The organism is Streptomyces sp. EDA2-14, assembly GCF_054963755.1.
In genome coordinates this window covers 112,906-226,896 of record NZ_JBUEGE010000003.1, presented here as the reverse complement: position 1 = coordinate 226,896, position 113,991 = coordinate 112,906, and the positions used below count along the sequence as shown (strand labels likewise).

Annotated in this window: 101 protein-coding genes (2 of these 101 cut by a window edge); 74 read left to right on the top strand and 27 right to left on the bottom strand. The window is 71.3% G+C overall.

Annotated elements, in window-relative coordinates; translation table 11 throughout:
* Window positions 1–597: the 3' portion of an allantoicase gene (gene alc, locus ACY34M_RS10860; RefSeq protein WP_462719405.1), read on the top strand. 537 nt of this gene lie to the left of the window's left edge; the window shows 597 of its 1,134 coding nt (coding positions 538–1,134); its start codon lies beyond the left edge, outside the window; the stop codon is at window positions 595–597.
* Window positions 598–665: 68 nt separating this feature from the next.
* Here the strand turns inward: alc and ACY34M_RS10855 are convergent, their stop codons facing one another.
* On the bottom strand, window positions 666–1,397 hold the full coding sequence (locus ACY34M_RS10855; RefSeq protein WP_462719404.1) for an SDR family oxidoreductase: 732 nt from the start codon (window positions 1,395–1,397) through the stop codon (window positions 666–668).
* 141 nt (window positions 1,398–1,538) lie between these two features.
* On the opposite strand from ACY34M_RS10855, the gene ACY34M_RS10850 reads away from it, so the two are divergent.
* The 3 genes from ACY34M_RS10850 (at window position 1,539) to ACY34M_RS10840 (ending at window position 3,560) form a co-directional block, all read left to right on the top strand.
* The gene (locus ACY34M_RS10850; RefSeq protein WP_462719403.1) at window positions 1,539–2,357 is read left to right on the top strand and encodes an AIM24 family protein; all 819 of its coding nucleotides are present in this window, start codon (window positions 1,539–1,541) and stop codon (window positions 2,355–2,357) included.
* Window positions 2,358–2,438: 81 nt separating this feature from the next.
* On the top strand, window positions 2,439–3,047 hold the full coding sequence (locus tag ACY34M_RS10845; protein WP_462719402.1) for a dihydrofolate reductase family protein: 609 nt from the start codon (window positions 2,439–2,441) through the stop codon (window positions 3,045–3,047).
* Window positions 3,048–3,140: 93 nt separating this feature from the next.
* Complete coding sequence (locus ACY34M_RS10840) at window positions 3,141–3,560, top strand: guanyl-specific ribonuclease (protein WP_462719401.1); 420 nt, start codon at window positions 3,141–3,143, stop codon at window positions 3,558–3,560.
* Between the two features lie 22 nt (window positions 3,561–3,582).
* Here ACY34M_RS10840 and ACY34M_RS10835 read toward each other — a convergent pair whose 3' ends face one another.
* Window positions 3,583–3,801, bottom strand: a complete 219-nt coding sequence (locus tag ACY34M_RS10835; RefSeq protein WP_462719400.1) for a hypothetical protein — start codon at window positions 3,799–3,801, stop codon at window positions 3,583–3,585.
* A gap of 179 nt (window positions 3,802–3,980) precedes the next feature.
* On the opposite strand from ACY34M_RS10835, the gene ACY34M_RS10830 reads away from it, so the two are divergent.
* From ACY34M_RS10830 to ACY34M_RS10800, 7 genes are all read left to right on the top strand, one after another.
* Window positions 3,981–5,252, top strand: coding sequence for a sensor histidine kinase (locus tag ACY34M_RS10830; protein ID WP_462719399.1), 1,272 nt, complete (start codon window positions 3,981–3,983; stop codon window positions 5,250–5,252).
* Window positions 5,253–5,313: 61 nt separating this feature from the next.
* Complete coding sequence (locus ACY34M_RS10825) at window positions 5,314–5,997, top strand: response regulator transcription factor (RefSeq protein WP_462719398.1); 684 nt, start codon at window positions 5,314–5,316, stop codon at window positions 5,995–5,997.
* 181 nt (window positions 5,998–6,178) lie between these two features.
* Window positions 6,179–7,369 carry a cytochrome P450 family protein gene (locus ACY34M_RS10820; RefSeq protein WP_462719397.1) on the top strand — a complete coding sequence of 397 codons (1,191 nt, stop codon included), beginning with the start codon at window positions 6,179–6,181 and terminating at the stop codon, window positions 7,367–7,369.
* A 224-nt stretch (window positions 7,370–7,593) separates the two neighbouring features.
* A complete protein-coding gene (locus ACY34M_RS10815; protein ID WP_462719396.1) occupies window positions 7,594–8,382 on the top strand; it encodes an IclR family transcriptional regulator in 789 nt (262 codons plus the stop codon).
* A 139-nt stretch (window positions 8,383–8,521) separates the two neighbouring features.
* Window positions 8,522–10,204, top strand: a complete 1,683-nt coding sequence (locus ACY34M_RS10810) for an OPT/YSL family transporter (protein ID WP_462719395.1) — start codon at window positions 8,522–8,524, stop codon at window positions 10,202–10,204.
* Between the two features lie 69 nt (window positions 10,205–10,273).
* Complete coding sequence (locus tag ACY34M_RS10805) at window positions 10,274–11,341, top strand: M29 family metallopeptidase (protein WP_462719394.1); 1,068 nt, start codon at window positions 10,274–10,276, stop codon at window positions 11,339–11,341.
* Window positions 11,342–11,431: 90 nt separating this feature from the next.
* A complete protein-coding gene (locus ACY34M_RS10800) occupies window positions 11,432–12,697 on the top strand; it encodes an alpha/beta fold hydrolase (protein WP_462719393.1) in 1,266 nt (421 codons plus the stop codon).
* A 45-nt stretch (window positions 12,698–12,742) separates the two neighbouring features.
* On the opposite strand, the gene ACY34M_RS10795 is transcribed toward ACY34M_RS10800, so the two are convergent.
* On the bottom strand, window positions 12,743–13,747 hold the full coding sequence (locus ACY34M_RS10795; RefSeq protein WP_462719392.1) for a Gfo/Idh/MocA family protein: 1,005 nt from the start codon (window positions 13,745–13,747) through the stop codon (window positions 12,743–12,745).
* A gap of 199 nt (window positions 13,748–13,946) precedes the next feature.
* On the opposite strand from ACY34M_RS10795, the gene ACY34M_RS10790 reads away from it, so the two are divergent.
* From ACY34M_RS10790 to ACY34M_RS10750, 9 genes are all read left to right on the top strand, one after another.
* Window positions 13,947–14,711, top strand: a complete 765-nt coding sequence (locus tag ACY34M_RS10790; protein WP_462719391.1) for a GntR family transcriptional regulator — start codon at window positions 13,947–13,949, stop codon at window positions 14,709–14,711.
* Window positions 14,712–14,839: 128 nt separating this feature from the next.
* The gene (locus ACY34M_RS10785; protein ID WP_462719390.1) at window positions 14,840–15,841 is read left to right on the top strand and encodes a sugar ABC transporter substrate-binding protein; all 1,002 of its coding nucleotides are present in this window, start codon (window positions 14,840–14,842) and stop codon (window positions 15,839–15,841) included.
* 137 nt (window positions 15,842–15,978) lie between these two features.
* Window positions 15,979–16,983 (top strand): sugar ABC transporter substrate-binding protein, encoded by a 1,005-nt coding sequence (locus ACY34M_RS10780; RefSeq protein WP_462719389.1) that lies wholly within the window; start codon window positions 15,979–15,981, stop codon window positions 16,981–16,983.
* Window positions 16,980–18,026 carry an ABC transporter permease gene (locus ACY34M_RS10775; protein ID WP_462719388.1) on the top strand — a complete coding sequence of 349 codons (1,047 nt, stop codon included), beginning with the start codon at window positions 16,980–16,982 and terminating at the stop codon, window positions 18,024–18,026. The genes ACY34M_RS10780 and ACY34M_RS10775 overlap by 4 nt, the downstream gene beginning before the upstream one ends.
* The gene (locus tag ACY34M_RS10770) at window positions 18,023–18,874 is read left to right on the top strand and encodes an ATP-binding cassette domain-containing protein (RefSeq protein ID WP_462719387.1); all 852 of its coding nucleotides are present in this window, start codon (window positions 18,023–18,025) and stop codon (window positions 18,872–18,874) included. The genes ACY34M_RS10775 and ACY34M_RS10770 overlap by 4 nt, the downstream gene beginning before the upstream one ends.
* Window positions 18,875–19,026: 152 nt before the next feature.
* On the top strand, window positions 19,027–20,190 hold the full coding sequence (locus ACY34M_RS10765; protein WP_462719386.1) for an ROK family glucokinase: 1,164 nt from the start codon (window positions 19,027–19,029) through the stop codon (window positions 20,188–20,190).
* Window positions 20,191–20,241: 51 nt separating this feature from the next.
* Window positions 20,242–20,823 (top strand): sugar kinase, encoded by a 582-nt coding sequence (locus ACY34M_RS10760; protein WP_462719385.1) that lies wholly within the window; start codon window positions 20,242–20,244, stop codon window positions 20,821–20,823.
* A 147-nt stretch (window positions 20,824–20,970) separates the two neighbouring features.
* Entirely contained in the window at window positions 20,971–22,269 is a 1,299-nt protein-coding gene (gene pcaDC / locus ACY34M_RS10755) for a bifunctional 3-oxoadipate enol-lactonase/4-carboxymuconolactone decarboxylase PcaDC (protein ID WP_462719384.1), read from the top strand.
* 46 nt (window positions 22,270–22,315) lie between these two features.
* Entirely contained in the window at window positions 22,316–22,951 is a 636-nt protein-coding gene (locus tag ACY34M_RS10750; RefSeq protein WP_462719383.1) for an MBL fold metallo-hydrolase, read from the top strand.
* Between the two features lie 3 nt (window positions 22,952–22,954).
* Here ACY34M_RS10750 and ACY34M_RS10745 read toward each other — a convergent pair whose 3' ends face one another.
* A complete protein-coding gene (locus ACY34M_RS10745; protein WP_462719382.1) occupies window positions 22,955–23,530 on the bottom strand; it encodes an isochorismatase family protein in 576 nt (191 codons plus the stop codon).
* Window positions 23,531–23,627: 97 nt separating this feature from the next.
* On the opposite strand from ACY34M_RS10745, the gene ACY34M_RS10740 reads away from it, so the two are divergent.
* Window positions 23,628–24,407 (top strand): exodeoxyribonuclease III, encoded by a 780-nt coding sequence (locus ACY34M_RS10740; RefSeq protein WP_462719381.1) that lies wholly within the window; start codon window positions 23,628–23,630, stop codon window positions 24,405–24,407.
* A gap of 27 nt (window positions 24,408–24,434) precedes the next feature.
* On the opposite strand, the gene ACY34M_RS10735 is transcribed toward ACY34M_RS10740, so the two are convergent.
* On the bottom strand, window positions 24,435–25,085 hold the full coding sequence (locus tag ACY34M_RS10735) for a TetR/AcrR family transcriptional regulator (protein WP_462719380.1): 651 nt from the start codon (window positions 25,083–25,085) through the stop codon (window positions 24,435–24,437).
* Window positions 25,086–25,268: 183 nt separating this feature from the next.
* Between ACY34M_RS10735 and ACY34M_RS10730 the strand changes: the two genes are divergently transcribed.
* The 7 genes from ACY34M_RS10730 (at window position 25,269) to ACY34M_RS10700 (ending at window position 33,723) form a co-directional block, all read left to right on the top strand.
* Window positions 25,269–26,108: an SDR family oxidoreductase gene (locus tag ACY34M_RS10730; protein ID WP_462719379.1), complete on the top strand. Its 840-nt coding sequence runs from the start codon at window positions 25,269–25,271 to the stop codon at window positions 26,106–26,108.
* Between the two features lie 292 nt (window positions 26,109–26,400).
* Complete coding sequence (locus ACY34M_RS10725; RefSeq protein WP_462719378.1) at window positions 26,401–28,500, top strand: acetate--CoA ligase family protein; 2,100 nt, start codon at window positions 26,401–26,403, stop codon at window positions 28,498–28,500.
* 51 nt (window positions 28,501–28,551) lie between these two features.
* The gene (locus ACY34M_RS10720; protein ID WP_462719377.1) at window positions 28,552–29,736 is read left to right on the top strand and encodes an acyl-CoA dehydrogenase family protein; all 1,185 of its coding nucleotides are present in this window, start codon (window positions 28,552–28,554) and stop codon (window positions 29,734–29,736) included.
* A 74-nt stretch (window positions 29,737–29,810) separates the two neighbouring features.
* Window positions 29,811–30,572, top strand: coding sequence for an enoyl-CoA hydratase/isomerase family protein (locus ACY34M_RS10715; protein ID WP_462719376.1), 762 nt, complete (start codon window positions 29,811–29,813; stop codon window positions 30,570–30,572).
* Window positions 30,573–30,645: 73 nt separating this feature from the next.
* Window positions 30,646–32,133 (top strand): purine-cytosine permease family protein, encoded by a 1,488-nt coding sequence (locus ACY34M_RS10710; RefSeq protein WP_462719375.1) that lies wholly within the window; start codon window positions 30,646–30,648, stop codon window positions 32,131–32,133.
* Window positions 32,130–32,999 carry a 3-hydroxybutyryl-CoA dehydrogenase gene (locus ACY34M_RS10705; RefSeq protein ID WP_462719374.1) on the top strand — a complete coding sequence of 290 codons (870 nt, stop codon included), beginning with the start codon at window positions 32,130–32,132 and terminating at the stop codon, window positions 32,997–32,999. Before ACY34M_RS10710 ends, ACY34M_RS10705 begins: the two co-directional genes overlap by 4 nt.
* Before the next feature lie 52 nt (window positions 33,000–33,051).
* A complete protein-coding gene (locus ACY34M_RS10700; protein WP_462719373.1) occupies window positions 33,052–33,723 on the top strand; it encodes a class I SAM-dependent methyltransferase in 672 nt (223 codons plus the stop codon).
* On the opposite strand, the gene ACY34M_RS10695 is transcribed toward ACY34M_RS10700, so the two are convergent.
* The gene (locus ACY34M_RS10695) at window positions 33,713–35,530 is read right to left on the bottom strand and encodes an SGNH/GDSL hydrolase family protein (RefSeq protein ID WP_462719372.1); all 1,818 of its coding nucleotides are present in this window, start codon (window positions 35,528–35,530) and stop codon (window positions 33,713–33,715) included. The genes ACY34M_RS10700 and ACY34M_RS10695 overlap by 11 nt on opposite strands.
* A 144-nt stretch (window positions 35,531–35,674) precedes the next feature.
* Between ACY34M_RS10695 and ACY34M_RS10690 the strand changes: the two genes are divergently transcribed.
* From ACY34M_RS10690 to ACY34M_RS10670, 5 genes are all read left to right on the top strand, one after another.
* Window positions 35,675–36,118, top strand: coding sequence for a DUF6278 family protein (locus tag ACY34M_RS10690; RefSeq protein WP_462719371.1), 444 nt, complete (start codon window positions 35,675–35,677; stop codon window positions 36,116–36,118).
* A 136-nt stretch (window positions 36,119–36,254) separates the two neighbouring features.
* Entirely contained in the window at window positions 36,255–36,998 is a 744-nt protein-coding gene (locus tag ACY34M_RS10685) for an amino acid ABC transporter ATP-binding protein (protein WP_462719370.1), read from the top strand.
* 20 nt (window positions 36,999–37,018) lie between these two features.
* Window positions 37,019–37,930: a glutamate ABC transporter substrate-binding protein gene (locus ACY34M_RS10680; protein ID WP_462719369.1), complete on the top strand. Its 912-nt coding sequence runs from the start codon at window positions 37,019–37,021 to the stop codon at window positions 37,928–37,930.
* Between the two features lie 11 nt (window positions 37,931–37,941).
* The gene (locus ACY34M_RS10675) at window positions 37,942–38,586 is read left to right on the top strand and encodes an amino acid ABC transporter permease (RefSeq protein ID WP_385766595.1); all 645 of its coding nucleotides are present in this window, start codon (window positions 37,942–37,944) and stop codon (window positions 38,584–38,586) included.
* Window positions 38,583–39,449 carry an amino acid ABC transporter permease gene (locus tag ACY34M_RS10670; protein ID WP_462719368.1) on the top strand — a complete coding sequence of 289 codons (867 nt, stop codon included), beginning with the start codon at window positions 38,583–38,585 and terminating at the stop codon, window positions 39,447–39,449. Before ACY34M_RS10675 ends, ACY34M_RS10670 begins: the two co-directional genes overlap by 4 nt.
* 206 nt (window positions 39,450–39,655) lie before the next feature.
* Here ACY34M_RS10670 and ACY34M_RS10665 read toward each other — a convergent pair whose 3' ends face one another.
* Window positions 39,656–40,423, bottom strand: a complete 768-nt coding sequence (locus ACY34M_RS10665) for a hypothetical protein (protein WP_462719367.1) — start codon at window positions 40,421–40,423, stop codon at window positions 39,656–39,658.
* A 103-nt stretch (window positions 40,424–40,526) separates the two neighbouring features.
* On the opposite strand from ACY34M_RS10665, the gene ggt reads away from it, so the two are divergent.
* Window positions 40,527–42,329 carry a gamma-glutamyltransferase gene (ggt, locus tag ACY34M_RS10660; protein WP_462719366.1) on the top strand — a complete coding sequence of 601 codons (1,803 nt, stop codon included), beginning with the start codon at window positions 40,527–40,529 and terminating at the stop codon, window positions 42,327–42,329.
* 223 nt (window positions 42,330–42,552) lie between these two features.
* On the opposite strand, the gene map is transcribed toward ggt, so the two are convergent.
* A complete protein-coding gene (gene map / locus ACY34M_RS10655; protein ID WP_462719365.1) occupies window positions 42,553–43,320 on the bottom strand; it encodes a type I methionyl aminopeptidase in 768 nt (255 codons plus the stop codon).
* A gap of 63 nt (window positions 43,321–43,383) precedes the next feature.
* On the opposite strand from map, the gene ACY34M_RS10650 reads away from it, so the two are divergent.
* From ACY34M_RS10650 to ACY34M_RS10620, 7 genes are all read left to right on the top strand, one after another.
* On the top strand, window positions 43,384–43,635 hold the full coding sequence (locus ACY34M_RS10650; protein ID WP_462719364.1) for a helix-turn-helix domain-containing protein: 252 nt from the start codon (window positions 43,384–43,386) through the stop codon (window positions 43,633–43,635).
* 152 nt (window positions 43,636–43,787) lie between these two features.
* The gene (locus tag ACY34M_RS10645) at window positions 43,788–45,044 is read left to right on the top strand and encodes a hypothetical protein (protein ID WP_462719470.1); all 1,257 of its coding nucleotides are present in this window, start codon (window positions 43,788–43,790) and stop codon (window positions 45,042–45,044) included.
* A 193-nt stretch (window positions 45,045–45,237) separates the two neighbouring features.
* The gene (locus ACY34M_RS10640; protein WP_462719363.1) at window positions 45,238–46,530 is read left to right on the top strand and encodes an aspartate aminotransferase family protein; all 1,293 of its coding nucleotides are present in this window, start codon (window positions 45,238–45,240) and stop codon (window positions 46,528–46,530) included.
* A gap of 73 nt (window positions 46,531–46,603) precedes the next feature.
* Window positions 46,604–48,145: a PucR family transcriptional regulator gene (locus ACY34M_RS10635; protein WP_462719362.1), complete on the top strand. Its 1,542-nt coding sequence runs from the start codon at window positions 46,604–46,606 to the stop codon at window positions 48,143–48,145.
* Window positions 48,146–48,262: 117 nt separating this feature from the next.
* A complete protein-coding gene (locus ACY34M_RS10630; protein WP_462719361.1) occupies window positions 48,263–49,105 on the top strand; it encodes a nitrilase-related carbon-nitrogen hydrolase in 843 nt (280 codons plus the stop codon).
* A 28-nt stretch (window positions 49,106–49,133) separates the two neighbouring features.
* Window positions 49,134–50,570 (top strand): dihydropyrimidinase, encoded by a 1,437-nt coding sequence (gene hydA, locus ACY34M_RS10625; RefSeq protein ID WP_462719360.1) that lies wholly within the window; start codon window positions 49,134–49,136, stop codon window positions 50,568–50,570.
* Between the two features lie 33 nt (window positions 50,571–50,603).
* Window positions 50,604–51,668: an LLM class flavin-dependent oxidoreductase gene (locus ACY34M_RS10620; RefSeq protein ID WP_462719359.1), complete on the top strand. Its 1,065-nt coding sequence runs from the start codon at window positions 50,604–50,606 to the stop codon at window positions 51,666–51,668.
* Here the strand turns inward: ACY34M_RS10620 and ACY34M_RS10615 are convergent, their stop codons facing one another.
* A complete protein-coding gene (locus ACY34M_RS10615; RefSeq protein ID WP_462719358.1) occupies window positions 51,669–52,889 on the bottom strand; it encodes an MFS transporter in 1,221 nt (406 codons plus the stop codon).
* Window positions 52,890–53,150: 261 nt separating this feature from the next.
* Here ACY34M_RS10615 and ACY34M_RS10610 point away from each other — a divergent pair, with 261 nt between their 5' ends.
* The 3 genes from ACY34M_RS10610 to ACY34M_RS10600 all read left to right on the top strand — a co-directional run bounded on the left by ACY34M_RS10610 (window position 53,151) and on the right by ACY34M_RS10600 (window position 56,832).
* A complete protein-coding gene (locus ACY34M_RS10610; protein WP_462719357.1) occupies window positions 53,151–54,023 on the top strand; it encodes an oxygenase MpaB family protein in 873 nt (290 codons plus the stop codon).
* A 147-nt stretch (window positions 54,024–54,170) separates the two neighbouring features.
* Window positions 54,171–55,193, top strand: a complete 1,023-nt coding sequence (locus ACY34M_RS10605; RefSeq protein WP_462719356.1) for a TIGR03842 family LLM class F420-dependent oxidoreductase — start codon at window positions 54,171–54,173, stop codon at window positions 55,191–55,193.
* Window positions 55,194–55,305: 112 nt separating this feature from the next.
* Entirely contained in the window at window positions 55,306–56,832 is a 1,527-nt protein-coding gene (locus ACY34M_RS10600; RefSeq protein ID WP_462719355.1) for an NCS1 family nucleobase:cation symporter-1, read from the top strand.
* A 29-nt stretch (window positions 56,833–56,861) separates the two neighbouring features.
* Here ACY34M_RS10600 and ACY34M_RS10595 read toward each other — a convergent pair whose 3' ends face one another.
* Entirely contained in the window at window positions 56,862–57,830 is a 969-nt protein-coding gene (locus ACY34M_RS10595) for an arabinan endo-1,5-alpha-L-arabinosidase (RefSeq protein WP_462719354.1), read from the bottom strand.
* Between the two features lie 382 nt (window positions 57,831–58,212).
* Here ACY34M_RS10595 and ACY34M_RS10590 point away from each other — a divergent pair, with 382 nt between their 5' ends.
* Together ACY34M_RS10590 and ACY34M_RS10585 are read left to right on the top strand one after the other, a co-directional pair.
* Complete coding sequence (locus ACY34M_RS10590) at window positions 58,213–59,703, top strand: NCS1 family nucleobase:cation symporter-1 (protein WP_462719353.1); 1,491 nt, start codon at window positions 58,213–58,215, stop codon at window positions 59,701–59,703.
* Window positions 59,704–59,751: 48 nt separating this feature from the next.
* Window positions 59,752–60,474, top strand: coding sequence for an aspartate/glutamate racemase family protein (locus ACY34M_RS10585; RefSeq protein WP_462719352.1), 723 nt, complete (start codon window positions 59,752–59,754; stop codon window positions 60,472–60,474).
* Window positions 60,475–60,503: 29 nt separating this feature from the next.
* Here ACY34M_RS10585 and ACY34M_RS10580 read toward each other — a convergent pair whose 3' ends face one another.
* The gene (locus ACY34M_RS10580; protein WP_462719351.1) at window positions 60,504–61,172 is read right to left on the bottom strand and encodes a hypothetical protein; all 669 of its coding nucleotides are present in this window, start codon (window positions 61,170–61,172) and stop codon (window positions 60,504–60,506) included.
* A 206-nt stretch (window positions 61,173–61,378) separates the two neighbouring features.
* Between ACY34M_RS10580 and ACY34M_RS10575 the strand changes: the two genes are divergently transcribed.
* The 12 genes from ACY34M_RS10575 to ACY34M_RS10520 all read left to right on the top strand — a co-directional run bounded on the left by ACY34M_RS10575 (window position 61,379) and on the right by ACY34M_RS10520 (window position 74,546).
* Window positions 61,379–61,780: a cold-shock protein gene (locus ACY34M_RS10575; RefSeq protein ID WP_462719350.1), complete on the top strand. Its 402-nt coding sequence runs from the start codon at window positions 61,379–61,381 to the stop codon at window positions 61,778–61,780.
* A gap of 274 nt (window positions 61,781–62,054) precedes the next feature.
* Window positions 62,055–63,644 carry an ABC transporter substrate-binding protein gene (locus ACY34M_RS10570; RefSeq protein WP_462719349.1) on the top strand — a complete coding sequence of 530 codons (1,590 nt, stop codon included), beginning with the start codon at window positions 62,055–62,057 and terminating at the stop codon, window positions 63,642–63,644.
* A gap of 83 nt (window positions 63,645–63,727) precedes the next feature.
* Window positions 63,728–64,681 carry an ABC transporter permease gene (locus ACY34M_RS10565; RefSeq protein WP_462719469.1) on the top strand — a complete coding sequence of 318 codons (954 nt, stop codon included), beginning with the start codon at window positions 63,728–63,730 and terminating at the stop codon, window positions 64,679–64,681.
* Window positions 64,682–64,686: 5 nt separating this feature from the next.
* Window positions 64,687–65,553: an ABC transporter permease gene (locus ACY34M_RS10560; protein WP_462719468.1), complete on the top strand. Its 867-nt coding sequence runs from the start codon at window positions 64,687–64,689 to the stop codon at window positions 65,551–65,553.
* The gene (locus ACY34M_RS10555) at window positions 65,550–66,566 is read left to right on the top strand and encodes an ABC transporter ATP-binding protein (RefSeq protein ID WP_462719348.1); all 1,017 of its coding nucleotides are present in this window, start codon (window positions 65,550–65,552) and stop codon (window positions 66,564–66,566) included. The genes ACY34M_RS10560 and ACY34M_RS10555 overlap by 4 nt, the downstream gene beginning before the upstream one ends.
* Window positions 66,563–67,609: an ABC transporter ATP-binding protein gene (locus ACY34M_RS10550; protein ID WP_462719347.1), complete on the top strand. Its 1,047-nt coding sequence runs from the start codon at window positions 66,563–66,565 to the stop codon at window positions 67,607–67,609. Before ACY34M_RS10555 ends, ACY34M_RS10550 begins: the two co-directional genes overlap by 4 nt.
* 8 nt (window positions 67,610–67,617) lie before the next feature.
* Entirely contained in the window at window positions 67,618–69,459 is a 1,842-nt protein-coding gene (locus ACY34M_RS10545) for a gamma-glutamyltransferase family protein (protein ID WP_462719346.1), read from the top strand.
* A gap of 98 nt (window positions 69,460–69,557) precedes the next feature.
* Entirely contained in the window at window positions 69,558–70,415 is an 858-nt protein-coding gene (locus ACY34M_RS10540) for an inositol monophosphatase family protein (RefSeq protein ID WP_462719345.1), read from the top strand.
* Between the two features lie 76 nt (window positions 70,416–70,491).
* Window positions 70,492–71,910 (top strand): phytoene desaturase family protein, encoded by a 1,419-nt coding sequence (locus ACY34M_RS10535; RefSeq protein ID WP_462719344.1) that lies wholly within the window; start codon window positions 70,492–70,494, stop codon window positions 71,908–71,910.
* Window positions 71,907–72,425, top strand: coding sequence for an O-acetyl-ADP-ribose deacetylase (locus ACY34M_RS10530; protein ID WP_462719343.1), 519 nt, complete (start codon window positions 71,907–71,909; stop codon window positions 72,423–72,425). Before ACY34M_RS10535 ends, ACY34M_RS10530 begins: the two co-directional genes overlap by 4 nt.
* Window positions 72,426–72,551: 126 nt before the next feature.
* Window positions 72,552–74,033 carry an AlkA N-terminal domain-containing protein gene (locus tag ACY34M_RS10525; protein ID WP_462719342.1) on the top strand — a complete coding sequence of 494 codons (1,482 nt, stop codon included), beginning with the start codon at window positions 72,552–72,554 and terminating at the stop codon, window positions 74,031–74,033.
* Window positions 74,034–74,045: 12 nt separating this feature from the next.
* On the top strand, window positions 74,046–74,546 hold the full coding sequence (locus ACY34M_RS10520; protein ID WP_462719341.1) for a methylated-DNA--[protein]-cysteine S-methyltransferase: 501 nt from the start codon (window positions 74,046–74,048) through the stop codon (window positions 74,544–74,546).
* On the opposite strand, the gene ACY34M_RS10515 is transcribed toward ACY34M_RS10520, so the two are convergent.
* The 5 genes from ACY34M_RS10515 to ACY34M_RS10495 form a co-directional block, all read right to left on the bottom strand.
* A complete protein-coding gene (locus ACY34M_RS10515; RefSeq protein ID WP_462719340.1) occupies window positions 74,543–75,148 on the bottom strand; it encodes a dihydrofolate reductase family protein in 606 nt (201 codons plus the stop codon). The two genes, ACY34M_RS10520 and ACY34M_RS10515, sit on opposite strands and share 4 nt — an antisense overlap.
* Window positions 75,145–75,876, bottom strand: coding sequence for an SIR2 family NAD-dependent protein deacylase (locus tag ACY34M_RS10510; protein ID WP_462719339.1), 732 nt, complete (start codon window positions 75,874–75,876; stop codon window positions 75,145–75,147). The genes ACY34M_RS10515 and ACY34M_RS10510 overlap by 4 nt, the downstream gene beginning before the upstream one ends.
* Before the next feature lie 15 nt (window positions 75,877–75,891).
* The gene (uriT, locus tag ACY34M_RS10505; RefSeq protein WP_462719338.1) at window positions 75,892–77,334 is read right to left on the bottom strand and encodes a uridine transporter UriT; all 1,443 of its coding nucleotides are present in this window, start codon (window positions 77,332–77,334) and stop codon (window positions 75,892–75,894) included.
* Window positions 77,331–78,296, bottom strand: a complete 966-nt coding sequence (gene uriH, locus ACY34M_RS10500) for a uridine-preferring nucleoside hydrolase UriH (protein WP_462719337.1) — start codon at window positions 78,294–78,296, stop codon at window positions 77,331–77,333. Before uriH ends, uriT begins: the two co-directional genes overlap by 4 nt.
* Before the next feature lie 137 nt (window positions 78,297–78,433).
* Entirely contained in the window at window positions 78,434–79,519 is a 1,086-nt protein-coding gene (locus ACY34M_RS10495) for an ADP-ribosylglycohydrolase family protein (protein WP_462719336.1), read from the bottom strand.
* Window positions 79,520–79,756: 237 nt separating this feature from the next.
* On the opposite strand from ACY34M_RS10495, the gene ACY34M_RS10490 reads away from it, so the two are divergent.
* Window positions 79,757–80,908 (top strand): glycerate kinase, encoded by a 1,152-nt coding sequence (locus ACY34M_RS10490; RefSeq protein ID WP_462719335.1) that lies wholly within the window; start codon window positions 79,757–79,759, stop codon window positions 80,906–80,908.
* 83 nt (window positions 80,909–80,991) lie between these two features.
* On the opposite strand, the gene ACY34M_RS10485 is transcribed toward ACY34M_RS10490, so the two are convergent.
* On the bottom strand, window positions 80,992–82,191 hold the full coding sequence (locus ACY34M_RS10485) for a PucR family transcriptional regulator (RefSeq protein ID WP_462719334.1): 1,200 nt from the start codon (window positions 82,189–82,191) through the stop codon (window positions 80,992–80,994).
* Window positions 82,192–82,454: 263 nt separating this feature from the next.
* On the opposite strand from ACY34M_RS10485, the gene ACY34M_RS10480 reads away from it, so the two are divergent.
* The 6 genes from ACY34M_RS10480 (at window position 82,455) to ACY34M_RS10455 (ending at window position 89,402) form a co-directional block, all read left to right on the top strand.
* Window positions 82,455–83,336 carry an ABC transporter ATP-binding protein gene (locus ACY34M_RS10480; RefSeq protein WP_462719333.1) on the top strand — a complete coding sequence of 294 codons (882 nt, stop codon included), beginning with the start codon at window positions 82,455–82,457 and terminating at the stop codon, window positions 83,334–83,336.
* The gene (locus ACY34M_RS10475; protein ID WP_462719332.1) at window positions 83,333–84,139 is read left to right on the top strand and encodes an ABC transporter ATP-binding protein; all 807 of its coding nucleotides are present in this window, start codon (window positions 83,333–83,335) and stop codon (window positions 84,137–84,139) included. The genes ACY34M_RS10480 and ACY34M_RS10475 overlap by 4 nt, the downstream gene beginning before the upstream one ends.
* Complete coding sequence (locus ACY34M_RS10470) at window positions 84,136–85,035, top strand: branched-chain amino acid ABC transporter permease (RefSeq protein ID WP_462719331.1); 900 nt, start codon at window positions 84,136–84,138, stop codon at window positions 85,033–85,035. Before ACY34M_RS10475 ends, ACY34M_RS10470 begins: the two co-directional genes overlap by 4 nt.
* 70 nt (window positions 85,036–85,105) lie before the next feature.
* Window positions 85,106–86,161 (top strand): branched-chain amino acid ABC transporter permease, encoded by a 1,056-nt coding sequence (locus ACY34M_RS10465; RefSeq protein ID WP_462719467.1) that lies wholly within the window; start codon window positions 85,106–85,108, stop codon window positions 86,159–86,161.
* The gene (locus ACY34M_RS10460; protein ID WP_462719330.1) at window positions 86,158–87,435 is read left to right on the top strand and encodes an ABC transporter substrate-binding protein; all 1,278 of its coding nucleotides are present in this window, start codon (window positions 86,158–86,160) and stop codon (window positions 87,433–87,435) included. Before ACY34M_RS10465 ends, ACY34M_RS10460 begins: the two co-directional genes overlap by 4 nt.
* A 212-nt stretch (window positions 87,436–87,647) precedes the next feature.
* Complete coding sequence (locus ACY34M_RS10455) at window positions 87,648–89,402, top strand: ABC transporter ATP-binding protein (protein WP_462719466.1); 1,755 nt, start codon at window positions 87,648–87,650, stop codon at window positions 89,400–89,402.
* Between the two features lie 169 nt (window positions 89,403–89,571).
* On the opposite strand, the gene pssA is transcribed toward ACY34M_RS10455, so the two are convergent.
* The 9 genes from pssA to ACY34M_RS10410 all read right to left on the bottom strand — a co-directional run bounded on the left by pssA (window position 89,572) and on the right by ACY34M_RS10410 (window position 100,560).
* Entirely contained in the window at window positions 89,572–90,375 is an 804-nt protein-coding gene (pssA, locus tag ACY34M_RS10450) for a CDP-diacylglycerol--serine O-phosphatidyltransferase (protein WP_462719465.1), read from the bottom strand.
* A gap of 34 nt (window positions 90,376–90,409) precedes the next feature.
* A complete protein-coding gene (locus tag ACY34M_RS10445; protein ID WP_462719329.1) occupies window positions 90,410–91,066 on the bottom strand; it encodes a phosphatidylserine decarboxylase in 657 nt (218 codons plus the stop codon).
* A gap of 194 nt (window positions 91,067–91,260) precedes the next feature.
* The gene (locus ACY34M_RS10440) at window positions 91,261–92,466 is read right to left on the bottom strand and encodes an acyl-CoA dehydrogenase family protein (protein WP_462719328.1); all 1,206 of its coding nucleotides are present in this window, start codon (window positions 92,464–92,466) and stop codon (window positions 91,261–91,263) included.
* Between the two features lie 2 nt (window positions 92,467–92,468).
* Window positions 92,469–92,978, bottom strand: a complete 510-nt coding sequence (locus ACY34M_RS10435) for a MaoC family dehydratase (protein WP_462719327.1) — start codon at window positions 92,976–92,978, stop codon at window positions 92,469–92,471.
* A 7-nt stretch (window positions 92,979–92,985) separates the two neighbouring features.
* Window positions 92,986–93,948, bottom strand: coding sequence for an HpcH/HpaI aldolase/citrate lyase family protein (locus ACY34M_RS10430; RefSeq protein WP_462719326.1), 963 nt, complete (start codon window positions 93,946–93,948; stop codon window positions 92,986–92,988).
* Window positions 93,945–95,993 carry a protein meaA gene (locus ACY34M_RS10425; protein WP_462719325.1) on the bottom strand — a complete coding sequence of 683 codons (2,049 nt, stop codon included), beginning with the start codon at window positions 95,991–95,993 and terminating at the stop codon, window positions 93,945–93,947. The genes ACY34M_RS10430 and ACY34M_RS10425 overlap by 4 nt, the downstream gene beginning before the upstream one ends.
* A 22-nt stretch (window positions 95,994–96,015) precedes the next feature.
* Window positions 96,016–97,353 carry a crotonyl-CoA carboxylase/reductase gene (gene ccrA / locus ACY34M_RS10420; RefSeq protein ID WP_462719324.1) on the bottom strand — a complete coding sequence of 446 codons (1,338 nt, stop codon included), beginning with the start codon at window positions 97,351–97,353 and terminating at the stop codon, window positions 96,016–96,018.
* A 506-nt stretch (window positions 97,354–97,859) separates the two neighbouring features.
* Window positions 97,860–98,684, bottom strand: coding sequence for a TetR family transcriptional regulator (locus tag ACY34M_RS10415; RefSeq protein WP_462719323.1), 825 nt, complete (start codon window positions 98,682–98,684; stop codon window positions 97,860–97,862).
* An 85-nt stretch (window positions 98,685–98,769) separates the two neighbouring features.
* Window positions 98,770–100,560, bottom strand: a complete 1,791-nt coding sequence (locus ACY34M_RS10410; protein WP_462719322.1) for a 3-hydroxyacyl-CoA dehydrogenase family protein — start codon at window positions 100,558–100,560, stop codon at window positions 98,770–98,772.
* A 348-nt stretch (window positions 100,561–100,908) separates the two neighbouring features.
* Between ACY34M_RS10410 and ACY34M_RS10405 the strand changes: the two genes are divergently transcribed.
* Window positions 100,909–101,481, top strand: coding sequence for an adenylosuccinate lyase (locus tag ACY34M_RS10405; protein ID WP_462719321.1), 573 nt, complete (start codon window positions 100,909–100,911; stop codon window positions 101,479–101,481).
* A gap of 46 nt (window positions 101,482–101,527) precedes the next feature.
* Here the strand turns inward: ACY34M_RS10405 and ACY34M_RS10400 are convergent, their stop codons facing one another.
* Window positions 101,528–102,568, bottom strand: a complete 1,041-nt coding sequence (locus tag ACY34M_RS10400; RefSeq protein WP_462719320.1) for an Rv2578c family radical SAM protein — start codon at window positions 102,566–102,568, stop codon at window positions 101,528–101,530.
* A gap of 194 nt (window positions 102,569–102,762) precedes the next feature.
* Between ACY34M_RS10400 and ACY34M_RS10395 the strand changes: the two genes are divergently transcribed.
* From ACY34M_RS10395 to ACY34M_RS10360, 8 genes are all read left to right on the top strand, one after another.
* Window positions 102,763–103,206 (top strand): SRPBCC family protein, encoded by a 444-nt coding sequence (locus ACY34M_RS10395; protein ID WP_462719319.1) that lies wholly within the window; start codon window positions 102,763–102,765, stop codon window positions 103,204–103,206.
* A 209-nt stretch (window positions 103,207–103,415) separates the two neighbouring features.
* Window positions 103,416–105,821 carry an MFS transporter gene (locus tag ACY34M_RS10390; protein WP_462719318.1) on the top strand — a complete coding sequence of 802 codons (2,406 nt, stop codon included), beginning with the start codon at window positions 103,416–103,418 and terminating at the stop codon, window positions 105,819–105,821.
* Between the two features lie 206 nt (window positions 105,822–106,027).
* Entirely contained in the window at window positions 106,028–108,409 is a 2,382-nt protein-coding gene (locus ACY34M_RS10385) for an ATP-binding SpoIIE family protein phosphatase (protein ID WP_462719317.1), read from the top strand.
* 86 nt (window positions 108,410–108,495) lie between these two features.
* On the top strand, window positions 108,496–109,221 hold the full coding sequence (locus tag ACY34M_RS10380) for a class I SAM-dependent methyltransferase (protein WP_462719316.1): 726 nt from the start codon (window positions 108,496–108,498) through the stop codon (window positions 109,219–109,221).
* Window positions 109,222–109,348: 127 nt separating this feature from the next.
* Window positions 109,349–110,182: a M55 family metallopeptidase gene (locus ACY34M_RS10375; RefSeq protein ID WP_462719315.1), complete on the top strand. Its 834-nt coding sequence runs from the start codon at window positions 109,349–109,351 to the stop codon at window positions 110,180–110,182.
* On the top strand, window positions 110,175–111,512 hold the full coding sequence (locus tag ACY34M_RS10370) for a M20/M25/M40 family metallo-hydrolase (RefSeq protein WP_462719314.1): 1,338 nt from the start codon (window positions 110,175–110,177) through the stop codon (window positions 111,510–111,512). The genes ACY34M_RS10375 and ACY34M_RS10370 overlap by 8 nt, the downstream gene beginning before the upstream one ends.
* A 143-nt stretch (window positions 111,513–111,655) precedes the next feature.
* Window positions 111,656–113,755 (top strand): prolyl oligopeptidase family serine peptidase, encoded by a 2,100-nt coding sequence (locus ACY34M_RS10365; RefSeq protein ID WP_462719464.1) that lies wholly within the window; start codon window positions 111,656–111,658, stop codon window positions 113,753–113,755.
* Window positions 113,752–113,991, top strand: partial view of a S66 peptidase family protein gene (locus ACY34M_RS10360; protein ID WP_462719313.1) — the 5' end (the start) only. The gene runs 684 nt beyond the window's last position; the window shows 240 of its 924 coding nt (coding positions 1–240); the start codon lies at window positions 113,752–113,754; its stop codon lies off the right edge, out of view. The genes ACY34M_RS10365 and ACY34M_RS10360 overlap by 4 nt, the downstream gene beginning before the upstream one ends.

Sequence of the window (113,991 nt, the reverse complement as noted above, 5' to 3'; positions counted from 1 at the left end):
GCCGTCGACTCCCCGCAGCGCTTCACGCACCTGCGCGTCAACCAGCACCCCGACGGCGGCATCGCCCGCCTCCGTGTGTACGGCGAGGTCCTCCCGGACCCGAAGTGGCTCGCCACGCTCGGCACCTTCGACGTCGTCGCCCTGGAGAACGGCGGCCGCGCCGAGGACGCCTCGAACCTCTTCTACTCGCCGGCCTCCAACACCATCCAGCCGGGCCGCTCCCGCAAGATGGACGACGGCTGGGAGACCCGGCGCCGCCGCGACACCGGCAACGACTGGATCAGCTACCGGCTCGTCGCCCAGTCGCAGATCCGCGCCATCGAGATCGACACGGCGTACCTGAAGGGCAACAGCGCCGGCTGGGCGTCCGTGTCCGTGCGGGACGGCGCGGACGGCGCGTGGACGGAAATCCTGCCGCGCACCCGTCTCCAGCCCGACACGAACCACCGCTTCGTGCTCGACACCCCGGCGGTCGGTACGCACGCGCGCATCGACATCTACCCGGACGGCGGCATCTCGCGACTGCGCCTGTTCGGTTCGCCGACGGACCAGGGTGAGGCCCAACTGGTGGCCCGCCATGCGGAGTTGGACGCCTAGGGCGTACTCTGCTCGACTTGCGGGGCACACCGGCCTGACAGCACCGGTGTGCCCCGCATTTCTCTGTCTCAGGCCGCGTGCCCGCCGTCCACCGCGAACTCGGCGCCCGTCACGTACGAGGCGCCCTCACCTGCCAGGTAGGCAACCGTCGACGCCACCTCGTCCGCCGTGCCGTAGCGGCCGAGCGCCGTGTCGGCGGCCTGGCCCGACGCGTACGGGCCGTCGGCCGGGTTCATGTCGGTGTCCGTCGGGCCGGGGTGCACGATGTTCGCCGTGATGCCGCGCGGGCCGAGCTCGCGGGCGAGCGCCTTCGTCAGGCCGATCAGGGCCGACTTGGTCGTCGCGTACAGCGTCCCGCCGGGCCCCGGTACGTGCTGGGCCATGCAGGAGCCGACGGTGACGATCCGGCCGCCCTCGGGCAGTCTCGCCGCCGCGGCCTGCGTGGTGAGGAAGACGCCGCGCACGTTCACGTCGAGCGCCCGGTCGACGTCCGCGGGGGAGAAGCCGTCCAGCGGGCCGAGCGCGCCCACCCCCACGTTGTTGACCAGCACGTCGATCCGGCCGAGCCCCGCGACCGTCCGCCCGACCGCCTCCGCCGCCTCGACCGCGTCCGCCGAGTCCGCCCGCACCGCGAGCCCGCGCCGCCCAAGACCCTCGATCCGCCGCACCACCTCCTCCGCGGCCTCCTTGCCCTGTACGTAGGTGAGTGCCACGTCGAAGCCGTCGCGGGCGAGCCGCAGCGCCGTCGCCGCGCCGATGCCGCGGGAGCCGCCGGTCACCAGGGCCACCTTGCCGTTCATGTCGCCTCCTATAGGGAGCGGATGCTGTGGCCTCAAGTACAGCGATCCGCGCAGGCGGGGGCTGGCGGCAAATGGACGTGGACTTCGGGACATGTCGGCAAGGGCGGAACCTTTCCCTCCACCTGTTGCGTTGAACGGGACGTGACACTTCAGCAAGAGATCGTCGGCAATGCCATGCAGATGGCCGTGGTGAACCTCCAGCCCGGCCAGACCGTCTACTGCGAGGCGGGAAAGTTCCTGTTCAAGACGGCGAACGTGACGATGGAGACCCGGCTGTCGGGCCCCTCCCAGCAGCAGGACCAGGGCGGCGCGGGCGGCCAGGCCGGCGGCATGGGCGGCATGCTGCGCCAGGCCATGGGCACCGCCATGCAGGTCGGCCAGCGCGCCCTCGCGGGCGAGTCGCTCGCCTTCCAGTACTTCACGTCGCAGGGCGGCGAGGGCACGGTGGGCTTCGCCGGAGTGCTGCCCGGCGAGATGCGCGCGCTCGAACTCGACGGCACGCGCGCGTGGTTCGCCGAGAAGGACGCCTTCGTGGCGGCCGAGTCCAGCGTCGACTTCGGCATCGCCTGGCAGGGCGGCAGGACCGGGCGCAGCGGCGGCGAGGGCTTCGTCCTGGAGAAGTTCACCGGTCGCGGCACGGTGATCATCGCCGGTTCCGGCAACTTCATCGACCTGAACCCGGCGGACTTCGGCGGCCGCATCGAGGTCGACACGGGCTGCATCGTCGCCTTCGAGGAGGGCATCCAGTACGGCGTCCAGCGCATCGGCGGCCTCAACCGCCAGGGGATGATGAACGCGGTGTTCGGCGGTGAGGGCCTGAGCCTCGCGACCCTGGAGGGCAACGGCCGGGTGATCCTCCAGTCCATGACCATCGAGGGCCTGGCCAACGCGCTGAAGAAGGCGCAGGGCGGCGACAAGGAGGGCATGACGGGCGGCCTGTTCTCGACGCGCCAGGGGTAGCCCCTGCCGTGCGGCGATGAGTTCCCCGCCCGGGCGGGGTCGTCATGGGTGAAGCATCCGCATCCATCGACGGAGCCCGCCATGAAACTCACCCTCACCGAACAGATCACCCTCGACGGCGTCGTCCAGGCGCCGGGCGGCCCGCAGGAGGACACCTCCGGCGGCTTCCCGCACGGCGGCTGGTCGTTCCCGTTCTTCGACGAGGAGATCGGCGCGTACAACGCCGAACTCCTCGGCCGCGCCGACGCGTATCTGCTCGGCCGCCGCACCTACGACATCTGGGCCGCCTACTGGCCGCTCAGGACCGACCCGGACGACCCGATCGCCGGGCCCCTGAACGCCCGCCCCAAGTACGTCGCCAGCCGGACCCTCAAGAGCGCCGAATGGTCCGGCACGCAGATCGTCGGCGCCTCGGACCTCGTCAAGGACATCACCGCGCTCAAGGAGCGGCCCGGCGGCGAATTGCAGCTGCACGGCAGCGGGGCGCTCGCCGCGTTCCTGCTCGGGCACGACCTGATCGACACCGTCCGCCTGCTCGTCTGCCCCGTCGTGCTCGGCACCGGCAAGCGCCTCTTCGCGGACGGCGTGCCGCCGACCGCCTTCCGCCATGTCGAATCCCGCACCTTCGCCAAGGGCGTGCTCGTTTCCACGTACGACCTGGTGGGACGCCCCGACTACGGCACCTTCTGAAACACGGGGCGCTCGCGACGGGAGTGAACTGACGGAAAACAGGGAGGAGTTGGTGTTGACAGCGACACCTCTACGCGCGTCACACTGGGGGGTATGAAGATTCCCCCACGCTTCATCAGTGCCGTAGCCGTCGCAGCCGCCCTCTTCGTGGGCGGCGTGGGCGGTTCCACCGCGATCGCCGCGCCGGCCGCCCCGGCCGCCGCCTCCCAGTCCGTCTCGGCCGCCGACGTCGGCGACATCTGCTCCTCCGCGCTGCCCGCCGAGGCGCACGACACCCTGGACCTCATCGAGCAGGGCGGACCGTACCCGTACGAGCAGGACGGGACGGTCTTCTCGAACCGGGAGGGCATCCTGCCCGACCAGTCGTCCGGCTACTACCACGAGTACACGGTGATCACGCCGGGCTCGGACGACCGCGGTGCCCGCCGCATCGTCACCGGTGAGTCGGACAAGGAGGACTACTACACGGCCGACCACTACGCGTCGTTCGACCTGGTCGACTACGGCTGCTGAGCCCTCCCCGGCTCGGTAGGAGTCAGCTCTTCCGCTGGGCCTCGACGGCCGCGAACACGGCGATCGCGAGCACGATCAGCGCGATGCTGCCGTACACCTCGTGGCCGTCGAGGAACCCGAGGTGCCCGATCAGGCCCCAGCCGGGCAGGCCGGTGAACGCGTTCAGGATGCCGATCGCACCCTGGAGCAGTGCGATGCCGCCGACGACCTCGATGATCCGCAACCACTGATTCTTGTTCATGCCCTGGACTCTCGCCCCGCCGACCCCCCACCCACATCGGCCGCGGGGCGAGCCCGGTCCGACTCCGGTAGCGGAGCGCGGGCGCCGGCCGCGACCAAAGTCGACGGGGGTGCGACTTTGGTCGCGGAAGCGGCGCTCGGCGCGGTGTCCGCCGCCCGGGGTGCGTAGATTTGTCGACCATGGAAGCAGTGCGGCAGTCCGGGATCCCGCAGTCGGCACAGACGCCCGCCGAGCGGTGGCGCCGCCGACTGCTGCCCTCGGCCGTCGCCGAGGAGCTCGACCTGGACCCCGAGGGGCAGCCGGGCCGCAGACGGCGCACCGCCCGTGACTGGATCGTCGACTTCAGCTGCTTCGGCATCGCGGTCTTCCTCGGCCTGATCTTCGCCGAGCAGGTCTGGGACGACCCGAACACACCGCCCGCCCTCGCCGTGCTCGACCAGGTGCTCGGCGCCGCCGCCTGCGCCGGGGTCTGGCTGCGCAGACGCTGGCCGCTCGGCTTCGCCATCGCCATGCTCCCGGTCGGCTTCCTCTCCAACACCGCGGGCGGCGCGTCCATGATCGCGGTGTTCACGCTCGCCGTGCACCGCCCGTTCCGCTACATCGGCTGGGTGGCGGGCGTCTCCATCGCGCTGATCCCGCTGTTCTTCTGGCTGCGGCCCGACCCCGAGTCCTCGTACCTGCTGTCGGTCTCGTTCACCGTCATCATCACGATCACGGTCGTCGGCTGGGGCATGTTCGTCCGCTCCCGGCGCCAGCTCCTGATGTCGCTGCGGGACCGGGCGCGGCGCGCCGAGACCGAGGCCGTCCTCCGCGCCGAGCAGGCGCAGCGGCTCGCCCGCGAGGACATCGCGCGCGAGATGCACGACGTGCTCGCCCACCGGCTGACGCTGCTGAGCGTGCACGCGGGCGCCCTTGAGTTCCGCCCCGACGCCCCGCAGGGCGAGATCGCCCGCGCCGCCGGAGTGATCCGGGAGAGCGCGCACGAGGCGTTGCAGGATCTGCGCGAGATCATCGGCGTGCTGCGCGCGGGGGACCACGGCGAGGAGTCGGGGCGGCCCCAGCCCACCCTCGCCGCGCTCGGCACCCTGGTCGCCGAGTCCCGCGAGGCCGGCATGAAGGTCGACCTCGACGACCGGGTCCCCGACCCGCGGTCCGTGCCCGCCGCGACCGGACGCACCGCCTACCGCATCGCCCAGGAAGGGCTCACCAACGCCCGCAAGCACGCCCCCGGCGCCGAGGTCGCGGTCACCGTCGAGGGCGGCGCGGGGGACGGTCTCACGATCACCGTGCGCAATCCGAAGCCGCCCGGCGAGGTGCCGCACGTCCCCGGCTCCGGCCAGGGCCTGATCGGCCTCACCGAACGCGCCACGCTGGCGGGCGGCCGGCTCGCCCACGGCGCGGAACCCGACGGCGGTTTCACGGTCAGCGCCTGGCTCCCGTGGCCCCGGTGAGGGCCACCGCACACGGGCCGTTGCGGCCACAGCGGTGATCACAGCTCGCTACGGTGGCCCCATGACCGCGATCCGCCTGCTCATCGTCGACGACGACCCCCTCGTGCGCGCCGGGCTCACCTTCATGTTCGGCGCCGCCGAGGACATCGAGATCGTCGGCGAGGCCACCGACGGCAGCGAGGTGGCCGACCGGGTGGCCCGGCTGCACCCGGACGTCGTGCTCATGGACCTGCGCATGCCGACCCTCGACGGACTGTCCGCCACCGAGGCGCTGCGGTCCCGCCGGGGCGCGCCCGAGGTGATCGTCCTGACCACGTTCCACGCGGACGAGCAGGTGCTGCGGGCGCTGCGCGCGGGAGCCGCCGGATTCGTCCTCAAGGACACCGCGCCCGGCGAGATCGTCGAATCGGTACGCCGGGTCGCGGCCGGTACCCCGGTCCTCTCGCCGACCGTGACCCGCCAGCTCATCACCAAGGTCACCGACCACGACCCCGCCCTGGACCGGCGGGCCCGCGCACGCACGCGCATGGCCGAACTGGCCGAGCGCGAACGGGAGGTGGCCGTCGAGGTGGGCCGCGGCAGCTCGAACGCCGAGATCGCCGCGGCGCTCTACATGAGCGTCCCCACGGTCAAGGCCCACGTCTCACGCATCATGTCCCGCCTCGACCTCAACAACCGCGTCCAAATCGCCCTGCTGGCCCACGATGCGGGTCTACTGGATCCCCCGGAGAACTCGCGGGCATGAGCGATTGGTTGCCCCAATCAAGCCCCGCCGGCGATTGAGGCGCGGGGTCCGGGGCAGCGCCCCGAGACGTAGGCACGGACGACCGAACGCCCCCGGGCACCGGGAACGCACGACGACCCCCACGAGTTGAACACGCTGGAAGCGAGGGCATCCGATGCCCCCGGGACGGGAGGGCCACCCCATGACCGGCACAGACGAGATCGTCGACCTCGCGGAACTCGCGGGCGGCGCACACCACTTCCACGCGGACCCTTATCCGGTCTACGAGCTTCTGCGCACCCGGGGCCCCGTGCACCACGTCCGAACGCCGGGCCCCGGCCCGTCCGAGGACGTGTGGCTCATCGTCGGACACGAGGCGGCCCGCGCCGCGTTCACCGACCCGCGCCTGGTCAAGAGCCCACCGTGGGGCCTGGAGGACGACCTGATCGGCCGGCATCTCCTGTTCGCCGACCCTCCGGAGCACGGCCGCCTGCGCTCCCTGGTCACAAGAGAGTTCACCCCGCGCCGGGTCGCGGCGCTCGCCCCGCGCATCCAGAAGCTCACGGACGAGCTGCTCGACGACATGGTGCCCCGCGGCGGCGCCGACCTGATCGGCTCCCTCGCCTTCCCGCTCCCCTTCGCGGTGATCTGCGAACTGCTCGGCGTGCCCGACATCGACCGCGAGCGGTTCCGCCGCATGTCGACGCAGGTCGTGGCGCCGACGAGCGAGGAGGAGGCGTACGCGGCCCACACCGAACTGGCAGGATTCCTGGACGAGTTGATCTCGGACAAGAGCCGTACGGCTCCCGCGGACGACCTGCTGAGCGCGCTGATCCGGACCACGGCGGAGGACGGCGACCGCCTCTCGCCCAGCGAACTGCGCGGCATGGCCTTCCTCTTGTTGATCGCCGGCCACGAGACGACCGTGAATCTGATCGGCAACGGCGTCCGCGCCCTCCTCCAGCACCCGGACCAACTCGAAGCACTGCGGGCCGACATGACGCTCCTGGACGGCGCCGTGGAGGAGATGCTGCGCTACGACGGCCCGGTCGAGACCGCCACGCACCGCTTCGCGGCGGAACCGGTGGAGATCGACGGCACGGTGATCCCGGCGGGTGACCCGGTCCTCATCGGCATCGCCACGGCGAGCCGCGACCCGCACCGTTTCCAGGAGCCCGACCGCTTCGACATCCGCCGTGACGCGCGCGGGCATGTCGCGTTCGGCCACGGCATCCACTTCTGCCTGGGCGCTCCGCTTGCCCGGCTGGAGGGGCGGATCGCCGTTCGGTCCCTGTTGGAGCGCTGTCCGGGGCTGGCGCTTGCCGAGGAGCCGGATGCCTGGATGCCGGGCATGCTCATCCGCGGGACGCGGGGGCTGCCGGTGCGTTGGTGATTGCGCGGCGTCGGTGTTGCGGCCTCGGGGCTCTGCCCCGGACCCCGCTGCTCAAGCGCCGCAGGGGCTTGAGTGGCCCGCTCTTCGAGCGTCGGAGGGGCTTGAGTGGGCGCGCCGAAGAAAACCCTTGACACCCTCGCCTCTCCGATCCCATAGTTCTCGCCGCTGAGCGCAACGGCGTTGCGCTCAGCGCACCGAGCAGGGGTACGGAGAGGAGCGAGGCGATGGACCGGCCCGACGATGCGGACGCCCCCGTCCCAGCCGCGCCCGGCGTCCTCCAGGGCGCCGACCGGGCCCTGCTGGCCCTGCTCTCCTTCACGGAGCGGCGCCCGGAGTGGGGCGTGAGCGAGATGGCGCGCCGGCACGGCTGGGACAAGGCCGTCGCCCAGCGCATCCTCACCACGCTCGCCTCCCGCTCCTTCCTCACCTGCGACACCACCACCCGCCGCTACCGGCTCGGCCCGGCCGTCTCCCGGCTCGCACGGGCCGGCGAGCACAGCGGGGTGCTGCCCTCGCTGGTCCGCCCGATCCTCGCCGAGCTGCTGCGCGAGACCGGCGAGAGCGTCGTCCTGAACGTGCCGCAGGGCGCCGGCTACCGCTGCGCCGCGGCCGTCGACGGCACGGGACCCGTCCGCTACACCGCGATCATCGGCGCCGTCATGCCCGGTCACGCGGGCGCCTCGGGCCACGCGATCTTCGCCCACTACCCCGAGGCGGAGCTGCGCCGACTGTTCGGAGCCACCCCGCTCCAGCGCTTCAACGACCACACCGTCACCGATCTCGACACGCTGCTCGGCCTGTACGCGGACGTCCGCGCCCAGGGCCACAGCGTCAGCCACGGCGAGTACGACGAGGCCGTCGCCGCCGTGGCCGCCCCGGTGTTCCAGGCCGGCACCGTCGCCGCCTCGCTCACCGTGATCGGCCCCGCGCACCGCATCACGCGTGCCGCCGACCGCATCACCGAACTCGTCAGGTCCGGAGCCGAGGAGGCCACGGCCGCCTTCGGCTCCTGACCCCACCGGCGGCCCGCCCGCCGGACCACGACAGCTCGTACGACGTGCCCGCACCCGCCGTACGCGGCTCGCCGCTGCCTGCCCACAACCGTCCTGCCGCCCCTTCCAGGGACGGGCCCACCCGCCAAGAGGTGACCCCGTGTCGCACCACAGCTCGCCCTCCTCCACCGCCCCGCCACCAGCCGGCGGGCCGGGACCGGGCACACCGCCGTCCGGCGCAGGCCACCCGCGCGTCCGCGAACCCGTCGTGTTCGTCGTCCTCGCCGTGCTCTCCGTCGTCGGCGCCGTCATCGGCGCGGACCTCGTGGCCAAGCTGGGCATCTCCGCGAACACCTCGGTCGTCGGCGCCCTGATCGCCATGCTGATCGGCCGCATCCCCCTCGCTGGACTGCGCTCGATGCGCTCCGTGCACCGGCAGAACCTGGCCCAGAGCGCGATCTCCGCCGCCACCTTCGCCTCCGCCAACGCCCTGCTCACCTCGATCGCCATCCCGTACGTCTTCGGGCGCAAGGACCTGGTCTGGCCGATGCTCGCCGGTTCCTTCGTGGGGCTGCTCATCGACACCTGGGTCCTGTACCGGTCCTTCGGCTCGCGGCTGCTGCCCGCCGACGGCGCCTGGCCGCCCGGCACCGCCGCCGCGGAGACCATCAAGGCCGGTGACAAGGGCGGCAAGCGCGCCCTCGTGCTCGGCGCGGGCACCGTCGTCGGCGTCGTCGGCACCCTGTTCAGCCTTCCGCTGTCCGCTGCGGGCGTCGCCTTCCTCGGCAACGTATGGGCCCTGGGGATGTTCGGAGTCGGCCTCGGCCTGCGGGAGTTCAGCCCCGACCTGTTCCACACCGACCTCGGCGTGGGCTATGTGCCGCACGGCGTGATGGTCGGCGCGGGCGTCGTCGCGCTCGGTCAGGCGGTGTTCATGCTGATGCGCCGCCGCTCGGCCACCAAGGCCGAGGCCGCGGCCACGGCCGCCGCCACCGAAGCGCCCGCCGACCCCACCACCGCGTACACCGTCGACGAGACGCAGCTGCGCCGCTCCCTGATCCGTGGCTACGCCCTCTTCGTGGCGGGCGCCGTGCTCCTCGCCGTCCTCGGCGGACTGATCGGCGACATGAGTCCGCTCGGCCTGGTCGGCTGGGTCCTCTTCGCCGCGTTCGCCGCCCTCGTGCACGAGCTGATCGTCGGTCTCGCCGCCATGCAGTCCGGCTGGTTCCCGTCCTTCGCCGTCACCCTGATCTTCCTGGTCTTCGGGCTGCTCATCGGCATCCCGTCCGTCCCGCTCGCCCTCCTCGTCGGCTACGTCTCCGCCACCGGACCCGCCTTCGCCGACATGGGCTACGACCTCAAGGCGGGCTGGCTGCTGCGCCGCGACCACCAGCCGTGGGACCCGTTCGAGCGCGAGGGCCGCCGCGAGCAGTTCCGCGCCGCGCTCATCGGCTTCGCCGCCGCCCTCGTCGTCGTGGCCGTGCTCTGGCAGTCGTACTTCAAGCAGGGACTGATCCCGCCCGTCGCCAAGGTCTACGCCGACACCGTCAAGAACGGCCTGGGCGAGCCCGGTGTGCTGCGCACGCTGCTGATCTGGGCGGTCCCCGGCGCCCTCATCCAGCTGATCGGCGGCACCAAGCGGCAGATGGGCGTGATGCTCGCGACCGGTCTGCTGATCCTCACCCCGCACGCCTGCTGGATGGTCCTCGCCGCCCTCGCGGTCCGCGTCGGCTACCGCAAGTGGCGCGGCCCGCGCGCCGACGAGGAGCTGAACCTGGTCGGCGCCGGACTCATCGCGGGCAGCTCCCTGGGCGACTCCGCCCAGATCGTCAAGGCGGGCTGACCACCCGTACCGACCGCCCCCTCAAGCCACCTCTCGTACAAGCACCACCCGCAAGGAGAAGGATTCACCATGGAGATGTTCAGCCGCCTCGAACCCCGGTCCGAGTACCTGAGCTACGAACTCGCCCTCGCCGCCCGCAAGCTGGTCGAGCAGGTCATGCTCGTCAAGCCCGGCGAGCACGTCGTGCTCACCGGCGACACCAGCAGCGACCGGCGCGTCGTCGACGCCACCGCGCAGGCCGTCGCCGCCGCGGGCGCGCACCCCGTCGTCGTCTGGTCCGAGACCATGCCCAGCTCGTCCATGGAGCCGCCGCGCCCCGTCGCGGGCGCCATCGCGGACGCCGACGTATGGATCGAGTTCGCCGTCTCCTACGTCATGCACTCCGACGCCTTCCGCCGCGCCATGGCCAACGGCTGCCGGTACACCAACCTGACCGCCATGGACGTGCACATGCTCGTCGCGACGGTCGGCCGCCCCGACTTCGAGGGCGTCATCAAGCTCGGCAAGGCGCTGGTCCGCCTCCTGGAGCAGGCCGACGAGGTGCGCATCACCTCCGCCAACGGCACCGACATCACGGGCCGCAACGGCGACCGCCCGATCAACCTGCGCGGCAAGCCCGCCGAGAAGCCCGGCGAGACCGTCATGCTCTCCGGCCAGATCTCCTGGAACCCCCTCGAAGAGACCCAGGACGGCGTCCTCGTCTTCGACGGCGCCCTGTGGCCGCCGGACCAGCTGGGCCTGCTCCGCAACCCGGTGCGCTGCACCGTCGAGAAGGGGGCCGTCACGAAGATCGACGGCGAGGGCCAGGACGCCGAGATCTTCCGCCGCTGGATGGAGTCCTGGGACGACCCGAACATGTTCCGTGTCGCCCACTGGTCGCTCGGCTTCAACCCGGGCGTGCCCGCGCCGACCGGCCGCATCGTCGAGGACGAGCGGGTCTTCGGCTGCGTGGAGCTCGGCATCGGCACGAAGGGGGCGTGGATCGGGGGAGAGCCGTGGGTCTCCGCCGCCCACACCGACGGCTCGATCCTCGGCCCGTCGATCTACCTCGACGGCGAGTGCGTCGAGAAGGACGGGGTGTACGTACATCCTGAACTGGTCGAGATCTGCCGTGAGTTGGGTGTGGCCGGGTACTGATCGACTCCGCGGGGCGGTCGGCGGGTCCCACTCGCCGGCCGCCCCGCGGACCCGCCGCCACCCGCACCGGAGCCCCAGGAGCCGACCAGCATGACCACCTACCGCCACAGCGGACTCGTCCTCACGGACCACACCCTCGACGTTCCCCTGGACCACGCCCGCCCGGACGGCGCCCGGATCTCCCTGTTCGCCCGCGAAGTCGTCGCCGAGGGCATGGAGAAGCGTGAACTGCCCCGGCTGCTCTGGCTCCAGGGCGGACCCGGCGGCCGCGCCGAGCGGCCCAACGCGTCCGGCGCCTGGCTGCGGCGCGCCCTGAAGGAGTACCGCGTCGTCCTCCTCGACCAGCGCGGCACCGGCCGCTCCACCCCCGCCGACCGCACCACGCTCGCCGGACACCCGGACCCGGCCGCGTACCTCACCCACTTCCGCGCCGACTCCATCGTGCGCGACGCCGAGTCGCTGCGCCGCCACCTCCAGGGCGACCGCCCCTGGACGGTGCTCGGCCAGAGTTTCGGCGGCTTCAGCACGCTGACGTATCTGAGCCTCGCCCCCGAAGGCCTCGACCGGGCCCTGATCACCGGCGGCCTCCCCACGCTCACCGGCCACGCGGACGACGTCTACCGGGCCGCCTACCGCCGCACGCTCGACGCCAACTCCCGCTACTTCGCGCGCTATCCGCAGGACCAGGCGCTCGCCGAGCGGGTGGCGGACCACCTGACGAAGCACGACGTACGCATGCCGTCGGGGGAGCGTCTTTCGGTGCGGCGCTTCCAGACCCTGGGCATCACCTTCGGCACGTCCTCCGCCTTCGACTCGCTGCACTACCTCCTGGAATGCGCGTTCGTGGCCGGTGCGAACGGCCCCGCCCTGTCGGACCCGTTCCTGCGCGGGGTCGACGCCGTCGTCTCGCTCGCCCCGCGGCCGCTCTACGCGGTCCTGCACGAACCGATCTACGCCCAGGGCGGCCGCGCCACCGACTGGTCGGCCCACCGGATCCGGGAGGAGTTCCCGGAGTTCGACGCGGAGGGCCGGGGCCCGCTGCGCCTCACCGGCGAGATGATGTACCCGTGGCTGTTCGACGAGGACCCGGCGCTTGTCCCGCTCAAGGCCACGGCCGAGGCGCTCGCCCGCCGCACGGACTGGCCCGCGCTGTACGACCTCGACCGGCTCGCGGCCAACGAGGTCCCGGTGGCCGCGGCCGTCTACCACGACGACATGTTCGTCGACCGTGAGCAGTCGCTGGAGACGGCGTCGCTCGTGCGCGGCCTGCGCCCCTGGGTCTCCGACCAGCACCTGCACGACGGCGTCAAGGCGGACCCCGCGGTCCTGGACCGACTCCTCACGTCGTCGTCGTAGCGGCCCGCCGGTTCCGCCCCGGCCGGCTCCGGCGGCTCAGCCCCCTCAGCCCCCGTCGATCTCGGCCAGGCGCACCATCCGCCGCTCCGCCCGCGACAGTTCGCACGCCTCCGCGATGCGCAGGGCCCGCAGAGCCTCCCAGCCGTCGCACGGGTTGGGGCGTTCGCCCCGCACCACGTCCACGAAGGCCTTCAGTTCGGCCTCGTACGCGGGGGCGAAGCGTTCGAGGAACCCGGGCCAGGGCTTGGTGGCGGCGGGCGGGCCCTCGGGTTCCGTGGAGGTGACCGGGGTGCGGTCGTCCAGGCCCACGACGACGGTGTCCCGCTCGCCGGACAGCTCCATGCGCACGTCGTAGCCCGCGCCGTTGCACCGCGTGGAGGTGGCGGTGGCCAGCGTGCCGTCGTCCAGGGTGAGGAGCGCCGCCGCGGTGTCCACGTCGCCCGCCTCCCGGAACATGGCGGGCCCGGCGTCGGACCCGGCCGCGTACACCTCGACGACCTCGCGCCCGGTCACCCAGCGCAGCATGTCGAAGTCGTGGATGAGGCAGTCCCGGTAGAGGCCGCCGGAGAGCGGAAGGTACGCGGCCGGTGGCGGCGCCGGGTCGGAGGTCGTCGCCCGCACCGTGTGCAGCCGGCCGAGCGCCCCTTCCCGTACGGCGGTCCGCGCGGCCGTGTACCCGGTGTCGAAGCGGCGCTGGAAGCCGAGCTGCAGCACCGTGCCCGCCGCGTCGACCTCCGCGAGCGCGGCCAGCGTGCCCGGCAGGTCGAGCGCGATCGGCTTCTCGCAGAACACCGGGAGCCCGGCCCGCGCCGCCCGCCCGATCAGCTCGGCGTGCGCCGCGGTCGCCGCCGTGATGACGAGCGCGTCCACGCCCCACGTGAAGATCTCGTCGACGCTGGGCGCCGCCGTCGCCCCGATCCGGTCCGCGAGCGCGGCCGCCCGCGCGGGGTCGGCGTCGGTGACGACCAGCGAGCCGACCTCCCGGTACCGCTCCAGTACGCCCGCGTGAAAGGTGCCGATGCGGCCCGTTCCGATGAGTCCGATGCGCATGGTGCCCCACGGTGCCGGGCCACGGGGTGGGTGTCAATCATTTGTCCTGACAAAGCCCGTGGGTGTCACGTTGTGGGGCTCTGCCCCGGACAGGGGCTTCAATCTGGCTTCAATGTGGCTGCGGTGTGGCTGCGGTCCATGTCCGGACAACCGGACCTCCGGACTTCCCGTCAACATCTCACCCCGATACCCTCGCCCCGTGGCCAAACCCCCAGCTGACCCCACCGTCGACCTCGGCCTCAGCGTCGACCGCAGCAGCCCGGTCCCGCTCTACTTCCAGCTGTCCCAGCAGCTGGAGGCGGCGATCGAGCGCGGCGCCCTGACCCCCGGCAGCCTGCTCGGCAACGAGATCGAGCTGGCGGGCCGCCTCGGCCTGTCCCGGCCCACCGTCCGCCAGGCGATCCAGTCCCTCGTCGACAAGGGGCTGCTCGTGCGCCGCCGCGGCGTCGGCACCCAGGTCGTGCACAGTCAGGTCAAGCGCCCCCTCGAACTGTCCAGCCTGTACGACGACCTGGAGGCGGCGGGCCAGCGCCCCGAGACCCGCGTCCTCGCCAACACGCTCGTGCCGGCCTCCGCCGAGGTGGCCGCCGCGCTCGGCGTCGCGGAGGGCGAGGAGGTGCACCGCGTCGAGCGGCTGCGGCTCGCGCACGGCGAACCCGTCGCACACCTCTGCAACCACCTGCCCACCGGGCTGCTCGCCCTGGCGGACGAGCGACTCGCCGCGACCGGCCTCTACCGGCTGATGCGGGCCGCGGGCATCACGCTGCACAGCGCCCGCCAGTCCGTCGGCGCCCGCGCCGCCACTGCCGTCGAGGCCGAGCGGCTCGGCGAGCGGGAGGGTGCGCCGCTGCTCACGATGGCGCGAACGACGTACGACGACACGGGCCGCCCGGTCGAGTTCGGCTCGCACACCTACCGGGCCTCGCGCTACTCCTTCGAGTTCCAACTCCTCGTACGTTCCTGAGAGTCGCGTGTCCCAAAGGGCATGGTGCGCGGTCCGAATGTTCTGACATTCTCATTGACGCTGCGACGGGGACCCCGCTACAAACACCTCCAGCCGCACCGGGCGGCCCGAGGAGAGGTGGCTCCACCATGCTCACGACGCGCACAGCCCGCACGGCCGCGGCACTGGTCGCAGTGATCGCGCTCGCCGCCGGATGCAGCGACTCGGGCGGCAAGGAGTCCGAGGAGACGTCCGACGGCGGGCGAGGCGGCGGCAAGGCCGTCAACACGCCCCGCATGAAGATCGCGCTGATCTCGCACTCCGGCGAGGGAGACACCTTCTGGGACATCGTCCGCAAGGGTGCCCAGCAGGCCGCCGACAAGGACAACGTGCAGTTCCTCTACTCCAACGACAAGGAGGCCAAGGGGCAGGCCGAGCTGGTGCAGGCCGCGATCGACAAGAAGGTCGACGGGATCGTCGTCACGCTCGCGAAACCGCAGGCCATGCAGCCCGTGCTCGCGAAGGCGAAGGCCGCGGGCATCCCGTTCGTCTCGATCAACTCGGGCTCGGAGTTCTCGCGGAAGTTCGGTGCGCTCAGTCACATCGGCCAGGAGGAGGCCGTGGCGGGCGAGGCCGTCGGCACCGAGCTCACCGAGGAGAGCCGCAAGGACGTCCTGTGCGTCATCCACGAGCAGGGCAACGTCTCCCTGGAGGAGCGCTGCGACGGCGTCCGCGAGACCTTCAAGGGCAAGGTCGAGAACCTGAACGTGGAGGGCACGAACGCCCCCTCCGCCCAGTCCTCCATCGAGGCGAAGCTCCAGGCGGACAAGAAGATCGACGCGGTCGTCGCGCTCGGCGCCCCCATCGCGGCGCTCGTCGTGAAGGCCAAGGACGACGCGGGCAGCAAGGCGGCGATCGCCACGTTCGACCTGAACGCCGAGGTCGTACGCAGGCTGAAGGCGAAGGAGGTCACGTTCGCCGTCGATCAGCAGCCCTACCTCCAGGGCTATCTGGCGGTGGACGAACTGTGGCTCCACCAGACGAACGCGAACGTGCTCGGCGGCGGAAGGCCGGTCTTCACGGGCCCGGCGATCGTCACCGAGAAGGACGTGCCGCGGCTGGAGAAGTACACCGCGCGCGGTACCCGGTGAATGGATGCATGATCCCCGTGACCCATACTTGTGCGTTTGGGACCGGAATGGGGTCCTCTAGGACCGGTGTACGGTCCACCGTGATCGGTCCGCCGATCCCGGTCGATGACGCAGCAGACCAAGAAGGGCACGGCCTCGTGGCACGGTTTCGGACCTGGGTGAGCATCGCGATCGCGGGAGCCCTGGGCCTCTCGCTCGCCGGATGCAGCAGCACCGGCGGCAAGCGGGCGGAGGACGCCAGGAAGTCGCAGGCCGCACAGGGCAGGGCGGCGGTGGACACACCTCGCTGGACCTTCGCGATGATCACCCATTCGGGCGATGGCGACACCTTCTGGGACATCGTGCAGAACGGTGCCAAGCAGGCGGCCACCAAGGACAACATCAACTTCCTCTACTCGCACAACGAGGAGGCGAACCAGCAGGCGCAGCTCGTCGACGCCGCGATCGACAAGAAGGTCGACGGGATCGTCGTCACGCTCGCCAAGCCGGACGCGATGAAGTCCGCCCTGGCACGCGCCGAGAAGGCCGGCATCCCGGTCATCACGGTGAACTCGGGCTCCGAGATCTACAAGAAGTACGGCGCGATCAGCCACATCGGCCAGGACGAGACCATCGCCGGCGAGGCCGTCGGCAGGGAACTCAACAAGCGCGGCAAGAAGAAGGCCCTGTGCATCCTGCACGAGCAGGGCAATGTCGGCCACGAGCAGCGCTGCGCGGGCGCCAAGAAGACCTTCGACGGCAAGATGACGAACCTGTACGTGGAGGGCACCAACATGCCCGACGTGCAGTCCTCCGTGGAGGCCAAGCTGCAGTCCGACAAGTCCATCGACTCGGTCGTCACGCTGGGCGCGCCGTTCGCCGCCACCGCCGTGAAGGCCAAGGAGGACGCGGGCAGCAAGGCGGAGATCGACACCTTCGACCTCAACGACAAGGTCGCCCAGGGGCTCAAGGACGGCGACCTCGGCTTCGCCGTCGACCAGCAGCCGTACCTCCAGGGCTACGAGGCCGTGGACCTGCTCTGGCTCTACCGGTACAACGCCAACGTGCTCGGCGGTGGACAGCCCGTCCTGACCGGCCCCGAGATCGTCACCAAGGACCAGGCCGCCAAGCTCCAGGAGTACGCGAAGCGGGGGACCCGATGAGCAGCGCGACGACCACCCCGGAAAAGGTCGACGAACGGCTCGTCAGGACCTCGCCCTGGAAGAAGCTGCTCGGCCGCCCCGAGCTGGGCTCGGTCATCGGCGCCGTCGCCGTCTTCGTCTTCTTCGTGATCTTCGCGGACAGCTTCCTGCGGGCGACCAGCCTCGCGACCGTCCTGTACGCGTCCTCGACCCTCGGCATCATGGCCGTGCCGGTGGCGCTGCTGATGATCGGCGGCGAGTTCGACCTGTCGGCGGGTGTCCTGGTCACGTCCTCGGCGCTGATCTCGTCGATGTTCAGCTACCAGATGACGGCGAACGCCTGGGTGGGCGTCGGGGTCTCGCTCCTCGTCACCCTCGCCATCGGCGTCTTCAACGGCGTCATGCTGACCCGCACCAGACTCCCCAGCTTCATCATCACGCTCGGCACGTTCCTGATGCTGACGGGCATGAACCTGGGCTTCACGAAGCTGATCAGCGGCACCGTCTCCACGAAGTCGATCGCCGACATGGAGGGCTTCGACTCGGCCAAGTCGGTCTTCGCCTCGACGTTCAGCATCGGCGGCGTCGACTTCAAGATCACGATCGTCTGGTGGCTCGCCCTCGTCCTGGTGGCGACCTGGATCCTGCTCCGTACCCGCGTCGGCAACTGGATCTTCGCGGTCGGCGGCGACCTGGGCGCGGCCCGCGCGGTCGGCGTCCCGGTCAACAAGACGAAGATCGGCCTCTACATGGGCGTCGCCTTCGGCGGCTGGATCTCCGGCCAGCACCTCCTCTTCAGCTACGACGTCGTGCAGTCCGGCGAGGGTGTCGGCAACGAGCTGATCTACATCGTCGCGGCCGTCATCGGCGGCTGCCTGATCACCGGCGGCTACGGTTCGGCGGTCGGTGCGGCCATCGGCGCGCTGATCTTCGGCATGACCAGCAAGGGCATCGTGTTCGCCGAGTGGAACTCGGACTGGTTCAAGTTCTTCCTGGGGGCGATGCTGCTCCTCGCGGTCCTGCTCAACGAATGGGTCCGCAAGCGCGCGGAGGCGAGCAAATGACGACGACGGACACGACGACGGCCGCGCGGACGCCGCTGGTGGAGCTGGACGGCGTCAGCAAGTACTACGGCAACATCCGCGCCCTCGACGACGTCTCGCTCGTCGTGAACGCGGGGGAGATCTCCTGCGTCCTCGGCGACAACGGCGCGGGCAAGTCGACCCTCATCAAGATCATCGCGGGTCTGCACCAGCACGACGGCGGCCGGTTCGCGATCGAGGGCGAGGAGGCGCGCCTGGCCAACCCGCGCGACGCCCTGAACCGGGGCATCGCCACGGTCTACCAGGACCTCGCCGTGGTCCCGCTGATGCCGGTGTGGCGCAACTTCTTCCTCGGCTCCGAGCCCACGAAGGGCGCGGGTCCTTTCAAGCGCCTGGACGTCGAGTTCATGCGGCGCACGACGCACGAGGAACTGGCCCGCATGGGCATCGACCTGCGCGACGTCGACCAGCCGATCGGCACGCTGTCCGGCGGTGAGCGCCAGTGCGTCGCCATCGCCCGCGCCGTCTACTTCGGCGCGAAGGTCCTCGTCCTCGACGAGCCGACGGCCGCGCTCGGCGTCAAGCAGTCCGGCGTCGTCCTCAAGTACGTCGCGGCGGCTCGTGACGCGGGTCTCAGCGTGGTCCTGATCACCCACAACCCGCACCACGCGTACCTTGTGGGCGACCGGTTCGTGCTGCTCAAGCGCGGTGCGATGTTCGGCAGCCACGCGCGGGACGAGATCACGCTCGACGAGCTGACCCGGCAGATGGCGGGCGGCACGGAACTGGACGACCTCCGCCACGAACTGGAGCGCGCGCCGGTCCCCACACATCTGGGCGGCCATACGCCCGACGGCGCTGAGAAGTAGCGGCCTGCGTTACGTTCCCCGCGCCCCCAAAGGGGCGCGGGGAACTGCGCACGCTCACCACGGGCGGCCGGAACAGGGGCTCTCCGCCCGCCCCGGCGCGGCGTAAAAACCCGGTATGCGGCGGAGCCGTCTCGTGAGGCAGAATCGCCGCAATGAGCACCTACCGCGACCTCGCCCACCGTGGCAGCGCACGGGCCACCGTCCTGAGGACGGTCGGCACCCGCGAGCGCCGCTCGCACACGACGGCCCCGCGTGTCCCCACCGTCGGCATCGACATCGGCGGCACGAAGGTGATGGCCGGCGTGGTCGACGCGGACGGCACGATCCTGGAGACGCTCCGCACGGAGACCCCGGACAAGTCCAAGAGCCCCAAGGTGGTCGAGGACACGATCACGGAGCTGGTGCTCGACCTCTCCGACCGGCACGACGTGCACGCGGTGGGCATCGGCGCGGCCGGCTGGGTGGACGCGGACCGCAACCGCGTCCTGTTCGCGCCCCACCTGTCCTGGCGCAACGAACCCCTCAGAGACCGCCTCGCGGGCCGCCTCGCGGTCCCCGTGCTCGTCGACAACGACGCCAACACCGCCGCCTGGGCGGAGTGGCGCTTCGGTGCAGGGCGCGGCGAGGACCACCTGGTGATGATCACGCTCGGCACCGGGATCGGCGGCGCGATCCTGGAGGACGGCCAGGTCAAGCGCGGCAAGTTCGGCGTGGCCGGCGAGTTCGGCCACATGCAGGTCGTCCCCGGAGGGCACCGCTGCCCGTGCGGCAACCGCGGCTGCTGGGAGCAGTACAGCTCCGGCAACGCCCTGGTGCGCGAGGCCCGCGAGCTGGCGGCGGCCGACTCCCCGGTCGCGTACAACATCATCGAGCGGGTCCAGGGGAGCATCCCCGACATCACCGGACCGCTCATCACCGAGCTGGCCCGCGAGGGCGACGCCATGTGCGTCGAACTGCTGCAGGACATCGGCCAGTGGCTGGGTGTCGGCATAGCGAACCTCGCGGCCGCCCTCGACCCGTCGTGCTTCGTCATCGGCGGGGGAGTGAGCGCCGCCGACGACCTGCTGATCGCCCCCGCACGGGACGCGTTCAAGCGGCAGCTCACCGGCCGCGGCTACCGCCCCGAGGCCCGTATCGCCCGCGCCCAGCTCGGCCCCGAGGCCGGCATGGTCGGCGCCGCGGACCTGGCCCGCCTCGTCGCCCGCCGCTTCCGCCGCGCCAAGCGCCGCCGCGTGGAGCGCCACGAGCGGTACGAGCGCTACGCCCGCACGCGCGGTACGACAGGCTCGTCCCTGGACGGCGCGGACCAGGCGTAGCCGGTGCCAGCGCCCCAGCCGACGCCCGAGACAGTGACAGGAAAGCCAGCCATGACCGTGCCCCGACAGCCCCCGCCCGCGGAGGAAGAGCCGCGAACGGCGGAGGACCGCGGCCATGTGATCCGCCGCCGCACCCTCACGCTCCTGATCATCGTGCTGCTCATCGGCATCCCCGCGGGCTACCTGGTGATCTCCGCGAACCAGAGCCGGGACAGCGGCAAGGACAAGGAGGCGAAGTACTCGGCGACCGGCCTCACCGTCGGCTGGCCGTCCAAGGTGCAGCGCCGCCTCTACCAGATCCCGATCCCGCCGCACTCGCGCAACGTCGCGTACTACGAGACGAACAACTACAAGGTGAGCCGCCTGTACGCGCAGTTCCTCACCAGCAACAGCGGGCTCGACCAGTTCCTGGAGGACGTCGACGCCGGCTACTCGGTCGGCGATCTGGCGACGGACGACTTCGCGATCAGCGCCCGCGACCGGAAGATCGCGGGCTGGGACTTCACGGGCCCCGGCCCCTGGTACGGCCTCACCCACACCCAGGACGACCCGTCGCCGACCCAGACCGTGGTGGTGAACCGCTCCAACCCCGACCACCCCATGGTCTACGTGGTGTCGGCGACGCACCCCTGACCGGCGCCCCTGCACCCGGCACCCGTAAGGTCCGCCCTTCACGCCGCCGCCACGCCCGGCCCACACGGAGAACCCGGAGTGAACACGTGACGTCCACTTCGGGGACCCGCCACCACATCGCTCAGGCGGACTGGCTAGCGTGGCGGTGTGAGTGACACGAAGACCCCGCGCCTGCAGTACCGATTCGACGGCCGTGACGACGACTCCGCTCCGGTGCTCATCCTCGGCCCTTCGCTCGGCACGACGTGGCACATGTGGGACCGGCAGGTGCCCGAGCTGGCCAAGCACTGGCGGGTGTTCCGCTTCGACCTGCCCGGCCACGGCGGTTCCCCCGCCCACCCGGCGGGTTCCGCCGAGGAGCTCGCGGACCGGCTGCTCGCCACGCTCGACGAGCTGGGCATCCAGCGCTTCGGCTACGCGGGCTGCTCGCTGGGCGGCGCGGTCGGCATGGAGCTGGCGCTGCGGCACCCGGAGCGCGTCGCGTCGCTCGCGCTGATCGCCGCCTCGCCGCGGTTCGGCACGGCCGACGAGTTCCGCCAGCGCGGCGTCATCGTGCGCAGCAACGGCCTGGACCCCATCGCCCGTACGTCCCCCGAGCGCTGGTTCACGCCGGGCTTCGCGTCCGCGCAGCCCGCGATCACGGACTGGGCCGTGCAGATGGTCCGCACGACGGACCCCGGCTGCTACATCGCCTCGTGCGAGGCGCTCGCCGCCTTCGACGTGCGCGAGGAGCTCGGCGACATCGGTGTGCCGACGCTCGTCCTCGTCGGCTCGGAGGACCAGGTCACGGGCCCCGCCGAGGCCCGCACCCTGGTCGCCGGCATACCGGACGCCCGGCTCGCGGTGGTGCCGGGCGCCTCCCACCTGGCCCCGGTCGAACAGCCGGCCGCCGTCACCGACCTGCTCGTACGGCACTTCACCTCGGCCTGGCCCGCCGCTCACGAGAAGACCGGGCAGACCGCCATCCAGGCCGCGCCGGTCAAGCCGGTCATCGCGCCTCCGCCCCCGTCGGCCCCGCCGCGCGCGGAGATAGCGGCCGCGCAGCAGCCGGAGGCGGCGACCCGGCCCGACCCGCACGACACGGGCCTCAAGACGCGCCGCGAGGTCCTCGGCGACGCCCACGTGGACCGGGCCCTGGCCACGGCCGACGACTTCTCAGGCGACTTCCAGGAGTTCCTCACCCGCTACGCGTGGGGCGAGGTGTGGTCCCGCCCGGGGCTCGACCGCCGTACGCGCTCCTCGGTGACGCTCGCGACCCTGATCGCGGGCGGCCACCTCGAAGAGCTGGCGTTCCACACCCGCGCGGCGCTGCGCAACGGCCTCACGGCCGCCGAGATCAAGGAGATCCTGCTGCAGACCGCCGTCTACTGCGGCGTGCCGGCCGCGAACTCGGCGTTCAAGGTGGCCCAGCAGGTGATCCGCGAGGAGACCACACCCCAGGAGTGAGGCGCGGGGCGTGAAAGCGAGCGGGAGCGGGAGCAGGATGGGACGTATGAAGCTGACGAAGAAGACCCACGCCTGCGTCCGGCTGCAGAAGGACGGGCAGACGCTCGTCATCGACCCGGGCGGCTTCTCCGAGGAGGACGCGGCCGTCGGCGCCGACGCGATCCTCGTGACGCACGAGCACCCCGACCACTTCAACGAGGAACGACTGCGCGCCGGGCTGGAGGCCAATCCCGGCGCACAGATCTGGACGTTGAAGTCGGTCGCGGAGCGGCTCTCCGCGGCGTTCCCCGGCCGCGTCCACACGGTGGGCCACGGCGACACGTTCACGGCCGCCGGGTTCGACGTCCAGGTCCACGGCGAGCTGCACGCCGTGATCCACCCGGACATCCCGCGCATCACGAACGTCGGCTATCTCGTCGACGGCGGCACGGTCTTCCACCCCGGCGACGCCCTCACCGTCCCCGACCGCCCGGTCGAGACGCTGATGCTCCCCGTCATGGCGCCCTGGAACAAGATCGCCGAAGTGATCGACTACGTACGCGAGGTCAAGCCGCGCCGCGCCTACGACATCCACGACGCGCTGCTCACGGACCTCGCCCGGCCGATCTACGACAACCAGATCGGCTCGCTCGGCGGCACGGAGCACCTGCGCCTCACCCCCGGGGACTCGGCGCAGGTCTGACGGCTACTTCGTGAGGAGTCCGACGACCTCGTCGGTGGAGCCGATCTCCGCGATGCGCGGGAAGATCTTGCCGAAGCTGTGCTCGTGGGACGCGGCGTCCGTGTCGGTCGTCGCGTCGTCGACGAGCACCAGGTTGTAGCTCAGCTCCCACGCGGAGCGGGCGGACGACTCGACGCCGATGGACGTCGAGATGCCGCACAGCACGATCTGCGTGACGCCGCGGCGGCGCAGCTGGAGGTCCAGCTCGGTGCCGGTGAAGGCGCCCCAGTGCCGCTTGGTGATCACGATGTCGTCGCCGAGCGGGCCCAGCTCGTCGGGGAACTCGGAGAACGCGGGCGGCGGCGCCTGCGTCATGGCGCCCGCTTCGGCGCGGCCCGTCGGGAGGTCGCCGCCGTCCTGCGACCAGGCGACCTTCACGCGCACGACCGGCAGGCCCTTGGCGCGGAACGCCTCGGCGAGCTTGACGCCGTTCTTGAGGACGTCGGCGGAGGGGTGCACGGTCGGCAGGCCGAGGATGCCGTTCTGGAGGTCGATGAGGACGAGGGCGGGGCGCTCGTCGAGGGGGGAGTTGATGGTCATGTTCGGCAGGCTAACTTTCTGACAGAAAAACTTGCAAGTTTGCCTGTCGATCGTGGGTGCGGCGCCGCTGTCGGTGCCGCCCGGTAGGTTGTGGGACATGCGCATTGCTACCTGGAACGTGAACTCGATCACCGCGCGGCTGCCGCGCCTCCTTGCCTGGCTGGAGAGCAGCGGCACGGACGTGCTGTGCATCCAGGAGACCAAGTGCTCGGCGGAGCAGTTCCCCGCGGACGAGCTGCGGGAGCTGGGCTACGAGTCGGCGGTGAACGCGAACGGCAGGTGGAACGGGGTGGCGCTGCTCTCCCGTGTGGGCCTGGAGGACGTGGTCAAGGGTCTGCCCGGCGACCCCGGCTACGACGGCGCGGAGGAGCCCCGCGCGGTCTCCGCCACCTGCGGCCCGGTCCGCGTCTGGTCCGTGTACGTGCCGAACGGCCGGGAGGTCGACCACGCGCACTACGCGTACAAGCTCCAGTGGTTCGAGGCCCTGAAGGCGGCGGTCGCGGGTGACGCGGCGGGCTCGCGCCCCTTCGCGGTGATGGGCGACTACAACGTGGCGCCGACCGACGACGACGTCTGGGACATCTCCCTCTTCGAGGGTGCGACGCATGTGACCCCGGCCGAGCGTGCGGCGCTCACGGCACTGCGCGAGACGGGCCTGTCGGACGTCGTGCCGCGCCCCCTCAAGTACGACCACCCCTTCACGTACTGGGACTACCGCGCGCTCGGCTTCCCGAAGAACAAGGGCATGCGCATCGACCTCGTCTACGGCAACGAGCCGTTCGCGAAGTCCGTCTCCGACGCGTACGTGGACCGCGAGGAGCGCAAGGGCAAGGGCGCCTCGGACCACGCGCCGGTCGTGGTGGACCTCGACGTCTGAGTCTCCGGGCGCGGGACCCCGTAGCCCCTAGGGCAGCAGGTCCCGCGCCACCGCGTCCACCAGAAGGTCGCGCATCGTGCTCACGGTCATCCCCGGCACCCCCGTGAGCACCTGGATCGCCGCGCCGTCCGTCAGCGCGGTCAGTCGCAGCGCCACCAGGTCCGCCTCCGCGTCCGCGCGGAAGACGCCCTGGCGCTGCCCGCGCCGCACGGTCCGGCGGACCGTCTCCTGCCAGCGGGCGTAGTACTCGTTGTGCGCCGGGCGCAGCTGCGGGCGGATCGCCGCCTCGGCCCAGTACTGCAGCCAGATCGCCCACTCGTCCCGGATCCGGCCCACGCGCGGCAGCTGCATGTCGATCAGCTTCAGCAGCCGCTCGTGCGCGTCGTCGATGGCGCGCAGCTCGACGCTCTGCCGCTCGAACGCCCGGGTCACGCAGTACTTCAGCGCCTCCGCGAGGACGTCGTCCTTGCCCGGGAAGTGGTAGTGCACGGTGCCCGTGCTCGTGCCGCAGGCCCGCGCGATGTCGGCGATCCGCACCGCGTGGAAGCCGCGCTCCGCCATGAGCTGCCACGTCGCCTCGAGGATCAGCCGCGGCCGGTCGTCCTCGGGATCCTTCCTCGCTCTCGCGTCGTCCGTCGGTCGGTCGCTGCTCCGCATCGTCGTGGGCCGCGTCGTCATGGGCTGCTCCATCCACCTCCGTCTGACTGACGAGTCAAGTCTAGGGCCGCATGATGGCCCACCTCCAACTCCTTATGCAACAAGGAAAATTAATCCTTTCGAGCCCTTGACGGTGAGCCGTTGAGCTGGCTGACTGACGCATCAGTTAGAAGCTCAACGCAGCCCGCAGATCGAGGAGGCTCTGTGCGCAGCCATTCCCCCCTGCCCTTGTCCGGAGTGCTCAGGCCGGACGTCCACGCAGGCCGGACCGCCCTGGTGACCGGAGGCGGCACCGGCATCGGCCGGGCGACCGCGCTGGCCCTGGCGGCGGCCGGAGCCAGGGTCCTCGTCTGCGGACGGCGGCCCGAACCGCTGGCGGACGTCGTCCGGGAGATCGAGGGGTTCGGCGGGAGCGCCCTCGCGGTGACCGCCGACATCAGGGAGCCGGACCAGGTCACCGCCGTGGTCGACCGGGCCCTGGACGCCTTCGGGCGGATCGACATCCTGGTCAACAACGCGGGCGGCCAGTTCTCCGCCCCCGCCGAGGACATCACCCCGAACGGCTGGCGGGCCGTGCACCGCCTCGCCGTCGACGCGACCTGGTCGGTGACCCGCGAGGTGGCGCGGCGGGCGATGATCCCGCAGGGCGGCGGCGCGGTGTTCTTCATCGCCTTCTCGCCGCGCCGCGGCATCCCCGGCTTCGCGCACGCCAGCGCCGCGCGGGCCGCCGTGGAGAACCTCGCCGCGGGGCTGAGCCTGGAGTGGAGCCGGCACGGGATCCGGTCGGTGTGCGTGGCGCCCGGCACGATCACCACGTCGGGGCTCGACGAGAACTACACGGATGCGGATCGCGAACTGTGGGCGTCATCCGTGCCGTTGGGCAGGCTCGGTACGCCTGAGGACGTGGCCGGTGTGCTGTCCTTCCTGGCCTCGCCGGGTGGGGCGTACGTCACGGGGACGACCGTCGTCGTGGATGGCGGGGCCGATGCGTGGGGGGCGGGCCACCCGGTGCCGGTCGCTGCGCAGGCCGTTCCGGTGGCCTGAGAGCGGGTTTCGCCTCGCCGCACATCTGGGCCCGCACCGGTCCTACGCCTCGGGGCTCTGCCCCGGACCCCGCGCCTCAATCGCCGGCGGGGCTTGAAATGCCCGCATCGGCCCGGGCCCTGCTGCTCGATCGCTGGCGGGGCTTGATTTGTCCGCATCGGCTCGGGCCCTGCTGCTCGATGGTCGGCGGGGCTTGATTTGTCCGCATCGGCTCGGGCCCCGCTGCTCGATCGCCGCAGGGGCTTGAAATGCCCGTACCGGTAACCGCACCCGCTCACCCGGAGGCCTTCGCATGACCATTGACGCTGTCAGTCCCGCGTCCCCCGTGCACCCCGCAGCCCCCACCGTCCAGCGCGACCTCGATCCGCTGTTCTCGCCCAATGCCGTCGCGATCGTCGGTGCCAGCAACGACGCCTCCAAGTGGGGCAACTGGATCAGCGTCCAGGCGCTGCGCATGCGGGAGCGCCGGCCCGTCTTCCTCGTCAACCGGCGCGGTGGGCCGGTGCTCGGCGAGGCCACGTACCCGTCCATGGCCGCCCTGCCCCAGCAGGCCGACCTCGCCGTCATCGCCGTACCCGCGGCCGGGTTCGAGGCGGCCGTCGACGACGCGCTCGCGGCGGGCGCCCGCGCCATCGTCGCGATCACCGCCGGGTTCGCCGAGACCGGCGCCGAGGGCCGGGAGGTGCAGGCGCGGCTCGCCGAGCGGGTGCGCGCGGCCGGAGCCGTGCTGCTCGGGCCCAACTGTCTGGGCGTGTTGGACAGCAGCAGCGAGTTGTACTTGTCGTCGAATCCGTTGCCGCCGGGGCCGGTCGGGCTGATCTCGCAGAGCGGCAACATGGCGCTCGAACTCAGCCACATCCTCACCGAACGCGGCTTGGGCTTCTCCCGGTTCGCCTCCCTCGGCAACCAGGCCGACCTCACCGTCGCCGACCTGATCCGCGCCTACACCGCGCACCCCGAGACCGAGCTGATCGCCGTCTACAGCGAGGACTTCGGCGACGGCCGGGACTTCGTGGCCGCCGCGGCCGAGGCCTCCGCCCTCGGCAAGCCGGTCGTGCTGCTCACCGTCGGCGCGTCCGCCGCGTCCGTACGCGGCGCGCAGTCCCACACCGGGGCCCTTGCCAGCGACAGTTCGGTGATCGACGCGGCCTGCCGGGCGGGCGGCATCGACCGGGTGAGCAGCCCCCGCGAGATGGCGGGGCTGTTGGAAGCGCTGCATCTGTTCGGTGCCGCGCCCGCCAAGCGCACCGCCGTCCTCGCCGATGGTGGTGGCCACGGGTCCGTCGCCAGCGACATCGCCGAGGCGCACCGGCTGTCCGTCGAGGAGTTCGGGCCGGACCTCGCGGCCCGGCTGCGCGCGGAGCTGACCCCGTCGGCGGGCGTCGGCAACCCCGTCGACCTCGCGGGCGCCGGCGAGCAGGACATCACGTCCTTCGAGCGCAGCCTGCGCGTGCTGCTCGACGCACCGGAGGTCGAATCGGTCCTCGTCACCGGCTACTTCGGCGGCTACGGCGAGTACGGACCCGAACTCGCCGCCGCCGAGATCGAGACGGCCACCGCCATGGGCGCCCTGGTCCGCGACCGCGCCAAGCCGGTCGCCGTGCACACCATGTACCACCAGAGCCCCGCCGCACTGGAGTTGCAGCGGCTCGGCGTCCCGGTGTTCCGCGCCGTCGAGGAGGCCGCCCGCAGCCTCGGCATGCTCGCCCGGCACGCCCCCACCACGCCGGTGATAGCGCCGCTGCCCGCCCCGGCCGCGCCCGCCGCCGACGAGGGCTACTGGACCGCCCGGGAACTCATCCGCGCCGCGGGCGTCGCCTTCCCCGACGCCCGGCTCGCGAGCTCGCCCGACGAGGCGGTCGACGCGGCCCTGGAGATCGGCGGCACCGTCGTCGTCAAGGCGCTCGGCCTGCTGCACAAGTCCGACTCGGGCGGCGTCGCGCTCGGCCTCAAGACCCCGGACGAGGTGCACGCCGCCGTCGGCGACATGGACGCGCGGCTCGCCCCGCCCGGCTACTGCGTCGAGGCGATGGCCGACCTGAGTGCGGGCCACGAACTCATCGTCGGCGTACGGCAGGACCCGCGGTTCGGCCCCGTCGCCATGGTCGGGCTCGGCGGCATCACCACCGAGGTGCTGCGCGACGTCGCCTTCGGCCTCGCCCCGCTCACCCCCGACGCCGCCCGCGACCTTCTCGGCGAACTGCGCGCCAAGGCCCTGCTGCACGGGGTCCGCGGCCGCCCCGCCGTCGACCTGGACGCGCTCGCCCGCACCGTGGCCGCCATCACCGAGGCCGCCGCCGCCCACCCCGAGATCGCCGAACTGGAGGTCAACCCGCTGCTCGCGACACCGCACGGCTCCCTGGGCCTCGACGCCCGGATCGTCCTCGCCTGACCCACCCCGCCGTACCGCCCCCCCCCGCGTCACCAACTCTGGAGGAACACCGTGGAGTTCACCCTCACCCCCCGCCTCGCCGACCTCAAGCAGCGCGCCGCGAGCCTCACCGGCAAGATCATGCAGTTCGAGGAGGACTGCGAGGCAGACAACGGTCTGTCGCCCGAGGCGCACTCCGTGATCCGCGAGGCGGTCCTGGAGCACGGCCTCCAGGCGATCAACATGCCCACCGAGTGGGGCGGCGCCGGACTGAGCATCCTGGAGCAGGTCGTCGTCCAGGACGAGCTGGGCAAGCTCACCAACGCCCTGTGGGACGCGGTGTGGCGCCCCGCCAACTGCCTGCGCGCCTGCACCCCCGAGCAGCGCGAGCGCTACCTGATCCCCGACATCAACGGCGAGCGCCGCGACGCCGTCGCCATCACCGAGGAGCACGCGGGATCCGACCCGTCCCGGATCACCACCACGGCCACCCGCGACGGCGACGGCTACGTCATCAACGGCGAGAAGTGGTTCGTGACCGTCGGCGACACCGCCGACTTCCTGATCGTCCTCGCCTACGTGCTGCCCGACAACGAGCCCACGATGTTCGTCGTCGACAAGGACACCCCCGGCATCTCCGTGAAGCGCACCCCGCGCTACACCCACACCTTCGTCTACGAGCACCCCGAGTTCCTCTTCGAGAACGTGCGCGTCGGCCAGGACGCCGTCCTCGGCGCCATCGGCGCGGGCTACGACCTGACGCGCGACTGGTTCACCGAGGAGCGTCTGATGATCGGCGCCCGCACCATCGGCGCCGCCGAGCGCGCCCTGCGCCTGGCCGTCGACTGGGCCAAGGAGCGCGAGCAGGGCGGCGACCTGCTGATCAACCGGCAGATGATCCAGGCCTACATCGCGGACTCGGTCACCGAGATCGCCACCAACCGCGCCTTCACCCACCAGGTGGCCTGGGAGTTCGACCAGGGCGGCGACCGCAAGACGCTGCACGCCAAGGCGGCCACCGCCAAGCTCGCCGCGTCCGAGGCCTCCAACCGGATCGTCGACCGCTGCCTGCAGATCTTCGGCGGCCGCGGCTACATGCGGGACAACGCCGTCGAGCGGCTCTGGCGCGAGCTGCGCGTCGACCGCATCTGGGAGGGCACCTCCGAGATCCAGCGTCTGGTCATCGCCAACGAGGTGAGCAAGCGCGGCCTCGACGACCTGCTGGCCTTCACCACCGAGGCGCCCGCGCAGAGCTGACGGTCCACCGCCACCGGGGGCCGCCGCACCGCACCGCGGCGGCCCCCGCCCCCGATCGCCCGGAGAGGCCCCGTATGACCACCGCACCCGCAGTCGACGAGCCCGCCACCGACGCCGGCACCGTGACGGTCGCCCTGCACGGCGAGGCCCACGACATCGCCGTCGTCACCCTCGACCGCCCCCGCAAGCTCAACGCGCTCTCCACGCACATGGAGGCCGCACTCCTCGACGCCGTCCGCTCCCCGGAGGTCACCGGCAGCCGCGCCGTCGTCGTCACCGGCACCGAGCGCGCCTTCTCGGCCGGCGCCGACACCGGCGAACTGCGCGAGATGACCCCGAAGGCGATCGCCGCCTACTACCGCGGATCCGGCGGCGTCTACGAGGAGTTCGCCGCGCTGCCCCAGCCCACCGTCGCCGCGATCAGCGGCTACTGCGTGGGCGGCGGGCTCGAACTCGCCCTCGCCGCCGACTTCCGGATCGCCGACCCCAGCGCCGTGTTCATGCTGCCCGAGGTCCGCCTCGGCATCCTGCCGGGCTCCGGGGGAGTGGCCCGCCTGGTGCGCGAGGTCGGCCCCGCCCGCACCCGCGACCTCGTGCTGCGCGGCCGCCGCTGCGGCGCCGACGAGGCCCTGGACTGGGGGCTGCTCACCGAGATCGCCGAGGACCCGCACGACGTGCGCGCCCGCGCGCTCGCCCTCGCCGCCGAACTCACCGTCCACGACCCGCTCACCCTCACGTACGCCAAGCAGGTCGTCGACGCCGCCGCCGAATCCTCCAAGGAGACCGCACTGCTGCTCGAACACCTCGCCTACGCGGCCCTCAACCGCACCGGCTGACCCGCCGCCCGTCCGCACGACAGGGGGGATTCGCACGTCCGCACCGCATCACACATCCCAGGAGGCCACACCCATGGCAGTCACGACGTCGGAAGCGGGCCAGGTCCCGCAGCCACCGGAGCCCGCGGGCCGGCGGCCCGTGGTCGAGACCCGGTCCATCGACTACGTGCCGCTCGCCGAGCGCCGTGGAAAGGTCTGGCACCTCTTCCCGGTCTGGTTCGCTGGCGACGCCCATCTGGCCACCGTCGCCACCGGCGCCATCGGCGTCGCCCTCGGCGGCAACCTGATCTGGACCGCCATCGCCATCGTCCTCGGCAACGCGCTCGGCACGTTCTTCATGGCGTTCCACTCCACGCAGGGGCCGCAGCTCGGACTGCCCCAGATGGTGCAGTCCCGGCCGCAGTTCGGCTTCGTGGGGGCGCTGCTCGTGTGGGTCGTGGCCCTGGTGACGTACATCGGGTACACGGCGTTCAACCAGATCCTCGTCGGATCCACCATGAAGTACCTGACGGGCACGCCCGCCGGGGTCAGCTACATCGCGTACGCGGCGATCGCCATCGTCCTCGCGATCGTCGGCTACGACTTCATCCACAAGGCCTCGCGCTGGCTAACGTATCTGATGATGGCCGCGCTGATCGTCTTCTCGGTGGGCATCCTGTTCGTCTCGCCGTTCTCCGCCGAGCAGGTGGACCTCGGCACCTTCGCGCTCGCCCCGTTCCTCATCCAGCTCTTCCACGCCGCCGTCTACCAGCTGTCGTGGTCGATCTACGTGTCCGACTACTCCCGCTACCTGCCGCCGAGCGTCGGCGTGCGCTCCTCGTTCTGGTGGACGTACCTCGGCGCGGGCGTCGGCGGGGCGTGGATGATGCTCGTGGGCGCCGTCGCCGCGGGCCTGTTCCCCAAGCTCGACCTGGTGCGCTCCATCATCGAGGCGGGCGACCAGGTCTTCCCCGGCTTCGGGGTGGCGCTGCTGCTGGTCTCCGTGGCGCCGCTGATCAGCATCGGCACGCTCAACTTCTACGGCGGCAGCCTCACGCTGCTGTCCTCCATCGACTCCATCAAGCGCATCCCGCTGACCCTGCGCTCCAGGATCGCGACACTCCTTGTGCTCGGGGTGGTCTCCACCGGCCTCGCGTTCGGGGCGAGCGACGACTTCCTCACCACCTTCGGGCACTTCCTGATCGTGCTCGGGATGCTGTTCACGCCGTGGACCGCCGTCAACCTCGTCGACTTCTACGTCGTGCGGCGCGGCCGCTACTCGATCCGCGAGATATTCAACCCGCAGGGCATGTACGGCCGCTGGAACTGGCGGGGCCTGACCGCGTACGCCGTCGGGTTCGTCGCCATGCTGCCCTTCGCCGTCATCGGCGACGTCCGCGGGCCGCTCGCCCACTGGGTGCGGGGCGCCGACGTGACGATGCTGGTCGGTCTCGCGGTGACGTCCGTGCTGTACCTCGCCCTGTGCCGCTCGCTCGACACCGAGGCGGAGCGCGCCGCGGTGGAGGCGGCCGACGCGGGGCTCGAAGCCGAGTCCGAGCCCGCCGCAGGGAGCCACACGTGAGCGACATCGAACGCGTCGGAGTCGTCGGAGCGGGCCTGATGGGCTCCGGCATCGCCGAGGTCTGCGCGCGGGCCGGACTCGACGTGCTGGTCGCCGAGGCCGGCCGGGACGCGGCCCGCGCCGGGTACCACCGCATCGAGGCGTCGCTGCGGCGCGCCGCGGAGCGCGGCAAGCTGACGCAGGAGGAGGCCGACGGCGCGCTGTCGCGGATCCGGCTCACCACGGACCTGGGCGAGTTCGCCGACCGGGACCTCGTCGTGGAGGCGGTCGCCGAGCGCGCCGAGGCCAAGACCGAGGTGTTCGCCGCGCTCGACAAGGTGGTGGAGCGGGCGGACGCCGTCCTCGCCTCGAACACGTCGTCGATCCCGATCATGCAGCTGGGCACCGCCACGTCGCGGGCCGCCCGTGTCGTCGGCATCCACTTCTTCAACCCCGTGCCGGTGCTGCCGCTCGTGGAGGTGGTGCCGTCCCTGCTGACCGACGCCGCCACGGTGGAGCGGGCCCGCGCCTTCGCCGAGGGCGTGCTCGGCAAGCGCGTCGTCAGGGCCACGGACCGGGCGGGGTTCGTGGTGAACGCCCTGCTGGTGCCGTATCTGCTGTCGGCGGTGCGGATGCTGGAGACCGGCGTCGCCTCCGCCGCCGACATCGACGACGGGATGGTGCACGGCTGCGCGCACCCGATGGGGCCGCTCGCCCTCGCGGACCTCATCGGCCTGGACACGGTCGTGTCGATCGCCGACTCCCTGTACGCGGAGTACAAGGAACCGCTGTACGCCCCGCCCCCGCTGCTGCTGCGGATGGTCGAGGCGGGCCTGACCGGACGGAAGTCGGGCCGCGGCTTCCACCGCTACCGGGCGTCGGGCTGACCCCGGCCGGACGGGGCCCGGTTGTCAGTGGCGGGGGCTAGCGTCGACGCCCGTGACGGATCTGACGACGTACCTGACCTCGACCCAACTGGCCTACGACACCGCGGCCGGCGCCTACGCCGAGATCGTGCCCCCGCTCTTCCCGCAGGACCTGTACGCGCACGCGATGTTCGGCGCCTTTGCCGAGCGTGTGAAGCGCGCGGGCGCCGGGCCCGTGGCCGACCTCGGCTGCGGGCCCGGCCACGTGACGGCCCATCTGGCCTCTCTCGGCCTGGACGCGTTCGGCATCGACCTCTCGCCGAAGACGGTCGCCGAGGCCCGTCGCGCCCACCCCGGACTGCGGTTCGAGGAGGGCACGATGACCGGACTCGACCTGGCCGACGGCTCCCTCGGCGGCGCCGTCGCCTGGTACTCGACGGTGCACACGCCGCCGGAGCTGCTGCCCACGGTGTTCGCCGAGTTCCACCGCGTCCTCGCCCCCGGCGGCTACCTGCTGCTCGGCTTCAAGGTGGGCGACCTGCTGCGGCACCTGGACCACGCCTACGGCCACGACCTCTCGCTGGACGTCTACTGGCTGGACCCGGAGCACGTCGTCGGGCTCGTGGAGCAGGCCGGTCTCCCTGTGGAGGCCGAGCTGGTCCGCGAGCCCGAGGACTACGAGCGGGCGACCCAGGGACGGCAGGCCGTCCTGATCGCCCGCAAGCCGGTGGACGCTACGGCCTGAGCACGTCCAGGTCGATCGAGTCGGCCAGCGCCTTCAGACCCGGATCGCCGGGGTGCAGATGGTCCCCGCTGTCGTACGCGGGGAGCATCCGCGCCGGATGCGCCGGATCCCGTACGACGGCGTCGAAGTCGAGGAAGCCGTCGAAGCCCGAATCGGGGCTGCGCACGAAGGCGTTGACCGCCTCCCGCTGCACATCGGCCGCCGCCGTGCACAGCGCCTCGCCCTCGCACGGCGTGATGGTCGCCCCGATCACCTTCAGGCCGCGCGCGTGCGCCCGCGCCACGATCTCCCGCAGGCCCGCCTCGACCTGCGCGGCGCTCGCGCCCCAGCGCACGTCGTTGACGCCCTGGAAGACGACGACCGTCTTCGCCGAGGTCTGGGCGAACACATCGCGGTCGAGCCGGTGCAGCGCGCTGACGCCGCCCGTGTCGGTGGAGATCCCGTCGCCGGCGTAGCGGTCGGCGACGACCCGGTTCGCGGAGATGCCCTCGTTGAGCACTCCGTAGTGCGGCACCTTCGACTGCGCGAGGAGTCGCGTGGCGAGCACGTTGGGCCAGCGGTGGTTCGCGTCCAGCGTCGATTTCACGCCGTCCGTGATGGAGTCGCCGAGCAGCACGACGGAGCCGGGGCCGCCCCCGACGTCGACGCCCGTGAGCAGCGGCCAGTACGAGATAGCCGAGGTGTAGGAGGAGCCGTCCGCCTCCGTGGCGTGATCGCCCGCGGTGCTGACGTAACTGCGCTGGATGGCCTGGCTGTGCACGGGCGCCGCGGTGACCGGCTCCGGCAGATGGAAGCTCACGAGCAGGTTGGAGTTCTCCGGCACGTCGAAGTCGACCGGATCGCTGAACGCCTGCCCACCGGCCGGGAGTTGCGTGCCCGACGCACCCCGGAAGGTCAGCGGCACCGGCTTCCCGCGCGCCGCGGCCCCCGTCCCCTGCACGGCCACCGACGCGGACCCGATGCGCACCGGGGTCGCGGCGAAGGTGTTCTCCAGGCGGATGCGGATCTTCGGCCCGCCGGTGCTCGTGTGCACCACGAGCCGGATGGTGCGGTCGGCCCACGGCCCCACCGCCGTGTACCCGGCGGGCGAGGCCGACCACGTGCCGGTCCAGCCGGACGTCGCCGCGCGCACGGACAGGTCGAAGACGTGCAGCGCCGGTCCGCCGTTCGTCCGCGGCAGCTCCACGGACTTGATCTGCCGGTTCTTGTGCACCGGCACGGTCACCGTGTAGAGCCGGGTCTTCTCGGTGACCTGCCCGTCCGGCGTGTTCCGGTGCGGCAGCGCCACCGACTTCGTGGCGAGCGGCCCGGTGCGCCAGTCGGGCGCGGTCAGCCGGTACGTCGACCGGGAGCCGTCCGCGTACCGGACGGTGCCGGAACCGCTCGCGTCGCCGCCGGTCCCGGCGACGAGGAAGGCGAGGGCGTCCCCGCGTCCGGTCAGCCGCACGGACTGGCCGTCGGCCCGGACGTTGTCGGGCCCGGCCCCCGCCGTTTTCGGCCAGGTGAGCCGGGCCCGGTCGACCTCCATGGCGCGGCCGGGCGTCCAGCCGGCCGCGGCGAGGTCCTGCGCGGACAGCGAGCCGCCCACGCCGTCGAAGTCCGCTTCGCCGGGCGTCGTGTCGTCGCTGACGGCCCGGTTGTCGAAGAGCCGCTCCAAGGGGAGCGGCCCGGGTCTGGCGGGGGCGGCGTGGGCCGCGGTGACGGGGGAGATCCCCGCGCAGGCGGCCAGTATGAACGCGGCTCCCCAAATGCGTCGGCGCAAGACCGGCTCCCTCCGCTTGTGAGTGCACCGTGATGGTTGCGCCATGAAGTTAAGGATGGGGTGATGACCCGTCAATGTGTCGCGGGGTAAACGGGGGAGAAAGGCCGGTGTCCGGTTCCTGAACACCGCACGTAGCAGCCTCCGCGCGCCTGTGGTGCGGTCAGGTGCGGGGATGCCAATCTGGGCGATATGAAGATCCCTTTCGCGGCTCATTGGCGCAAGAAGCACGGTCCGGCCCACGGTGTCGCCGTGTTCCCGACCGCTGACGACGGTGACGAGAGCGGTCTCGTCGAACTCCTCTCCGAATGCGAGCTGTTGCGCTCCCAGGCCGACGACGCGGGGGTCGAACTCGACGAGTCGGTGCGGTCGTTGGAGGCCCTTGATCAACTCACGCCGCGCTGGCGCGACGACGAGGACACGCTGCACTGGCTGGGCAACGACGCGGGCCTCTACCTCGGTTCGGTCATGGTGCGGCACGTGCCGGGGGCCGCCTGGGTGATCTGGGACAACGGCCAGCCGGTGGTCCGGCTCGAGTCCGGCCGGGAGATCGACGTCGTGGAGGCGGGGCACGCGTGGGCGGCGAGCGGGGCCCCGGAACTCTCCCAGTTCTACGCGGAGGCGGCCGAGTCCTAGGCCGCCGTGAAGGTGCCACGTAGTTGAGCCTCAAATACGGTTAATGCCCATAAGTGCGTGTCGTCTGTTAAGTCCCATGTAAGCGTGGATAGTTTGCGCGGACTGATGCACAGCTGAAAGTGGGCAGGGACTGCCGATGGCCGTCGATCCGTTGATCGAGCTGCGTGACGTGAACAAGTACTACGGGGAGCTGCATGTCCTCCAGGACATCGACCTCACCGTCGGCAAGGGGGAGGTGGTGGTGGTCATCGGCCCTTCGGGGTCGGGCAAATCGACGCTCTGCCGGACGATCAACCGTCTGGAGACCATCGAGTCGGGAACGATCCGGCTCGACGGACAGCCGCTCCCCGAGGAGGGGAAGGCGCTCGCGCAACTTCGCGCCGAAGTGGGCATGGTCTTCCAGTCGTTCAACCTCTTCGCCCACAAGACGGTGCTCCAGAACGTCGCGCTGGCCCAGCTGAAGGTCAGAAAGCGCAAGAAGGACGAGGCCGAGAAGCGCTCCCGGGAACTCCTGGATCGGGTCGGGCTCGCCGCGCACGCCGACAAGTTCCCCGCCCAGCTCTCCGGCGGACAGCAGCAGCGCGTGGCCATCGCCCGCGCCCTCGCCATGGACCCCAAGGCACTCCTCTTCGACGAGCCGACCTCGGCCCTCGACCCGGAGATGATCAACGAGGTCCTCGAGGTCATGCAGCAGCTCGCGCGCGACGGAATGACGATGGTCGTGGTCACCCACGAGATGGGCTTCGCCCGCACGGCGGCCGACCGCGTCGTGTTCATGGCGGACGGCAGGATCGTCGAGGACCGCAACCCCGAGGAGTTCTTCAACCACCCGGAGAGCGAGCGCGCCCGGGACTTCCTCTCCAAGATCCTGAAGCACTGACCGGGGGAGCGCACCACCACATGATCGCCAAGTCGCTACGGCTGCTCGCCGCCCTGGTGGTGACGGCCCTCGCCGCCACCGCCTGCGGCAAGGAGGGCAGTCCGCCCGTCAAGGGCCCCTCGGCCGCCGAGCTCCCGCAGTACAAGATCGCCCGGGGCTTTTCGCTGCCCGACTCCCCGACGTGGAAGAAGGCGGAGCGGCGCGGCTACTTCGTCGTGGGCGCCAAGGAGGACCAGCCCTACCTCGGCGAGAAGAACCCGGCCGACGGCACGTACTCGGGCTTCGACATCGAGATCGCCAAGATGGTCTCGGCCTCCCTCGGTCTCGACCCGAAGCGGATCCGCTTCAAGACGATCGCGTCGGCGAACCGCGAGACGGCCCTGCAGAACGGCCAGATCGACACTTACGTCGGCACGTACACCATCAACGACATGCGCAAGAAGCTCGTCGGCTTCGCGGGCCCGTACTACATGGCGGGGCAGTCGCTGCTCGTACGCACCGACGAGGACGACATCAACGGCCCGAAGGACCTCGCGGGCAAGCGCGTCTGCTCGGCCGCCGGATCCACGCCCTACCAGCGGATCAAGGCCGACTACCCGAAGGCCGAGCTCGTCTCCTACGACACGTACTCGATCTGCGTCGACAACCTGCTGACCTACCAGGTCGACGCGGTCACCACGGACGACGCGATCCTGCTCGGCTACGCGGCCAAGGCGCCCGACGAGCTGAAGCTGGTCGGCGAGCCGTTCTCCGAGGAGCCGTACGGCATCGGGGTGCCCAAGTCCGACAACGCGCTCCGGTTCGCCATCAACGACGCGCTGGAAGCCCGGCAGAAGAACGGCGACTGGAAGAGGGCGTACGACGCGACGCTCGGCCTCTCCGGAGTGCCCGCCCCGAAACCGCCCGCCATCGACCGCTACCCGGCGAACTGAGGAGGCGTCCCATGAATGTCCTGACCGACAACATCGAGCTGTACTGGAAAGGCTTCCTCGGCACCGTCGAACTCACGGTCTTCGCCTCGATCCTGGCGCTGGTCCTCGGGTTCCTCATGGCGTCGTTCCGGGTCGCGCCCGTCGGCTCCTTCCGGGCCTTCGGCACCGCGTGGGTCACGGTGCTCCGCAACACCCCGCTGACCCTGCTGTTCTTCGCGGTGCTGCTCGGCCTGCCCAGATTCGGGCTCGTCCTGCCGTTCACCGTCTTCGCGATCCTCGCGCTCGGCTGCTACACCTCCGCGTTCATCTGCGAGGCGGTGCGCTCCGGCATCAACACCGTGCCCAAGGGGCAGGGCGAGGCGGCCCGCAGTCTCGGCATGACGTTCGGGCAGACCCTGACCCATGTGATCCTGCCGCAGGCCTTCCGGTCCGTGATCCCGCCCATCGGCTCCACACTCATCGCGCTCGCCAAGAACTCGGCGATCGCGGGCGCGTTCAGCGTCGTCGAGCTGCTCGGCACGTACAAGACGCTCAGCGAGCTCGGCTACAACATCATCTGGACCTTCGTCTGGATCGCGATCGGATACCTGATCATCACGCTCGCCATCAGCGCCCTGTTCAACTTCCTCGAGAAGCGCTGGGGGTTCGCCCGATGAAGGCACTGCGGCACGACGCCACCGCCCTCTACGACATCCCGGGGCCCAGGACCGAACGCCGGCACAAGCTGTACGGGGTGATCTCGACCCTCCTCGTGCTCGCGGTGATCGCCTGGATCCTGTACCTGCTCTTCGACACCGACCAGTTCACGTACACGAAGTGGATGCCCTTCGAGTACACCGGCATCCAGAAGCTGCTCCTGCGCGGGCTCGGCAACACGCTCAAGGCCTTCGCCATGGCGGCCGTCCTGTCGCTCGTACTCGGCACGATCCTGGCCGTGGGGCGGCTCTCCGACCACAAGCCGGTGCGCTGGATCGCGACGCTGTTCGTCGAGTTCTTCCGCGCCATGCCGGTCCTCGTGATGATCTTCTTCATCTACGTGGCCCTCAAGATGGAGCCGCTGGCCGCGCTCGTCGCCGGCCTGACGCTCTACAACGGCTCCGTGCTCGCCGAGGTGTTCCGATCGGGCATCAACGCGGTGGAGCGCGGACAGCGCGAGGCGGCCTACGCGCTGGGCATGCGCAAGACGCAAGTCATGACGCATGTGCTCGTCCCTCAGGCGGTGCGGGCCATGCTGCCCGCCATCATCAGCCAGTTGGTGGTGGCCCTGAAGGACACATCGCTCGGGTATCTCATCACCTATGAGGAGTTCCTCCACGCCGGAAAACTGATCGCTTCCAACCTCGACTACGATTTGCCCTTCATCCCTGTGGTGATGGTGATCTCGCCGATCTACATCGGGATGTGCATGGTGCTGTCCTGGTTCGCCCAATGGGTGGCCAAGCGCCAGCGGCGCAACCCCAAGACGGAGGCGGCGGATGTCGCCCCGGCCGAGCCAGGGACGCTGCTGCCAGGTCCGTAAGTACCAAAGCATGGGCCGTTCCGCCCAGCGGCAGCCGGAGATCACTGCTCGCGTCCGAGGTTCGCGAAATACGCGGATGTCGTGAGGAGAAGGTCAGCTGCCGCGTGCCGGTCGGGACGCGCCTGCTTGCCGAGGATGAGCGGGCCCTTGTCGCATTCGTACGCGGCGGGGGTGCCGCTCTCCTTGGTTTTGGGCGGCCCGTGGGCTCACTTGGCGCGGTGCGCCGCCCGGCCGCCGTTCGCCGGTGCGGCGGGCAGCGGGGCCTGGGCCGCCTTCGTGACGTCGGAGACCACCTCGACGACGTCGGGACCGTACGCCCCCGAGTTCACGACCTTCAGGAGCAGGACGAAGGAGTTGTTGCCGTGCTTGCGGGCGAGCCGCTCGTGGTGCCGGGCGAGATAGCGGGTGGCGGCCTGGTTGGTGATCGGCAGCTGGCCGCAGAACAGGAACACCGGTCTCGCCTCGGGGGTCGCGGAACCGGCGGTGAGGCGGGCCAGGAGCACGTACTCGGTTCTGCTCGGCTCCAGGCGGTAGCGCTCGGAGCCGATCTGGAAGGCGCCGCGGTCCGGGCCCGGCTCGGGGTCGGTGTTGACCCGTATGCCGGGCAGCAGGCTCACCATATGGGCCGCCATACGCCGATTCGAGGCCGGACCCCCGACACAGAATTCCGTGCGGTCCCCGAAGCCCTGCTGCGTGGTGTCGTGGGCGACGACCTGGGCGTGCGCGTTGCAGTCCTTGATGAGCGCGGAGAGTTCGAGGAGGGCGAAGACGTCGTGGCGCTTCACCGTCAGCTCGGGGCCGCCCGCGTCCCGGTTCACGACGAGCAGCGACTCGGAGTTGTCGGGGAGCCCGAAGAAGGCCTGCTTGCGGCGGAGCTTGCGCTTCCACAGGTAGGTACGGACGAGCCAGCCCAGCGCGGCGCCGATGCCCGCCGTGATCAGGCCGAGGACGATGTTGCGCACGTCTTCAGTCATGGGCGCGCACTCTAGCGGTCGGCGACGCGGGGCTTCGAGGGGGTCCTGACGGAGTCCGCCCGCCAAGTTACGCTGCGCTGACGCCCGTTGACCGGAGGTACGGATGAGACGTTCAGTTGCCCGGAAACTATCGGTCTTCGCTGCTCTGGGCAGCATGGTGGCGGTTGGGGCTGCTGCTCCGCCGTCGTCCGGTTCGAGCACTCCCGTGAAGGAGCCGGTGGCGACCGGCTCCGGCGGCGCCGTGGCGAGCGTCGACGCGGACGCGTCCGCGGCCGGCATCGAGGTCCTCAAGCGCGGGGGCAACGCGGTGGACGCCGCCGTCGCCACCGCGGCCGCCCTCGGCGTGACCGAGCCGTACTCCTCCGGGGTCGGCGGAGGCGGCTACTTCGTCTATTACGACGCCAAGACCCGCAAGGTGCACACCATCGACGGCCGCGAGACGGCGCCGAAGACGGCGGGCTCCGACCTGTTCCTGGAGAACGGCAAGCCGATCGCCTTCAACGACGCGGTCACCAGCGGGCTGAGCGTGGGTACGCCGGGCACCCCGGCGACGTGGCAGTCGGCGCTCGACGCGTGGGGGAGCGAGCGGCTCGGCTCGGTTCTGAAGCCCGCGACGAAGCTGGCGCGCGACGGGTTCACCGTCGACGGCACGTTCCGCTCGCAGACCGCGTCCAACGAGGCCCGGTTCCGCAACTTCCCCGACACGGCGAAGCTGTTCCTGCCGGGCGGGAAGCTCCCGGCCGTCGGCTCGACGTTCAAGAACCCCGACCTCGCGCGGACGTACGAGCAGTTGGGCCGGGACGGAACCGGGGCGCTGTACCGCGGTGACATCGGCAAGGACGTCGTGAAGACGGTCAACAAACCGCCGGTCGACCCGGCGTCCGGGTACAACGCGCGCCCCGGCAAGCTGTCGGCGAAGGACCTGACGGCCTACGGCACCAAGTTCCAGGCGCCGACCCGGACCTCGTACCGGGGCCTCGGTGTCTATTCGATGGCGCCGTCGTCGTCCGGCGGCACGAGTGTCGGCGAAGCGCTCAACATCCTTGAGAACACCGACCTGTCGAAGGCGTCCGACGTCCAGTACCTGCACCGGTTCATCGAAGCGAGCCGGGTGGCCTTCGCGGACCGGGGGCGCTGGGTGGGCGACCCGGCGTTCGAGGACGTGCCGACGAAGGGGCTGCTCTCGCAGAAGTTCGCGGACTCGCGCGCATGCCTGATCAAGGACGACGCGGTGCTCAAGAGCCCGCTCCCGCCCGGTGACCCGCGGCATCCCGGAAAGTGCGGCGAGGCCGGGGACAAGGCGGCGCCCACGACGTACGAGGGGGAGAACACCACGCACCTCACCGCCGCCGACAAGTGGGGCAACGTCGTCTCCTACACCCTCACCATCGAGTCGACCGGCGGCAGCGGCATCACCGTGCCGGGGCGCGGCTTCCTGCTCAACAACGAGCTGACCGACTTCTCCTTCGCGCCGGCCGGCCCGGACGTGCACGATCCGAACCTGCCGGGTCCCGGCAAGCGGCCGCGGTCGTCGATCTCGCCGACGATCGTGCTCGACAAGTCGGGCAGGCCCGTGGTCGCGGTCGGTTCGCCGGGTGGTGCCACCATCATCACCACGGTGCTGCAGACGCTGACGGGGTTCCTGGACCGGGATCTGCCGCTCGTCGACGCGATTGCGGCTCCGCGGGCCAGTCAGCGCAATGCGGCGCAGACGGAGCTTGAGCCGGGGCTGTACGACGGTGCGCTCCGCGGGAAGCTGGAGGCCATCGGGCACTCGTTCAAGGAGAACCCGGAGATCGGGGCGGCGACCGGTGTGCAGAGGTTGTCGAACGGGAAGTGGTTGGCCGCGGCGGAGAAGGTTCGGCGGGGTGGTGGCTCGGCGATGGTCGTTTCGCCCAGTAAGTAGCTTGCGGTGGTCCGTTCCTACGCCTCGGGGCTCCGCCCCGGCCCCCGCTGCTCAATCGCCGCAGGGGCTTGAAAGTCCGGGGCTCCGGCCCGGGCCCTGCTGCTCAATCGCCGCAGGGGCTTGATGGGGCGCCGGCGGGGCTTGATCCATCAAGCCCCGCCGGCGATTGAGGCGCGGGGGCCGGGGCGGAGCCCCGAGGGTGCAACCCCGTCTCCGGGAGCGCCTAGCGGGCCGTCAGGATGCGGGGGCCGGAGTCCGTGACGGCCACGGAGTGCTCCGCGTGGGCGGCCCGGCTGCCGTCGTTCGTGCGCAGCGTCCAGCCGTCCGGCGCCTCGTGGTAGCCGTCCCCACCACCCCCGATCACCATCGGCTCGATGGCCAGCGCCATCCCGTGCCGCAACCGCATCCCCCGCCCCGCACGCCCCTCGTTCGGCACCGGCGGGTCCTCGTGCATCCGCCGCCCGATCCCGTGCCCGCCGAACCCTTCGGGAATCCCGTACCCGGCCTCCCGGCACACCGTCCCGATCGCGTGCGCGATGTCCCCGATCCGGTTCCCCACGACCGCCGCCGCGATCCCGGCCGCGAGCGCCCGCTCGGCCGTCTCGACGAGCCGTACGTCCGCCTCCCGGGCCCCGCCGACCGTGAAGCTGAGCGCGGAGTCCCCGGCCCAGCCGTCCAGCTCCGCCCCGCAGTCGATCGACACCAGGTCCCCGTCGCGCAAGCGGTACCCGGTCGGGATCCCGTGCACGATCGCGTCGTTCACGGACGCGCAGATCACCGCGGGGAAGGGCGTCGGGGCGAAGCTCGGCCGGTAGCCGAGGAAGGGGGACGTGGCGCCCGCCTTGCGCAGCACCTCGCGCGCCACCTCGTCCAGCTCCAGCAGGCTCACGCCCACGGCCGCGTGCTCCCGCACCGCGGTGAGTGCGTCGCCCACGACCCGGCCCGCCTCACGCATCGCGTCGATCGATGTGTCCGTCTTCAGTTCCACCATGCCAATAACTATACCGGTATTTAAATCCGGTACAAAAATTGGGGCCTCGGGTAGCATGGGGGCATGGTCCGAACTCCCTTGACCCCCGAAGAGCGCGAGCGCGGCGAGCGCCTGGGCCGGTTGCTGCGCGAGGCGCGGCTCGGGCGCAGCATGACGGAGGTCGCCGCGGGCGCGGGCGTCTCCGTCGAGACACTGCGCAAGATCGAGACGGGCCGTGCGCCCACCCCCGCCTTCTTCACCGTCGCTGCGCTCGCCCGCGAGCTGGGGCTTTCCATGGACGAGCTGATGGCGCACTGCGCGCTGACACCGGTCTGAGCGAGGCCGGTTTTCGCTGCCGGTTTCCGCCGTCGGTGTCCGCCCCGAAAAACGCGCGTAGTACGCCCGTAACACGCGGGGTGTTGGCTTCCGGAGCGTAAGGCTCCAGGAAGCAATCGAGGGCGCGACGATCGGCGGGGCGCGTGACGGAAGTGGGACAACTCCCGGACCGGGTGCGGGACTTCGCGGCATATCTGCACGGCCTCAACGCCCGGCTCGACCAGCGCGCCGGCTGGTGCGGCGTCTTCTGGCAGCGGGACCCCGAGGGAATGCGGGCCTGCCTGGACGGCGTCGAGGTGCCGCCCTGGGACGTGGTGGAGGCCCTGCTGAAGGACCTCGCGGCGACATCCGGCGCCGAGTACGCGGAGCGCGAGGCGGCCCGCGCCCGCGCCCTGCACCGGGCCGCCGCGCGCGCCCACGACTCCGGGCCCGGCAGGCGCGAGGTGCTCGCCGACCGGATGGACCTCATGGCGCACGAGCGGCGGAACGCGGAGCGGCGCCTCCAGGAACTCGGCGGCCGCCTCGACTCCACCGTCGACGAGGCGGAGGCCGATGCCGTCCGTCTCGATCTGGCGTGGGCGCACGACGACCACGAGCGGGCGACGGCCCGGATCGCCGAATTCGGTGCCCGGCTCGCGGAGTTGGGATCGGAGGCCGAGCGGCGCACCCCGCCGCGGACCCGACCCGCCGCACCGGCCTCCAAGGAACGCAGACGCCGCCCCCGCGGCAGCGCCCGCTTCGCCGGAATGCCCACGGCCGAACCGGAGCCGGAGGCCGCCGCCCCGACGCCTGCGGCCCCCACCCCCACGGGCGCCCGGTTCGCCGGAGCCGCGACGGACCAGGACGAGGCGGCGGATCCCGCGCCGCCCCCGCCCGACGCCGCCGTGTACGCCCACGTCGCGGACACCGTCGCCCTTCTCGCCGGGCACCGCGCCGCGGGCCGCAGCGGCGAGGCGCACATGGTCCTCGTGGCGGCGGCGGCCGGGCCCGCCGACCGGCTCCCGCTGCTCGCCGACGAGCTGGCGCGCGCCGGGCTCGGCGCCGACTGGGCCACCCTGCTCTGGGAGGCCGCGTCGCTGCCGCCCGGGCAACTGGTGGCCGCCGCCGACGCCCTGGCGGCGGCGGGCCGCGCCGACGACGGACGGCAGGTGCTGCGGCAGGGGATGGGCCGGCCACCGGGCGAGTTCGGCGACGCCGTGGGGCTGCTCGACGCGCAGGGTCGGCACCGCGAGGTCCGCACGCTCCTCGACGCGTACGTCCGCGGCCGCACGCCCGAAGAGGCCGCCGACACCGCGCGCGGCGCCCCCGAACGGCTCGTCCCGCTGCTCCTCGACGCGGCCCGACGGATCTCCGACGAGCGCTACTGGGACGTGGTGCACGCACTGCGCGTCGCCGGACTCGCGCACTGAACCGGCGCCCGAACCGTCACCCGCACGGGTGCCGGGCCCGCACCGATCCAGTGGGTTGTCGACGATGGCCTTGGCAAGCCCTCTCCAGGGGCTTACGTTCGTCCCTCTACCGCCGTTCTACGTGCGTAGAGGTGTACGGCAGGGACACGGCCGACGTGCCTGCGTAGAGACACAAGGAAAAGGAGTGCCGCCGATGACCACCCCCTCCCGATCCTCTCTGCACGACCGGCACCGCGACGTCCTGCCGGACTGGCTGGCCCTGTACTACGACGATCCGATCGAGCTCACGCACGGCGAGGGCCGGCACGTCTGGGACGCCGAGGGCAACAGGTATCTGGACTTCTTCGGCGGCATCCTCACCACGATGACGGCGCACGCGCTGCCCGAGGTCGCCAAGGCGGTGAGCGAGCAGGCGGGCCGCATCATCCACTCCTCGACGCTCTACCTGAACCGGCCGATGGTCGAACTCGCCGAGCGCGTCGCCCAGTTGTCCGGCATCCCGGACGCCCGCGTCTTCTTCACGACGTCCGGCACCGAGGCCAACGACGCGGCGCTGCTCCTCGCCACCGCGCACCGCCGCTCGAACCAGATCCTGGCGATGCGCAACAGCTACCACGGCCGCTCGTTCTCCACCGTCGGCATCACCGGCAACAAGGGCTGGTCGCCGACCAGTCTGTCGCCGCTCCAGACGCTCTACGTGCACGGGGGCGTGCGCGGCCGTGGGCCGTACGCGCACCTGTCCGACGCCGAGTTCGTCGACGCCTGCGTCGCCGACCTGCGCGACATGCTCGGCCAGACCCGCGGCGACGTGGCCGCGCTCATCGCCGAACCCATCCAGGGCGTCGGCGGCTTCACCTCCCCGCCCGACGGCCTGTACGCCGCGTTCCGCGACGTCCTGCGCGAGCACGGCATCCTGTGGATCTCGGACGAGGTGCAGACCGGCTGGGGCCGCACCGGCGAGCACTTCTGGGGCTGGCAGGCGCACGGCCGGTCGGGACCGCCGGACATCCTGACCTTCGCCAAGGGGATCGGCAACGGCATGTCGATCGGCGGCGTCGTCGCCCGCGCCGACGTCATGAACTGCCTCGACGCCAACTCCATCTCGACGTTCGGCGGCTCCCCGATCACGATGGCCGCGGGCCTCGCCAACCTCTCGTACCTCCTCGAACACGACCTCCAGGGCAACGCCCGCCGGGTCGGCGGCCTGCTCATCGAGCGCCTGCGCGCCATCGCCGCGACCGCGCCCGGCGTACGGGAGGTGCGGGGACGCGGACTGATGATCGGCATCGAGCTGGAGGCGCCGGGGCCCGATGCCGCCGAGGTCCTCGAATCCTGCCGCGCGCAGGGCCTGTTGATCGGCAAGGGCGGCGGCCACGATTCGAGCGTCCTGCGGATCGCTCCGCCGATGACCTTGACCGTGGCGGAGGCGGAGGAGGGGGCCGGGATCCTGGAGCGGGCGCTCAAATCCAGCCTCTCCGGCGTTTGAGGAGCGGGGTCCGGGGCGGAGCCCCGCGACCGCTCGCCGGGTAGCCGCTCGACACGAGGGAGACCCTCCGCACATGTCCGCGCACACCCTCACCGTCCGCCACATACTCGCCCTCGACCGCATCGCCGCCGGCCAGCCGGAGGTGGTCGCCGCGGCCGACCACCTCGACCGGCCCGTGCGCTGGGTGCACGTGGCGGAGGCCGCGGACGTCGGCGTGATGCTCAGCGGCGGCGAGCTGATCCTCACCACGGGGGTCCTCCTCGCGGGCGACGAGCGGCTGCAGGCCGAGTACGTCAACTCGCTGCACCGCGCGGAGGCCGCCGCCCTCGTCCTGGGCCTGGGCCGCGCCTTCCCGTCCTCCCCGGAGGGGATGCGCCGCGCCGCCGAACGGCACGGCCTTCCCATGGTGGTGCTGCACCGCCCGTTCCCCTTCGCCGAGCTGACCGAAGAGGTGCAGTCCCGGCTCGTACGAAGGAAGTTCGCCGCCGTCAGCCTCTCCGAAGGCATCCGCACCGCGCTCACCGGGCTCATCACGGCGGGCGCTCCGCTTCAGGCGCTGCTCGACGAGATCGCCGCGCACAGCGGCTGCCCCGTCGTCCTCACCAACCTCGCCCACCGCGTCCTCGCCACGGCCGGCGAACGCCCCGCCGTGGACGACGTGCTGCGCGACTGGGACCGCATCGCCCGGCAGCCCGGCGGGGTCGACGGTGAGGGCTGGATCCGCGCCGACCTCGGCGGCCGCGGCGAGCGGTGGGGCTCCGTCGTCCTGTGCGGGCACCGCGGCGACGGCGCGTCCGGGCGGCTGCTCGCGGACCGGGCGGCGGAGGCCCTCGTCCTGCACCATCTGCTGGCCGGTGCGGGACCGAGCTGGGAGGAGCAGTCGGCCCGCTGCCTCCTCGCCGACCTGCTCTCCGGCGCGACACCGGCCCGCGGACTGCTGCCCCGCGCACGGGCGGCGGGTCTCCCGGTGGACCGCCGCACGTTCGTCCCCCTCGTCGTACGCGGCACGCCACCGGCCGAACTCGACCGACTGATACGCCTGTTGGGCCTTCCGGGCCTCGTGGCGGAACTGGCCGAGCATGCCACGGCCGTCCTCCTCAGCCTCGCCCGCGACCAGTCGCCCGAGGCCCTCGCCGCGCACTTCGCGGACCGCCTGCGTGCCGAGACCGGCGGCCCCGCCGTGGTCGCGGCGGGGCCCGCCCGCACCGCCTGGGACGACGTGCCGGAGGCGCTGCGCGAGGCGCTGCACGTCGCCGATGCCGTCACCGGGGCGCCGCCCGGCCTGCCGAAGGTGGTCCGGATCGGCGACGTGGGACTGCGCGGTCTCGTACGCCAGTTGCGCGACGACCCCCGCGTACAGGCCTTCTCCGAGCGCGAGTTGGACGCCATCCTGATGTCCGAGGACGCCGCGGAACTCCTCCCGGTCCTGCGCACGTACCTCACCACCGGCCGCAACAAGTCCCGCACCGCCCTCCTCCACCACATGAGCCGCCCCGCCCTCTACCGCCGCCTCCAGTCCATCCAGACCCTGCTCGGCGTCGACCTCGACGACTTCGAGCAGGCCGCGTCCGTCCATGTGGCCCTGCTCGCGCACGACACGCAGTCGAGGCCGTGACACCGTGCAACGCCCACGGCCCCGGCACGTGACACGCTGCGACTCGGCTGCCGGGCTCCCGGCCCCTACCGTCTGAGCCAGCACCGTTCGAGCCATCGAAGAACCTTGGAGGTCCCGATGAGCCCCGTGATCCGCGCCGCGATCTTCCAGACCGCATGGACCGGCGACAAAGAATCCATGATCAAGGTGCATGAGCAGGCGGTCCGCGACGCCGCGGCCCAAGGCGCCCAGGTCCTCTGCTTCCAGGAACTGTTCTACGGCCCGTACTTCTGCCAGGTGCAGGACGCGACGTTCTACGAGTACGCGGAGTCCGTGCCGGAAGGACCGGTCGTCCAGCGCTTCCAGGCCCTCGCCCGCGAGCACAACATCGTCCTCGTCCTCCCCGTCTACGAGGAGGAGCAGCCCGGCGTCCTCTACAACACGGCCGCCGTGATCGACGCCGACGGCAGCTACCTCGGCAAGTACCGCAAGACCCACATCCCGCAGGTCAAGGGCTTCTGGGAGAAGTTCTACTTCCGCCCCGGCAACAGCGGCTGGCCGGTCTTCGACACGGCGGTCGGCAAGATCGGCGTCTACATCTGCTACGACCGGCACTTCCCGGAGGGCTGGCGCGCGCTCGGCCTCGAGGGCGCCCAGATCGTCTTCAACCCCTCGGCCACCTCGCGCGGCCTGTCCCGCTACCTCTGGCAGCTGGAGCAGCCGGCGGCGGCGGTGGCCAACGAGTACTTCGTCGGCGCCATCAACCGGGTCGGCGTCGAGAGTTACGGCGACAACGACTTCTACGGGACCTCGTACTTCGTCGACCCCGAGGGCCAGTTCGTGGGCGAGGTCGCCGACGACAAGGCGCCCGAACTCGTCGTCCGCGAACTCGACATGGCCAAGCTGCGCGAGGTCCGCGACCGCTGGCAGTTCTACCGCGACCGCAACCCGCAGGCGTACGAGCCCCTGACCCGCCCGTAGCCCCCGCCCCGTACCTCTGGAGGAGCACATGAGCGCCGTCCGTACGGTCATCCGCGGCGGACTCGTCGTCACCGCCGCCGACGAGATGCACGCCGACGTCCTCATCGAGGACGGCCGGGTCGTGGCCCTCGCGGCCACCGGCAGCAGCACCGCCGCGTCCTGGACGGACGCGCGCACCGTCGACGCATCGCAGAAGTACGTCATCCCCGGCGGCGTCGACGGCCACACCCACATGGAGATGCCCTTCGGCGGCACCTACGCCGCCGACACCTTCGAGACCGGCACGCGGGCCGCGGCCTGGGGCGGCACCACCACCATCGTGGACTTCGCCATCCAGTCGGTGGGCCACTCCCTGCGCGAAGGGCTCGACGCCTGGCACGCCAAGGCGGACGGCCAGTGCGCGATCGACTACGGCTTCCACATGATCGTCTCCGACGTCCACGACGAGACGCTCAAGGAGATGGACCTGCTGGTGGGGGAGGGGGTGACCTCCTTCAAGCAGTTCATGGCCTACCCGGGCGTCTTCTACTCCGACGACGGGCAGATCCTGCGGGCCATGCAGCGGGCCGGTGAGAACGGCGGCCTGATCATGATGCACGCGGAGAACGGCATCGCGATCGACGTCCTGGTCGAACAGGCCCTGGCCCGCGGCGAGACCGACCCGCGCTTCCACGGCGAGGTCCGCAAGTCCCTCCTGGAGGCGGAGGCGACCCACCGCGCGATCAAGCTGGCGCAGGTGGCGGGCGCGCCGCTGTACGTCGTCCACGTGTCGGCTCAGGAGGCGCTCGCGGAGCTGGCGCGGGCGCGGGACGAGGGGCTGCCGGTCTTCGGCGAGACGTGTCCGCAGTATCTGTTCCTGTCGACGGACAACCTCGCGGAGCCGGACTTCGAGGGCGCCAAGTACGTGTGCAGCACCCCGCTGCGGCCGAAGGAGCACCAGGCGGCGCTCTGGCGTGGCCTGCGCACGAATGACCTCCAGGTCGTCTCCACCGACCACTGCCCGTTCTGTTTCAGCGGGCAGAAGGAGCTGGGCCGCGGCGACTTTTCGAAGATCCCGAACGGGATGCCGGGCGTCGAGAACCGGATGGACCTCCTCCACCAGGCCGTGGTCGACGGCCGCATCACCCGCCGCCGCTGGATCGAGATCGCCTGCGCCACCCCGGCGCGCATGTTCGGCCTGTACCCGAAGAAGGGCACGATCGCGCCGGGCGCGGACGCCGACATCGTCATCTACGACCCGCACGCCGAGCAGACCGTCTCCGCCGAGACCCACCACATGAACGTCGACTACTCGGCGTACGAGGGGAGGCGGATCACGGGGCGGGTGGAGACGGTCCTGTCGCGCGGCGAACCGGTGATCTCGGACCGCGAGTTCACGGGGCGGTCCGGGCACGGCACGTACCTGCCTCGGGGGACGTGCCAGTACCTCGGCCAGCCGGGATCAGAGTTCATGCCGCTGCAATGATCTTGCGGTCAACTGCGCGGTATACCTGGGCAGATGAGGTTTCTTGCGATCACCCTGATCGTGCATGCCCCCGACCCGGTGACCGGCACGCTGAAGTCGACGAGCGAGCGCTTCCGCGAGGTGCTCGACAACGCCGTGCTCGCCGAGGAGCTGGGCTTCGACGGCTTCGGCGTCGGGGAGCGGCACGAGCGGCCCTTCATCTCCTCCTCGCCGCCCGTCGTGCTCAGTCACATCGCGGCTCTCACCCGCCGCATCCGCCTGTTCACGGCCGTCACCACGCTCAGCCTCCTCGACCCGGTGCGCGCCTACGAGGACTACGCGACGCTCGACCATCTCTCCGGCGGACGCCTCGAGCTGATCATCGGGAAGGGCAACGGCGCGGCACAGCGCGAGCTGTTCCACGTCACCCCCGAGGACCAGTGGGAGCGCAACGCCGAGAGCTACGAGGTGTTCCGGCAGCTCTGGCGGCAGGACAAGGTGACCGCGCGGACTCGCTTCCGGCCCGGACTCACGGACGCCGAGGTGTGGCCGCGGCCGCTGCAGCGCCCCGTCCGCGTCTGGCACGGCAGCGCCACCAGCAAGGAGTCCGCCGACCTGGCCGCCCGCTACGGCGACCCGCTCTTCTCCGCCAATGTCACCAACACCGTGGAACCGTACGCCGAGTTGATCAGGTACTACCGGGAGCGCTGGGAGACTTACGGCCACGACCCCGCGGACATCGCCGTCGGGGCGGGCACGGCGGGCATCCACGTGGCGCGTACGTCGCAGGAGGCGATCGCCGCGTACCGGCCCGTGTTCGAGGGCAGTCTGGCGTTCCAGCGGCGGCTGGGTCTGGAGCCGGTCTTCGCGACGCTCGAAGAGTTCGTCGAGCGCAGTTCGGCGCTGATCGGCAGCCCGGAGCAGGTGATCGACAAGGTGCACCGCTACCACGAGCAGTTCGGGCACACCGTGCTCCATCTGCACGCGGACGCCGCCGGACGCACCGAGAGCCTGCACCGGAGCTCGCTGGAACTCTTCCAGTCCGACGTCGCCCCGGTGCTGCGCCGGACCGTCCCCGACCCGCCCTTCGACTGGGGCCCGGTGTCCGCACCGTCGTGATCAGGGCTTCGTCAGTGTGACCTCGTCCGCCTGTGCCGTGGCCTCGGGGCCGGACGAGGCCACCACGTCCGAGTGGCGGTGGCCGCGGTCCATGAAGCCGCCCGCGAAGGCCAGGGCCAGGCCGGCGACCGCGAGGGCCGCGCCCACCAGGTTGGGGGACGTCCAGCCCCAGCCCGCCGAGATGGCCAGGCCGCCGAGCCAGGCGCCGCCCGCGTTGGCGAGGTTGAAGGCCGAGTGGTTGGAGGCGGCGGCCATGGTCGGCGCCGAATCCGCCTTGGCCATCAGCAGCATCTGCACGGGCGTCGTGATGAGGGAGCCCAGCGCGCCGACCAGAGTGATGACGATGAGCGCGGGCACCGTGCTGTGGACCGCGAAGTAGAACGCCACGAGGGCCGCCGCGAGCAGCGCCAGACCCGCGTACAGCGTGGGCCGCAGGGCGCGGTCCGTGAGCGGGCCCGCGACCAGCGTGCCGAGGGTCATGCCGACGCCGTACAGCGCGAGGACCAGCGTGGTCGAGGAGTCGGAGATGCCCGTGACGTTGGTCAGCATGGGCACCAGGTAGCTGTAGACGGCGAAGAATCCGCCGAAGCCGACCACGGCCGTGGCCAGGCCGATCACCACCTGCCGGTTGCCCATCGCCCGCAGCTCGTGCCGGATCCCGGTCTGTCCGCCGCGCGGCTGGTGCGGGACGAAGAGGGCGAGCGCCGCGAGGGCGACACCGCCGATGACGGCGACCGCCCAGTAGGCGGAGCGCCAGCCGAGGTGCTGGCCGAGGGCCGTGCTCGCCGGGACACCGATGATGTTCGCGACGGTGAGTCCGAGGAACATCTTCGAGACGGCGCGGGCGGCCCGGTCGGGTGTGACGAGCCGGGACGCGACGACGGCGCCCACGCCGAACAGCGCGCCGTGCGGCAGACCGGCGAGGAAACGCGCGCCGAAGAGCAGGCCGAAGTTAGGGGCGATCGCGGACGCCGCGTTGCCGATCACGAACAGGCCGGACAGGAGCAGGAGCAGCCGCTTGTGCGGGATGCGCGCGCCGATGCCGGTCAGGACGGGGGCGCCGACGACGACACCGAGCGCGTACGCGGAGACGAGATTGCCGGCGTGCGGCACGGACACGTCGATGCCGTCCGCGATCTGGGGCAGCAGCCCCATCGTGGCGAACTCGGTCGTGCCGATGCCGAACGCGACAACAGCCAGGGCCAGCAGGGCCAGCGGCATAGTGCAGGAAACCTTTCACGGAAGCAGGGGCCCGCCCCGGGGACAGAGGAGGGCTCACAACCCGTGCAGCAGCGCGCGGGCGCCTCGCATTCCGCACATGCCCCGTACGTCTCCGTGACCTCTGTCACCGCGCGACACCGCCCCGCCACGCAGGGAGACCCGCCGTCGCTCTTGATCCTTGAAGGCGGCCGTACGAAGGTGGGGCCGCAGGCACGTCGGGGACACGGCACCGTCGTGCGTCACGGCCCAGGGAGGACCAGCGTGCGGCGCGACCACTGGATCCAGAAGATCCGCCGGCTCGATCCCGACACCGACTACCACGAGATCTACAGCATCAGCTCGTCCTACGAGTTCCCCTGGGACACCATGCAGGCCCTGGGGTTCGCCCTCTACCGGACGTACGCCGTCCCGAGCATCGGCCAACTCCTCGGCCGTACCGGTGAGTTCACCGAGCGGGCGCAGAAGCGGTACGACGACACCGTGCTCATCCTCGACGCCGTCGGCGAGCACGGCCCGGACACGGGGGAGGGGCGCGAGGCCGTGCGCCGCATGAACCGGATGCATCGCGCCTACGACATCTCCAACGACGACTACCGCTACGTCCTGTCGACCTTCGTCGTCGTGCCCAAGCGATGGATGGAGTCCTACGCCTGGCGGCCGTACTCGCCCCGCGAGGTGCGCGCGGCGACCAACTACTACCGGGACCTCGGCCGGCGCATGAACATCAAGGACATCCCGGAGACGTTCGAGGAATTCGAAAGCCTCATGGACGACTACGAGCGCCGCCATTTCGCCTACGACCCGGGCGGCCACGCGGTCTCCGAGGCGACGCTCGACCTGATGGCGTCCTGGTATCCGGGCCCGCTCGGCGCCGCGGTGCGCCGGGCCTCCGTCTGCCTGATGGACCCGCCGCTGCGCGCCGCGTTCGGCTACCGGGAACCGAACCTGGCCGTCGAGCGGCTGGTCCGGCGCGGGCTGCGGGCGCGCGGCCGGTTCGTCCGGCTCCTCCCGGCGCGGAGCACCCCGCAGCACGGCCGGGACAGCAGCACCGTGCGCGGCTATCCGAACGGGTACCGGATCGCCGACCTCGGCACGTTCCCCGGCGGCCCGGCCCGCGAGGGCGCCCGGCCCTGAGGGCCCGGCACGCCGCGCTCACCCGCTCGGTCGACCGAAGCTGGACGCGCGTAGAACCGGCTGGGCGAACCTCTTGCCAAGCCTCCGTGAGAAGTCCAGGATTGTGCCCTTCAATGGCGGCTCGGCACTCGACACGAGGGGCTCACCATGGATTTCGGACTCGTTCTGCAGACCGACCCGCCCGCGTCCGCGGTCGTTGACCTGATGAAACGCGCGGAGCGCTCCGGATTCACCTACGGGTGGACCTTCGACTCGTGCGTGCTGTGGCAGGAACCGTTCGTGCTCTACAGCCGGATCCTCGCGGAGACGGAGCGGCTCACCGTCGGCCCGATGGTCACCAACCCGGGCACCCGCACGTGGGAGGTCACCGCCTCGACCTTCGCGACGCTCAACGACATGTACGGCAACCGCACGGTGTGCGGCATCGGGCGTGGCGACTCCGCCATGCGGGTCGCGGGCCGCAAGCCGAACACGCTGGCCCGGATCAGCGACGCGATGAAGGTCATCCGGGCGCTCGGCCGCGGCGACGAGGCGGACCTCGGGGGCGGCGCCGTCGTCCGGTTCCCCTGGGTGCGCGAGGGCGCCGAACTCCCGGTGTGGATGGCGGCGTACGGGCCCAAGGCGCTCAAGATGGCCGGCGAGGAGGCGGACGGTTTCATCCTCCAGCTCGCCGACCCGTTCCTCACCGAGTGGATGGTGAAGGCGGTCAGGGACGCGGCGCGGGCGGCCGGCCGGGACCCCGCCGAGGTGAAGATCTGCGTCGCCGCGCCCGCGTACGTCACGGCGGACGACTCGCCGGAGGCGCTGGCCCACGCCCGTGAGCAGTGCCGCTGGTTCGGCGGCATGGTCGGCAACCACGTGGCGGACCTCGTGGCCAGGTACGGAGCGCACTCCGGCATGGTCCCGGACGCCCTGACGGAGTACATCAAGGCGCGCGAGGGCTACGACTACGCCCACCACGGCCGCTCCGGGAACCCGGACACGGCGTTCGTGCCCGACGAGATCGTGGACCGCTTCTGTCTGCTCGGCCCGCCCGCCGCGCACGTCCAAAAGCTGCGGAAGCTCCAGGAGTTGGGCGTCGACCAGTTCGCGGTGTACGCGATGCACGACGCGAAGGAGTCGGTGGTCGAGACGTACGGCGATCAGGTGATCCCCGCGCTGGACGCATGACCCGACCGGTTCCGGGGCAACAACCACCATCCGTACCAGGCAAGGCAGTTGACGGCACCGCCCGCACCCGCACGGCCGCTGTTCCCGTCTCCCTCCGCAGAACGGACTGCCCATGACCGACACCGCTCCGAGACCACCCGTGTCCGCGGTCGAGCTCGCCGCCGCCGACTACCCCGCCGGCAGCCGCTACGCCAACGAGGACCTGCGTCCCGTCCCGCTCGCCGACCGCCGCTGGACCACGTACAACTTCGTGGCGCTGTGGATCGGCATGGCCCACTGCATCCCGTCCTGGACCCTCGCCTCGGGGCTCGTGGCGCTCGGCATGGACTGGAAGCAGGCCGTCCTCACCATCGCCCTCGCGAACGTCATCGTGCTGCTCCCGATGCTGCTCACCGGGCACGCGGGGCCCAAGTACGGCATACCGTTCCCGGTCCTTGCCCGCGCCTCCTTCGGTGTCCGCGGCGCCAATCTGCCCGCGATGGTGCGGGCGGCGGTGGCCTGCTGCTGGTTCGGCATCCAGACGTGGATCGGCGGCCAGGGCATCTTCGTACTGCTCGGGAAGATCTTCGGGGGCTGGACGGGAGCGGCCGAGGTCGGCGGCTATCCGTGGACGCTGTGGCTCTGCTTCGTCGCCTTCTGGGTCATCGAACTCGCCATCATCTACCGGGGCATGGACACGCTGCGCCGCTTCGAGAACTGGGCGGCGCCGTTCGTGCTCGTCGGCGCGGTGGTGCTGCTGGTGTGGATCGCGAACAAGGCGGGCGGCTTCGGCCCGCTGCTGCACGAGCCGTCGAAGGTCGGCTGGGGCGCGGACTTCTGGAAGGTCTTCTTCCCCGGCCTGATGGGCATGATCGGCTTCTGGTCCACGCTGTCGCTGAACATTCCGGACTTCACCCGCTTCGGCAGGGGCCAGCGGGCGCAGGTCCTCGGGCAGACGCTCGGACTGCCGACGACGATGACGCTGTTCGCGCTGATGTCGGTCCTGGTGACGGCGGGTTCGGAGAAGGTGTACGGGGCGCCGATCTGGGATCCGGTGGCGCTCGCCGGGAAGACGGACAATGTGTTCGGCCTGCTGTTCGCCCTGATCACGGTGTTCGTGGCGACGATCTCCGTGAACGTCGCGGCCAACGTGGTCTCGCCCGCGTACGACCTGGCGAACCTGGCGCCGAAGCTGATCAGCTTCCGCACCGGCGCCGTCGTCACGGGCGTGGTCGGCGTCCTCGTCATGCCGTGGAAGCTGACCTCGACGCCCGAGCTGTACATCTTCACGTGGCTCGGTGTGGTCGGCGGACTGCTCGGCACGGTGGCCGGGATCCTGATCGCGGACTACTGGATCGTCCGCCGCACGGTGCTGCACCTCGCCGACCTGTATGTGAAGGGCGGGCGCTACTGGTACAGCGCCGGCTGGAACTGGCGCGCCGTCGCCGCCTTCACGGTGGGCGGGGTGCTCGCCGTGGGCGGCTCGTACTCGACGGTCGACGCGAAGGGGAACAAGGCCGGACCGTTCCCGGTGGACGGCCTCGTCCCCCTCCTCAAACCGCTCGCCGACTACGGGTGGGCCGTGGGCCTCGGGGCCTCACTCCTCGTCTACCTGGCGCTCATGTCTCTGCGGCCCCGGTCGGGGATCACCCCGGAGTGAGCCTCCCTTGCTGACGGTTGCCGGCGGGGTCAGTAGGCGACGGGCCACCCTGTGCTCCAGTTCAGGAGGTTGATGCCGAGCTTCGGGGTGCCGTTGTCGTTGCCGTCGTAGTAGTGGTAGACGATCAGGTCGCCGTCCACGTCGTTCATGATCGACTGACCGCCGGGGCCGATGTAGCGGCCGTGCGACTCGAGGACCGGGGTGCCGCCGTTGTTCGTCATGGCGACCCCGCTCTTGTCGTAGTACGGGCCGGTGACGGCGGTGGCGCGGCCGACCTTGACCTTGTACGTGGAGCTGGTGCCGGCGCAGCACGTGTCGTACGACGCGAACAGGTAGTAGTAGCCGCCGCGTTTGACGATGTACGGGGCCTCGACGGCCTTGGTGCCGGTGGGCCGGGCGGCCAGCGAGTAGCGGGTGGTGTTCGTCGAGAGCTGCTTGCCGGTCGACGGGTTGATCCGGATCATCTTGATCCCGGTCCACCAACTGCCGAATGAAAGCCACCACTTGCCGTCGTCGTCGACGAACAGGTTCGGGTCGATCGCGTTGTAGTCGCTCGACGTGGTGGAGGTGTAGACGACGCCGTAGTCCGACCAGGAGCCCGGCTCGCCCGTCGTCGAACCGGCCAGGCCGATCGCGGACTTGTTGGAGCCGAAGGTCGAGACCGCGTAGTACATCAGGTACTTGCCGCTGTGGTACGAGATGTCGGGCGCCCAGGCCTCCGTCGCGTACGAGGACCACCAGGAGGGCTTGGTGGTGAAGGCGTCGCGGCCCGCGGTGAAGGCGGTCCGGTCGGTGGAGGAGCGCTCGGCGAGTCCGCCGCCCGTCGCGTAGAGCAGGTACTTGCCCGCCGAGGTGCGGATCATGGTGGGGTCGTGGACGACGGTGGCGCCGGTGACGGTGCCCGGGTTCGGGTAGGCGGACGCCGTCGAGGGGATCAGCGCCAGCAGGGCGGCGGCGGGGAGAGCGAACAACGCGGTTCTTCGTGCGGCGCGCGGCATGGGGGCTCCTTCGCGTGGAAGAGGGCGACGGTGTCCGGTATTTCGGACGCTGGTCGCGTGTTCGGACGGGAACGTAGAGTCGAAGGCGTTGCGCGTCAATGAATCGCGCGGCTTTCCCCGGGGTGTCCTCCAGTTCAACTTCTGTGACCTGGCTCATTGACGGATCCACCCTCCATCGGGTTTGGTATACCAAACTGGAGATGCGGGCGCTGTGTGCGCACCGTTCCCAAATGCCCGAATCGGGCGGCCAGTTGACGCGTGAGGAATCGGTGTTTTCTTCGCGTACACCTCTTGATTACCGCAAAACCCGCCAGTAGCGTCATCCCGCCAAGAGGAAATGAAATTCCTCATCGCGGAAATTGTGGACATCCAGGAGCGCGTCATGGCTGCCGTGCACGAACAGACCCCCACCGCCGGTGTCGATGGACCCGCCCGCACCAGTCCCGGTCTCTACAGTCCGGATCTGGCCCCCACCAAGAAGGAGGGGCGCCGCTGGGGCGCCTACAACGTCTTCACGTTGTGGGGCAACGACGTGCACAGCCTGGGCAATTACGCCTTTGCCGTGGGCCTGTTCGCCCTCGGGCTCAGCGTCTGGCAGATCCTCATCGCCTTCGCCGTCGCCTCGCTCCTGCTCTTCGGGCTCCTCACGCTCTCCGGCTACATGGGCCAGAAGACGGGCGTGCCCTTCCCGGTGATGAGCCGGATCGCCTTCGGCATCCGCGGGGCGCAGATCCCCGCCGCGGTACGCGGGGCCGTCGCCATCGCCTGGTTCGGCATTCAGACGTATCTCGCCGCCGTCGTGCTCGGCGCCGTGATCAAGAAGCTGGCGCCCGGCGCCGCCTCGCTCGACCACAACTCGATCCTCGGCCTGTCCACCCTCGGCTGGATCACCTTCCTGGTCCTCTGGGTCGTCCAGGTCGTCATCGTCAGCTACGGCATGGAGCTGATCCGCAAGTACATGGCGTTCGCCGCGCCTACCATCCTCATCACGATGTGCGCGCTCGCCGCCTGGATCTTCATCAAGGCGGACATGTCCATCGCGGTCTCCACCGGCTCCGCGCCCACCGGGTTCGACGCCTGGCGGCAGATCTTCGAGTCCGCCGCGCTGTGGGTCGTCATCTACGGCACGTTCGTCCTGAACTTCTGCGACTTCACCCGCTCCGCGAAGAGCCGCCGCGCCATCGTCGCGGGCAACCTGGTCGGCATCCCGCTCAACATGCTCTTCTTCGCCGGCATCGTCGTCGTGCTCTCCGGCGGCCAGTTCAAGATCAACGGTGCGGTGATCTCCGGCCCCGAGGACATCGTCGCGACGATCCCGAGCACCCCGCTGATGGTCCTCGCCTCGCTCGCCTTCATCGTCCTGACCATCGCGGTCAACCTGCTGGCGAACTTCGTGGCGCCCGTCTACGCGCTGGTCAACCTGTTCCCGCGCAAGCTCGACTTCCGCAAGGCCGGCATCGTCAGCGCCGTCATCGGGCTCGTCATCCTGCCCTGGAACCTCTACAACAGCCCGACCGTCGTGAACTACTTCCTCGGCGGACTGGGCGCGCTGCTCGGCCCCGCCTTCGGTGTCGTCATGGCCGACTACTGGCTCGTCCGCAAGACCCGGGTCAACGTCCCCGACCTCTACACGGACGCCCCCGACGGCGACTACCACTACCGCTCCGGCTTCCACCTCCGGGCCGTCGGCGCCTTCGGTCCGGCCGCCGCCGTCGCGGTCGTGATCGCCCTCGTCCCCGCGTTCAAGTCGGTCTCCGGGTTCTCCTGGTTCATCGGCGCCGGCCTCGCCGCGCTGCTCTACGTTGTCCTCGCGGACCGCAGCCGCACCGCGAACGACGTGGACGGCGAGGAGATCGCGGTCCCCGCCGCCTGATCCGACCCCTCCGACCCCCGCACAACAAGAAGAAAGCTGTAGCCCGCCATGCGCATTCTCGTCTGCAACGTCAACACCACCGAGGACATGACCGAGAGCATCGGTGCGCAGGCCAGGGCCGTGGCCTCGCCGGGCACCGAGATCGTGCCGCTCACCCCGGCGTTCGGCCCCGACTCCTGCGAGGGCAACTACGAGAGCTACCTGGCCGCGATCGCCGTCATGGAGACGGTCCGCGCCTACCCGGAGCCCTTCGACGCCGTCGTGCAGGCGGGCTACGGCGAGCACGGCCGCGAGGGGCTCCAGGAACTCCTCGACGTACCGGTCGTCGACATCACGGAGGCCGCCGCGAGCACCGCCCAGTACCTCGGGCACAAGTACTCCGTGGTCACCACGCTCGACCGGGCCGTGCCGCTCATCGAGGACCGACTCAAGCTGGCCGGGCTCACCGACCGGCTCGCCTCGGTACGCGCCAGCGGCCTCGCCGTCCTCGACCTCGAACGTGACCCGGACGCCGCCGTCAAGGCCATCGTGGAGCAGTCCGCGCGAGCCGTCGAGGACGACCGGGCCGAGGTGATCTGTTTGGGCTGCGGCGGCATGGCGGGCCTCGCCGACGAGGTCAAGGCGCGCACCGGGGTGCCCGTCGTCGACGGTGTCGCCGCGGCCGTGACGGTGGCCGAGTCGCTGGTCCGGATGGGCCTGACCACGTCGAAGGTGCGCACGTACGCGCCGCCGCGCCCGAAGCGGTTCAAGAACTGGCCGCCGCGGGGCTGACCGGCCGGCGCCCCTCCGCCGGAAGGGACCTAGCCGGTCTTCCCGGAGTCGAGCGAGGCCGCCGCGTCCCCGGCGGCCTTGCGGGCGCCTCTGATCACGGTGTCGTTCGACGGCGCGCTCTTCGACTCGAAGTCGCTGCCGTTGTAGGTGACGGTCAGCAGCATGTTCCCCGTGCGGACCGTCACGACGGACTCGCGGGTGTCCTGCTTGTCCTTCGTCGTGAGCGAACTCGTCACGCGCGCCTCGTCCCCGAGGCCCCTGAGCGGGCTGGTCCGCTTCTCGCCGTCCCCGGCGGCGAACGCCTTCTTCGCCAGGTCGTCGGAGTCCTTCACCTCGAAGGAGACGTCGAGCCAGCGGTAGTCGTACCCCTTCAGGGCGCTCCACGAGCAGCCGCGGCGGACCGATTCGTCGGTGGCCGACAGCTCCTTGCCCGCCGTCTTGGCGTCCGGCACGAGGGACTTGACGGTCGAGGCGGGCAGCGATTCGCAGGGCGCGGGCGGCTTGGCGAATGTCTTCGTGGCCACCTCGGCACCGGGCTCGTCGGACGCGGACGAGGACTGCGGGGCCGCCTCGGGGCGGTCGCCGTCGCTCGCGGAGTCCGTGTTCGGGCCCGAGGCGTAGGCCCAGCCCGCGCAGGCGAGCACGGCGACGGGCAGCAGGCGTGCGGTCAGGGCGACCGGGAGCGGGAGAGAACGCACGGCGTACGTCCCTTACGTCAGGGCGGGTGGGGGACGCCAGTCTCACATGAGTTGCTGTGTGCGGATACCGCCACTTCCGTCACTGCGACATCACGCTGGGGCGTCGGCCCGGCGGGTCCGTGGGTTTGCCGGGGCGGACCGGTAGGATCCGCAAACGTTGTTGGAGGCCGCGGGCACAGGGTCCGCCCAGGTGGTTGGGGGTCGGCGTGGTAGCTGGTCGTGTGGTGCGCTTCGACGGAGCGCGTGGGTACGGATTCATCGCGCCGGACGACGGCGGTGAGGACGTCTTCCTGCATGTGAACGACCTGCTGATCCCCGAGTCGTATCTGCGCACCGGGCTGAAGGTCTCCTTCGACATCGAGGAGGGCGACCGCGGCCCCAAGGCCTCGTCGGTGCAGCTCGCCGAGGGGGCCTCCGCGCCGTCCTCCGGACGGCACGCGGGCGACGGCGACGACGTGATGTGCGATGTGCTGCGCGTCGACGAGTTCACGAATGAGGTCACCGAGCTGCTGCTGCGCTCCGCGCCTTCCCTGACGGGTGAGCAGATCCTGGCGATTCGCCGGGAGTTGGTGCAGAGCGGGCGCAAGCACGGCTGGGTGGACAGCTGAGCTTCAGCCGGGTTGAGCTGAACTGATCCGGGCCGGGCCGGGCCGGGCCGAGCTGTGGTCCGCGGCCCGCGGTGTGTGGGCGATTTGTGGGCAGAGGCGCCTTTTGTCGGTCGAGGTTATCCAATCTTCATCAAGGGTTGTCCGGATCCCGGACAACCCTCTTGTGTGCGGACTGTATGCGAAATACGTTCTTCCGTATTCCTTGATCGCTCACCGATCGCCCACCCCTCATCCTTGGCGGAGGTAAGCCCTCGTGCGCCGAACAGCGGTTGCCATGACGGCAGTTGTCCTGGCGATGTCCACTTTGGCGGGCTGCGGCTCGTTGCAGTCCTCGGCCACGGAGGTGGGCGGCGAGCGGATGACCGACGACCGTCCCGTCCGCGACGGCGGAACGCTGACCGTGGCCCTCAACGCCGACCCGGACAAGCTCGACCCGACCCTGGCCCAGACCCTCGTGGGCCGCACGGTCTTCGCGGGCATGTGCGAGAAGCTCTACGACGTCGACCAGAAGGGCAAGGTCGTGCCGCAGCTCGCGACCCGGCAGCCCGAGGTCTCCAAGGACGGCCGGACCGTCACCTTCGACGTACGTAAAGACGCCCGGTTCAGCGACGGCACCAAGCTGGACGCGGACGCCGTCGTCACCTCGCTGCTGCGCCACCGCGACCTGCCCGGCTCGGCCCGCGCCACCGAACTCGCCCCGCTGAAGTCGGCGAAGGCCACGGGCCCGTACAGCGTGCGGCTCACCCTCAAGCAGCCGTACGTGCCGCTGACCGCGGTGCTCGCCGACCGGGCCGGCATGGTGATGTCGCCGACCGCGCTGAAGAAGTACGGCAAGAGCTTCACCAACCACCCGTCCTGCGTCGGCCCGTTCAAGTTCGTCGAGCGCGTCGGCGGCGACCGCATCGTGGTCGCCAAGGACCCGGACTACTACGACGCCAAGGACGTCCACCTGGACAGGGTGATCTACAAGCCGATCCCCGACGGCAGCGTCCGCCTCGCCAATCTGCGCTCCGGCGACGTCCAGATCGGCGACCAGATGGTTCCGGTCGACGTGAAGAGCGCGCTCACCGACAACAAGCTGCGGCTGTTCAACTCGCCCTCGCTCGGCTACCAGGGCATCGGCATCAACGTCGGCAACGTCAAGGGTCTCGGCCAGGCGCCGGGCAAGGTCGACACGCCGATGGCGAAGGACGTCCGCGTCCGCGAGGCCTTCGAGCTGGCCATCGACCGCGACCTCATCAACAAGGTCGCCTTCCAGGGCATGTACGAGCCCGCCTGCGGCCCGATGTCCCCGGCGTCCGCGATCGCGCCCGGCGTCAAGCCCTCCCAGTGCCCGAAGCGCGATGTCCCCAAGGCCAAGCGGCTGCTGAAGGCGGCCGGGGTCAAGGGCGCCGTGCACATCGAGCTGAAGATCCCCACGACGCCCGAGTGGAGCCGCATCGGGCAGGTCATCCAGGCCATGGTGAAGGACGCCGGATTCGCCCTCACGCTGCGCCCGACCGAGTACGCCACCATGCTCGAGGAGACCGACGACGGCCACTACCAGGCCTTCCAGAGCGGCTGGTCCGGACGTCTCGACCCGGACGGCAACATCGCGAGCTTCCTCCAGACCAAGGGCGCGATGAACGCCTACGGCCTGGGCAAGCCCGGGATCGACGAGCTGATCAAGCGCGGCCGCACCGAGTCCGACCCCGCCGAACGCGACAAGATCTACGCCGAATTGATCCGCAAGGTGAACGCCGAGCACACCCTGATCTACCTCTACCGCCAGAAGAACTACGTCGTCACCGGGAAGGACGTCGCGGGCCTGCACGTCTACGGCGACGGCCTCGTCCGGGTCAAGGATGCGGGGTACGCCAAGTGACGACCGCCCAAGAAGTGACGCCCACTCAATCAGGTGTCAAGAAGCCCGTGTCGAAGAAGTCCGGCTGGCTCGCCGGGCACCCCATGGCCGCGTACGTGCTGACCCGCATCCGGCAGTCCGTCATCACCATGTTCCTCGTGTCGATCGTCGTGTTCGCCGGTATCCGCGCGCTGCCCGGCGACCCGGCGCTCGCGCTCGCCGGCGAAGAGCGCAGCCCGAAGGCGCTTGCCGCGATCCGGGCCGCGTACGGTCTCGACGACAACATCGTCGTCCAGTACGGCCGGTTCATCGGGCACGCGCTCCAGGGCGACCTGGGCAACTCCTCGCGCACCGGGCTCCCGGTCTCCGACGCCATCGCGCAGGCGCTGCCCGTCACCCTCGAACTCGCCGCGCTGTCGCTGCTGCTGGCGATCGTCCTCGGGGTCGGCGCCGGTGTCGTCGCCGCGATTCGGCGCGGAAAGACAGCAGAGTGGATCGCCAACGCGCTGGCCCTGCTCGGCCTTTCGGTGCCCACCTTCTGGCTCGGCATCGTCCTGGTCCTCGCCTTCGCGATCGCCGTGCCGGTCTTCGCGGCCTCCGGCTTCGTCCCCTTCGGCACCGACCCGATCGACAACCTGCGCCGCATGGTGCTGCCCGCGATCGTCCTCGGCTCCGGGCTCGCCGCCGTCGTCATGCGGCAGACCCGCGCCGCGATGCTCGACTCGCTCTCCGCGGACTATGTGCGCACGGCCCGCGCCAAGGGCCTCTCGCGCCGCGAGGTGGTCGGCGGACACGCGCTGCGCAACTCGCTCGTCACCGTCGTCACCGTGCTCGGTCTGCAACTCGGCCACCTGATCTCCGGCGCCGTCGTCACCGAGCAGATCTTCGTGCTCCCCGGCTTCGGCAAGCTCACCATCGACGCCGTCTTCACCCGCGACTACGCGACGCTGCAAGGCGTGGTGCTGTGCACGTCGTTCGCGTACATCTTCATCAACCTGCTGGTCGACGTGGCGTACTCGGTCATCGACCCGCGCATCCGGCTCGGAGGTGCCCGGTGACCACGCTGGCTCTCACAGGAATACGCGCCCGGGCCGCCGGGAACGCCAAACTGCGCGCCCTGCGCAAGAACAAGCTCGCCATGACCGGCGCCGTCATCGCCGCGATCTTCGTGCTCGCCGCGCTGTTCGCACCGCTCGTCGCCCCGTACGACCCCGCCCGCGCGGACTTCGAGAACGTGCTCGCCGCGCCCAGCTGGGCGCACTGGCTGGGCACCGACGACCTCGGCCGCGACCAGCTGTCCCGCGTCGTGTTCGGGGCCCGCGCCTCGATGCAGGTCGGTGTGCTCGCCGTCGTCCTCGCCTTCGTCGTCGGCGTCCCGCTCGGGCTGCTCGCCGGGTACTACGGCAAGGTCGCCGACAGCGTCGTGTCCCGCGTCACCGACACGATGCTCGCCTTCCCGTTCCTCGTCCTGGCCGTCGGCCTCGCCGCCGTGCTCGGCCCCTCGCTCACCAACGCGACCATCGCCATCGGCATCTCGCAGATCCCGGCCGTCATCCGGATCTCCCGCGCGGAGACGCTCCGCCTCAAGCACGTGGACTACGTGGCCGCGGCGGTCGCCAACGGCGGGGCGGACGGCACCATCCTGTTCCGGCACATCCTGCCCAACGCCACCTCGGCGCTGATCGTGCAGGCCACCGTCGGCATCCCCACCGCCATCATCGGCGAGGCCCTGCTCAGCTTCCTCGGCCTCGGCGTGCAGCCGCCCGAGCCGTCCCTCGGCGTGATGCTGTCCTCCGCCCAGTCCTTCCTCGCGCCCGCGCCCTGGATGGCGGTGTTCCCCGGCCTCGCGGTCGTCGCCGCGACGCTGGCGTTCAACCTGCTGGGCGACGGCCTGCGCGACGTCCTCGACCCCCGTGGAGCGACCCGATGACATCCGAGACCTCCGATCCCGTCCTCAGCGTCCGCGACCTGTCGGTCTCGTTCCGCTCCGACACCCGCACCGTGCACGCCGTCGACCAGGTCTCGTTCGACCTGCGCGCCGGCGAAGTGCTCGCCGTGGTGGGGGAGTCCGGCTGCGGAAAGTCCGTCACCTCCATGGCCGTCATGGGGCTGCTCCCGCCCACCGCGCACATCACCGGCTCCGTCCGCATCGGCGACAAGGAGCTCGCGGGCGCCGACGACAAGGCGTACGGGAAGATCCGCGGCAACGACATCGCGATGATCTTCCAGGAGCCCATGACGTCCCTGAACCCGGTGCTCACCATCGGGCGGCAGATCGGCGAAGTGCTCCGCCGCCACCAGGGGATCGGCAAGAAGGAGGCACGCGCGCGTGCCGTCGAACTCCTCGACCTCGTGGGCATCCCCGCGCCCGCCGAGCGCGTCGACGAGTATCCGCACCAGCTCTCCGGCGGCATGCGCCAGCGCGTCATGATCGCCATCGCGGTGGCCTGCGACCCGGCGGTGCTCATCGCCGACGAGCCGACGACCGCCCTCGACGTCACCGTGCAGGCGGGCATCCTGGAGGTCCTCCAGTCGCTGCGCGAACGCCTCGGCACCGCCATCGTCCTCATCACGCACGACCTCGGCGTGGTGGCCGACACCGCCGACCGCGTGCTCGTCATGTACGCGGGCCGCCCCGTCGAACAGGCGCCGGTGCACGAGCTGTTCGCCGAGCCCCAGCACCCGTACACGCGCGGACTGCTCTCCGCCGTGCTGCGCCCCGGCGGCGAGGGCAAGCGGCGGCTCCCCGAGATCCCCGGCCTCGTGCCGAGCCTCGACTCCCAGCCCGACGCCTGCACCTTCGCGCCGCGCTGCGCCCGCGCCGACGACACCTGCACGTCGAGCCGCCCCGGCCTCAGGGCCGTCGCCGCGGACGCCGGGGCCGACGCCCCGCACCGCGCCGCCTGCTGGCACCCGCACACCCTCCAGGAGACCGCCTCATGAGCGCCGCGCCCGTGCTTGAACTCATCGACCTGGAACGGCACTTCGCGGGTTCCGGCGGCACCGTGCGCGCCGCCGACGGCGTCACCCTGACCGTGGGGCGCGGCGAGGTCGTCGGCCTCGTCGGCGAGTCCGGCAGCGGCAAGTCGACCGTCGGCCGCTGCGCCGTCCGCCTCGACGAGCCCACCGGCGGCACCGTCCGCATCAACGGCACCGACGTCACCACCATGTCGCGGCGCGCCCTGCGGCCCCTGCGCAAGGACTTCCACCTGGTCTTCCAGGACCCCTCGTCCTCGCTCGACCCGCGGATGACGGTCGGCCAGATCATCGCCGAGCCGCTCAAGCTGCACCGCATCGCGAAGGGCGAGGCGGCACGCGCGCGTGTGGCCGAACTCCTCGACCAGGTGGGGCTGCGCCCCGAGCACGCCGACCGGCACCCGCACGAGCTCTCCGGCGGCCAGCGCCAGCGCATCTCCATCGCGCGCGCCCTGTCCGTCGAGCCGGACCTGCTGATCGCCGACGAGCCGACCTCCGCGCTCGACGTCTCCGTGCAGGCCTCGGTCCTCAACCTCCTCGCCGACCTGCAGCGCGACCGCGGCTTCGGCTGCCTGTTCATCACGCACGACCTCGCGGCCGTCGAATACCTCGCCGACCGGATCGCGGTCATGTACCTGGGCCAGATCGTCGAACAGGCGCCCACGCGCGAGCTGTTCGCGGACCCGAAGCACCCCTACACGCAGGCGCTGCTCTCGGCCGCGCCCGTCCCGGACCCGGCGACACAGCGCAGCCGCGAACGCATCGTCCTCAGCGGCGAGCTGCCCAGCCCGCTCGCGCCGCCGGCCGGCTGCCGCTTCCACACACGCTGTCCGCTCGCCGTCGACCGCTGCCGTACCGAAGTCCCCGCGCTGCGCACGCTGGAGGGCGGGCGGGAGGTGTCCTGCCACCTCGTAGCCGAGGACGGTACGGCCCCGGACGCGGCCGCACCCCCGGCCGAGGCGTCGGCAGCCTCTCGTACGATCCCCACCACCCGCACCGCCACCCGCTAGGAGCCCCTTTGTTCACCACCCGCCCGACCCTGCAGGGCACCTTCGGCATGGTGTCCACCACGCACTACCTCGCCTCCCAGTCCGCGATGGCGGTCCTGGAGGACGGCGGCAACGCCTACGACGCCGCCGTCGCCGCCGGATTCGTGCTGCACGTCGTGGAGCCGCACCTGAACGGGCCCGCGGGCGAGGTCCCGATCATCCTGGCGCCGACCGGGGGAGACGTGCGGGTGCTGTGCGGGCAGGGCGGCGCCCCCGCCGGGGCCACGGTCGCGCACTACCGCGACGAGCTGGGCCTCGACCTCGTCCCCGGCACCGGACCGCTCGCGTCCGCCGTGCCCGGCGCGTTCGACGCCTGGATGCTGCTCCTGAAGGACCACGGCACCAAGACCCTCGCCGAGGTCCTCAGGTACGCCATCGGCTACGCCGAGGACGGGCACGCGCCCGTGGAGCGCATCGGCGAGACCGTCGAGACCGTGCGCGAGCTCTTCGAGACCGAGTGGCCCTCGTCCGCCGAGGTCTACCTCGTCGACGGCACGTCCCCCAAGCCCGGCGAACTGCTGCGCAACCCGCAGCTCGCCGCCACCTGGAAGCGCCTCATAGCCGAGTCCGAGGAGGCCGGCGGCGCCGATCGCGCCGCCCAGATCGAGGCCGCCCGCCAGGTGTGGCGCGAGGGCTTCATCGCCGAGGCCCTGGTCCGCCAGGCCCAGCGGCCCACGAAGGACACCAGCGGCGAGCGGCATGCGGGCACGCTGACCGCCGAGGACCTCGCCGGCTGGTCGGCGACGTACGAGGCCCCGGCGACGTACGAGTGGAACGGCTGGACGCTGTGCAAGGTCGGCGGCTGGAGCCAGGGCCCCGCCTTCCTCCAGCAGCTCGCCCTGCTCCCGCCCGAGCTGCCCGCCTACGGCTCCGCCGACTACGTGCACCTGCTCGTCGAGGGCTGCAAGCTCGCGATGGCCGACCGCGAGGCCTGGTACGGCGACGCGGCGGACGTGCCCGTGGACGCGCTGCTGTCGGACGAGTACAACGCCGCCCGGCGCGCCCTGATCGACCCGGAGAAGGCGTCCCACGAGCTGCGTCCGGGCAGCCCGCTCGGCGTCGAGCCGCGCCTGAGCGCGCACGCCCACGCGGTCGCCTCCGGTGCGGAGGGCTTCGACGCCATGGGCGTCGCGGGCGCGGGCGAGCCGACGGTCCAGAAGAGCGACACGTCCGGATCGGTCGAGGAGGTGTCCGCGAACGGCGCCACCCGCGGTGACACCTGCCACATCGACATCGTCGACCGCTGGGGCAACATGGTCGCGGCCACGCCCTCCGGCGGCTGGCTGCAGGCCAATCCGGTCGTCCCCGAGCTGGGCTTCCCGCTCGGCACCCGCCTCCAGATGACCTGGCTCGACGAGGGCCTGCCGAACACGCTGACGCCGGGCAAGCGGCCCCGCACCACGCTGACCCCGTCGCTCGCCCTGAAGGACGGCGTCCCGGTGATGGCCTTCGGCACGCCCGGCGGCGACCAGCAGGACCAGTGGCAGGTGCACTTCTTCCTGGCGGTCGCGCTGCGCGGGGCGGTGCGCGGCGGCCTCGACCTCCAGGGCGCCATCGACGCCCCGAACTGGCACAACGACTCGTTCCCCGGCTCCTTCTTCCCGCGCGGGATGCGGCCCGGTTCGGTCACCGTCGAGTCCCGCATGGACGCGGAGGTCGTCGCCGAGCTGCGCCGCCGCGGCCACGACGTGACCGTCGGCGAGGCCTGGTCCGAGGGCCGCCTGTGCGCCGTGGCCCGCGACCCGCGCACCGGCGTCCTGTCGGCGGGGGCGAACCCGCGTGGCATGCAGGGATACGCGGTCGGTCGCTGACCGGTCACGCTGCGTGCGGCCCCCGGAAATCATCCGGGGGCCGTCCTCCATTCACCTGCCGTGGGGGCGTTGTCAGTGGGGTGTGTTCTCATGGAGCCATGATCGAAACGAAGACGGAAAGCATCGAAGACTTTCTGACCAAGAACATCAACCACAAGCTCATGACCGGCGTCGAGGACGTCGTCCGCGCCGCCGCGGCAGCCGAGATCACCCCGCGCTTCCGGCGGCTCGACGCCGACGAGATCGAGGAGAAGAGCGCACCGCACGACCTCGTGACGGTCGCCGACAAGCGCGCCGAGGAGTACCTCACCCGCGAGCTCGCCGCCCTCCTGCCCGGCTCCGTGGTCGTCGGCGAGGAAGCGGTCGCGGCGGACCCCGCCTCGTACGAGGCCATCCAGGGATCCGCCCCGGTCTGGATCGTCGACCCGGTCGACGGCACCCGCCAGTTCGTGCACGGCGACCCCGGCTTCTGCACCCTCGTCGCGCTCGCGCTCGACGGCGTGGTGCTCGCCTCCTGGACGTACGCGCCCGCGCTCGACGAGATGGCCGTCGCGGTCCGCGGCAGGGGAGCGCGGCTCAACGGCGAGGTGCTGCACGCCGGAGCCCCGGCCCCCGGCACCGACCTGCGGGTCGCGACCTCGCACCCCGACTTCACGACCGACGAGCAGAAGCGCTCCCTGCTCGGCCTGCGCACGGAAGGCGTCGCGCCGCGCCCGTGCGGTTCGGCCGGCCTGGAGTACCTGGGCATCGCCCGCGGCACGGTGGACGCGATCGCGTTCGGCTGGGAGCTGGCCTGGGACCACGCGGCCGGGATGCTCCTGGTCGAGGAGGCCGGCGGCGCACACCTCAGCCGGGCGGGCGTCCCGTTCTCCATCCGGGGTGGGAACGCGCTGCCGTTCACCGCGGCGCGGGACGCGGACACCACCCGCCGGGTGGCGGGACTGCTCGCAGGCTGACCCGCGGACCGGCGCTGTCGGTGGCCCGGCATATCCTGTGCGGGCAGTGGCCATCGGCTGACAAAGGAGTCCGAAGGTGCCGTCGATGCTCGATGCCGTCGTGGTGGGTGCGGGGCCGAACGGGCTGACCGCAGCCGTTGAACTGGCCAGGCGCGGCTTCTCCGTTGCCGTGTTCGAGGCCAAGGGCACGGTGGGCGGCGGCGCGCGCACCGAGGAGCTGACGCTCCCCGGCTTCCGCCACGACCCGTGCTCGGCCGCGCATCCGCTCGGGATCAACTCCCCGGCCTTCCGTGACCTGCCGCTGGAGCGCTACGGGCTCGACTGGGTGCAGCACGAGCTGCCGATGGCACACCCGTTCCCCGACGGCTCGGCGGCGATCCTGTCCCGGTCCGTCGCCGAGACCGCCGCGTCGTTCGGCCCGCGCGACGCGGGCACCTACCGGCGCCTGATCGAGCCGCTGCTGCCGCACTGGGACACGCTCGTGCGGGACTTCATGTCGCTGCCGCTGAGCGCACTGCCCCGCGACCCGGTCACCCTCGCCCGGTTCGGTCTCGTCGGCCTGCCGCCGTCGACCTGGCTGATGCGCCGCTTCCGCGACGAGAAGGCCCCCGCCCTGCTGTCGGGCCTCGTCGCCCACGTCATCGCGCCGCTGTCCGGCTTCGCGACCTCCGCGATCGGCCTGGTCTTCGCGCTCGCCGCGCACGCGCGCGGCTGGCCCGTCGCCCGCGGCGGCTCCCAGGCGATCTCCGACGCGCTCACGGCGTACCTGAGGGACCTCGGCGGCGCCGTCCACACCGACTACGAGGTGAAGCGGCTCGACGACCTGCCGCCCGCCCGCGCCTACATCTTCGACACGTCACCGACGGCCGTCGCCCGGATCGCCGGTCTCGGCCGCTATTACGACCGGTTCCGGTACGGGGCGAGCGTCTTCAAGGTCGACTACGCGCTGGACGGACCGGTGCCCTGGACCGCGACGGAGGCGCGCACCGCCGGGACGGTGCAGGTCGGCCCGTACCGCCGCGACATCGGCACGGCGCTGCGCGCCGCCTCCCGAGAGGGCCGCGGCCCCGAGGCGCCGTTCCTCATCACCGTGCAGCCGACCGTCGCCGACCCCACGCGCGCCCCCGCGGGCAAGCACACGTTCTGGGCGTACGGGCACGTGCCGAACGGCTGGGACGGCGACCTCACCGACGCCATCGAGCGTCAACTGGAGCGCTTCGCACCGGGGTTCAGGGACCGGGTCCTCGCCCGCGCGACGGCGGGCCCGCCCGAACTCGCGGTCCGCAACGCGAACTATGTCGGCGGCGACATCGCCTCCGGCGCGGCCAGCGGCCTCCAGCTCCTGCTGCGCCCGAAGCTCTCCCTCTCCCCGTACACCACCCCGCACCCCGCCGTGTACATCTGCTCCTCGGCGACCCCGCCGGGGCCGGGCGTGCACGGCATGTCGGGCCACAACGCGGCGAAGGCCGTGTGGAGGAGGCTGCGCGCGTCATGACCGCTCGACTCGTACTGGTCCAGGGCGACATCACCGAGCAGGACGTGGACGCCGTGGTCAACGCCGCGAACTCCTCGCTGCTCGGCGGAGGCGGCGTGGACGGCGCCGTCCACCGCAAGGGCGGGCCCGAGATCCTCGCCGAATGCCGCGCCCTGCGGACCTCCCAGTACGGCAAGGGCCTGCCCACCGGCCGGGCGGTCGCGACGACGGCGGGCCGCCTCCCGGCCCGCCACGTCATCCACACGGTCGGCCCGCGCTGGTCGACGACGGAGGACCGCTCCGACCTCCTCGCCTCCTGCTACCGCGCATCGCTCCGCGTGGCCGACGAGCTGGGCGCGCGGACGGTGGCGTTCCCGGCGATCTCGACGGGCATCTACGGCTGGCCCCTGGAGGACGGCGCCCGCATCGCGGTGCGGACGGCCCGCACGACGGCCACGTCCGTGCAGGAGATCCGCTTCGTGGTCTTCGACGACCGCGCGCGAGAGGCGTTCGAGCGGGCCCTCTCGAGTACCTGAGTACTTCCAGCCCCTGCGGCGATTGAGCAGCGGGGCCCGGGGCAGCGCCCCGAGACCGCAACCACGGCGGACGTACATGTCGAATTTCCGCCAGCCAGGCGGCTCACCTTGCCCGATCCTGAAGACATGCACACCGACACAGACCGCTGCGTACGCGCCGTGCAGGCCAAGGACACCCGGTTCGACGGGGTCTTCTACACCGCCGTGGTCACCACCCGCATCTACTGCCGCCCCGGCTGCCCGGTCGTGCCGCCCAAGCCGCGCAACATGCGCTTCTACCCCAGCGCCGCCGCCTGCCAGCAGGCCGGATTCCGGGCCTGCAAGCGGTGCCGCCCCGACACCAGCCCCGGCTCCCCGGAGTGGAACCGCCGCGCCGACCTCACGGCCCGCGCCATGCGCCTCATCGGCGACGGCGTCGTGGACCGCGAGGGCGTCCCCGGCCTGGCCCGCCGCCTCGGCTACAGCGCCCGCCAGATCGAGCGGCAGCTCCTCGCCGAACTGGGCGCGGGCCCGCTCGCCCTGGCCCGCGCCCAGCGCGCCCAGACGGCCCGCCTGCTCATCGAGACCACCGGGCTCCCGCTGTCCGACGTGGCGTTCGCGGCCGGCTTCGCCTCCATCCGCACCTTCAACGACACGGTGCGCGAGGTCTACGCCCTCTCGCCGAGCGAGCTGCGCACCCGCAGGCCCCGGCGGACGGCGGACACGGTGCCCGGCGCGCTCACCCTGCGTCTGCCGTTCCGTGCGCCCCTCAACCCCGACAACCTCTTCGGCCACCTCGCCGCCACCGCCGTACCGGGCGTGGAGGAGTGGCGCGACGGCGCCTACCGCCGCACGCTGCGCCTCCCGCACGGCCACGGCATCGCGAGCCTCACCCCGCCGGGCGCGTCGACATCCACGTACCTCGACTGCCGCCTCGTCCTCACCGACCAGCGCGACCTCACCGTGGCCATCAGCCGCTGCCGCCGCATGCTGGACCTGGACGCCGACCCGGTGGCGGTCGACGACCAGCTCCGCACCGATCCGCTCCTGGCGCCACTGGTCGACAAGGCGCCCGGCCGCCGCGTCCCGCGCACGGTCGACGAGGCCGAGTTCGCGGTCCGCGCGGTCCTCGGCCAGCAGGTGTCGACGGCCGCCGCCCGCACCCACGCCGCCCGTCTGGTCCTCGCCCACGGCGACCCCGTCGACGACCCCGAGGGCGGCCTCACCCACCTCTTCCCGTCCCCGACGGCCCTCGCCTCACTCGACCCGGACGCGCTCGCGCTGCCCCGCAGCCGCCGCACGACACTCACCACCCTCGTACGGCAACTGGCCGACGGAGAGCTGACGCTGGGCCCCGAGTCGGACTGGGAGGAGTCCCGCGCCCGGCTCGCCGAACTGCCCGGATTCGGTCCCTGGACCATCGAGGCGATCGCCATGCGCGCCCTCGGCGACCCGGACGCCTTCCTCCCCACGGACCTCGGAATGCGGCGTGCGGCGCAGGAGTTGGGGCTGCCCCACACCCCGGCGGCGCTCACCGCGCGCGCGGCGGCGTGGCGCCCCTGGCGCGCGTACGCCACCCAGTACCTGTGGGCGACCGACAGTCACCCGATCAACTTCCTTCCCGCGTAAGGAAATCCAGCCATGCAGCAGACCCACCACACGGTGATCGACAGCCCCTACGGCGCCCTCACCCTCGTGGCCACCGACCACACCCTGTCCGGCCTCTACATGACGGACCAGCGCCACCGCCCGCCGCAGGAGACCTTCGGCAGCCGCGACGAGCGGCCCTTCGGTCCGGTGATCGACCAGCTGAACGCCTACTTCGAGGGCGAGCTGCGGGAGTTCGACCTGCCGCTCGACCTCCACGGCACGCCGTTCCAGCGCTCCGTGTGGGCGCAGCTCCAGCGGATCCCGTACGGCGAGACCCGCACCTACGGGGAGCTGGCCGAGGCACTGGGCAAACCGAACGCCTCCCGCGCCGTCGGCCTCGCCAACGGCAAGAACCCCGTCGGCGTCATCGTCCCCTGCCACCGCGTCATCGGGGCGAACGGCGACCTCACCGGATACGGCGGCGGACTCGACCGCAAGCGCCGCCTCCTTGACTTCGAGCGCTCCGCCGATCCGGCCGCCGCGCTGTTCTAGCCCCCGTAGACCCCGTAGGACGGCAGTCCCGCCGGCTCGAAGACGTGCACGGACAGCCCGCCCGCCGTGGAGCGCTGACTCACCGGGTGCAGGCCCGCCGGGGTGCCGCCGTCCGGGAACAGGCGGCGGCCCCGGCCCACCACGACCGGGGCGATCGCGAGGCGCAGCTCGTCGACGAGGCCGGCCGCGAGCAGCGACTGGGCGAGCCGTGCGCTGCCGTGGATCTGCAGCTCACGGCCCGGCTGCCGCTTCAGGGCGTCGACCTCCGCGGCGATGTTGCCGGTGAGGATCGTGGTCGGGTTCCAGCCGGCCTCGGTCAGGCTCTGCGTGGCGACGTACTTCGGCAGACCGTTCATGACCGGCGCGAAGGGGTGGTCGGTCATCGTCGGCCAGTCCCGCGCGAAGTTCTCGTACGTCCGGCGCCCGAACAGCAGCTCGTCCGCCCGGCCGAGCCACTCCTCGGCGATCTCCAGGAACTCCTCGTCCACGTACGGCACGAACCAGCCGCCGCGCGTGAACCCGTCACTGGTGTCCTCGTCCGGGGAGCCGGGCCCCTGCGACACACCGTCGAGCGTGAGGAATTCCTGCACCACCAGCTTCATCGGGCCTCGCTCCCTCGTAGCTCCCCGAGCAGTCGCGGCACGGCCGCGCCGATCGGCTCCCGTACGACCTCGTCGGCGACGTCGTCGTACGGAGTCGGTTCGGCGTTCACCACTACCAGGCGGGCGCCGTGTTCGGCGGCGAGGCCCGCGAGACCGGCCGCCGGGTGCACCTGGAGGGAGGAACCGATCGCGAAGAAGACGTCGCACGCCTTGGTGATCTCCACGGCCTCGCCGAGCACCAGCGGATCGAGCTGCTCGCCGAACATCACCGTCGTCGACTTGAGGATGCCGCCGCACACGAGGCACAGCGGGTCGTCCTCGCCCGCGTCCAGGCGGGCGAGCGCCTCCGCCATGGGGCCGCGCGCCCCGCACCGCGTGCACAGGTACTGCCGCGCCGAGCCGTGCAGTTCGAGCACCTTGCGGGCGGGCGTGCCGGCGAGCTGGTGCAGCCCGTCGACGTTCTGCGTGACGACCCGGACCGCGACACCCGACGCGTCGAGGTCCGCGATCGCGCGGTGCGCGGCGTTCGGCTCGGCGGTCAGGGTGACGGCCCGGCGCCGCACCTGCCAGGCGCGGCGCCGGATCTCCGGGCCGTTCATGTAGTACTCGTACGTGACGAGCTTCTCGGCGTCGGGATCCTTGGTCCACACGCCGTCCGGCCCCCGGTAGTCCGGGATCCCGGAGTCCGTGCTGATACCGGCGCCGGTGAGGATTGCGACGAGGGTCATGTCACCGAGCGTAGGTCAGTCGGTCGCCTCCGCGTGCACCGGCTTCGGGATCAGCAGCGAGGCGAACAGGGCCGCCACGATGAGGATCAGACCCGCCACGACACCGGCGCTGTAGCCGCCGACCGAGGTGCCGTCGGAGGGGGCGACCGCGTCCATCGCCGCGTACAGGACCACGAAGCTGAGGCCCGCGCCGAGGTTGAAGCAGCCCGCGTTGAGGCCCGGCAGGAAGCCGGGGTTCTCGGGCGGGGAGAGCACGATGCCGAGGCCGTTCAGCATGATGTTGGCCATGCCCGCGTAGGTGACACCCAGCAGGATCGACACCGCGAGGAGCAGCCCCGACGAGTCCGTCTGGAGGGTCAGCAGCGCCAGGACCGTGGAGACCGCCGTGGCGATCAGACCGGTGCGCAGGACGCGGCCGTAGCCGAACGTCGCCGCGAGCCGCCCCGAGATCGGCCCCATGGCGAGGCCCGCGAGCGCGTACGGGGTGAGCGTCCACCAGGTCGCGCCCTCGGCGCCGAGGCCGAGGCCCACGGAGGTGTCCTGCGCGAAGCCGGGCAGCAGCCCGTTCATGATCGCGAAGACGCCGGTCATGGTGAGCATGGTGGACAGCAGCAGCGACCAGGTGGCGCGGCGCTTGAGCAGGTGCGTGGTGACCAGCGGGTGCGAGGAGCGGTTCTCCGTCCGCCAGAACGCCCAGAACGCGACCGCCGCCACGACAAGCAGGCCGACGGCGAGCGGCCAGTTCGCCGCGGCCAGCTTGCCCGCCTCGTTGAACGCGATCAGCAGCGCGCCGACGGAGATCACCAGGAGCAGCACGCCGATCCAGTCCATCGCGGGCCGCTCGTCCGCGCGGGACTCGGGGGCGAAGAGGCGGACGAGCACGGCCGAGAGGGCCGCGAAGGCGGTCATGACCCAGAAGATCGAGGCGTAGCCGTAGTGCTCGGCGAGCGAGCCGCCCGCGAACGAGTCGACGCCCGCGATGCCGCCGTTGACGGCGGTGACGATGCCCATCAGCGTGCCGTACCGCTTCGGCTCGGGGACCTCGACGCGCAGCATGATCAGCGCGAGCGGGATCGTGGGGCCCGACGCGCCCTGGATGACACGCCCCACGGCAAGCATCCCGACGGACGTCGCGAGCGCGGAGATCACACAGCCGACGGCCATCAGAACCATCATCCCGGTGAGCACCTTGCGGCGGCCGATCAGATCGCCGAGGCGCGGCAGGAACAGCGAGAACAGCGCGGCGGCGGTGAAGAACGCGGTCTGCGTGACGCCGATCGCGGACGCGCTGGTGTCGAGCTCGTCCGCCATCGTCGCGAGCGCCGGGCTGAGCATCGAGGCGTTGAGCTGGAAGGCGAAGCTGGCCGCGAGCAGCGCGACCATGAGGGCGCCGATCCGGACCGGGCGCCCCGCACCCGGGCCGCCGGCCGGGGAGTGGGGGGAGGCGGCGACGTTCATGCGGCGGGTGCCCCGTTCCCGGCGGGCTCCCCGATGCGGACCAGGGCGTCGACCACGAGGTTCCAGAACTTCTCGTGGTCCAGGTCCACGGCGACCTGCGTGTGGCAGTCGTCGGGCGCGGGCGCGCGCAGATCGGTGACGGTCATGCCGAGGGTGAGGGAGCCGCGCAGCTCGATGTCCACGGGCGCCTTGCGCACCGTCATCACGCTCGGGTCGATGACGTACGCGACCGCGCACGGGTCGTGTACCGGCGGGTGCTCGAAGCCCTGGTTCTCGCGGTAGGCCTCGCGGAAGAAGTCGAGCAGTTCGAGGACGAACTGCGCGGGCTTCGTCCCGACGGCGGCGATCTTCTTCTCGACCTCGGGGGTGGCGAGCGCCTGGTGGGTGAGGTCGAGCCCGACCATGGTGACCGGCCACGACTCGTTGAAGACGATGTGCGCGGCCTCGGGGTCGATCACGATGTTGAACTCGGCGACCGGGCTCCAGTTGCCCTCGTGGTAGCCGCCGCCCATGAGGACGACCTCGCGCACCCGCTCGACGATGCGCGGCTCCTTGCGCGCCGCCAGGGCGATGTTGGTGAGCCCCGCCGTCGGCACGATGGTGATCTCGCCGGGCTCGTGCGCCATGACCGTGTCGATGATCAGGTCCACGGCGTGCCGCTCGTCGAGTGCGAAGGCGGCGTCCGGGAGATCGGGTCCGTCGAGGCCCGAGTCGCCGTGGATCTCGGGCGCGGTCTCGATCGTACGGATCAGGGGGCGCGGGCAGCCCGCGGCGAACGGCACGCCGGTGATCCCGGCGATGGCCGCGACGGACAGCGCGTTGCGCGTCACCTTCTCCAGGGTCTGGTTGCCGACGACGGTGGTCACGGCGACCAGATCGATGTCCGGGTTGCCGTGCGCGAGCAGCATCGCGACCGCGTCGTCGTGCCCCGGGTCACAGTCGAGGATGATCTTCCTGGCCAACGGTCGAGCCCCTTTGCTCTGGTTACAGAAACTGTCCACGGAAACATCCCTCGCCGCCACATGAGATGTCAACGCGCGTAGATGTGAGAAAGGCGGAGGGTTTCCGCCGGGGAGGGGGCACGGAGAGGGCGGCGGCCTCAGCCCTGCGCCAACGCCGCCGTCCGCTGGGCCAGTTCGCTGATGCGTACGCCGTCGAAGCCGAAGACCGCACTGCGGACCCGGTCCTCCAGGGGCTCGGTCCACTGCGGTGGGATCGCCGCGGCGCCGCACAGCACGCCCGCGAACGAACCGGCCGTCGCGCCGTTGGAGTCCGTGTCCAGGCCGCCGCGGACCGTCAGGGCCACGGTGCGGGTGAAGTCCCCGTCGCCGTAGAGCAGCCCGGCGGTGATCACGGCGGCGTTCGGAACCGTGTGGATCCAGCCGAGCCCCGCCGTCTCCGCGGTGACGGTCGACAGCGTCTCCTCCCAGGTCAGCCGCGATTCGTGCAGCGAGGCCGTGCGCCGTACGACGCGGGCCAGGCGGCTGCTCGCGGGGATCACGGAGAGCGAGGCGTCGAGGGCGGCGCGCGGCGTCGGCGCGGTGAACGCGGCGGAGATCAGGGCCGCCGCCCACATCGCGCCGTACACGCCGTTGCCGGTGTGCGAGAGCACCGCGTCGCGGCGGGCCAGCGAGGCGGCGCGGCGCGGGGCGCCGGGATTGGTCCAGCCGAAGACGTCCGCGCGGATCAGGGCGCCGATCCACTCCTGGTGCGGATTGTCGTACGTCGCCGTGAGCGGGGGCTTCAGTCCGTTCGCCAGGTTGCGGTACGCGGCACGCTCCGCCGTGAACGTCTGGAGGTAGGGCAGGCGCAGCAGCCACAGCTCGCCGACCTGCTCCGTGCTGAACGCGAAGCCGTGGGTCTCCAGGAGGTGCAGGCCGAGCACCGCATAGTCCACGTCGTCGTCGCGGCAGCTGCCGTGGATGCGGCCGCGCACGCACTGCCGCCACTCGGGGCGCAGCGCCAACGCCACGTCCTCCGACGGGGGTTCGGGCAGATAGTCGGTCAGGGGCAGGGCCTCGGCCTGCCGCAGATAGCGGTCGATGCGCTCGCGCGTCCACACGTCGCCGCGCTCGACCGGTTTGCCGAGCATGTTGCCGGCGATCCGGCCGAGCCAGCCGCCGAGCATGCGGTCGGCGAGGGCGCTGTCGGTGGGGTCGGTGAGCCCGGGGCTCGTTGGCGTCATGAGTCCGGTGTACCCGCTTCCCTACATCAACGGTGGCGCTCCGCCGGGAGGGCGCGCTTGATCGATCGTTTCGCGCGTGCGCCGCCCCGTTTTGAGGTGCGATACCAGGATTTTACCGGTGCCCGTGCCGTATCGGGAACCGGACGACCATGGGCAGCGGGCCCCTCCTGCGGTTAAGGTCGCAGCGGCGCGACTGCCTTGCCTCGAGCAAGGCGTGAACAGCAAGGGGAGAGCAAGGTGGCGGACGCTGCACAGGCCGCGCGGCACGTGTTGATCGCGGCGGACAAGTTCAAGGGCTCGCTCACCGCGGTGCAGGTCGCACAGCGTGTGACGGCGGGTCTGCACCGGGTCGCGCCCGAGGTCACGGTGGAGTCCGTGCCCGTCGCGGACGGCGGCGACGGGACGGTGGCGGCGGCGGTCGCGGCCGGGTTCGAGCGCCGCGAGGTGCCGGTGACGGGGCCGCTCGGCGAGCCGGTCGTCGCCGCGTACGCGCTGCGCGAGGGCACGGCCGTCGTGGAGATGGCGGAGGCGTCCGGGCTCCAGCTGCTGCCCGAGGGCGAGTTCGCGCCGCTCACGGCGACGACGTACGGGTCCGGCGAGGTGATCACCGCCGCGCTGGACGCGGGGGCGCGCTCGATCGTGTTCGGGGTCGGCGGCAGCGCCACCACGGACGGCGGCGCGGGCATGCTGGCCGCGCTCGGCGCGCGGTTCCTCGACGCGGACGGGGCGCCAGTCGGGCCGGGCGGCGGCGCGCTCGCGGGCCTGGCCTCGGCCGATCTGTCCGGGCTCGACGCGCGGCTCACCGATGTGGAGTTCGTCCTCGCCAGCGACGTCGACAATCCGCTCACCGGGCCGAAGGGCGCGCCCGCGATCTACGGCCCGCAGAAGGGCGCCACGCCGGAGAACGTCGCGGAGCTGGACGCCGCGCTCGCCCACTTCGCCAAGGTCCTCTCCGAGTCGGTCGGGCCGAAGGCGCTGGAGTACGCCGAGTCGCCGGGGGCCGGGGCCGCGGGTGGCATCGGGTACGGGGCGCTGGTCGGGCTCGGTGCGAGCTTCCGGCCCGGTATCGAGGTCATGCTCGACGTTCTCGGCTTCGCGCCCGCGCTTGAGCGGGCCGGGCTCGTGATCACCGGCGAGGGCTCGCTGGACGAGCAGACGCTGCACGGGAAGGCGCCGGCGGGTGTCGCCGCGGCGGCGCGGGCGGCGGGGATCGAGGTCGTCGCCGTGTGCGGCCGCCTGGCGCTTGCGCCGGAGGTGCTGGGGCGGGCCGGGATCCGCCGGGCGTACGCGCTGACCGACGTCGAGCCGGACGTGGCCCGCTGCATCGCTGAGGCGGGCCCGATCCTGGAGGACGTGGCGGAGCGCATCGCGACGGACTTCCTGCGCTGAGCCGCTGCCGCGTCGTGGCCGGGGCTCCTGCGTGCGCCGCACCGGGGGCCCTTGCCCACTCTGCCGTCCAAGGCGAGGGCCCTTCACCCCGGTGACAAGCGGTACGCGTCCAAGGCCAGGGTCATCTCCATCAGGTCCCGCGGCCGGGACAGCGAGCGCGACGTCAACTGCTCAAGTCTGCGCAGGCGGTTGAAGACCGTGTTGCGGTGGCAGTAGAGGCGGCCCGCCGCCCGGCCCGCCGAGCCCTCGCACGCGAGCCACGCGTCCAGTGTCTCCAGCAGGACGGCCCGGTCGGCCGGTTCCAGTTCCAGCAGGCCGCCGAACACGCCCGACACCAGGCGCTGAGCCAGGTCCGGCTGGCTCACCACGAGGGCCGTCGGCATCCGCTGGTCGAGGCGGACCACGCCCGTCGTCTCCGGTGGGCAGGTGCGCAGGGCGAGTTCGGCGAGGCGGCGGGCGCGGCCCAGTTCGGCGAGGCCCTGCACGACGGGGCTGACCCCGCCGGGACCGGGGCAGCGGCCGTCGAGCAGCGCCGCCAGGTCGTCCAGCGTGCGGTCCGCCCCCAGCGCCGCCACCCCCACCTCGCAGTCCGCCCGCATCCGCCACACGAACCGGAACCGCGGATCCTGGATCCGCCGGTGGAACGCCTCGCGCCCGCCCAGCCGCTCCACCCGGAGCACGACGACCGCGTACGGGCCGTGCTCGGGCAGGTCGAGTCCCGCCGCGGCGCGCGCCGCGAGACCGGGGGCGGGCCGGCCGCCGTCCAGGAGGGCGTCGAGCAGTGCCTGGGTCTGTTCGTCGGTGCGGCGGCGCAGCTCCAACTCCGTTGCCCGGTAGGCCTCCGAGGCCGCCTCCGCCTGCGCGTCGACCGCCGCCCACACCACCGTCGCCGAGCGCATCAGCGCCTTCAGACGGGCCGGCTCGCCGCCCGCGCTCTCCATCAGGGCGTCCCAGACGAGGTAGCCCGCGTTGCGGTAGGCGTGCACCAGGAGGTCGAGCGGCAGGCCCTGGCCCGCCCGGCGCCGCCCCGCGTCCTCGGCGCACTCCAGGTCCCTGCGCGGCGAGTCCGGCGGCGCCGAGATCGTCTCGATGCCGATCCGCATCGCCTGCTCGGCCTCCCGCCATTGGGCGTCGTACGGCAGCACGCGCGCGTAGACGTCCGAGTGCGCGAAGAGCTGCCGCAGATGCTCGTCGACGAGCTCCGGCACCCGTTCGAGGAGCGCGCCGCACGCCTCCTTCACCAGCTTCCAGTCCTCACCCGTGCGGTGCTTGCGCGTGCCCATCGCCCCTCCCGACGAACCGTAAAGCGACGGCAGTACGAGCCGTAAAGCGACGGCAAAGAACGCGACCGCTTGTGCGGAGGATGCCATCCGCTCCGCGTCCCCGGCAGGCCCCTGACACGCGGTCTTGTGCGCGGGCACAACCGGGGCGGGCGGGCGCTGGGCCCGCGCAGCGATTCGCGGGCCGCCCGTGGACGGGCCGTCCGCGCGGTGCTGTCGTGAGCGCCACCGGTCCAGGGACACCGGGCCAGGGAGGGACGTACGCAGTGATCAACGCAAGTACCGATGCAGAAGAACCGGGGCTCGTCGTCGACGACGTGTCCGTCGGCTACGGCCCCGTACGCGCCCTGCGCGCAGTGACCTTGGAGGTGCCGGCCCGCTCCGTCGTCGCCGTGCTCGGCGGCAACGGGGCGGGCAAGACGACCCTGCTGCGCGCCGTGTCGCGCACGCTCGGCTTCCACGGCGGGGCGGTGACGTCCGGCACGGTGAGCTTCGGCGGGAATGGGGTCTCCCCTGCTCGAACGGAGTTGAGAGCTCGGGGAAAGGTTGGCGGCCTGTCCGCCGACCGTGTGGTGGCCGCCGGGATCTGCCAGGTCCCGGAGGGGCGGCGGGTGTTCGCGCGGATGACCGTCGCGGACAATCTGCGGGCCGGGGCGCTCGGCTCGTCCGGTTCGCGGGCCGACAAGAGCAGAGCCCTGCGCCGGGTGCACGAGTTGTTCCCGGTGCTGGCCGACCGGGCCCAGCAGCGCGCCGGGCTGCTGTCCGGCGGAGAGCAGCAGATGCTCGCCGTGGGCCGCGCCCTGATGGCCGCGCCGAAACTGCTGCTCCTGGACGAACCGTCCCTGGGACTCGCCCCGTTGATGGCCGCCCGGATCGCCGACACGATCCGCGAGATCAACGCCCAGGGCGTCTCCGTCCTCCTCGTCGAGCAGAACGCGGCGCTCGCCCTGCGGCTCGCCTCGTACGCGTACGTCCTGGAGGTCGGCGAGATCACCCTGCACGGCCCCGCCGCCGAACTCGCGGGCTCCGACGAGGTGCGCCGCCGCTACCTGGGCGTGGTCGACGAGACGGCCGCTTCGGACGCCGCCGCCGCGACCGGTGGCGCCGCGCACCCGCCGACGCTGAGCCGCTGGGGAGGCACGCGATGAACGACGTACCGCCCCTGCGGGTCAAGGACTTGACCGTGCGCTTCGCCGGGCTCACCGCGCTCGACGCCATCGGCCTCACCGTCGAACCGGGCACTGTGCACGCCGTCATCGGCCCGAACGGCGCGGGCAAGTCCACCACCTTCAACGTCCTCTCCGGCGTCTACCGGGCCACCTCGGGCACCGTCCACCTCGGCGAGCGGGAACTGACCGGGCTTCCCCCGCACCGGATCGCCGAACTCGGCGTCGCCCGCACCTTCCAGAACCTCGCCCTGCCGCCGCACACCACGGTTGCCGACAGCCTGCTGCTCGGCCGGCACCGGCTGACCCGCGCGGGCTTCGTCGCGGCGGGCCTGCGACTGCCGTCTGCGCTGAAGGAGGAGCGGGCCCACCGCGAACGGGTCCGGGAGATCGCCGAGTTCGTCGGTATCTCCGGGCAACTCGACACACCCACCGGCTCGCTGCCGTACGGCGCGCAGAAACTCGCCGAACTCGCCCGCGCCCTGTGCATGGAGCCCAGCGTGCTGCTGCTCGACGAACCCGTCGCCGGGATGACCGCCGACGAACGCCGCCGCACCGCCGCCGTCATCGCGGGCGTCCGCGACAGCCTCGGCATCTCGATCGTCCTCGTGGAGCACGACATGGGCGTCGTCATGCGGCTCGCCGACGAGGTGACCGTCCTCGACTTCGGCCGCCGCATCGCGGGCGGCGCCCCGGAGCGCGTACAGAACGACCCGGCGGTGGTCCAGGCGTACCTGGGCGCCCCCGACGAACCGCAGGACCACGCCGGAGAGGGCTCCGCATGACCGATTTCTCGACGTTTCTCGAACTCCTCATCAACGGCGTCTCGATGGGCTCCGTCTACGCCCTCATCGCGCTCGGCTTCGTCGTCATCTTCCGGGCCACCGAGGTCGTCAACTTCGCCCACGCGTCGCTGCTGCTCGCCGGTGGCTACGTCATCGCCTCGCTCCACGACGACATCGGGTTCTGGCCCGCGGTCGCCGTCGGCATCGCGGCCGCGGCCGTCGTCGGCGCCGCCGTCGAGTTCCTCGTGATGCGCCGCTACCGGGGGCGCGACCACAGCGTCCTCGCCATCGTCACCATCGGCGTCGACATCCTGCTGACCACCGAACTCACCCGGCGGCTCGGCACGGACGTGCTCGCCATGGGGGACCCGTGGGGCGACGCCGTGCTCACCGTCGGCGGGATCTCCGTCGCGCACACCCGGATCGCCGCGTTCGTCGCGGCGGCCCTGCTCATCGGCACGTTCCTGCTCACGTTCCGCTACACCTCGTGGGGCGTCGCGATGCGCGCCGCCGCCGAGAGCAGCGAGACCGCCGCGCTGATGGGCGTACGGCTCGGGCGGGTGTCGCTCGGCGCGTGGGCCGTGGCGGGCGGGCTCGCCGCCGTCGCCGCGCTGTTCCTGACCGTCTTCCCGACGCCGGGCCTGGAACGGGCCACGTCGCTGGCCGCCCTGAAGGCCTTCCCCGCCGCGATCCTCGGCGGCCTCGACTCCACCACCGGCGCGCTCGTCGGAGGGCTGATCGTCGGCGTCACCGAGTCCCTCGCCGCCGGCTACCAGAGCGAACTCGCCTTCATGGGCCGCGGCCTCGGCGACCTCGCGCCCTATCTCGTCATGACCGTGATCCTGCTGCTGAGGCCCTCGGGGCTCTTCGGGACGAAGGAGCTCGCCCGTGTCTGACCTCCTCACCTCCGACACCTCCGATGCGCGCGCCGCCAAGTCGTCCGCGAAGAAGGGCGGTTCACCCCGTGTGCTCCTGACCCGGCGCCGTACGTACGTGGTCGCGGCCTGCGCCCTTGTGCTGCTCGCCCTGCCGTTCTACCTGGAGCGGTTCTGGCTTCAGGCCGGCCTGTTCGCCATGGCCGCCGCCATCGGAGCCGTCGGGCTCAACCTGCTGACCGGCGCCACGGGACAGCTCTCCATGGGGCACGCCTTCTTCCTCGCCGTCGGCGCCTACGGGTACTGCGTGTTCGCGGGGGAGCGGGGGCAGACGCTCGACGGGCTCGGCCTGCCGCCGTGGCTCGCCGCCGTCCTCGCGGTGCTCCTCGCGGGGGTCGCGGGCGGCCTGTTCAGCCCCATCGCGGGCCGCCTCAAGGGCGCGTACCTCGGCATCGCGACCCTCGCGCTGATCTTCATCGGGCAGCACGTCCTGTTCAACGCGGAGGAGCTGACCGGCGGCGCCAACGGGCGCGACGTCCCCGCCCTGAGCCTGTTCGGCCTCACCTTCGACGAGAGCGAACTCGTCGTCGCGGGCGTCCCGTTCGGGGCCGCGGAGAAGCTCTGGTACCTCGGGCTGCTGCTCGCGCTCGGCTGCGCGCTCTTCGCCCGCGGAAGTCTGCGCGGACGGCCGGGCCGCGCCCTCAACGCGATCCGCGACCACCGGATCGCGGCCGGGGTGCTCGGTGTGCCCGTGGCCCGCTACCGGGGCGCCGTGTTCGTGCTCTCGTCGATGTACGCGGGACTCGCGGGCGTCCTGCTCGCCCTGGTCTTCCAGCGCACCGTGCCCGACTACTTCGGGATGGTCCTGTCCCTCGAATACCTCGCCATGATCGTCATCGGTGGCCTGGGATCCGTGGCGGGCGCCGTCGTCGGCGCCGCCTTCGTCTCGCTGCTGCCGCAGCTGCTCACCCGGTACAGCGACGCCCTGCCCCTGGTCTCCGCGCCCGGCACCGGCGGCGTGGCACCCGGCGAGGCGGCCCGCTATCTGTACGGCGCCGCCGTCGTGGCGGTGGTCCTTTTCCTACCCGGCGGAATGGTGCGGCTGACCGCCCCGCGCGCCAGGAAAAACCCTCAGGAGGACGCATGAACGCAAGAAAACGCCGCACCCGCACGCTCACGGTGACCGCCGTGGCGTCCCTGCTCGCGCTGACCGCCGCGTGCAGCTCCAAGGCCAAGGACGACGGGGACGGCGACCAGCAGGGCGCCGGCGGCGTCAAGACCGGCAAGGGCATCACGGGCAAGACCATCAACCTCGGCGTCCTCACCGACCTGACCGGCGTGTACGCGACGCTCGGCAAGAGCGTCACCCAGGCCCAGCAGTTGTACGTGAAGCAGTTCAACGCCGCGGGCGGCGCCTGCGGCTACAAGGTGAAGCTGACGGTCCGCGACCACGGCTACGACCCGCAGAAGGCCGTCGCCGGATACACCGAGCTGGCGCCCGACGTGCTCGGCTTCCCGCAGTTCCTCGGCTCGCCGTTCGTGTCCGCCGTCAAGCAGCGCATCGACGGCCAGGACAAGGCCGTCGTGCTGCCGCAGGCGTGGTCGGCGCATCTGCTCGGCAGCAAGTACGTGCGCGTCATCGGCTCCACGTACGACATCGAGACGATCAACGCGATCGACTTCCTGATGAAGGAGAAGGGTCTGAAGAAGGGCGACAAACTCGGCCACGTCTACTTCGAGGGCGACTACGGGGAGAACGCGCTGCAGGGCTCGAAGTACATGGCGAAGGAGGCCGGGCTCACCGTCGTCGAGCAGAAGATCAAGCCGACCGACAACGACATGACCGCGCAGGTCTCCGCCCTGAAGAAGGCAGGCGTCAAGGGCGTCGTGATCAGCGCGGGCCCGCGCCAGGCGGCCTCCCTCGTCGGCGTCGCGGCGGCGGCGAAGCTGAACGCGCCGATCATCGGCAACAACTCGGCGTACTCGCCCCAGCTCCTCGGCACGCAGGCGGCCCCCGCGCTGCTGAAGAACTACTGGATCGCCTCGCCGGGGCTGCCGATCGGCGCGGACACCCCGGAGGCGAAGAAGCTGGTCGACGACTACAAGAAGGCGTACCCGAAGGACTCGCTCGACAACGGCGTCGTCGCGGGCTGGACCGCCGCGGCGGTGTTCGGCGAGGCTCTGAAGAAGGCGTGCGAGAGCAAGGACCTCACGCGCGAGGGCGTCGACAAGGCGCTGCTGTCCCTGAGCGACTTCGAGAACGGCTTCGGGGTCACCCAGGACTTCTCCGACCCCGCAGCGCCGTCCTCGTTCGGATCGGCGATCCTCCAGCCCGACAAGTCGGAGGTCGGCGGCACGAAGGTCGTCCGCCAGCCGGCCGAGGCCGCCGAGGCCAAGGGCTTCACACCCAAGGCGGGCTGACACCCCAGAACGTCGGCCGGCCCGGGCGTCCGTACGCGCCCGGCCCGGCCGATACCCGCCCTTCGTCACGGAAAACACGTGGACCGATCGCACTCCGTCACGGGACACTCCGATGCCCGGCCGCACCAGGGCCGGTGACCCACACCCGCCGACATCCAAAGGACGGGATCGGATTGACCTCATTACGCGAAGTGCCACCGAGCCGCGGTTCGGTGCTGCTCGCACTCCGCTACTACGGACGGGAGCTGGCCCGGGCGCGCCGGTTCGCGATCCCCGCGATGCTGCTGCCCGCGCTCGGCAACATCGGACTCAACTACATCGCGCCGCTCGTCGTCGCCAAGCTCGTCGGTCACCTCGCCGACGGCGGGGCCCGCACCGTCGACGCACTGCTGCCCTACGTCCTCGCCTTCGGCGGCGTGCTGCTGGCCGCCGAGGCGCTGTGGCGCATCGGGTTCCACTGCATCAACCGGCTTGAGGCCCGTGCCATCTCGCGCCTGTACGTGATCGGCATGGACGAGCTGTACGCGAAGGACGCCACGTTCTTCCACGACAACTTCGCCGGAGCACTCACCAAGCGCGTCCTGAGCTTCGCGTCGCGCTTCGAGGAGTTCGCCGACGTACTGATCTTCAACGTGATGGCCAGCCTCGTGCCGATCGTGTTCGGCTCGGTGGTGCTGTGGCGCTACGAGCCGCTCCTGGTTGTCGTGCTCCTGACCATGATCGTGATCACCGGGGTCTGTGTACGGCCCGTGATCCGGCGCCGCCAGAAGCTCGTCAACGCGCGCGAGGCCGCGTTCACCCGGATGTCGGGGCATGTCGCCGACAGCCTGATGAACATGGAGACGGTCCGCGCCTTCGCCGCCGAGGAGCGGGAGGCCGCCGAGCACCGGGAGCGGGTCGCGGACGCGCGCGGCCACATCCTCCGCGCCTGGGACTACGGCAACCTGCGCGTCGACACCCTCGTCGCCCCGCTCTCCGTGCTGACCAACGCACTCGGACTGCTGCTCGCCGTCACCCTCGCGGGCAGCGGGCACAACGTCGAGGCGATCGTCGTCGCGTTCACGTACTTCGGCAACGCGACGCGGATCATGTTCGAGTTCAACCAGATCTACCGCCGTCTGGAACGGGCCATGACGGAGGCCGCGCAGTTCACCGAGCTGCTGAGCGACAAGCCGAAGGTGCTCGACCCGGCCGAGCCCGAGCCGCTGGTGGGCACGTCGACCGCCGCCGTCCGCTTCGAGGGCGTCGCGTACGCGCACGCAGGGGCGGAGCCGCTGTTCACCGGGCTCGACCTGAACGTGCCCGGCGGCACCAGGATCGGCCTCGTCGGCCGCTCCGGCGGCGGCAAGACGACCCTGACCAGGCTGCTGCTGCGGATGATGGACATCGACGGCGGCCGGATCCTCATCGACGGCCAGGACATCTCCAAGCTGCGCCAGGCCGACCTGCGGTCCCTGATCGCGTACGTCCCTCAGGAGCCGGCCATGTTCCACCGCAGCCTGGGCGAGAACATCGCCTTCGCCCGGCCGGGTGCGACCGAGGCCGAGGTCCGGCGGGCGGCGGAGGCGGCGCACGTCACCGAGTTCGCCGACACGCTGCCGGAGGGCTTCGACACGATGGTCGGAGAGCGCGGCATCAAGCTCTCCGGCGGCCAGCGCCAGCGGGTCGCGCTCGCCCGGGCGATCCTGCGGGACGCCCCGATCCTGCTCCTGGACGAGGCGACCAGCGCCCTCGACTCCGAGAGCGAGGTGCTGGTGCAGGAGGCGCTGTGGCGCCTCATGGAGGGCCGCACGGCCCTGGTCGTGGCCCACCGCCTGAGCACGGTGGCCGGCATGGACCGCCTGGTGGTCCTGGACCGCGGCCGCATCGTGGAGCAGGGCAGCCACGAAGAGCTCCTGGCCGCCCACGGCACATACGCCCGCCTGTGGCAACACCAATCAGGCGGCTTCCTGGAGGAGGCCGCGTAGATCAATCGCGTATATCAAGCCCCTGAGGCCGGGTGAGCAAATAAAGCCCCTGCGGCGATTGAGCAGCGGGGTCCGGGGCAGAGCCCCGCGGCCACGGTGCCGGTGACACGCAAAAGGCGGTGGGCCCGAGCCAAAAGGCTCGGGCCCACCGCCCACACGTTCCGCCGGGCTACGGCAGCTGCGCCGCTCGCGCCTCACGCCGATTGCCCCGGAAGTTGTTCACCCGCCGGGCCGTCGCGAAGAGCGGGATCACGGCGCCGAGAACCACCTGCAGCGTGCACCCCGTCGCGAGGAGCAGCTGACCGCCGGGCGCGTCGAACGCCCATGCCGCCAGCAGGCCCATGCTCGCCACGATCCACGCCAGCATCGCCACGGCGAGCCGTCCCCGCGGCTTCGGGTACTCGACCCGGCTGACCATGAGCCACGCCGTGCCGATGATCGCGAGCAGCGTCGCCACGAAGGGCAGCTCCAGCAGCACGATCGAGACGACCGTCAGCGCGCCGAACGGCGACGGCATGCCCTGGAAGGTGCCGTCCTTCACCGTTACGCACGAGAACCGCGCAAGCCGCAGCACCACCGCCAGCAGCACCACGATGGCGCCCACCGCCGCCACTCTCTGGTGCGCGTCGTCGGCGACCATTCCGTACACGAGTACGAAGTACGCCGGGGCAAGGCCGAAGCTGATCAGGTCGGACAGGTTGTCGAGCTCCGCGCCCATCGGCGAGGACCGCAGCTTGCGCGCCACCAGACCGTCGAACAGGTCGAAGATCGCGGCGGCGAGCATCAGGATCACGGCGGTCGCGGCGCTGTGCCGCGCCATGCCGGAGTCCGCGCTGCCCTGGATGTGCGGGATGAGGATCCCGGTCGTCGTGAAGTAGACGGCCATGAAGCCGCACGTGGCGTTGCCCAGCGTGAGGGTGTCCGCTATCGACAGCCGGAGCGACAGCGGCATCTCCTCCGCGTCGTCCGCCATGTCCGGATCGTCGGCCCAGGCCGGAGTCTCGGATTCAGTCACGGTCAATTCGGGTCACCCCAGCCACCGTCTTCTGGCCGACCTCGACGTCGACCTCGACGCCCTCGGGCAGGTAGATGTCGACGCGCGAGCCGAAACGGATCAGGCCGATCCGCTCGCCCTGCTCGACCTTCGTGCCCCCAGGGACGTACGGCACGATGCGACGCGCGACCGCGCCGGCGATCTGGACCATCTCGATGTCACCGAGCTCGGTGTCGAAGTGCCACACCACCCGCTCGTTGTTCTCGCTCTCCTTGTTGAAGGCGGGAACGAAACCACCGGGGATGTGCTCGACCGACGTGACCGTGCCCGCGAGAGGAGCGCGGTTCACGTGCACGTTCAGCGGGCTCATGAAGATCGCGACACGGGTGCGACCGTCCTTCCACGGCATGATGCTCTGCACCACACCGTCGGCCGGGGAGATGACCCGACCGTGGGCGATCTCGCGCTCGGGGTCGCGGAAGAACCACAGCATGCCGGCCGCCAGAGCGGTGGTCGGTACGGCGAGTGCTGCTGCCTTCTTGGAGCGACGCGAACGCGCCAGGCTGAGGGCAGCCGTGGCGACGGTCGGGAGAAGCCACGGCGAGGCTCCGCGCGCAAGACGTCCCTTGAGGACGCCGTCGCGTGGTGCAGAGATTTGGCTGTGGGGCATGGATGACCTTCGTAGCGGATGAGGCCGCGCAGTTTACGGGGGGACGGCGGCTTTTCCGGGGATGCTATCGGTTGCGAGCCACAACTGGGCAAGCCAGGAAGCCACATCGGACGGTAGGCATCCCCCGGAGAGCGCCTACGGGGTGTGATCTTCTTCGCGAAGAAACACCCCGTAAACGGACATCTTGCCCAGGATCAGCCTTGGGATCGGTACTCCTCGAGGAGCCGACGACCAATGATCATTTTCTGGATCTCGGCGGTACCTTCGCCGATCAGCAGCATCGGTGCCTCGCGGTAGAGGCGCTCGATCTCGTACTCCTTGGAGAAGCCGTAGCCGCCGTGGATCCGGAACGCGTCCTCGACGACTTCCTTGCAGTATTCGGAGGCCAGGTACTTGGCCATCCCTGCTTCGAGGTCGTTACGTTCCCCGGAGTCCTTTTTGCGTGCCGCATTGACCATCATCGCATGAGCGGCCTCGACCTTGGTGGCCATCTCGGCCAACTTGAACTGGATTGCCTGGTGCTTGGCGATGGGCTTTCCGAATGTGTGCCGTTGCTGGGCGTAATCGATGCCCAGCTCAAAAGCACGCTGTGCGACGCCGCAGCCACGCGCGGCGACATTCACCCGGCCGACTTCCACCCCGTCCATCATTTGGTAAAAACCGCGACCGGTCTCTCCACCCAGTACGCGATTGGCCGGAATACGCAGGTCATCCATGATGAGTTCGGTCGTGTCGACGCCCTTGTAACCCATCTTGTCGATCTTTCCGGGGATGGTGAGGCCGGGACGGACCTCGCCGAAGCCGGGTTCCTTCTCCACGAGGAACGTCGTCATCGATTTGTGCGGCGCGGAACCCTCCGGGTGACCTTCATCACTTCGCGTGAGAACCGCCACAAGCGTTGACGAACCACCGTTCGTCAGCCACATCTTCTGGCCGTTCAGGACGTAACTGTCGCCGTCCTTCACCGCCTTCGACGTGATGGCCGACACGTCGGAGCCAAGTCCCGGCTCCGACATGGAGAATGCGCCGCGCACCTCGCCGAGTGCCATGCGGGGCAGGAAGTGGTCCTTCTGCTCCTGCGTCCCGTGCTGCTTGAGCATGTAGGCGACGATGAAGTGGGTGTTGATGATGCCGGAGACCGACATCCAGCCGCGCGCTATCTCCTCCACGCACAGCGCGTAGGTGAGCAGCGATTCGCCCAGACCCCCGTACTCCTCGGGAATCATCAGCCCGAACAGGCCCAACTCCTTGAGCCCGTCGACGATCTGCTGGGGGTACTCGTCGCGGTGTTCGAGTTCGGTCGCGACCGGAAGGATCTCTTTGTCGACGAAGTCCCTGACCGTCGCGAGGATTTCCTGCTGCACATCGGTCAGGCCGTGGGTCTGGGCGAGTCGGCTCATGGTTACTTGCTCTCCCGAAGTTCCGGGCGGCCGGGCTGTTCGCCGCCGCGCTCCTTGATGTACGTCTCGGTCGGCACCATCACCTTGCGGCGGAAGACGCAGACGAGCGTGCCGTCCTGCTTGTACCCCTTGGTCTCCACGTGGACGATGCCCCGGTCGGACTTGGACCTGGACGGAGTCTTGTCCAGGACGGTCGTCTCTCCGTAGATGGTGTCCCCGTGGAAGGTCGGGGCCACGTGGCGCAGCGACTCGATCTCCAGGTTGGCGATCGCCTTGCCCGACACGTCCGGAACGGACATCCCGAGCAGGAGCGAGTAGATGTAGTTCCCGACGACGACGTTCTTGCCGAAGTCCGTCGTCTTCTCCGCATAGTTCGTGTCCATGTGGAGCGGGTGATGGTTCATCGTCAGGAGACAGAACATGTGGTCGTCGTACTCGGTGACCGTCTTTCCCGGCCAGTGCTTGTAGACGTCCCCGACGGTGAACTCTTCGTAGGTGCGGCCGAACTGCATGGTTGCGTCACGCCTCCGGGATCTCGAACTTGGACGTGCGCTGCATCCCGGCCGCACGTCCCTTCCCGGAGATGACGAGGGCCATCTTCCGGCTGGCCTCGTCGATCATCTCGTCGCCGAGCATCGCCGAGCCCTTCTTGCCACCTGCCTCGGACGTGCAGTAGTCGTACGCGTCCAGGATCAGCTCGGCGTGGTCGTAGTCCTCCTGGGAGGGCGAGAAGACCTCGTTGGCGGCCTCGACCTGGCCGGGGTGCAGCACCCACTTGCCGTCGAAGCCGAGCGCGGCGGCGCGGCCCGCGACCTCGCGGAAGCCGTCGACGTTCTTGATCTGGAGGTACGGGCCGTCGATCGCCTGGAGGTCGTTGGCGCGGGCCGCCATCAGGATCTTCATCAGGATGTAGTGGTACGCGTCGGCGCCGTAGCCGGGCGGCTGCTCGCCGACGACCAGGGACTTCATGTTGATGGAGGCCATGAAGTCGGCCGGGCCGAAGATGATGGTCTCGGTGCGCGGCGAGGCCTCGGCGATCGCGTTGACGTTGTTGAGACCCGCGGCGTTCTCGATCTGCGCCTCGATGCCGATCTTGCCGACCTCGAAGCCCATCGTCTTCTCGATCTGGGTGAGCAGCAGGTCGAGCGCGACGACCTGCTCGGCGTTCTGCACCTTCGGCAGCATGATGCAGTCGAGGTTCTGGCCGGCGCCCTCGACGACCGTCACGACGTCCCGGTACGTCCACTCGGTCGTCCAGTCGTTGACCCGCACGACACGCGTCTTGCCCGTCCAGTCGCCCTCGTTGAGGAACTTCACGATGGTGTGCCGCGCCTCGGGCTTGGCGAGCGGGGCGCAGGCGTCCTCCAGGTCGAGGAAGACCTGGTCGGCGGCGAGGCCCTGGGCCTTCTCCAGGAAGCGCGGGTTCGAGCCGGGCACAGCCAGACACGAACGGCGCGGGTGAAGGCGGTTGACCTGGGTCATGCGGGGACCTCCAGTGGGTCGAGGTGGTTCGCTGTGCGGATCTCGTCGACGATACGGCCGATGATCTCCGTGATGCCGAAGTCCTTGGGGGTGAAGACGGCGGCCACACCCGCCCGCTTCAGTTCCTCGGCGTCGGCGTTGGGGATGATGCCGCCGACGATCACGGGGATGTCGGCGGCGCCCGCCTCGCGCAGCCTGGCGAGTACGTCGGGCACCAGCTCGGCGTGCGATCCGGACAGGATCGACAGGCCGACGCAGTGCACGTCCTCGGCGAGAGCCGCGGAGACGATCTGGTCCGGGGTGAGCCGGATGCCCTGGTAGACCACCTCGAACCCGGCGTCGCGGGCCCGTACGGCGATCTGCTCGGCGCCGTTGGAGTGTCCGTCGAGGCCCGGCTTGCCGACCAGCAGGCGGAGCTTTCCGCCCAGTTCGTCGCCGGTGCGGCGGACCTTCTCGCGGACCTCGGCGAGCGGCGTGCCCTCCTCGGCGGCGACCGCGACCGGCGCCGACGAGACGCCCGTGGGGGCGCGGAACTCGCCGAACACCTCGCGCAGGGCCGCGGCCCACTCGCCGGTGGTGACACCGGCGCGGGCGCATTCGAGGGTGGCCTCCATGAGGTTCTCCGTACCCGCCGCGGCCTCCTTGAGGCGGTCGAGCGCCTGCCGGCTGGTCGGGTAGAGGAACGGATCGCCCATGCCCTGCCGGTCGGTCGACTCCTCACGGGTCGTGCGCCAGTCGCCGATGGCCCGGACGACCCTGGCCTCGACGTCGTGGTCCACCGTCATGATCGCGGTGTCCAGGTCGGCGGTGAGCGGGTTCGGCTCGGTCGACTCGTAGGCGTTCACACCGACGATCTTCTCCTCGCCGGCCTCGATCCGGGCGCGGCGCTCCGCGTGCGAGGCGACGAGCTGCGACTTGAGGTAGCCCGACTCGACGGCGGCCATCGCGCCGCCCATCTCCTGGATCCGCTCGATCTCGGCGAAGGAGTCGGCGACCAGCTCGTCGACCTTCTTCTCGATGACGTGCGAGCCCGCGAAGATGTCCTCGTACTCCAGCAGGTCGCTCTCGTGGGCGAGGACCTGCTGGATGCGCAGGGACCACTGCTGGTCCCAGGGGCGGGGCAGGCCCAGCGCCTCGTTCCAGGCGGGGAGCTGGACGGCGCGGGCGCGCGCGTCCTTGCTGAGCGTCACGGCCAGCATTTCGAGGACGATCCGCTGGACGTTGTTCTCCGGCTGGGCCTCGGTCAGACCGAGGGAGTTGACCTGCACCCCGTACCGGAAGCGGCGCTGCTTCGGGTTCTCGATGCCGTACCGCTCGCGCGTGATCTGGTCCCAGATCCGCCCGAACGCCCGCATCTTGCACATCTCCTCGATGAAGCGGACGCCCGCGTTCACGAAGAAGGAGATGCGGGCCACGACGTCCCCGAACTTCTCCTCGGGGACCTGCCCTGAGTCGCGTACGGCATCGAGAACCGCGATGGCGGTGGACATCGCGTAGGCGATCTCCTGGACCGGGGTGGCCCCCGCCTCCTGGAGGTGGTAGCTGCAGATGTTGATCGGGTTCCACTTCGGCATGTTCGCCACCGTGTACGCGATCATGTCGGTGGTCAGGCGGAGCGAGGGCCCCGGCGGGAACACGTGGGTGCCCCGCGACAGGTACTCCTTGACGATGTCGTTCTGCGTCGTGCCCTGGAGCGCGGCGAGATCCGCGCCCTGCTCCTCCGCGACGACCTGGTAGAGCGCCAGGGTCCACATGGCGGTGGCGTTGATCGTCATCGAGGTGTTCATCTGCTCCAGGGGGATGTCCTGGAACAGCCGTCGCATGTCACCGAGGTGGGACACCGGGACGCCGACGCGGCCGACCTCACCCCGCGCGAGGATGTGGTCGGGGTCGTACCCGGTCTGGGTCGGCAGGTCGAAGGCGACCGACAGACCCGTCTGGCCCTTGGCGAGGTTGCGGCGGTACAGCTCGTTGGACGCCTCGGCCGTGGAGTGCCCGGCGTACGTGCGCATCAACCATGGCCGGTCCTTCTGGCGCTCAGTCATCTGCTGGCTCTCCTACGGAAGTTCAGACGTTCCGGAACCGGTTGATGGCGTCGATGTGCTGCGCCCGCTTCTCGTGGTCGCGCACACCGAGGCCCTCCTCGGGGGAGAGGCACAGGACGCCGACCTTGCCCTGGTGGACGTTGCGGTGCACGTCGTGGGCGGCCTGTCCGGTGTCCTCCAGCGAGTAGACCTTCGACAGCGTCGGGTGGATCTTGCCCTTGGCGATCAGGCGGTTGGCCTCCCACGCCTCGCGGTAGTTGGCGAAGTGCGAGCCGATGATCCGCTTCAGCGACATCCACAGGTAGCGGTTGTCGTACTCGTGGTGGTAGCCGGAGGTGGAGGCGCAGGTGACGATGGTGCCGCCCTTGCGCGTCACGTAGACGGAGGCGCCGAAGGTCTCGCGGCCGGGGTGCTCGAAGACGATGTCGACGTCCTCGCCGCCGGTGAGTTCACGGATCCGCTTGCCGAACCGCTTCCACTCGCGCGGGTCCTGGTTCTGCTCGTCCTTCCAGAACTTGTAGCCCTCGGCCTTGCGGTCGATGATCGCCTCGGCGCCCATCTTCCGGCAGATCTCCGCCTTGTCCTCGCTGGAGACGACGCAGATCGGGTTGGCACCGCCGGCCAGCGCGAACTGGGTGGCGTAGGAGCCGAGTCCGCCGGAGGCGCCCCAGATCAGGACGTTGTCGCCCTGCTTCATGCCGGCACCGTTGCGGGAGACCAGCTGGCGGTACGCGGTGGAGTTGACCAGGCCGGGGGCCGCCGCCTCCTCCCAGCTCAGGTGGTCCGGCTTCGGCATCAGCTGGTTGGACTTCACGAGCGCGACCTCGGCGAGTCCGCCGAAGTTGGTCTCGAAGCCCCAGATGCGCTGCTCGGGGTCGAGCATCGTGTCGTTGTGGCCGTCGCTCGACTCCAGCTCGACGGAGAGGCAGTGCGCGACGACCTCGTCGCCCGGGTTCCAGGCGTTGACACCGGGCCCGGTGCGCAGCACGACGCCCGCGAGGTCGGAGCCGATGATGTGGTACGGCAGGTCGTGACGCTTCGTCAGCTCGCTCAACCGGCCGTAGCGCTCCAGGAATCCGAAGGTCGCCATCGGCTCGAAGATCGAGGTCCAGACCGAGTTGTAGTTCACGGAGGAGGCCATGACGGCGACGAGCGCCTCGCCGGGGCCGAGCTCGGGAACCGGAACGTCGTCCAGGTGGATGGACTTGCGCGGGTCCTTGTCGCGGGTTTCGAGCCCCGCGAACATCTCCGTCTCGTCCTTGTGCACGGTGATCGCGCGGTACGAGTCGGGGAGCGGCAGGGCGGCGAAGTCGGCAGACGTGGCGGTCTGCGACTGAATCGCGTCCAGGATGTCCTTCACGGTGGTGCCTCCGGCGTCATGGGGCCTCCCCTGCTCGAGCGAAGCCGAGAGCTTGGGGAAGTTTGAGGGGAACGCTGAGTCGGGTGTGGCTGCTGAGGGTTGAGGGTGTGCCGTCGGTTCGGCGGGGGTGGTGCTGTGGCAGCGCTTGGTGTGGCGCGGAAGGTTGCCTGTGACGCAGGCGTCCGGGCGCGCGAATCACGGTCGTACGTGCCTCGCGGGGACAGCCCTCGCACGGAAGTTCTCTGTGCGCCGGCCGCCCGGACACCTTCAACGTATGGCACAGCGTGACAACACACAAGGCACTGCGTGCCATCAATTTCGCTCAGGTGAATTTTTTGCTGTTCAAGTGAGCGATGATCGATCAGGCGAGGTCAGGGGCGGGTTTCCGGGCCCGGAAAGGATCGATGATCGATCACGGGGGCTGGTGGTGGTGCGGCCGGGGAACGCAAAAGGCGCCTCACCTGGCACGCAGTGCCAGGTGAGGCGCCTTCGAAGCGGCGGACCCGCTACCGGTTCCTGAGCGCCTCTTCGATCGTGCGCATGACCTCCGGAAGCGGAGCGTCCGTGCGGGCCACCGTCACGAGCACCTCGCCGTTCCGCGAGACCTGCGCGGGGGCCTCGGGTGCGGCCGGGGTGCGGCCGGCGCCGATGCCGGTGCCGAACGTGCGGCGGACGATCGCGAAGGCGTGGTCGAGCTGGGTCTCGACGTCGCCCTGGCCGTCCGCCCGCAGCCAGCGCCGCAGCACGTGGTTGTGCGCGGTGACGACGGCGGAGGCGGCGACCTCGGCGAGCAGCGGGTCGTCGTTGCCGTCGTGGTGGGCCTGCTCGTCGAAGTGGCCGAGCAGATAGCGGGTGAAGAGGCGCTCGTAGCGGGCCACCGAGGCGATCTCGGCCTCGCGCAGCGTCGGGACCTCGCGGGTCAGTTGGTAGCGCGCCACGGACACCGCGGGCTGCGCGGCGTACATCTTCATGACTTCCTTGATGCCCCGGCAGACCGTGTCGAGCGGGTGCTCCATGGGCGGCGCGGCGTTCAGCACCGCCTCCGCGCGCACCAGGGTGTCGTCGTGGTCCGGGAAGATCGCCTCTTCCTTGGAGCGGAAGTGACGGAAGAAGGTGCGCCGGGCGACACCGGCGGTCGCGGCGATCTCGTCGACCGTCGTCGCCTCGTACCCCTTCGTGGCGAAGAGCTCCATCGCCGCGGCCGCGAGCTCGCGGCGCATCTTGAGCCGCTGGGCGGCGGCCCGGTTGCCCGCGGCGCTCTCCGGAGCGTCGGGCGTGGCGGAGGTACGGGAGGACTGGTCGGCCTTGGACATGACCCGAACGTACTGCATGTACGTTCCCGGTGGTGTCCCGGTCAGCGGGCCGCCCGACTCTCCGAGCAGCCCGCCCCAACCGGATTCGGCCTCCCCGGGCGAATCAGCGCTTGGCATATTCGCGGAAACCACGGCCCGTCTTGCGGCCGAGGCAGCCCGCGGCTACCAGGTGCTCAAGGAGCGGCGCGGGCGCGAGACCCGGATCGCGGAACTCGCGGTGCAGCACGCGCTCAATGGCGAGGGAGACGTCCAGGCCCACCACGTCGAGCAGTTCGAACGGGCCCATCGGGTAGCCGCCGCCGAGCTTCATCGCGGCGTCGATGTCGTCGAGCGAGGCGTAGTGCTCCTGGACCATCTTGATCGCGTTGTTCAGGTACGGGAAGAGCAGCGCGTTCACGATGAACCCGGCGCGGTCCCCGCAGTCCACCGGGTGCTTGCGGACCTTGCGGGTCAGCTCGCGGACCGTGGCGTGCACCTCGTCGGACGTGAGCACCGTGCGCACGACCTCGACGAGCTTCATGGCCGGGGCCGGGTTGAAGAAGTGCATCCCGATGACGTCCTGCGGGCGCGAGGTGGCGCGGGCGCAGGCCACGACGGGGAGCGAGGATGTCGTCGTCGCGAGGATCGCGCCGGGCTTGCAGACCTTGTCGAACGTCGTGAACAGCTGCCGCTTCACGTCCAGGTCCTCGGCGACGGCCTCCAGGGCCAGGTCGACGTCGGCGAACGCGTCGTAGGAACCGGCGGGGGAGATGCGCGCGAGGGTCTCCTCGGCGTTCTCGGCGGTCATCCGGCCCTTGTCGACGGAGCGACGAAGCGACTTGGCGATACGGGACTTGGCCGCCTCCGCCTTCTCCTCACTGCGGGCCGCGAGCACCACGTCGTACCCGGCCTTCGCGAAGACCTCGGCGATACCGGAGGCCATCGTGCCCGAGCCGGCGACGCCGACGGTGCGGACGGTGCGGCTGGGCCCCGCGATCGCGTCGCTCAGCGGCGTCAGGGCGTCGCGCACCACGACGGAGCTGCCCGGCGCCTCGTACGTGTAGAAGCCGCGGCCCGCCTTGCGGCCGGTCAGACCCGCCTCGCTGAGCTGCTTGAGGATCGGGGCCGGGGCGTGCAGCCGGTCGTGCGACTCGGCGTACATGGCGTCGAGGACGGTACGGGCGGTGTCGACGCCGATCAGGTCGAGCAGCGCCAGCGGGCCCATCGGCAGCCCGCAGCCCAGCTTCATCGCGGAGTCGATGTCCTCGCGCGAGGCGTACTTGGCCTCGTACATGGCGGCGGCCTGGTTGAGGTAGCCGAAGAGCAGCCCGTCGGCGACGAAGCCGGGCCGGTCGCCGACCGCCACCGGGTCCTTGCCCAGCTCGATGGCGAGATCGGTGACGGTGGCGACGGCGGCCGGCGCGGTGAGCACGCTGGACACGATCTCGACCAGCTTCATCGCCGGGGCCGGGTTGAAGAAGTGCAGGCCGAGGACGCGCTCGGGCCGTGCGGAGTCGGCGGCGAGCCGGGTCACGGACAGTGCGTTGGTGCCCGTCGCGATGACCGTCTCGGGGCGCACGATGCCGTCGAGGTCGCGGAAGATCTGCTGCTTGATCTCGTACGACTCCGGGGCGACCTCGATCACCAGATCGGCGTCGGCCGCGGCCTGAAGGTCGGTGAAGGTGCGGAAGCGGGCCAGCAGGTCCGCCCGCTGCTGCTCGGTGAGGTGTTCGCGGCGCACCGCGCGCTCCGTCGAGGCCTCCAGGGCCGCCACGGCGCGCGCGGTCGCGGACTCGCTGATGTCGATACCGATGACCTCGCGCCCGGCACGGGCGAGCACCTCGGCGATGCCGGTGCCCATGGTGCCCAGGCCGACGACGGCCACGGTTGAGATACGGGACAGGGGAGCGTCCATCTGGGAACTCCAGAAAATGAGGGGTGACGACTGCTGCGACTGATTCCGGCGCACGTACGCGAATCGGCGGACGCGGGCTGCGCGTGCCGCCAACATGCATGAGCGGTGCGGGAGGTGAATCGAACCGGCGGCCCTGTCCCGGGGCCGAGCCGTACTGCGGTACACACGGGTACCGAACCGACTGACACTCACGGCGGCTGCGTCACCAGGCCGCCGCGAGCGGTGCTGCGGGAACCATGCCCCGCTCACCTGAGCTTAACCGGCGAGTAACGAGCGCGCCAGTCCCCGGCGTTGAAAGGTCGTTGTGAGCTACGTCGCCGCTGGCCGTGCGCGTCTACCCTCGACGTCATGGACGAAGAGTCGCGAACGGTAACGGAACGCATCCGGAAGGAATCCGGCGGAACGCCCGAGTTCGAGCAGTTGGCCGCCACGCACGACAGGGACGAGCTGGCGACGGTGCTCACCGCGCCGCAGCAGCCGCTGTGGGCGCGGGAACTGGCGGCGTACCGGCTCGGCATGGCGGGCGACGGCCGCGCCTTCGAGTCCCTCGTCCTGCTGCTCAACCATCGTGACCCGCAGCGCTGCGCGGCGGCGGCGCAGGCGCTGGCCGCGCTCGGCGACCCGCGCACCGCGCGGGCGGCGGCGGCCCTGGCGACGAACGAACTCCGTGTCGCCTACGCCCTGCACCCCGTCCGCCTGCTCACCCAGTTGCGCGCCCCGGAGTCGGCCCCGGCCCTCATCGCCACGCTCCGTCGCCGTCTCGTCCCGCACGACCCGTACCGGAAGGTGGCGCTCGCCTGCGTGGAGGGTCTGGGCAGCCTCGCCGACCCCCGCGCCCGCGACGTCCTCAAGGAGGCGGCCACCCACCCCCGCCTGGCAATGGCGGCGGAGGCCGCCCTGGCCCGCCTGCCACAACAGTGACCCGGTGCCCCCCGTCACTCCGCCGTGACGGCCGGGGCGGCCGTCCTCACAGCAGGGTGAGCTGGGTCGGGGAAGTGGGGGTCGGCGGTTCCTCGGGGGTGGGGATGCGGCGGGTGGTGGAGGCCCGTGAGGGGCCGATGCCGTATTCCTCGGCCAGTTCGTGGACCTGGCGGGTCACGCGGCGCTGGTACCACTTCGGGGCGTACGCGCCCTCCGCGTAGAGCCGTTCGTAGCGGCGCACCAGGTGCGGGTGGTGCTGGGCCAGCCAGCCCATGAACCACTCGCGGGCGCCGGGGCGCAGATGCAGGACCAGCGGGGTCACGGACGTCGCGCCCGCCCGGGCGATGGCGCGGACCGTGGCCCGCAACTGGTCGGGGTGGTCGCCGAGGAAGGGGATCACCGGGGCCATCAGGACGCCGCAGCCGATGCCCGCGTCGGTGAGGGCGCGTACGACGTCGAGCCGGCGCTCGGGCGCGGGCGTGCCCGGCTCGACGGTGCGCCACAGCTCGGGGTCGACGAAGCCGACGGACACCGAGATCCCGACGTCCGTCACCTCCGCCGCCTGGCGAAGCAGCGGCAGGTCGCGCAGGATCAGCGTGCCCTTGGTCAGGATCGAGAACGGGTTCGCGTAGTCGCGCAGCGCCTCGATGATGCCCGGCATCAACTGGTAGCGGCCCTCGGCCCGTTGATAGCAGTCGACGTTCGTGCCCATCGCGATGTGCTCGCCGTGCCAGCGGCGCGAGGCGAGGTGGTGGCGCAGCAGCTGCGGCGCGTTCGTCTTCACCACGATCTGGCTGTCGAAGCCGAGCCCGGTGTCGAGGTCCAGATAGCGGTGGGTGTTGCGGGCGAAGCAGTACACGCACGCGTGGGTGCAGCCCCGATACGGGTTGACGGTCCACTCGAACGGCATCCGGGACGCCCCCGGCACCCGGTTCACGATCGACCGCGCCCGGATCTCGTGGAAGGTCACACCCGCGAACTCCGGGGTGTCGAAGGTCCGACTCACCACCGCGTCCGCGCCGAACAGCGCGGCATCGCGGGCCCGCCCGTGGTCGGCCGGCTCGTCCGTGAGGTTCTCCCAGCGCATGACGCCTCCTCGGTAGCACTGACCACAGAATAGAACACATGTTCCCTTGATCGTGCGAGCCCCGTGCGAACCCGCCCGGATGCGGTCCCGACCCCGATTTGGGCGGCCGGTACGGAGGGTGGTTGGCTTGACACCGCCCTAGGGCTGGTCGTCCCAGGCGGTCCCTTGAAGAACCAACTGCTGGAGGAAGTGTCATGGCGCAGGTCGAGGCCACCACGGAACGTGTCGTCGCCGCGAAGCCGGACGATGTCTTCGACGCCCTCGCCGACTACAGCGGCACCCGCGAGAAGGTGCTGTCCGAGCACTTCAGCGAGTACGAGGTGCGGGAGGGCGGCGACGGCGAGGGCACGCTCGTGCACTGGAAGCTCCAGGCCACCAGCAAGCGCGTGCGCGACTGCCTGCTCGACGTGACCGAGCCCACCGACGGCGAACTCGTCGAGAAGGACCGCAACTCTTCGATGGTCACGACGTGGCGCGTCACCCCGGCCGGCGACGGACAGTCCCGCGTCGGCGTCACGTCCGTCTGGAACGGCGCGGGCGGCATCGGCGGCTTCTTCGAGAAGACCTTCGCCCCCAAGGGCCTCGCCCGCATCTACGACGCCGTGCTCGCCAAGCTCGCCGCCGAAGTCGAGAAGTGACCTGCGTGAGCGGCGAGTTGTGACACTCGCTCACCGGTCCGCCGCTCACCGTTTCGAGTGGTTCTCGTTTCCCTGCCGTTGTACGCCGTAGGGCTCCTACCGGCGGATACGTCGATCCGGCCCACCTGAACAGCGACTCGTCGCGCTTGCCCCCAGTTGTCGCGCAATGCGAGAAATGGGCCGGGCAAGGGTGACGAGGGGAGCTGCAGGTGGGCACGACGACGCTGGTGACCGACCCGGTCGGGGAGCCGGTGGCCCCGCCGGACCTCCCGCCGGATCCCCAACCGGCCGCGGAACCGGCCCCGTTGCCCGCCCACGGGCTCAGCCCGCGCCGCGTGCGCATGGTCTTCGTCGGCCTCATGCTGGCGCTGCTGCTCGCCGCCCTGGAGCAGATGATCGTCGCCACGGCGCTGCCCAGGATCGTCGGCGAACTGCACGGCCTGGACAAGATGTCCTGGGCGATCACCGCCTACCTGCTGACCTCCACCGTCGGCCTGCCGATCTACGGAAAGCTCGGCGATCTCTTCGGCCGCAAGGGCGTCTTCCAGTTCGCGATCGTCGTCTTCATCGTCGGCTCCGCGCTCGCGGGCCGCGCGCAGACGATGGACCAGCTCATCGCGTTCCGCGCCGTCCAGGGCGTCGGCGCGGGCGGTCTCATGATCGGCGTACAGGCGATCATCGGCGACATCGTGCCGCCGCGCGAGCGCGGCCGCTACATGGGCCTGATCGGCGCCGCGTTCGGCCTCGCCTCGGTCGCGGGCCCGCTGCTCGGCGGCTACTTCACCGACCACCTCTCCTGGCGCTGGTGCTTCTACATCAACGTCCCGTTCGGCCTGCTCACCCTCGTCGTGACGGCCGTCGTCCTCAAGCTCCCCAAGCCCACGAAGAAGCCCCGACTCGACGTGCTCGGAGCCCTGCTGCTGGCCACCGCCTCCACCTGCCTGGTCCTGCTGACCAGTTGGGGCGGCACCGAGTACGAGTGGGGCGACCGCGTCATCATCGGGCTCGGGGCGGGCGCCCTCGTCTCGGCGCTCCTCTTCCTCGTCGCCGAGCGGTTCGCCGCCGAACCCCTCATCCCACTGCGGCTCTTCCGCGACTCCGTGTTCAACATCAGCGGGCTGGTCGGCATGGTCGTCGGCGTCGCGCTGTTCGGTGCGGCGAGCTATCTGCCGACGTTCCTCCAGATGGTCGACGGGGCGTCGGCGACGGAGTCGGGCCTGCTGATGCTGCCCATGATGGGCGGAGTGGTCGTCGCCTCCATCGTCTCCGGACAACTCATCAGTCACACGGGCCGCTACAAGCTGTACCCGATCCTCGGGGGCGCGCTCTCGACGGCGGGCATGTACCTGCTCTCCCGCCTCGAAGTCGACACCCCACGCCTCGAATACAGCGTCTACATGGCCGTGTTGGGCGCGGGCATCGGCCTGATCATGCCGGTCCTCGTGCTGGCCGTGCAGAACTCCGTACGCGCCTCGGACCTCGGCACCGCCACCAGCGCCAACAACTACTTCCGGCAGATCGGCGGCAGCGTCGGCGCCGCGATCTTCGGCACGCTCTTCGCGGACCGGCTCACCGACAGCCTCGCCGAGCGGGTCCCCGCGGGCGGGGACGTGCCCGACGCCGAGTCCATCACCCCGCAGCTCGTGCACGCGCTGCCCGCGGCGCTGCGCACCCCGTACATCGAGGCGTACGCCGACGCGATGCCGCGCATCTTCCTCTACCTGGTGCCGGTCCTCGTCCTGGGCCTGCTCCTCGCCTTCTTCCTCAAGGAGACCCCCCTCTTGTCCAGTTCCGCCGGATCCGTCGGCTCCGAGACCCACGTCATCCCCTCGCAGGAGCGCACCACCGCACACGCCGCCGGGGTCCCGGTCTGCGGGACCGTACGGCACTCCGACGGCACGCCCGTGCCGCGCGCCGCGCTCACCCTCATCGACGTGGGCGGCTCCCAGATCGGCCGCGGGGCGAGCGGCGACGACGGCCGCTACGCGCTCGCCACGCCCGGCACGGGTTCGTACGTCCTGATCGCGGCGGCGGGCGGCCACCAGCCGCAGGCCGTGACGGTCACGGTGGGCGAGCGGCCGGTGGACCTCGACGTGGTCCTCGGCGGCGCCGGGCGCCTCGCGGGATCCGTGGTCACCGCGGACGGAACCCCCGTACGCGAGGCGATCGTCACGCTGACGAACGTGCAGGGCGAGGTGGTCGCCACCACCCGCAGCGGTCGCGAAGGCTCCTACGTCATCACGGAGTTGGTGGCCGGCGAGTACACCCTCGCCGCCAGCGCCCCGGCGTTCCGCCCCGCCGCGCTGCCCGTGACCGTCATGGCCTCCCGCGAGACCCGGCAGGACGTGGAGCTCGCCGGAGGGGCGATGCTGCGGGGGACCGTGCGGGCCGGGGGCGGGCGGCCGGTCGAGGACGCGCGGGTGACGCTGCTGGACGTGGCGGGGAACGTGGTCGACACGCTGACGACCGGGGCGGACGGCACGTTCCGCTTCATCGACCTGGCGTCGGGCGAGTACACGGTCATCGCGGCGGGCTACCCACCGGTGGCCACGGTCCTCCAGGTAGCCGGCGGCGGCCGCACAGACCGCGACCTCCAACTCGGCCACGAGGACTGATACCCGTACCGGGGGCAAGACCAAGCCCCGCCGGCGATTGAGGCGCGGGGGCCGGGGCGGAGCCCCGAGGTGTGGGGCGGTCCACCGCGGCACCGTCAAGACCCGCACCCCAATTCCCGGCAAGAAACCCCCAGTCAACCGGCGGAGCCGTACCGTGGAAAGAGGCGGCGCGCACCCCCGGCGCGCCGGAGGGAAGGAACGCGCCGATGCACGGCACCGATCAAGCCCCGCAGGGCCGCGTCCCCCTTGCCGTGGTGATCGTCGACCACGCGTCCCGCGTCTCCCACTGGAGCAGCGGAGCCCGCCGCCTCTTCGGCCCGTCCAGGGACGACGCGGTGGGCCGCCCCGCCACCGACCTGCTGCCCGTGTCCGGCGCGCTCCCACAAGAGGCCCCCGCACCGCACGACTTGGAGGATTCGCTCGGCGGACAGCTGTCCTACCCGGCCGCCGGCCGGGCCCGCCTCGACACCAGCGCCGAGCCCCACGACCGCATCGACGTCCTGTGGTGGGCGTACCCGCTGGTGGGCCCTGGCCCCGAGCGGCTGCTGGTGCTCGCCGTGGACGCCCGCAGGCTGGCCGCCGAAGGAGGACCCGAGGTCGAGCGGATAGCTCCCGGGTTCGCGCTGCACACGGACTTCCCGGCGGCCGACGAACTCGCCCGCAAACTGCCGGAGATCCTGCCGAGCATGAGCGTCGCCGAGAGCGCCCGGATCGTCTCGCAGGTGCTCGAACTCGGCTACCCGGTCCTGGAGTTCAGCCAGCACGACCGGGTCCCCGTCACGGCGGACTGGGGCGTGTCCCGGCGCACCGAGCGCAAGGCACGCCGCGCGGAGGCCGCGCGCGCCACGGCGGCCGGGGTGCCGTCCCCGCGCGCGCCCCTCGACGACGCCGACACCGCGGAGGACCTCGAGTACGCGGCCGTGCGCGACCGCCTCGAATTCCTCAACGAGGTGAGCGGCCGCATCGGTTCGTCCCTCGACCTGTCCCGCACGATCGTCGAGGTCAGCCGCGCGGTCGTACCGCGGTTCACCGATGTGGCAGGCACGTATCTGCGCGAGCAGGTCGTCGCGGGGGAGGGCTTCCCCGAGGGGGCGCCCGACGCCACCACGATGTGGCACCGCGTCGCCCTGGAGCACACCGACGAACCGGGCCGCTGGGACGATGTCGTACCGGTCGGCGAGTCCATGCCGTTCCCGGTGCACACGCCGTTCTTCCAGTGCATGACCAGCGGCGAACCGGTCCTCGTGCCGTACATCTCGGAGGAGATGGGCAACGCGATCGCGGCGCAGTTCGAGAAGCGGGACATCCGGCCGCTGATCAACCACCGGTCGATGCTGGTCGTGCCGCTCAAGGCGCGCAACGTCGTGCTCGGCTTCATGATCCTGCTGCGCCACCAGGAGCGGCCCGTCTTCAACGACATGGACCGCGCGACCGGCGCCGAACTCGCCGCGCGCGCCGGCCTCGTACTCGACAACGCGCGCATGTACACGTACCAGGAGGCCGTCGCCGAGACGCTGCAGGACAGCATGCTGCCGCAGATCGAGCCGCACATGCCGGGCTGCGACATCGCCACCCGCTATCTGCCGGGCACGCTGCTCGGGCGGGTCGGCGGCGACTGGTTCGACTCCATCAAGCTGCCGGGCGCGCGCACCGCGCTCGTCGTCGGGGACGTGATGGGACACGGGCTCAACTCGGCGGCGATGATGGGCCAGTTGCGGACCGCCGTGCAGACCATGGCGGCGCTCGACCTGCCCCCGGCCCAGCTCCTGCGCAATCTCGACGACCTGGCGCAGCGCCTCGGCGACAACTACCTCGCCACCTGCCTGTACGCCGTGTACGACCCCATCGAGGGGGAGCTGCACCTCGCCAACGCCGGGCACATCCCGCCGGTCGTCGTGCACGCCGCCGACGGCAGCAGTGAACTGCTCGAACTGCCCACGGGCGCCCCGATCGGCGTCGGCGGCGTGCCCTTCGAGTCCGTACGCGTCCCGGTCGCGCCCGGCGACCGCCTCGTGATGTGCACGGACGGACTGGTCGAGGTGCGCGGCGAGGACATCGGCGTGGGGCTCGCGACGCTCTGCGAGTCCGCCGCCCACCCGGCCGCCTCCATGGACGACGCCTGCGACACCATCATCCGCTCGCTGGCCACGCGCGGCGGGCGCAAGGACGACGTGGCGCTGCTGCTCGCGCGGCTCAACGGCTTCGCACACGACGACGTCGCCCACTGGCGGTTCGAGCCGGAGGGCGCCGAGGTGCCACGCGCGCGTGCCCTCGTGCGCGATCAGCTCGCGCGGTGGGGCCTCGCGGGGATCTCGGACTCCGCCGAGACGATCGTGAGCGAACTCGTCACCAATGCCGTGCGCCATGCGGGCGGCGGGCCCTTCCAGCTGCGCCTCGTGCGCTCCGGGACGCTGCTGTGCGAGGTCGAGGACACCGAGCACGCGCTGCCGACGCTGCTCAACGCAGGGCCCGGGGACGAGTTCGGGCGTGGCCTGCGGGTGGTGGCGCGGCTCTCGCGCGCGTGGGGCACGAGCCGCACCGCGACCGGCAAGACGGTGTGGTTCGAACTCTCCGCGTCGTCCCGGTGAAGGTGCGTCCGGCGCGCTTGTGGGGCTCGCCCGGGAGCGGTAGACCGATCTGACACCGCGGCCGCCGTACCCCCGGGGAGGGTTCCATGAGCGTGAGCGAGCGCTACAGGGAAGCGTGGGAAAGCTTCTGGGAGGATGCCTCGTCCGAGCCGGGAGGTGTCTTCTGGGACTCCGATCCGGCCCTCACGGCGGGGCTCCACCTCGCCCTGTTCGAGCCGGAGTTGGTGGCGCCGGATCTGCCCATGGTGGACCTCGGCTGCGGGAACGGCACGCAGACCCGCTTCCTCGCCGACCGCTACCCGAGAGTCGTCGGCGCCGATCTGTCGGCCGCCGCCCTCGGCCGGGCGCGCGAGTCCGACCCTGCGGGCCAGGCCGACTACCGGGAGCTGGACGCCACCGACAAGGCCCACATGGGTTCCCTGCACGCCGAGCTGGGCGACGTGAACGTCTACATGCGCGGGGTGCTGCACCAGTGCGAGCCCGACGACCGGCAACTGCTCGTCGACGCGATCGCGGCGCTCGTCGGCGAGCGCGGCCGGGGCTTCGTCGTCGAGCTGTCGGAGCGGGCGAAGCCGGTCCTGGAGGAGCTCGCGGCGGGGCCCGCCGGACCGCCGCCCAAGCTGGGCGAGGTGTTCGCGCACGACATCGCGCCGGGCGAGGTCTCGGACGACATGGTGCACGTGTACCTGGCGGCGGCGGGGCTCTCGGTGCTCGCCGCGGGGGAGCTGCCGTTGGTGACGACGGAATGCGCGGCCGACGGCGGTCGGATCGAGCTTCCGGCGAGCTGGCTCGTAGTGGGGCGGACGGTGTGAGTCCGGTCGCCGTCGCAACGCGCTGACGAGCGAGAACTCCTCCCAACGGGTGTGAAATTGGTCTATGCCACTGGGAGTTATCCACAGGTCTGGTGCGGCCTGCCCCGATCCGCGTACCGTGCTGGCCATGAAGATCCTCATCAGCGCCGACATGGAGGGGGCCACGGGCGTCACCTGGCCCGCGGACGTCCTGCCCGGCACACCGCAGTGGGAGCGCTGCCGTTCCATGTTCACCTCGGACGTGAACGCGGCGGCGCTCGGTTTCTTCGACGGCGGCGCCGACGAGGTGCTCATCAACGAGGCGCACTGGACGATGCGCAATCTGCTGCTCGAACAGCTCGACGAGCGGGTGGAGATGCTCACCGGGCGCCACAAGTCGCTGTCCATGGTGGAGGGCGTCCAGCACGGCGACGTCGACGGCATCGCGTTCATCGGCTACCACGCGGGCGCCGGCATGGAGGGCGTGCTCGCGCACACCTACCTGGCGAACCAGATCACGGGCGTCTGGGTCAACGACGTACGGGCGAGCGAAGGCCTGCTGAACGCGCACGTGGTGGCCGAGTACGGGGTGCCCGTCGTCCTCGTGACCGGCGACGACCACGCGTGCGACGACGCGCTCGGATACGCGCCGGAGGCCCGCAAGGTCGCCGTCAAGGACCACGTCTCCCGGTACGCGGCCGTCTGCCGCACCCCCGCGCGGACCGCCGCCGACATCCGGGCCGCCGCCAAGGACGCCGCGTCGATCGCGGTGCGCCACGCGCCGGCGCAGGCAGGACCGTTCACGATCGAGGTCGAGTTCGACGCCGAGCACCTCGCCATGGCCTCGACCGTGGTGCCGGGCGTGGCGCGGACCGGCGAGCGCAGGATCGCGTACACCCACGAGACCATGTACGAGGGCATCCGCACCTTCAAGGCGGTCACCACGATCGCCTCGGCCGCGGTGGAGGAACAGTATGGCTGAGCAGATCACGGGGACCGTCGACCAGCAGGCGCTCGACGAGGTCGTCGCGTTCACCTCCGAGCTGATCCGCATCGACACCACGAACCGCGGCGGGGGCGACTGCAAGGAGCGGCCCGCCGCCGAGTACGCGGCCGAGAAGCTGTCCGAGGCGGGCCTGAAGCCGACGATCCTGGAGCGCACGGCGGGCCGCGGCAATGTCGTCGCCCGCATCGAGGGCACCGACCCCACGGCCGACGCCCTCCTCGTCCACGGCCACCTGGACGTCGTCCCCGCCGAGGCGGCCGACTGGAGCGTCGACCCGTTCTCCGGCGAGGTGCGCGACGGCGTCGTGTGGGGCCGCGGCGCCGTCGACATGAAGAACATGGACGCGATGATCCTCGCGACCGTGCGCGAGTGGGCGCGCGTCGGGTTCCGGCCGCGGCGCGACATCGTCATCGCCTTCACCGCCGACGAGGAGGCCAGCGCCGAGGACGGTTCGGGCTTCCTCGCCGACCAGCACCCCGAGCTCTTCGAGGGCTGCACCGAGGGCATCAGCGAGTCCGGCGCCTTCACCTTCCACGACGGCAGCGGCAAGCAGCTCTACCCGATCGCGGCGGGCGAGCGCGGCACCGGCTGGCTGAAGCTCACCGCGCGCGGAAGGGCGGGCCACGGCTCCAAGGTCAACAAGGCCAACGCGGTGGGCCGGATCGCCGCCGCCGTCGCCCGTATCGACGAGCACGAGTGGCCGGTGCGGCTCACACCGACGGTGCGCTCCGCGCTGACCGAGATGGCCGCGCTGTACGGCATCCGGGCCGACGTGGACGCGCCGGACTTCGACGTGGACGAGTTGCTCGCGGCGCTCGGCCCGGCCGCCGACCTCGTCGCACCGACGGTCCGCAACAGCGCCAACCCGACCATGCTGTCCGCCGGCTACAAGATCAACGTGATTCCGGGGGAGGCCACCGCATTCGTCGACGGGCGCTATCTGCCGGGCGGCGAGGACGAGTTCAAGACCACCCTCGACCGGCTCACCGGGCCCGACGTCGACTGGGAGTACCACCACCGCGAGGTCGCCCTCCAGGCCCCGGTCGACTCGCCGACGTACCGGAGCATGCGCGCGGCCGTCGAGGAGTTCGCGCCCGAGGGGCACGTCGTCCCGTACTGCATGTCGGGCGGCACGGACGCCAAGCAGTTCTCCCGGCTCGGCATCACCGGCTACGGCTTCGCCCCGCTCAAGCTGCCCGAGGGCTTCGACTACCAGGCCCTGTTCCACGGCGTCGACGAGCGGGTCCCCGTCGAGGCACTGCACTTCGGGGTGCGGGTGCTCGACAGATTCCTGCGCACCGTCTGAGCGGGCGGCGCACTGCCCGCCGGGCCGGCCGCACGACCCCCGCGAAAGAGCATTCGAGGAACCACCCGCAGGACACGGACTAGGAAAAGATGGCGGACGCGAAGAACATGGGGGAGACAGGACACATGCGGGGCGGGGACGAGATGCACACGCGAGAGTACGGATCCTGGCCGTCGCCCATCGACGCCGAGCTGGCCGCGGCGCGCGACGGGCAGCCCGAGTACGTCGGGTTCGTCGGCGCCGAGGCCTGGTGGACCGAGCCGCGACCCACCGAAGGGGGCCGCCGCGCGCTGGTGCGCCGCCTGCCCGACGGCACGGAACGCTCGGTGCTGCCCGCGCCGTGGAACGTCCGCAGCCGCGTCATCGAGTACGGCGGCCGCCCCTGGGACGGGGCCGAGCGCTCCGAAGGCCCCCTCGTGGTGTTCGTGAACTTCGCCGACCAGCGCCTCTACGCCTACGAGCCCGACGTGCCCGGCGCCGAGCCGCGCCCGCTCACCCCCGTCTCCGCCGTCGGCGGCGGACTGCGCTGGGCCGACCCGCAGCTGCACGTCGAGCACGGCGAAGTGTGGTGCGTCCTGGAGGAGTTCACCGGCGAAGGCCCCGGTGACCTGCGGCGACTGGTCGCGGCGGTACCGCTCGACGGTTCGGCGGCCGAGGACCGGGCCGCGGTGCGCGAACTCACCGACGACACCCACCGGTTCGTCACGACCGCCCGGCTCTCGCCCGACGGGCGGCGCGCCGCGTGGATCGCCTGGGACCACCCGCGCATGCCGTGGGACGGCACGGAACTGCTGCTCGCGGAGGTCGCGGGCGACGGAACGTTCGGACCGGCGCAGCCGGTGGCGGGTGGCCCCGAGGAGTCCGTCTGCCAGGTCGAGTGGGCGCCCGACGGCGGGCTGCTGTTCTCCAGCGACCGCAGCGGCTGGTGGAACCTCTACCGGCTCGACGTGCGCGGCGGCTGGGAAGTCCCGCCCCGGCAGGACCAGCCCCCCAGAGGGGCCGACGTCCGCGGCGCCGCCGCGCTGTCCGTGCCCACCACCCCGCAGGGCGCTTTCGCCCGGCCGACCCTCGCCGCCGCCCGGCCGCTGTGCGCCCGCGACGAGGAGTTCGGCGGTCCGATGTGGAAGCTCGGCCTGAGCTGGTTCAAGCCGCTGGACGCCGGTCTCATCGCCGTCGTGCACGGCGTCGGCGCCACCGCCCTCGGCGTCCTCGATCCGGAGACCGGCGAGGTCGTCGACACGGCCGGGCCCTGGACGGCCTGGTCCTCGACGCTCGCCGTGCACGGCAGCCGCGTCGTCGGCGTCGCCGCGAGCCCGCGCACCGCGCCCGAGGTCGTCGAGCTCGACACCTGCACCGGGCACACGCGCGTGATCGGCGCCGCGCACGACGACCCGGTGGACGCCGCGTACTACCCCGAACCCCAGATCCGCACCTTCGAAGGACCCGACGGCCGGGACATCCACGCCCACATCTACCCGCCGCACAGCCCCACCCACACGGCCGTCGACGGCGAACTCCCGCCGTACGTCGTCTGGGCGCACGGCGGCCCCACCGGGCACGCGCCCCTCGTACTCGACCTGGAGATCGCCTACTTCACCTCGCGCGGCATCGGCGTCGCGGAGGTCAACTACGGCGGCTCCACCGGATACGGGCGCGAGTACCGCAACCGGCTGCGCGAGCAGTGGGGCGTGGTCGACGTCGAGGACTGCGCCGCCGTCGCGCTCGCCCTCGCCGAGGAGGGCACCGCCGACGGCGAGCGGCTCGCCGTGCGCGGCGGCAGCGCCGGAGGCTGGACCAGCGCGGCCTCCCTGACCAGCACGGACGTCTACGCCTGCGGGACGATCATCTATCCCATCCTCGACCTCACCGGCTGGGCGGAGGGCGAGACCCACGACTTCGAGTCCCAGTACCTGGAGTCGCTCGTCGGCCCGCTCGCCGAGGTGCCCGCGCGCTACGCGGAGCGCTCGCCGGCCGAGCACGCCGACGGACTCACGGCCCCGTTCCTGCTGCTCCAGGGCCTCGACGACGTGATCTGCCCGCCCGTGCAGTGCGAGCGGTTCCTGGAGCGGGTGGAGGGCGAGGGGCGGCGGGTGCCGCACGCGTACATCGCCTTCGAGGGGGAGGGGCACGGCTTCCGCCGGGCGGACACGATGATCCGCGCCCTGGAGGCGGAGCTCTCCCTGTACGCCCAGGTGTTCGGCCTCCAGACGAGCGGCATCCCCACGCTGGAACTGACCAAGTGAAGCCCCTGCTGCGCCCGGAGCGGCTGGCTCCGGGCGCGCGGGTCGCCGTCGTGGCGCCCAGCGGGCCCGTCCCGGAGGACGCGCTCCAGACCGGTCTGGACATCCTGCGCGGCTGGGACCTGGAGCCGGTCGTCGCGCCCCACGTCCTCGACGTGCACCGGGAGTTCGACTACCTGGCGGGCGCGGACGCCGACCGGGCCGCCGACCTCCAGCGGGCCTGGTGCGATCCGGACGTG

Excerpts from the sequence above, each read along its gene's own strand:
- ACY34M_RS10815 (WP_462719396.1), top strand. The coding sequence starts at position 7,594 with ATGGACCGGCCCGACGATGCGGACGCCCCCGTCCCAGCCGCGCCCGGC.
- ACY34M_RS10845 (WP_462719402.1), top strand. The coding sequence starts at position 2,439 with ATGAAACTCACCCTCACCGAACAGATCACCCTCGACGGCGTCGTCCAG.
- ACY34M_RS10570 (WP_462719349.1), top strand. The coding sequence starts at position 62,055 with ATGACGGCAGTTGTCCTGGCGATGTCCACTTTGGCGGGCTGCGGCTCG.
- ACY34M_RS10485 (WP_462719334.1), bottom strand. The coding sequence starts at position 82,191 with ATGGGCACGCGCAAGCACCGCACGGGTGAGGACTGGAAGCTGGTGAAG.
- ACY34M_RS10620 (WP_462719359.1), top strand. The coding sequence starts at position 50,604 with ATGAGGTTTCTTGCGATCACCCTGATCGTGCATGCCCCCGACCCGGTG.
- ACY34M_RS10445 (WP_462719329.1), bottom strand. The coding sequence starts at position 91,066 with ATGCCCCACAGCCAAATCTCTGCACCACGCGACGGCGTCCTCAAGGGA.
- ACY34M_RS10825 (WP_462719398.1), top strand. The coding sequence starts at position 5,314 with ATGACCGCGATCCGCCTGCTCATCGTCGACGACGACCCCCTCGTGCGC.
- ACY34M_RS10725 (WP_462719378.1), top strand. The coding sequence starts at position 26,401 with ATGACCATTGACGCTGTCAGTCCCGCGTCCCCCGTGCACCCCGCAGCC.
- hydA (WP_462719360.1), top strand. The coding sequence starts at position 49,134 with ATGAGCGCCGTCCGTACGGTCATCCGCGGCGGACTCGTCGTCACCGCC.
- ACY34M_RS10760 (WP_462719385.1), top strand. The coding sequence starts at position 20,242 with ATGACCGTGCCCCGACAGCCCCCGCCCGCGGAGGAAGAGCCGCGAACG.
- ACY34M_RS10385 (WP_462719317.1), top strand. The coding sequence starts at position 106,028 with ATGCACGGCACCGATCAAGCCCCGCAGGGCCGCGTCCCCCTTGCCGTG.
- ACY34M_RS10650 (WP_462719364.1), top strand. The coding sequence starts at position 43,384 with ATGGTCCGAACTCCCTTGACCCCCGAAGAGCGCGAGCGCGGCGAGCGC.
- ACY34M_RS10365 (WP_462719464.1), top strand. The coding sequence starts at position 111,656 with ATGCACACGCGAGAGTACGGATCCTGGCCGTCGCCCATCGACGCCGAG.
- ACY34M_RS10380 (WP_462719316.1), top strand. The coding sequence starts at position 108,496 with ATGAGCGTGAGCGAGCGCTACAGGGAAGCGTGGGAAAGCTTCTGGGAG.
- ACY34M_RS10670 (WP_462719368.1), top strand. The coding sequence starts at position 38,583 with ATGAAGGCACTGCGGCACGACGCCACCGCCCTCTACGACATCCCGGGG.
- ACY34M_RS10695 (WP_462719372.1), bottom strand. The coding sequence starts at position 35,530 with ATGGCGCAACCATCACGGTGCACTCACAAGCGGAGGGAGCCGGTCTTG.
- ACY34M_RS10435 (WP_462719327.1), bottom strand. The coding sequence starts at position 92,978 with ATGCAGTTCGGCCGCACCTACGAAGAGTTCACCGTCGGGGACGTCTAC.
- ACY34M_RS10805 (WP_462719394.1), top strand. The coding sequence starts at position 10,274 with ATGGAGATGTTCAGCCGCCTCGAACCCCGGTCCGAGTACCTGAGCTAC.
- ACY34M_RS10600 (WP_462719355.1), top strand. The coding sequence starts at position 55,306 with ATGACCGACACCGCTCCGAGACCACCCGTGTCCGCGGTCGAGCTCGCC.
- ACY34M_RS10510 (WP_462719339.1), bottom strand. The coding sequence starts at position 75,876 with ATGACCCTCGTCGCAATCCTCACCGGCGCCGGTATCAGCACGGACTCC.
- ACY34M_RS10430 (WP_462719326.1), bottom strand. The coding sequence starts at position 93,948 with ATGACCCAGGTCAACCGCCTTCACCCGCGCCGTTCGTGTCTGGCTGTG.
- ACY34M_RS10775 (WP_462719388.1), top strand. The coding sequence starts at position 16,980 with ATGAGCAGCGCGACGACCACCCCGGAAAAGGTCGACGAACGGCTCGTC.
- ggt (WP_462719366.1), top strand. The coding sequence starts at position 40,527 with ATGAGACGTTCAGTTGCCCGGAAACTATCGGTCTTCGCTGCTCTGGGC.
- ACY34M_RS10710 (WP_462719375.1), top strand. The coding sequence starts at position 30,646 with ATGGCAGTCACGACGTCGGAAGCGGGCCAGGTCCCGCAGCCACCGGAG.
- ACY34M_RS10565 (WP_462719469.1), top strand. The coding sequence starts at position 63,728 with ATGGCCGCGTACGTGCTGACCCGCATCCGGCAGTCCGTCATCACCATG.
- uriT (WP_462719338.1), bottom strand. The coding sequence starts at position 77,334 with ATGAACGTCGCCGCCTCCCCCCACTCCCCGGCCGGCGGCCCGGGTGCG.
- ACY34M_RS10800 (WP_462719393.1), top strand. The coding sequence starts at position 11,432 with ATGACCACCTACCGCCACAGCGGACTCGTCCTCACGGACCACACCCTC.
- map (WP_462719365.1), bottom strand. The coding sequence starts at position 43,320 with ATGGTGGAACTGAAGACGGACACATCGATCGACGCGATGCGTGAGGCG.
- ACY34M_RS10410 (WP_462719322.1), bottom strand. The coding sequence starts at position 100,560 with ATGGACGCTCCCCTGTCCCGTATCTCAACCGTGGCCGTCGTCGGCCTG.
- ACY34M_RS10820 (WP_462719397.1), top strand. The coding sequence starts at position 6,179 with ATGACCGGCACAGACGAGATCGTCGACCTCGCGGAACTCGCGGGCGGC.
- ACY34M_RS10595 (WP_462719354.1), bottom strand. The coding sequence starts at position 57,830 with ATGCCGCGCGCCGCACGAAGAACCGCGTTGTTCGCTCTCCCCGCCGCC.
- ACY34M_RS10370 (WP_462719314.1), top strand. The coding sequence starts at position 110,175 with ATGGCTGAGCAGATCACGGGGACCGTCGACCAGCAGGCGCTCGACGAG.
- ACY34M_RS10715 (WP_462719376.1), top strand. The coding sequence starts at position 29,811 with ATGACCACCGCACCCGCAGTCGACGAGCCCGCCACCGACGCCGGCACC.
- ACY34M_RS10475 (WP_462719332.1), top strand. The coding sequence starts at position 83,333 with ATGAACGACGTACCGCCCCTGCGGGTCAAGGACTTGACCGTGCGCTTC.
- ACY34M_RS10440 (WP_462719328.1), bottom strand. The coding sequence starts at position 92,466 with ATGAGCCGACTCGCCCAGACCCACGGCCTGACCGATGTGCAGCAGGAA.
- ACY34M_RS10395 (WP_462719319.1), top strand. The coding sequence starts at position 102,763 with ATGGCGCAGGTCGAGGCCACCACGGAACGTGTCGTCGCCGCGAAGCCG.
- ACY34M_RS10550 (WP_462719347.1), top strand. The coding sequence starts at position 66,563 with ATGAGCGCCGCGCCCGTGCTTGAACTCATCGACCTGGAACGGCACTTC.
- ACY34M_RS10530 (WP_462719343.1), top strand. The coding sequence starts at position 71,907 with ATGACCGCTCGACTCGTACTGGTCCAGGGCGACATCACCGAGCAGGAC.
- ACY34M_RS10605 (WP_462719356.1), top strand. The coding sequence starts at position 54,171 with ATGGATTTCGGACTCGTTCTGCAGACCGACCCGCCCGCGTCCGCGGTC.
- ACY34M_RS10375 (WP_462719315.1), top strand. The coding sequence starts at position 109,349 with ATGAAGATCCTCATCAGCGCCGACATGGAGGGGGCCACGGGCGTCACC.
- ACY34M_RS10735 (WP_462719380.1), bottom strand. The coding sequence starts at position 25,085 with ATGACGACGCGGCCCACGACGATGCGGAGCAGCGACCGACCGACGGAC.
- ACY34M_RS10745 (WP_462719382.1), bottom strand. The coding sequence starts at position 23,530 with ATGACCATCAACTCCCCCCTCGACGAGCGCCCCGCCCTCGTCCTCATC.
- ACY34M_RS10840 (WP_462719401.1), top strand. The coding sequence starts at position 3,141 with ATGAAGATTCCCCCACGCTTCATCAGTGCCGTAGCCGTCGCAGCCGCC.
- ACY34M_RS10540 (WP_462719345.1), top strand. The coding sequence starts at position 69,558 with ATGATCGAAACGAAGACGGAAAGCATCGAAGACTTTCTGACCAAGAAC.
- ACY34M_RS10615 (WP_462719358.1), bottom strand. The coding sequence starts at position 52,889 with ATGCCGCTGGCCCTGCTGGCCCTGGCTGTTGTCGCGTTCGGCATCGGC.
- ACY34M_RS10665 (WP_462719367.1), bottom strand. The coding sequence starts at position 40,423 with ATGACTGAAGACGTGCGCAACATCGTCCTCGGCCTGATCACGGCGGGC.
- ACY34M_RS10785 (WP_462719390.1), top strand. The coding sequence starts at position 14,840 with ATGCTCACGACGCGCACAGCCCGCACGGCCGCGGCACTGGTCGCAGTG.
- ACY34M_RS10470 (WP_462719331.1), top strand. The coding sequence starts at position 84,136 with ATGACCGATTTCTCGACGTTTCTCGAACTCCTCATCAACGGCGTCTCG.
- ACY34M_RS10795 (WP_462719392.1), bottom strand. The coding sequence starts at position 13,747 with ATGCGCATCGGACTCATCGGAACGGGCCGCATCGGCACCTTTCACGCG.
- ACY34M_RS10750 (WP_462719383.1), top strand. The coding sequence starts at position 22,316 with ATGAAGCTGACGAAGAAGACCCACGCCTGCGTCCGGCTGCAGAAGGAC.
- ACY34M_RS10855 (WP_462719404.1), bottom strand. The coding sequence starts at position 1,397 with ATGAACGGCAAGGTGGCCCTGGTGACCGGCGGCTCCCGCGGCATCGGC.
- ACY34M_RS10635 (WP_462719362.1), top strand. The coding sequence starts at position 46,604 with ATGTCCGCGCACACCCTCACCGTCCGCCACATACTCGCCCTCGACCGC.
- ACY34M_RS10495 (WP_462719336.1), bottom strand. The coding sequence starts at position 79,519 with ATGACGCCAACGAGCCCCGGGCTCACCGACCCCACCGACAGCGCCCTC.
- ACY34M_RS10555 (WP_462719348.1), top strand. The coding sequence starts at position 65,550 with ATGACATCCGAGACCTCCGATCCCGTCCTCAGCGTCCGCGACCTGTCG.
- ACY34M_RS10405 (WP_462719321.1), top strand. The coding sequence starts at position 100,909 with ATGGACGAAGAGTCGCGAACGGTAACGGAACGCATCCGGAAGGAATCC.
- ACY34M_RS10835 (WP_462719400.1), bottom strand. The coding sequence starts at position 3,801 with ATGAACAAGAATCAGTGGTTGCGGATCATCGAGGTCGTCGGCGGCATC.
- ACY34M_RS10740 (WP_462719381.1), top strand. The coding sequence starts at position 23,628 with ATGCGCATTGCTACCTGGAACGTGAACTCGATCACCGCGCGGCTGCCG.
- ACY34M_RS10585 (WP_462719352.1), top strand. The coding sequence starts at position 59,752 with ATGCGCATTCTCGTCTGCAACGTCAACACCACCGAGGACATGACCGAG.
- ACY34M_RS10425 (WP_462719325.1), bottom strand. The coding sequence starts at position 95,993 with ATGACTGAGCGCCAGAAGGACCGGCCATGGTTGATGCGCACGTACGCC.
- ACY34M_RS10590 (WP_462719353.1), top strand. The coding sequence starts at position 58,213 with ATGGCTGCCGTGCACGAACAGACCCCCACCGCCGGTGTCGATGGACCC.
- ACY34M_RS10690 (WP_462719371.1), top strand. The coding sequence starts at position 35,675 with ATGAAGATCCCTTTCGCGGCTCATTGGCGCAAGAAGCACGGTCCGGCC.
- ACY34M_RS10515 (WP_462719340.1), bottom strand. The coding sequence starts at position 75,148 with ATGAAGCTGGTGGTGCAGGAATTCCTCACGCTCGACGGTGTGTCGCAG.
- ACY34M_RS10765 (WP_462719386.1), top strand. The coding sequence starts at position 19,027 with ATGAGCACCTACCGCGACCTCGCCCACCGTGGCAGCGCACGGGCCACC.
- ACY34M_RS10525 (WP_462719342.1), top strand. The coding sequence starts at position 72,552 with ATGCACACCGACACAGACCGCTGCGTACGCGCCGTGCAGGCCAAGGAC.
- ACY34M_RS10415 (WP_462719323.1), bottom strand. The coding sequence starts at position 98,684 with ATGCAGTACGTTCGGGTCATGTCCAAGGCCGACCAGTCCTCCCGTACC.
- ACY34M_RS10460 (WP_462719330.1), top strand. The coding sequence starts at position 86,158 with ATGAACGCAAGAAAACGCCGCACCCGCACGCTCACGGTGACCGCCGTG.
- ACY34M_RS10640 (WP_462719363.1), top strand. The coding sequence starts at position 45,238 with ATGACCACCCCCTCCCGATCCTCTCTGCACGACCGGCACCGCGACGTC.
- ACY34M_RS10675 (WP_385766595.1), top strand. The coding sequence starts at position 37,942 with ATGAATGTCCTGACCGACAACATCGAGCTGTACTGGAAAGGCTTCCTC.
- ACY34M_RS10630 (WP_462719361.1), top strand. The coding sequence starts at position 48,263 with ATGAGCCCCGTGATCCGCGCCGCGATCTTCCAGACCGCATGGACCGGC.
- ACY34M_RS10680 (WP_462719369.1), top strand. The coding sequence starts at position 37,019 with ATGATCGCCAAGTCGCTACGGCTGCTCGCCGCCCTGGTGGTGACGGCC.
- ACY34M_RS10830 (WP_462719399.1), top strand. The coding sequence starts at position 3,981 with ATGGAAGCAGTGCGGCAGTCCGGGATCCCGCAGTCGGCACAGACGCCC.
- ACY34M_RS10520 (WP_462719341.1), top strand. The coding sequence starts at position 74,046 with ATGCAGCAGACCCACCACACGGTGATCGACAGCCCCTACGGCGCCCTC.
- ACY34M_RS10770 (WP_462719387.1), top strand. The coding sequence starts at position 18,023 with ATGACGACGACGGACACGACGACGGCCGCGCGGACGCCGCTGGTGGAG.
- ACY34M_RS10400 (WP_462719320.1), bottom strand. The coding sequence starts at position 102,568 with ATGCGCTGGGAGAACCTCACGGACGAGCCGGCCGACCACGGGCGGGCC.
- pssA (WP_462719465.1), bottom strand. The coding sequence starts at position 90,375 with ATGGCGGACGACGCGGAGGAGATGCCGCTGTCGCTCCGGCTGTCGATA.
- ACY34M_RS10685 (WP_462719370.1), top strand. The coding sequence starts at position 36,255 with ATGGCCGTCGATCCGTTGATCGAGCTGCGTGACGTGAACAAGTACTAC.